Annotated in this window: 98 protein-coding genes, 1 tRNA gene and 1 other RNA gene (2 of these 100 cut by a window edge); 43 read left to right on the top strand and 57 right to left on the bottom strand. The window is 32.5% G+C overall.

From position 1 onward, the window contains the following. Positions 1-1,030 carry the 5' portion of an anaerobic C4-dicarboxylate transporter family protein gene (locus EOV51_RS07495; RefSeq protein WP_128151449.1) on the bottom strand. It extends 353 nt beyond the left edge of the window, so only the first 1,030 of its 1,383 coding nucleotides appear in the window; the start codon lies at positions 1,028-1,030; its stop codon lies off the left edge, out of view. 303 nt (positions 1,031-1,333) lie between these two features. On the opposite strand from EOV51_RS07495, the gene EOV51_RS07490 reads away from it, so the two are divergent. The 3 genes from EOV51_RS07490 to EOV51_RS07480 all read left to right on the top strand — a co-directional run bounded on the left by EOV51_RS07490 (position 1,334) and on the right by EOV51_RS07480 (position 4,189). Next, the gene (locus tag EOV51_RS07490) at positions 1,334-1,984 is read left to right on the top strand and encodes a Crp/Fnr family transcriptional regulator (protein ID WP_128151447.1); all 651 of its coding nucleotides are present in this window, start codon (positions 1,334-1,336) and stop codon (positions 1,982-1,984) included. 97 nt (positions 1,985-2,081) lie between these two features. Next, positions 2,082-3,773, top strand: a complete 1,692-nt coding sequence (locus EOV51_RS07485) for a DEAD/DEAH box helicase (protein WP_128151445.1) — start codon at positions 2,082-2,084, stop codon at positions 3,771-3,773. An 86-nt stretch (positions 3,774-3,859) separates the two neighbouring features. Then, positions 3,860-4,189: a heavy-metal-associated domain-containing protein gene (locus tag EOV51_RS07480; protein WP_128151443.1), complete on the top strand. Its 330-nt coding sequence runs from the start codon at positions 3,860-3,862 to the stop codon at positions 4,187-4,189. 115 nt (positions 4,190-4,304) lie between these two features. On the opposite strand, the gene EOV51_RS07475 is transcribed toward EOV51_RS07480, so the two are convergent. Both EOV51_RS07475 and mnmD read right to left on the bottom strand, forming a co-directional pair. After that, positions 4,305-4,739 (bottom strand): NUDIX domain-containing protein, encoded by a 435-nt coding sequence (locus EOV51_RS07475; protein ID WP_128151441.1) that lies wholly within the window; start codon positions 4,737-4,739, stop codon positions 4,305-4,307. After that, the gene (gene mnmD, locus EOV51_RS07470) at positions 4,727-5,419 is read right to left on the bottom strand and encodes a tRNA (5-methylaminomethyl-2-thiouridine)(34)-methyltransferase MnmD (RefSeq protein WP_317126955.1); all 693 of its coding nucleotides are present in this window, start codon (positions 5,417-5,419) and stop codon (positions 4,727-4,729) included. The genes EOV51_RS07475 and mnmD overlap by 13 nt, the downstream gene beginning before the upstream one ends. A gap of 76 nt (positions 5,420-5,495) precedes the next feature. Between mnmD and EOV51_RS07465 the strand changes: the two genes are divergently transcribed. Both EOV51_RS07465 and EOV51_RS07460 read left to right on the top strand, forming a co-directional pair. Then, positions 5,496-6,554: a branched-chain amino acid aminotransferase gene (locus tag EOV51_RS07465; protein ID WP_128151439.1), complete on the top strand. Its 1,059-nt coding sequence runs from the start codon at positions 5,496-5,498 to the stop codon at positions 6,552-6,554. A 179-nt stretch (positions 6,555-6,733) separates the two neighbouring features. Further along, entirely contained in the window at positions 6,734-7,405 is a 672-nt protein-coding gene (locus EOV51_RS07460; protein WP_128151437.1) for an ABC transporter ATP-binding protein, read from the top strand. 207 nt (positions 7,406-7,612) lie between these two features. Here the strand turns inward: EOV51_RS07460 and EOV51_RS07455 are convergent, their stop codons facing one another. The 13 genes from EOV51_RS07455 to EOV51_RS07400 all read right to left on the bottom strand — a co-directional run bounded on the left by EOV51_RS07455 (position 7,613) and on the right by EOV51_RS07400 (position 21,170). Beyond that, the gene (locus EOV51_RS07455; RefSeq protein ID WP_128151435.1) at positions 7,613-8,308 is read right to left on the bottom strand and encodes a hypothetical protein; all 696 of its coding nucleotides are present in this window, start codon (positions 8,306-8,308) and stop codon (positions 7,613-7,615) included. Positions 8,309-8,394: 86 nt separating this feature from the next. Next, the gene (locus EOV51_RS07450) at positions 8,395-9,165 is read right to left on the bottom strand and encodes a hypothetical protein (RefSeq protein WP_128151433.1); all 771 of its coding nucleotides are present in this window, start codon (positions 9,163-9,165) and stop codon (positions 8,395-8,397) included. A gap of 62 nt (positions 9,166-9,227) precedes the next feature. Further along, entirely contained in the window at positions 9,228-9,914 is a 687-nt protein-coding gene (locus EOV51_RS07445) for a hypothetical protein (protein WP_128151431.1), read from the bottom strand. 137 nt (positions 9,915-10,051) lie between these two features. After that, complete coding sequence (locus EOV51_RS07440; protein ID WP_128151429.1) at positions 10,052-10,747, bottom strand: hypothetical protein; 696 nt, start codon at positions 10,745-10,747, stop codon at positions 10,052-10,054. A 12-nt stretch (positions 10,748-10,759) separates the two neighbouring features. Then, entirely contained in the window at positions 10,760-13,540 is a 2,781-nt protein-coding gene (locus tag EOV51_RS07435) for an OmpA family protein (protein WP_128151427.1), read from the bottom strand. Positions 13,541-13,561: 21 nt separating this feature from the next. After that, on the bottom strand, positions 13,562-14,053 hold the full coding sequence (locus EOV51_RS07430; RefSeq protein ID WP_128151425.1) for a DUF4280 domain-containing protein: 492 nt from the start codon (positions 14,051-14,053) through the stop codon (positions 13,562-13,564). Positions 14,054-14,149: 96 nt separating this feature from the next. Beyond that, a complete protein-coding gene (locus tag EOV51_RS07425) occupies positions 14,150-15,268 on the bottom strand; it encodes a hypothetical protein (RefSeq protein WP_128151423.1) in 1,119 nt (372 codons plus the stop codon). A gap of 83 nt (positions 15,269-15,351) precedes the next feature. Next, positions 15,352-16,404 (bottom strand): DUF2931 family protein, encoded by a 1,053-nt coding sequence (locus EOV51_RS07420; protein WP_228427596.1) that lies wholly within the window; start codon positions 16,402-16,404, stop codon positions 15,352-15,354. A gap of 79 nt (positions 16,405-16,483) precedes the next feature. After that, on the bottom strand, positions 16,484-16,810 hold the full coding sequence (locus tag EOV51_RS07415; RefSeq protein ID WP_128151419.1) for a hypothetical protein: 327 nt from the start codon (positions 16,808-16,810) through the stop codon (positions 16,484-16,486). After that, positions 16,764-18,164 (bottom strand): T6SS phospholipase effector Tle1-like catalytic domain-containing protein, encoded by a 1,401-nt coding sequence (locus EOV51_RS07410; RefSeq protein ID WP_128151417.1) that lies wholly within the window; start codon positions 18,162-18,164, stop codon positions 16,764-16,766. The genes EOV51_RS07415 and EOV51_RS07410 overlap by 47 nt, the downstream gene beginning before the upstream one ends. A 7-nt stretch (positions 18,165-18,171) precedes the next feature. Further along, positions 18,172-19,137, bottom strand: coding sequence for a DUF2931 family protein (locus EOV51_RS07405; RefSeq protein ID WP_228427595.1), 966 nt, complete (start codon positions 19,135-19,137; stop codon positions 18,172-18,174). Between the two features lie 73 nt (positions 19,138-19,210). Beyond that, the gene (locus EOV51_RS14650; protein WP_164875263.1) at positions 19,211-19,387 is read right to left on the bottom strand and encodes a hypothetical protein; all 177 of its coding nucleotides are present in this window, start codon (positions 19,385-19,387) and stop codon (positions 19,211-19,213) included. 7 nt (positions 19,388-19,394) lie between these two features. Then, on the bottom strand, positions 19,395-21,170 hold the full coding sequence (locus EOV51_RS07400) for a type VI secretion system Vgr family protein (protein ID WP_228427774.1): 1,776 nt from the start codon (positions 21,168-21,170) through the stop codon (positions 19,395-19,397). Between EOV51_RS07400 and EOV51_RS14780 the strand changes: the two genes are divergently transcribed. After that, complete coding sequence (locus EOV51_RS14780) at positions 21,108-21,266, top strand: hypothetical protein (protein ID WP_228427802.1); 159 nt, start codon at positions 21,108-21,110, stop codon at positions 21,264-21,266. The genes EOV51_RS07400 and EOV51_RS14780 overlap by 63 nt on opposite strands. Positions 21,267-21,730: 464 nt before the next feature. On the opposite strand, the gene EOV51_RS07395 is transcribed toward EOV51_RS14780, so the two are convergent. The 11 genes from EOV51_RS07395 to EOV51_RS07345 form a co-directional block, all read right to left on the bottom strand. Next, entirely contained in the window at positions 21,731-22,051 is a 321-nt protein-coding gene (locus EOV51_RS07395) for a DUF493 family protein (protein ID WP_128151411.1), read from the bottom strand. Positions 22,052-22,103: 52 nt separating this feature from the next. Then, positions 22,104-23,873, bottom strand: a complete 1,770-nt coding sequence (locus EOV51_RS07390; RefSeq protein WP_128151409.1) for an AMP-dependent synthetase/ligase — start codon at positions 23,871-23,873, stop codon at positions 22,104-22,106. A 155-nt stretch (positions 23,874-24,028) separates the two neighbouring features. Then, the gene (locus tag EOV51_RS07385) at positions 24,029-27,781 is read right to left on the bottom strand and encodes a DUF3857 domain-containing protein (RefSeq protein WP_128151407.1); all 3,753 of its coding nucleotides are present in this window, start codon (positions 27,779-27,781) and stop codon (positions 24,029-24,031) included. 173 nt (positions 27,782-27,954) lie between these two features. Next, the gene (gene glyA / locus EOV51_RS07380) at positions 27,955-29,226 is read right to left on the bottom strand and encodes a serine hydroxymethyltransferase (protein ID WP_128151405.1); all 1,272 of its coding nucleotides are present in this window, start codon (positions 29,224-29,226) and stop codon (positions 27,955-27,957) included. A 138-nt stretch (positions 29,227-29,364) separates the two neighbouring features. Beyond that, positions 29,365-30,393, bottom strand: a complete 1,029-nt coding sequence (gene galE / locus EOV51_RS07375) for a UDP-glucose 4-epimerase GalE (RefSeq protein ID WP_181951018.1) — start codon at positions 30,391-30,393, stop codon at positions 29,365-29,367. 36 nt (positions 30,394-30,429) lie between these two features. Beyond that, positions 30,430-32,427, bottom strand: coding sequence for a KUP/HAK/KT family potassium transporter (locus tag EOV51_RS07370; RefSeq protein WP_181951017.1), 1,998 nt, complete (start codon positions 32,425-32,427; stop codon positions 30,430-30,432). 87 nt (positions 32,428-32,514) lie between these two features. Then, entirely contained in the window at positions 32,515-33,327 is an 813-nt protein-coding gene (locus EOV51_RS07365; RefSeq protein WP_164875262.1) for an endonuclease/exonuclease/phosphatase family protein, read from the bottom strand. Positions 33,328-33,547: 220 nt separating this feature from the next. After that, positions 33,548-34,438 carry a rhomboid family intramembrane serine protease gene (locus tag EOV51_RS07360; RefSeq protein ID WP_128151397.1) on the bottom strand — a complete coding sequence of 297 codons (891 nt, stop codon included), beginning with the start codon at positions 34,436-34,438 and terminating at the stop codon, positions 33,548-33,550. 10 nt (positions 34,439-34,448) lie between these two features. Continuing rightward, complete coding sequence (locus tag EOV51_RS07355; RefSeq protein WP_128151395.1) at positions 34,449-35,228, bottom strand: rhomboid family intramembrane serine protease; 780 nt, start codon at positions 35,226-35,228, stop codon at positions 34,449-34,451. Positions 35,229-35,251: 23 nt separating this feature from the next. Beyond that, on the bottom strand, positions 35,252-37,012 hold the full coding sequence (mutL, locus tag EOV51_RS07350; protein WP_128151393.1) for a DNA mismatch repair endonuclease MutL: 1,761 nt from the start codon (positions 37,010-37,012) through the stop codon (positions 35,252-35,254). A gap of 108 nt (positions 37,013-37,120) precedes the next feature. Further along, the gene (locus EOV51_RS07345; protein WP_128151391.1) at positions 37,121-37,558 is read right to left on the bottom strand and encodes a hypothetical protein; all 438 of its coding nucleotides are present in this window, start codon (positions 37,556-37,558) and stop codon (positions 37,121-37,123) included. A gap of 356 nt (positions 37,559-37,914) precedes the next feature. Between EOV51_RS07345 and EOV51_RS07340 the strand changes: the two genes are divergently transcribed. The 3 genes from EOV51_RS07340 (at position 37,915) to EOV51_RS07330 (ending at position 41,133) form a co-directional block, all read left to right on the top strand. Further along, entirely contained in the window at positions 37,915-38,445 is a 531-nt protein-coding gene (locus EOV51_RS07340; RefSeq protein WP_128151389.1) for a hypothetical protein, read from the top strand. A gap of 188 nt (positions 38,446-38,633) precedes the next feature. After that, on the top strand, positions 38,634-40,457 hold the full coding sequence (locus EOV51_RS07335; protein ID WP_164875261.1) for an ATP-binding protein: 1,824 nt from the start codon (positions 38,634-38,636) through the stop codon (positions 40,455-40,457). A gap of 16 nt (positions 40,458-40,473) precedes the next feature. Then, positions 40,474-41,133 carry a response regulator transcription factor gene (locus EOV51_RS07330; protein WP_128151385.1) on the top strand — a complete coding sequence of 220 codons (660 nt, stop codon included), beginning with the start codon at positions 40,474-40,476 and terminating at the stop codon, positions 41,131-41,133. Between the two features lie 691 nt (positions 41,134-41,824). On the opposite strand, the gene EOV51_RS07325 is transcribed toward EOV51_RS07330, so the two are convergent. Beyond that, a tRNA-Asn gene (locus EOV51_RS07325) sits at positions 41,825-41,898 on the bottom strand. A gap of 181 nt (positions 41,899-42,079) precedes the next feature. Between EOV51_RS07325 and EOV51_RS07320 the strand changes: the two genes are divergently transcribed. From EOV51_RS07320 to EOV51_RS07305, 4 genes are read left to right on the top strand one after another with little or no spacing between them, the layout of a single operon-like run. Further along, a complete protein-coding gene (locus EOV51_RS07320) occupies positions 42,080-42,589 on the top strand; it encodes a DUF7935 family protein (protein ID WP_128151383.1) in 510 nt (169 codons plus the stop codon). 23 nt (positions 42,590-42,612) lie between these two features. Next, the gene (gene radC, locus EOV51_RS07315) at positions 42,613-43,290 is read left to right on the top strand and encodes a RadC family protein (RefSeq protein ID WP_128151381.1); all 678 of its coding nucleotides are present in this window, start codon (positions 42,613-42,615) and stop codon (positions 43,288-43,290) included. 17 nt (positions 43,291-43,307) lie between these two features. Continuing rightward, positions 43,308-44,558, top strand: coding sequence for a polysaccharide deacetylase family protein (locus tag EOV51_RS07310; RefSeq protein WP_128151379.1), 1,251 nt, complete (start codon positions 43,308-43,310; stop codon positions 44,556-44,558). Further along, positions 44,551-45,468 (top strand): hypothetical protein, encoded by a 918-nt coding sequence (locus EOV51_RS07305; RefSeq protein ID WP_128151377.1) that lies wholly within the window; start codon positions 44,551-44,553, stop codon positions 45,466-45,468. The genes EOV51_RS07310 and EOV51_RS07305 overlap by 8 nt, the downstream gene beginning before the upstream one ends. A gap of 31 nt (positions 45,469-45,499) precedes the next feature. Here EOV51_RS07305 and EOV51_RS07300 read toward each other — a convergent pair whose 3' ends face one another. Beyond that, complete coding sequence (locus tag EOV51_RS07300) at positions 45,500-47,521, bottom strand: M3 family metallopeptidase (RefSeq protein ID WP_128151374.1); 2,022 nt, start codon at positions 47,519-47,521, stop codon at positions 45,500-45,502. A gap of 77 nt (positions 47,522-47,598) precedes the next feature. After that, positions 47,599-48,291 (bottom strand): metal-dependent hydrolase, encoded by a 693-nt coding sequence (locus EOV51_RS07295; protein ID WP_128151372.1) that lies wholly within the window; start codon positions 48,289-48,291, stop codon positions 47,599-47,601. Between the two features lie 85 nt (positions 48,292-48,376). On the opposite strand from EOV51_RS07295, the gene EOV51_RS07290 reads away from it, so the two are divergent. After that, on the top strand, positions 48,377-48,976 hold the full coding sequence (locus EOV51_RS07290) for a porin family protein (RefSeq protein ID WP_128151370.1): 600 nt from the start codon (positions 48,377-48,379) through the stop codon (positions 48,974-48,976). 31 nt (positions 48,977-49,007) lie between these two features. After that, positions 49,008-50,417, top strand: coding sequence for a right-handed parallel beta-helix repeat-containing protein (locus EOV51_RS07285; RefSeq protein ID WP_128151368.1), 1,410 nt, complete (start codon positions 49,008-49,010; stop codon positions 50,415-50,417). 40 nt (positions 50,418-50,457) lie between these two features. On the opposite strand, the gene EOV51_RS07280 is transcribed toward EOV51_RS07285, so the two are convergent. From EOV51_RS07280 to EOV51_RS07270, 3 genes are all read right to left on the bottom strand, one after another. Beyond that, a complete protein-coding gene (locus EOV51_RS07280) occupies positions 50,458-50,820 on the bottom strand; it encodes a carboxymuconolactone decarboxylase family protein (protein WP_128151366.1) in 363 nt (120 codons plus the stop codon). A 105-nt stretch (positions 50,821-50,925) separates the two neighbouring features. After that, entirely contained in the window at positions 50,926-54,327 is a 3,402-nt protein-coding gene (locus EOV51_RS07275; RefSeq protein ID WP_128151364.1) for a hypothetical protein, read from the bottom strand. Positions 54,328-54,370: 43 nt separating this feature from the next. After that, positions 54,371-54,913 (bottom strand): hypothetical protein, encoded by a 543-nt coding sequence (locus EOV51_RS07270; RefSeq protein WP_128151362.1) that lies wholly within the window; start codon positions 54,911-54,913, stop codon positions 54,371-54,373. 139 nt (positions 54,914-55,052) lie between these two features. Between EOV51_RS07270 and trxA the strand changes: the two genes are divergently transcribed. Further along, the gene (gene trxA, locus EOV51_RS07265; RefSeq protein WP_128151360.1) at positions 55,053-55,349 is read left to right on the top strand and encodes a thioredoxin; all 297 of its coding nucleotides are present in this window, start codon (positions 55,053-55,055) and stop codon (positions 55,347-55,349) included. On the opposite strand, the gene EOV51_RS07260 is transcribed toward trxA, so the two are convergent. Then, on the bottom strand, positions 55,337-55,801 hold the full coding sequence (locus EOV51_RS07260; protein ID WP_228427772.1) for a regulatory protein RecX: 465 nt from the start codon (positions 55,799-55,801) through the stop codon (positions 55,337-55,339). The two genes, trxA and EOV51_RS07260, sit on opposite strands and share 13 nt — an antisense overlap. A gap of 103 nt (positions 55,802-55,904) precedes the next feature. Here EOV51_RS07260 and EOV51_RS07255 point away from each other — a divergent pair, with 103 nt between their 5' ends. Beyond that, entirely contained in the window at positions 55,905-56,321 is a 417-nt protein-coding gene (locus EOV51_RS07255; protein WP_128151356.1) for a hypothetical protein, read from the top strand. A 102-nt stretch (positions 56,322-56,423) separates the two neighbouring features. Here the strand turns inward: EOV51_RS07255 and dinB are convergent, their stop codons facing one another. Genes dinB through EOV51_RS07230 form a run of 5 tightly spaced genes read right to left on the bottom strand, consistent with a single transcriptional unit; the run spans position 56,424 to position 62,043 of the window. After that, positions 56,424-57,506, bottom strand: a complete 1,083-nt coding sequence (dinB, locus tag EOV51_RS07250; protein WP_128151354.1) for a DNA polymerase IV — start codon at positions 57,504-57,506, stop codon at positions 56,424-56,426. Between the two features lie 30 nt (positions 57,507-57,536). Then, entirely contained in the window at positions 57,537-59,129 is a 1,593-nt protein-coding gene (locus EOV51_RS07245) for an MFS transporter (protein WP_128151352.1), read from the bottom strand. After that, a complete protein-coding gene (locus tag EOV51_RS07240; RefSeq protein WP_128151350.1) occupies positions 59,126-60,301 on the bottom strand; it encodes an HlyD family secretion protein in 1,176 nt (391 codons plus the stop codon). Before EOV51_RS07240 ends, EOV51_RS07245 begins: the two co-directional genes overlap by 4 nt. A 13-nt stretch (positions 60,302-60,314) precedes the next feature. Continuing rightward, positions 60,315-61,619, bottom strand: coding sequence for a TolC family protein (locus EOV51_RS07235; RefSeq protein WP_128151348.1), 1,305 nt, complete (start codon positions 61,617-61,619; stop codon positions 60,315-60,317). Next, positions 61,609-62,043: a MarR family winged helix-turn-helix transcriptional regulator gene (locus EOV51_RS07230; RefSeq protein ID WP_128151346.1), complete on the bottom strand. Its 435-nt coding sequence runs from the start codon at positions 62,041-62,043 to the stop codon at positions 61,609-61,611. The genes EOV51_RS07235 and EOV51_RS07230 overlap by 11 nt, the downstream gene beginning before the upstream one ends. A 180-nt stretch (positions 62,044-62,223) precedes the next feature. On the opposite strand from EOV51_RS07230, the gene EOV51_RS07225 reads away from it, so the two are divergent. From EOV51_RS07225 to EOV51_RS07210, 4 genes are all read left to right on the top strand, one after another. Next, positions 62,224-63,138 carry a polysaccharide deacetylase family protein gene (locus tag EOV51_RS07225; protein WP_128151344.1) on the top strand — a complete coding sequence of 305 codons (915 nt, stop codon included), beginning with the start codon at positions 62,224-62,226 and terminating at the stop codon, positions 63,136-63,138. Positions 63,139-63,402: 264 nt separating this feature from the next. Further along, positions 63,403-63,825, top strand: coding sequence for a hypothetical protein (locus EOV51_RS07220; RefSeq protein ID WP_128151342.1), 423 nt, complete (start codon positions 63,403-63,405; stop codon positions 63,823-63,825). Positions 63,826-63,891: 66 nt separating this feature from the next. Then, positions 63,892-64,248 (top strand): HMG-box domain-containing protein, encoded by a 357-nt coding sequence (locus EOV51_RS07215; protein ID WP_128151340.1) that lies wholly within the window; start codon positions 63,892-63,894, stop codon positions 64,246-64,248. Beyond that, positions 64,220-64,804 carry an RNA polymerase sigma factor gene (locus tag EOV51_RS07210; protein ID WP_228427762.1) on the top strand — a complete coding sequence of 195 codons (585 nt, stop codon included), beginning with the start codon at positions 64,220-64,222 and terminating at the stop codon, positions 64,802-64,804. Before EOV51_RS07215 ends, EOV51_RS07210 begins: the two co-directional genes overlap by 29 nt. 100 nt (positions 64,805-64,904) lie before the next feature. On the opposite strand, the gene EOV51_RS07205 is transcribed toward EOV51_RS07210, so the two are convergent. The 4 genes from EOV51_RS07205 to mutS form a co-directional block, all read right to left on the bottom strand. Next, positions 64,905-65,954 (bottom strand): NAD(P)H-dependent glycerol-3-phosphate dehydrogenase, encoded by a 1,050-nt coding sequence (locus tag EOV51_RS07205; RefSeq protein WP_128151338.1) that lies wholly within the window; start codon positions 65,952-65,954, stop codon positions 64,905-64,907. Positions 65,955-65,981: 27 nt separating this feature from the next. After that, the gene (locus EOV51_RS07200; RefSeq protein ID WP_128151336.1) at positions 65,982-67,541 is read right to left on the bottom strand and encodes a xylulokinase; all 1,560 of its coding nucleotides are present in this window, start codon (positions 67,539-67,541) and stop codon (positions 65,982-65,984) included. Between the two features lie 25 nt (positions 67,542-67,566). Further along, positions 67,567-69,138, bottom strand: coding sequence for a xylulokinase (locus EOV51_RS07195; RefSeq protein ID WP_128151334.1), 1,572 nt, complete (start codon positions 69,136-69,138; stop codon positions 67,567-67,569). A 318-nt stretch (positions 69,139-69,456) separates the two neighbouring features. Further along, positions 69,457-72,042, bottom strand: a complete 2,586-nt coding sequence (gene mutS, locus EOV51_RS07190; RefSeq protein ID WP_128151332.1) for a DNA mismatch repair protein MutS — start codon at positions 72,040-72,042, stop codon at positions 69,457-69,459. Between the two features lie 82 nt (positions 72,043-72,124). Between mutS and EOV51_RS07185 the strand changes: the two genes are divergently transcribed. Beyond that, complete coding sequence (locus EOV51_RS07185) at positions 72,125-72,706, top strand: Crp/Fnr family transcriptional regulator (protein WP_128151330.1); 582 nt, start codon at positions 72,125-72,127, stop codon at positions 72,704-72,706. Positions 72,707-72,719: 13 nt separating this feature from the next. Here the strand turns inward: EOV51_RS07185 and EOV51_RS07180 are convergent, their stop codons facing one another. After that, positions 72,720-73,538, bottom strand: coding sequence for a DUF6427 family protein (locus tag EOV51_RS07180; RefSeq protein ID WP_128151328.1), 819 nt, complete (start codon positions 73,536-73,538; stop codon positions 72,720-72,722). A gap of 44 nt (positions 73,539-73,582) precedes the next feature. On the opposite strand from EOV51_RS07180, the gene EOV51_RS07175 reads away from it, so the two are divergent. After that, on the top strand, positions 73,583-73,765 hold the full coding sequence (locus EOV51_RS07175) for a GIY-YIG nuclease family protein (RefSeq protein WP_128151326.1): 183 nt from the start codon (positions 73,583-73,585) through the stop codon (positions 73,763-73,765). Positions 73,766-73,797: 32 nt separating this feature from the next. Further along, entirely contained in the window at positions 73,798-74,907 is a 1,110-nt protein-coding gene (locus EOV51_RS07170) for a CapA family protein (RefSeq protein ID WP_228427760.1), read from the top strand. A 32-nt stretch (positions 74,908-74,939) separates the two neighbouring features. Here EOV51_RS07170 and EOV51_RS07165 read toward each other — a convergent pair whose 3' ends face one another. Continuing rightward, positions 74,940-75,416 (bottom strand): hypothetical protein, encoded by a 477-nt coding sequence (locus tag EOV51_RS07165; RefSeq protein WP_128151322.1) that lies wholly within the window; start codon positions 75,414-75,416, stop codon positions 74,940-74,942. Between the two features lie 172 nt (positions 75,417-75,588). Further along, positions 75,589-76,614 (bottom strand): C-type lectin-like domain-containing protein, encoded by a 1,026-nt coding sequence (locus EOV51_RS07160; protein WP_128151320.1) that lies wholly within the window; start codon positions 76,612-76,614, stop codon positions 75,589-75,591. A gap of 404 nt (positions 76,615-77,018) precedes the next feature. On the opposite strand from EOV51_RS07160, the gene EOV51_RS07155 reads away from it, so the two are divergent. Then, on the top strand, positions 77,019-78,320 hold the full coding sequence (locus EOV51_RS07155) for an alpha/beta hydrolase family protein (protein ID WP_128151318.1): 1,302 nt from the start codon (positions 77,019-77,021) through the stop codon (positions 78,318-78,320). A 53-nt stretch (positions 78,321-78,373) separates the two neighbouring features. Here EOV51_RS07155 and EOV51_RS07150 read toward each other — a convergent pair whose 3' ends face one another. Next, positions 78,374-78,697, bottom strand: coding sequence for a hypothetical protein (locus EOV51_RS07150; protein WP_128151316.1), 324 nt, complete (start codon positions 78,695-78,697; stop codon positions 78,374-78,376). Between the two features lie 149 nt (positions 78,698-78,846). On the opposite strand from EOV51_RS07150, the gene mfd reads away from it, so the two are divergent. The 4 genes from mfd to pth all read left to right on the top strand — a co-directional run bounded on the left by mfd (position 78,847) and on the right by pth (position 85,025). Beyond that, positions 78,847-82,212 carry a transcription-repair coupling factor gene (gene mfd / locus EOV51_RS07145; protein WP_394343669.1) on the top strand — a complete coding sequence of 1,122 codons (3,366 nt, stop codon included), beginning with the start codon at positions 78,847-78,849 and terminating at the stop codon, positions 82,210-82,212. 62 nt (positions 82,213-82,274) lie between these two features. Next, positions 82,275-83,663: a DUF6056 family protein gene (locus EOV51_RS07140; RefSeq protein WP_128151314.1), complete on the top strand. Its 1,389-nt coding sequence runs from the start codon at positions 82,275-82,277 to the stop codon at positions 83,661-83,663. Positions 83,664-83,677: 14 nt separating this feature from the next. Beyond that, positions 83,678-84,415 (top strand): glycosyltransferase, encoded by a 738-nt coding sequence (locus EOV51_RS07135; RefSeq protein WP_128151312.1) that lies wholly within the window; start codon positions 83,678-83,680, stop codon positions 84,413-84,415. A gap of 43 nt (positions 84,416-84,458) precedes the next feature. Then, positions 84,459-85,025 carry an aminoacyl-tRNA hydrolase gene (gene pth, locus EOV51_RS07130; RefSeq protein WP_128151310.1) on the top strand — a complete coding sequence of 189 codons (567 nt, stop codon included), beginning with the start codon at positions 84,459-84,461 and terminating at the stop codon, positions 85,023-85,025. Here pth and EOV51_RS07125 read toward each other — a convergent pair whose 3' ends face one another. Continuing rightward, positions 85,026-85,685 (bottom strand): SanA/YdcF family protein, encoded by a 660-nt coding sequence (locus tag EOV51_RS07125; protein WP_181951016.1) that lies wholly within the window; start codon positions 85,683-85,685, stop codon positions 85,026-85,028. Positions 85,686-85,875: 190 nt separating this feature from the next. On the opposite strand from EOV51_RS07125, the gene ssrA reads away from it, so the two are divergent. Both ssrA and EOV51_RS07115 read left to right on the top strand, forming a co-directional pair. Continuing rightward, positions 85,876-86,276, top strand: a transfer-messenger RNA (tmRNA) gene (gene ssrA, locus EOV51_RS07120). A gap of 272 nt (positions 86,277-86,548) precedes the next feature. After that, complete coding sequence (locus tag EOV51_RS07115; protein ID WP_128151308.1) at positions 86,549-86,983, top strand: GNAT family N-acetyltransferase; 435 nt, start codon at positions 86,549-86,551, stop codon at positions 86,981-86,983. A gap of 828 nt (positions 86,984-87,811) precedes the next feature. Here EOV51_RS07115 and EOV51_RS07110 read toward each other — a convergent pair. Next, complete coding sequence (locus EOV51_RS07110; protein WP_128151306.1) at positions 87,812-88,324, bottom strand: GNAT family N-acetyltransferase; 513 nt, start codon at positions 88,322-88,324, stop codon at positions 87,812-87,814. A gap of 89 nt (positions 88,325-88,413) precedes the next feature. Next, positions 88,414-89,049, bottom strand: a complete 636-nt coding sequence (locus EOV51_RS07105) for a helix-turn-helix domain-containing protein (protein ID WP_128151303.1) — start codon at positions 89,047-89,049, stop codon at positions 88,414-88,416. A gap of 254 nt (positions 89,050-89,303) precedes the next feature. On the opposite strand from EOV51_RS07105, the gene EOV51_RS14845 reads away from it, so the two are divergent. Together EOV51_RS14845 and EOV51_RS07100 are read left to right on the top strand one after the other, a co-directional pair. Continuing rightward, complete coding sequence (locus EOV51_RS14845; RefSeq protein WP_262901881.1) at positions 89,304-89,426, top strand: cupin domain-containing protein; 123 nt, start codon at positions 89,304-89,306, stop codon at positions 89,424-89,426. Positions 89,427-89,675: 249 nt separating this feature from the next. Beyond that, positions 89,676-90,620, top strand: a complete 945-nt coding sequence (locus EOV51_RS07100; protein ID WP_128151301.1) for a tetratricopeptide repeat protein — start codon at positions 89,676-89,678, stop codon at positions 90,618-90,620. Between the two features lie 98 nt (positions 90,621-90,718). Here EOV51_RS07100 and EOV51_RS07095 read toward each other — a convergent pair whose 3' ends face one another. From EOV51_RS07095 to EOV51_RS07080, 4 genes are all read right to left on the bottom strand, one after another. Then, entirely contained in the window at positions 90,719-92,518 is a 1,800-nt protein-coding gene (locus EOV51_RS07095) for a BACON domain-containing protein (RefSeq protein WP_128151299.1), read from the bottom strand. Positions 92,519-92,537: 19 nt separating this feature from the next. Continuing rightward, positions 92,538-93,104, bottom strand: a complete 567-nt coding sequence (locus tag EOV51_RS07090; protein WP_128151297.1) for a hypothetical protein — start codon at positions 93,102-93,104, stop codon at positions 92,538-92,540. Positions 93,105-93,156: 52 nt separating this feature from the next. Then, entirely contained in the window at positions 93,157-94,587 is a 1,431-nt protein-coding gene (locus tag EOV51_RS07085) for a hypothetical protein (protein WP_164875259.1), read from the bottom strand. 94 nt (positions 94,588-94,681) lie between these two features. Beyond that, positions 94,682-95,383: a hypothetical protein gene (locus tag EOV51_RS07080; RefSeq protein ID WP_128151293.1), complete on the bottom strand. Its 702-nt coding sequence runs from the start codon at positions 95,381-95,383 to the stop codon at positions 94,682-94,684. A 571-nt stretch (positions 95,384-95,954) separates the two neighbouring features. On the opposite strand from EOV51_RS07080, the gene EOV51_RS07075 reads away from it, so the two are divergent. Then, positions 95,955-100,001, top strand: coding sequence for a hybrid sensor histidine kinase/response regulator transcription factor (locus tag EOV51_RS07075; protein ID WP_128151291.1), 4,047 nt, complete (start codon positions 95,955-95,957; stop codon positions 99,999-100,001). 102 nt (positions 100,002-100,103) lie between these two features. Here EOV51_RS07075 and EOV51_RS07070 read toward each other — a convergent pair whose 3' ends face one another. Further along, positions 100,104-101,162 carry a hypothetical protein gene (locus EOV51_RS07070; RefSeq protein WP_128151289.1) on the bottom strand — a complete coding sequence of 353 codons (1,059 nt, stop codon included), beginning with the start codon at positions 101,160-101,162 and terminating at the stop codon, positions 100,104-100,106. A gap of 271 nt (positions 101,163-101,433) precedes the next feature. Between EOV51_RS07070 and dnaN the strand changes: the two genes are divergently transcribed. The 9 genes from dnaN (at position 101,434) to trpS (ending at position 114,229) form a co-directional block, all read left to right on the top strand. After that, a complete protein-coding gene (gene dnaN / locus EOV51_RS07065) occupies positions 101,434-102,549 on the top strand; it encodes a DNA polymerase III subunit beta (protein WP_128151287.1) in 1,116 nt (371 codons plus the stop codon). Positions 102,550-102,635: 86 nt separating this feature from the next. Then, positions 102,636-105,053, top strand: a complete 2,418-nt coding sequence (pheT, locus tag EOV51_RS07060; protein WP_128151285.1) for a phenylalanine--tRNA ligase subunit beta — start codon at positions 102,636-102,638, stop codon at positions 105,051-105,053. An 8-nt stretch (positions 105,054-105,061) separates the two neighbouring features. Further along, positions 105,062-105,838, top strand: coding sequence for a Rossmann-like and DUF2520 domain-containing protein (locus EOV51_RS07055; RefSeq protein ID WP_128151283.1), 777 nt, complete (start codon positions 105,062-105,064; stop codon positions 105,836-105,838). Beyond that, on the top strand, positions 105,825-106,355 hold the full coding sequence (locus EOV51_RS07050; protein ID WP_128151281.1) for a KdsC family phosphatase: 531 nt from the start codon (positions 105,825-105,827) through the stop codon (positions 106,353-106,355). The genes EOV51_RS07055 and EOV51_RS07050 overlap by 14 nt, the downstream gene beginning before the upstream one ends. 521 nt (positions 106,356-106,876) lie before the next feature. After that, entirely contained in the window at positions 106,877-108,373 is a 1,497-nt protein-coding gene (cls, locus tag EOV51_RS07045; protein ID WP_128151279.1) for a cardiolipin synthase, read from the top strand. 338 nt (positions 108,374-108,711) lie between these two features. After that, on the top strand, positions 108,712-112,107 hold the full coding sequence (gene ileS / locus EOV51_RS07040; protein ID WP_128151277.1) for an isoleucine--tRNA ligase: 3,396 nt from the start codon (positions 108,712-108,714) through the stop codon (positions 112,105-112,107). Positions 112,108-112,111: 4 nt separating this feature from the next. Then, positions 112,112-112,492 (top strand): TraR/DksA family transcriptional regulator, encoded by a 381-nt coding sequence (locus EOV51_RS07035; protein WP_128151275.1) that lies wholly within the window; start codon positions 112,112-112,114, stop codon positions 112,490-112,492. Between the two features lie 2 nt (positions 112,493-112,494). After that, a complete protein-coding gene (locus EOV51_RS07030) occupies positions 112,495-113,136 on the top strand; it encodes a lipoprotein signal peptidase (RefSeq protein WP_128151273.1) in 642 nt (213 codons plus the stop codon). A gap of 124 nt (positions 113,137-113,260) precedes the next feature. Further along, complete coding sequence (gene trpS, locus EOV51_RS07025) at positions 113,261-114,229, top strand: tryptophan--tRNA ligase (protein ID WP_128151271.1); 969 nt, start codon at positions 113,261-113,263, stop codon at positions 114,227-114,229. A 185-nt stretch (positions 114,230-114,414) separates the two neighbouring features. Here trpS and EOV51_RS07020 read toward each other — a convergent pair whose 3' ends face one another. Both EOV51_RS07020 and msrB read right to left on the bottom strand, forming a co-directional pair. Beyond that, positions 114,415-115,089 carry a head GIN domain-containing protein gene (locus tag EOV51_RS07020; protein ID WP_164875258.1) on the bottom strand — a complete coding sequence of 225 codons (675 nt, stop codon included), beginning with the start codon at positions 115,087-115,089 and terminating at the stop codon, positions 114,415-114,417. Positions 115,090-115,150: 61 nt separating this feature from the next. Continuing rightward, a protein-coding gene (gene msrB / locus EOV51_RS07015; protein WP_128151267.1) for a peptide-methionine (R)-S-oxide reductase MsrB crosses the window boundary here: on the bottom strand, positions 115,151-115,343 show its 3' end. It continues 344 nt past the right edge of the window; only the last 193 of its 537 coding nucleotides appear in the window; its start codon lies beyond the right edge, outside the window — the gene reads right to left on this strand; it ends in the stop codon at positions 115,151-115,153.

The following is a 115,343-nucleotide window of genomic DNA, read 5'->3' as shown; positions in this document are numbered from 1 at the left end:
ATTCCAGATTTCCTCCAAAAAATGTATCTCCCATCCAGGCAATTCCAAATATTGCAATAACAGCCTGCATACCAGCTGTAAAAACACTTCCTGAAGCTATTTTCCCAACGTTTGTACGAGTACATATGATAATGATTCCAGCTGCCGCCAGCATAATAATTTCTATAACATGAGGCATTTCCATAGGCGTCCCGTTCCATGATGGCCTTAAACTTTGCACAGAACCAAACATTACTATTGATGCAACACTTAAGAGAAATATAATTACAGACAATTTAGCCCCTGTTGAAGTTCCGCCTGTTTCCACTTCGTGTGTCTTTTTAATTTCCATTAATCCTTCTTCTACCCGTTTTAAGTATACCGGATCTTTTTCCAGATCTACCCCTATAAACATTTGAACGATGGCAGCTACAAGCACACCTATCAATGTTGAAGGAATAGCAATAGCCAGAATATGAGCAAGTCCGATTTCTGGATTTTTGATCATTATAACACTTAATAAAGCGGCTGTAGCAGCAGATATAGGACTAGCAGTAATAGCCTGTTGTGAAGCAATTACAGAAATACTCAAGGGTCTTTCCGGGCGGACTTTAGCTTCAGTTGCTACTTCTGATATAATAGGTAACAGAGCATAAGCAATATGTCCGGTTCCTGCTAAAAAGGTGAATATATAGGAAACCAAAGGAGCCACAATGGTAACGGCCGGTGGATAAGCTCTAAGCATTTTTTCCGCTATCCTGACCATGTAATCTATTCCTCCTGAGGCTTGTAAAGTGCTTGCTGCAGTTATAACAGCAACAATCATTAACATAACATCTATAGGCGGCGATTTAGGCTGAAGTTTAAATACGAATACTAACACAGCCAGTCCCAAACCTCCGAAGATACCTAGTCCTAATCCTCCTTTCTTAGCTCCGATAAATATTGCAGTTAACACTACGGCAAATTCACAAAGTATTTTCAATTCATTTCCGTAAAGTTGTATTAGCTCTTGTATATACTGATAAAGTTGATTAATAATATCGCCCATTACATTGTTTTTTTTATCTATTATCACTCTGTTTTTGCTATAAGCAACTTCAGAATCATTATTTATTTCTTAGCAAATTAACGAAGTAATTACTAGTTTTAATTTTTCTTATCCGGTTTGTTTGTTTTCCAGTATATTACTTTTTCAATATATGCTATAATGATTAAATTGATTAACCTATACGTACAAATTTATACTAGTTATTTCTAAGTCTCCCTATAGTAAGCAGTGGAGTTATTTGTAAAATAAAAACAATATACTTACCTTTGCGAGTGAAAAATTTCACTTTTCACACCTTGTCACATGAAGCATCATTTCTCGTGTATTCCTTTTTATGATATATTAACTGAACAAGAGCAAATCTGTTTCATTGAAAATTGCAGTGTGGTGGACTTCGATTGTCGCGAAGCTGTTTTTAAGCAAGGTAGTTTTGCAGTTAATATTTATATTATACTGGAAGGTTATTGCAAATTAACATTTCAGACAAATGAGAAAAAAAGAATTGTCTTTATCCCACATAAAGGAGAGATGATTGGTAAAGATTATATGGTTAAAACACATTATCCTTATAGTGTCCACACTCTTACCAAAACTAAATTAATGATTATTCCCAAAACTTTTTTGAATGATATCTGCCTACGAAATCCTGATTTTTATGTAAAACTTACGCAAATGAGCGAAAGCAATATGCTGAAGACTATGGAATGGATGATTAACCTGGGATTTAAAAATATTGAAGGCGCCGTTGCCATGTTTTTAATGAAATTCTGCAATACTGAATATAGAAACATTGATCTTTCACGTACTGAAATAGCAGAAGTTATCGGTTATTCAAGAGAAAGTGTGATACACACTTTGAAAAAATTTGTATCCGAAAATCTAATCTCTACCAAAGGTAAAGAGATACATGTAATTGACCGCGAAAAACTGGAGGAAATCATCAAATATAGTTAGTTACATAGTCTTTGGATTTCATTATCATAAATATCTCATAATACAGTTGTTAATTCACAAACAAATCCTATCTTTGCATAGATTTTAAAAATTATTAATGAATTTATTCGAACAGTATGGTCTTTCAGAAGATATATTAAAGGCCATCACAGAATTAGGTTATACTCAACCTACCGAAATCCAAAAACAAACTATTCCGTTTTTATTGTCCAAAGAAGAGGATTTAATTGCGTTAGCCCAAACAGGGACAGGAAAAACAGCTGCTTTTTCTTTACCAATTCTTGAAATGATTGACGGACATCAAAAACAAGTGCAGGCACTTGTTCTTTGTCCTACACGGGAGTTATGTTTACAAATTTCTAAAGATGTTGCCAGCTATTCCAAATATTTATCAAATATCCGCTCATTAGCTGTATATGGCGGTTCCAGTATTTCAGATCAGATTAAAGGACTAAAAAATAATCCTCAACTTGTAATCGGTACTCCTGGAAGGGTAAATGACATGATTAAAAGAGGTGTTCTAAAATTAAATCAAATTCAATGGTTAATCCTTGATGAGGCAGATGAAATGCTATCTATGGGTTTTAAAACCGAATTGGAAACTATTCTTAAAGAAACTCCTAAAGAACGTCAGACGTTATTATTTTCTGCAACTATGTCCAAACAGGTGGAAGCAATTGCAAAAAATTATATGAAAGGCGCTCAAAAAATATCAGCGGGCGGTATTAATGAAGTAAAGAAAAATATAACACACAAATTTGTTGTTGTTAGAGATCGTCAGAAAAACAATGGATTGCGCAGACTGTTGGATGCCAACCCGGATATTTATTCGATTGTTTTCTGCCGTACACGTATGGAAACTCAAAACGTAGCCGATTTCCTGATGCATCAGGGATATTCAGCAGATGCTCTTCACGGAGATCTATCTCAGGCTCAAAGAGATACCGTAATGAAAAAATTCAGATTAAAAAATCTGCAAATATTGGTTGCAACAGATGTTGCTGCCCGGGGACTTGACGTAAACAATTTAACCCACGTTATTCACTTTTCTCTACCTGATGATCCTGAAATTTTCGTACACAGAAGCGGAAGAACAGGACGTGCAGGAAAAGATGGTGAATCCATAGCTATCATACGTCCTAGCGAAATGGTTAAATTTAACCGTATTAAAAAGGAAACTGCTATTAAGGTTGAAGAAATGAAGATTCCTACCAAGGAAGAAATTCTTCATGCCAAAGAGATTTTCCTTTCCAATAAACTTCTTGCTCAGGATTTTAATACTGAAGAATTTGAAATATCAGAAACTCCAGATTTATCCCTTATTTCCAAGGAAGAACTTTATAAAAGAGTTATGTTCCTAGAACTAAAATCTACCTGGGAATTTTATAAAAATGAAAAGGATATTGCTCCTATCGAGAAAAACGAACGATTTTCCGATAAGGACAGCTCCCGGGGCGGAAGGAGAGACAGAGATCGCGATCGTGACAGAAAGGGACGTAAAGACGGACGTAAAGACAGTAAAGATACCAGAAGCCGAAGCCGTAAACAAAATGCCAACTTTACCCGTTTTTTCTTTAATCTGGGTAAAAGAGACAATTTGAATAAGGTAACGGTTATTGATCTTATCAATAAAAATACAAGAGGTGCTCGTGCAGATATCGGAGATATAGATATCAGAGATAAATTTACTTTTTTTGAAGTTGATTCTAATTTTGCCAATCAGTTACTGAAAAAATTCAATGAATTGAGTTTTAACGGCAAAACTATGTCATTAGAGATTGCACAGTAGTTTAAAAAAATGTTAAATAACTGTTCCTATTAATTTTTTGGAACAGTTTGGTATGAAAAATGCTATTTCATTAGTAAATTAAAATTATGAAATTTATTAATTCAATAGCATTTTTTATATTATTTTTTACAGCTATAAGCCTTAACGCTCAAATTAAAAACCCTAAAGTTGAAAAAATAAAAATATACGGAAATTGCGAGATGTGTAAGGAGACCATTGAAAAATCGGGTTCGGCTGAGGGCGTTTCCAAAGTTGAATGGAATAAGGACAATAAGATTGCCGTTATTACATACGACGATAAAAAAACCTCGGTGGATGCTATTTTAAAAAATATAGCAAAATCGGGTTATAGCAGTGATAAGTATAAAGCAAAAAAATCTGATTATACGAAATTACCTCCTTGTTGTCAATACTAAGGAGTTAATATAACACTTAGATTTTCTCATAATTTAATACATTAATTTATCAAATAAGTAAGGGGCTGAATAGTATTCAGCCCTTTTTATATACTCGTCTTGATTATATGTTTTTTCATTTCTTACCTTGTGAATCATTGAGCAACATTTTAATCACCCGCTTATCTACGGGCAGGGTTGCCATTTCTGGATTCAAATCTTTCAAGGCAATCCATTCAACCTGCTCTATATCTTTGTCCATAATTTGCAAAGCAGATAAATCATGACATTGTACTTTATAGTATATGAGTAATATCTGAGCATCCGGAGTTAATTCAGATTCTATAAAAAAATCCTGTGTATAAAAATGTTCTTTGACCTCTACGTCTAAATTAAGTTCTTCCATGAACTCCCTTTTAAGTGTCTGGCGGGTTCCTTCTCCCAATTCCAGTCCTCCCCCGGGTAATTTTAAAACTTTTTTACCTGCATACATTTCCTTAAGAAACATAAGCTTTTCCGATTCTATCAAAAGGGCATAGACCCTTACATTTATCCTTTTTAAATTTTCCATGCGTTTACCATTTCTCTTTTTCCTTTAGGTCCTTCTTTTTTCTCAACTTTAAATCCGGCATGTTGCATTGCCCTGCGGGCACTTCCCTTGCTGGAGTAGGTAGTAAGTAATGCTCCTTCTGACATGGTCCCGTACAGTTGTGAAAAAATTTCATTTTCCCATAATTCAGGCTGCACCCTCGCTCCAAATGCATCATAGTAAACCAAATCAATAGAAGAAACCGGTAAATTCATCAATTCAAAAAAGTCTGAATTATACTTCATTATGCTAAAATTTTCATTAATTTCAGTTAATTCACCCCACGGAGCCTGATGCAAATTGAAATATGTTTCTTCAGCGTTCCCCTTGTTTATAAGTTTCCAATATTCAAGTTCACGCAATTCTTTTTCTTCTACCGGATATTTTTCCAGAGTAAAATAGGTGATTTTTTTATTTTCTTCCTGAGCTTTATAACAAGTTAAAAATGCGTTTAACCCTGTTCCGAAACCCATTTCCAATATTGAAAATACATCTGAATCTATCTGGTCAAATCCTTGAGCTAAAAAAACATGGGATGCTTCCTGAAGGATTCCGTGCTGAGAGTGGTAACACTCATTCCATTCCGGAATATGCAGCGTTTTACTTCCCTCTGTGGTAGTTATGATAATTCTTTCCAGCATTATTTGATTTGTATCCTTCAAAATTACGATACTTTTTTGATCATCAAGCTGAAATATTTAGTATTTTTGGAATAGAAACATCAAGTAACAATCACTAATGAAAATAAATAAAACCCAACATTCTAAATTAGACCAAGTAGATCCTAATAATTCTCCTTTTGGAGAAAATATCTCTGATCACATGTTAATTTGTGAATATGAAAATGGCAAATGGGCAGATCCTTATATTTTGCCTTACGGAGGAATGAATTATTCTCCGGCATTAATGGCTATACATTACGGACAGGCAATTTTTGAAGGAATGAAAGCCTATAAAGATAAAAATAATGATGTTTTCTTATTCAGACCGGAAAGGAATTTTGAACGTTTCAACAAATCAGCCGAACGATTGGCCATGCCTTCCATAACCAAGGAGGCCTTTCTGGACGGGCTCTATACACTTATTGATTTGGACAGGGACTGGGTACCTAGTAAAGAAGGAAATTCATTGTATATAAGGCCTACTATGTTTGCTTCTGAAGAAATGTTTTCTGCAAGAATATCTAATAAATATACTTTTGCAATTATGACTTGCCCGGCAAACAGTTATTATGACAAACCTTTAAAAATAAAAATTGAGAATCACTACACACGTGCTGTGGATGGAGGTGTAGGTTTTACCAAATGTGCCGGCAACTACGGTTCTTCTTTTTACCCTACCCAACTTGCCAACGAGCAGGGATTCGATCAGGTCATATGGACTGACAGCCAGGAGCATAAGTACTTTGAGGAATCGGGTACTATGAATGTTATGGTTAGAATTGAAGATACGCTTTTTACTCCTCCTACATCCAATACTATTTTAAACGGGGTTACCCGTAGCAGCCTAATCGATTTGGCAAGACATCATCAAATTGAAGTAAAAGAGGAACGAATCTCTGTGGATCTTGTTGTCAATTCTCACAAAGAAGGAAAATTAAAAGAAATTTTCGGTTGTGGAACGGCTGTAGTTGTCAACCGATATTCTCATCTGGGGTATAATGATTCAATATTGGAATTACCTCAACTTAGTGATGAAGATAGCTATGCTGTATTTCTTAAAAAACAATTGGTAGGCATACAAACCAATCAGCTGGAAGATCCATTTGGATGGAGAGTTCAGGTTGATAAAAAATAAATTATAAAATAAAAATCCGGAAGTTTCCGGATTTTTATTTTATGCCAATTTATATTTATATCCCTTACCGATAAAATACCAGTTAAACTCTTGTTACCTGCTATATGCCTTATCTCTTATATTTGAGAATTTTTAGATCGGGTTGCATTAATTTTTAGTATTTTTGGTAAAACATTTTTATGGTACTGATAAGAAATATACATAAATCTTTTGGAAACCTGGAAGTATTAAAGGGGGTTTCCCTTCATATCCAAAAGGGGGAAATCGTTACTATTGTTGGAGAATCGGGAGCAGGAAAATCCACTCTTCTACAAATAATAGGAACGTTGGATAAGCCTTCTACTCCGGAAAAATATCATAGTATCATAGAAATTGATCATTTGCCTATTACTCAACTGCGTGACAAGGAACTATCTATTTTCAGAAACCAGAATATCGGTTTTATTTTTCAATTCCATCAGCTATTACCTGAATTTACTGCTTTAGAAAATGTTATGCTGCCGGGAATGATTGCCGGAAAACCTAAAGTGGAGTTACACAAAAAAGCGACAGAATTACTTAAATATCTGAGCCTTGCTCACAGACTGGAACATAAACCGGGAGCTCTTTCAGGGGGGGAGCAACAAAGGGTAGCAGTTGCCCGGGCATTAATGAATGATCCTAAAGTGATACTTGCGGATGAACCTTCCGGAAATTTAGATTCTAAAAATGCTGAGGATTTACATCAATTATTTTATAAACTGAGACAGGAATTTAATCAAACTTTTATAATTGTCACTCATAATACTCATCTTGCTGAAATGGCAGACCGTAGCTTAACCATGAAAGACGGCACTGTAATATCCAGCTAAATGTTTAATCAACAAGTTTTGTAAATTGAAGTATCTCTGAGACAAAATCAAAATTAAATTCAATAGACTTTCTTTATTTATTAAGTAAAACTATTTCTATATACATCTACTGTACAATACCTTAGACACCTTGGTAAATTACTATTTTTTAAAAACACACTTAAGTCTAGATGCAGAATTATATTTATTCGGGTTGTATATCAAAATTTACTTTACATATTTGGAAAGAGGAGAATTAGCCGGAGGTTTTAAATGACAAAAAATAACATTATCACGAAAGGCTTCTTTAGTAACAGGCGAATACGTAGCATTATAATCTTTAAATTGAAAATTAAAGTTAAGTAAATGATAACTATTATCGTTCTCCCATATAATAATACTTGGATAGGTTACATTATAAATTTGTGAATTCGTTCCATCCATTATTTCCCAATGAAATTCATTAGGAAATAATTTTTTTACATCCGTTAAAAAAGAAATTTCATTTTTTTCTGCAGTAGTGTTATTACTTATAATTCCTGAGGGCTTACCCAGTTTTTTAAGTAATTTTCTTGTTAATTTTATTAATTCCTTTTTATCTGCATTAAATTTGTAACTGGCAATTTTATTATTATAAATAATTATTTTAATAGGTTCAGAATCTTCGTTTCCGGGTATACCCTCGTAGTTTACCTGATGATTATTCCCAAAATTGCAACTATACTTTATGGTTAATTCTGATCCAGGAACTAGCTTAGGTCCTTCATAATGACCATTCTGTTCTTCTTTTTCAAAAAAATTATACTTTTCTATTTTTAAATTCTCAGAATTTTCTCCTAATTTTATGGTAGACAAATCTAAAGTTTGTCCACTATAACTAACTATTACAAAGTTAATAATGAGATAAATAAATAATTTTTTCATTTGTTTAATTCTAGAATCTATTACTATAAGCTTTAAAACTTTTTAGTTATCAAAGGTCTGACCAGTTCTTTAAAAAATACATTTTATCAAATGACTTCAAACTCCGTTTTTCCTTTAGGAATATAGAATAACAAATCTAACATTAATTCTTCACGAGTTTCATAATTTATTAAATATAAGGCAGATTCTCCGTTTGTTTTTTTTAAGGCTGCTGCCTTATCAAAACCATAAGACATATAAATGGCATCGGAGGGAATAGGTTGAACTTTAAAACCCGATTGAAAATCATTGATCAAATCTGAAATTCTTTTTTCTGACTTTTCATTACTCAGGTACATAGAAGTTCTCATACTATTTTCACGAGTAGCTATTTTTTGCTTAAAAAGCTCATATTCTCCATTGTTTATAATCTGCGTTAGTCTATTGTATGCATCAATCAATTTTGATTTTACATTTTCCATCTCTTTAAGGTTTTCTCCCGTCGTCCAACCATCAAATGAATAAGGAACTGCTGCTTGAAAAACAGAAGTATAAGTGAGAACGGGAATAATTTGTTCTTTTTTTATTGAAGGAAAAGAATATTCCCATACTTTTTCTTTAAAATCAAATTTATGAGATATTTCATACAGAGAAATTTCTACTTTTAATTCTGCTTCAGGATTTAAATTGGTAGTTCCGGTTATGGGTAATAAATGTACACTTATAGTTTGTTCTCCACTCTTAGGTATGGCAAAGTTTATCGGAACGATAGATGAAGCTTGTCCTTCAATATTAATTGTTAGTACAGAAATATCATTAATCCTTACTTCAAACATACAGGCAACGGCATTGAATTTTATTACATAATAGGGTTTCATCTTAAATTTTTTTAAATTAATATATTAAACTTTCCATAAGCTTTAGATCTATGGGTGTTCTTCTAATTTTCAACTAGTATATCTGAAATAACATCCCATTCACCACTTAATACTTCTGTAAAATAGTTATCATCAGATTTTGTTACAGCTAAATGATGACCTAGATAAGTATTGTTTTCACTATCATAATATTTTGCCATACTATAAGTTTTTCCTTCTATGTTTTTCCATACATAACCAATTTGTAAAATATTTTTTTTATAATTAGTGCCTGAAGGAAAATGAGATACCTGCGAACTGATTAATGTATTTTTTTTAGGTATTCCCAGCTTATTCTCTAAAAGAGAAATGAGTTTTTCTCCTTTATTTTCATTTTTAATATTAATGATATACATTCCAATCTTCTGGTTTTTATCATTATAGTCAAAACTTAGTTGTTCTCCTGATAACGAAAAACCCTTTAAAAAAATATTTTTTGGTGATGTAAATGTAATAACAGAATAATCTATCAGCATCCAAACTTCCGCTTCTTCTTCAAAATCTATATCTTTATTACTGATTAATGGGGGATTGAATTTATTTTTTTTCATGTTCGTAAGATTAAACCCAATTTTTTTTAAAGTGGGATTAATCTCTTCTGTAAAATTTATGGAATCTAAATCAAACGTTTCTGTTACTTCTTTTTTTTCCTGCCCATTACATGAAATTAATAAACAAAAAGAAAGCATTAATAAAATTATTTTTTTCATACACACGAATTTATATATTATTATTGATTATAAAATTATCAAGCATTATTTTTATTATACAGCTATTTAACAATAAAGTTATATAATTTAATTAACTACATTATAAGAGTAAAAAAGTATTATAATTTTTTTATTTGTTAGGGATGATCAATTAATTTATCTACTGCTCGCCATCCTCCCATTATACGTAAAGAAATATTATCATCGGCTTTAGCCCAAGCGAAATGATGACCCAAATATTTATCTTTTTCATAAAATTTCACAATACAATAAGTTTTACCATTATTATTGTTCCATACCATCCCCGTTTGTTTAATTTTCCTTTTATAATCAATTACTTTTGTTTTGGAAGAGTACCCAGAGAAAACTTTATAATCAGTAAATTCTGTTGTTTTAGGAGCATCAAAATCTTTTACTAATTGAGCAATTAAGTCATCCCCTCTTTGCTCATTCCAAATATCTACTTGAATCATTATTATTCGAGAGTTTTCTTTATTATAATGAAAACTTAATTCATCTGATTCTAATGAAAAATCTTTAAAATAAATATTGTTAGGAGCTAAAAACTTGATAATATGACCATAAGTAGCTAATGCAAAATGATTGTCGAAATTAGATTTAAAATCTGATTCTTTTCCAAAAATAGATAAAACCCGATAGTTAGTTTCTTTTGATTTTGAAAGATCAAATCCAAGTTCATCTAAGATAAAATCAATTTTTTCCGTGAAATTTATGGAAGCCAAATCATTTTTTTTTGTCAGCTCTTTGTTTTCCTGTCCATTACACGAACAAAATAAATATAAAGCGAGTGCTAATAAAAATATTTTTCTCATGATAGAAAATTGCTAATTATTATCTAAAAACACAATATTAGGACTGTATCCTGTAAAAGCTTCTAATTTTTCCATTATATCAAAATCTTTAAAGAAAATATCATGAACTTCTTTATCTACAATTTCCTGATTGAAATTAAGCCAACTTAGCCAGCTTTTTTTAGTAGATAAACCCGCTTCAGCTTTTAATACGAAATCTACAGCGAGTCCTTCAAAAATAAGTTTAGGCCTATAAAAAAACTTATTATCTTTATAGTTTAAAGTATGTCCAAATGAAGCCGTTGCTTTTCCTGAAGCTTTAATTTGTCCTCTTACATAAGCTTTTACACCTACTATCACATATTCCCCTTCTATTATAATCTCTGCTATTAACTGTATAGATAATCTTGTACTAAGTTCGGCCCTAGCTTGGGTTTGTGTATTTGACTGAGTATTAATTTCCAAATTTGCTTCTCCATTAATCATTCCGGTAATAATTAAATCCATCCTAAAATCTATTCCAGCTTTAGCTGCCCAGTCCTTTACCTCATGATAAACTTTTAATACCACTTTATTCGCTGTTCCTCCTGATAAATAGGTAGATCCAGCTTCCAACAAACCAGCCAATAAATCTATCGTTATTTCCAATCCTATTAATGGTTCTGCTTTGAAGAAAAAATTGAGCAAAGTACCTAATTTCGGTTGTTTAACCTTGTCAACATCTCCTCTTATCAGTTCCCATTCAGACCCAATAGAAAAATTAGGCGGTTTCATTTCTATTTTATAGGAAGCTTCGGGAGTTGCTTGTCTTATCCCCCCCTTGGTAACATCAGTAATTACTTTAGATATTTCCTTCAGCCCTCCAAAAATATTATAAAAGGCTTTTATTTTGCTTTCATACTTAAAAGTTGCATCTTGTTTATCCAGATATTTCTCCCCATTCTTGTTCCATTTAGCTTCTAAAATAACCCCCCATTTTATATTTGTTTGTTTCCAACGGGTTCCTGCACCAATTTTCCCAGCCTTGCTTTGCATTTCTTTATGCTGTGCAGGAGAAAGTTTTGACCATTTAACGCTAAGTTCATCACTTAAATTCATATAAAGTGAAAACATCCATTTGATATCTGGGTAGGCATGTACTACAACCGTTGGATTATTGTTTTCAGAATAATAACGACATGAGTGTATATGAATATGAAATTGATTAGGACTATTAAGACTCGGAATTATATATTTTAAAGGAAGAACATCTATTTGAGGAAGGGTGGAATATACAGGAAATTTTGATTTCCCTGTAGGATGATAGGGTTTAGGGCGAGTACCATCGCTCAATTTTTGTTCTATATCAATAATTGTAATTGGTTTTGCTGGATTTCTATTGTGTGAATCCGTGAAACATTTATTTACATTCATGTCCTCCACATTCAAGGTCAGTTGTTTGGTAAACTTATTCTTTTCATTTTGACTGTAGAGTGAAGGAGCGGTGGTCTCAAATATAATACTACTGGCATCGTGCCCTATAAAAGTAAAAGAAATATCGACTCTTCGTGCTTCCCTGTAATTTTTTTCATCTTTATATTTAATATTATCACGACCTTTTTTATCATCCGTAGCATCAATTTCTCCCCGTCCTTTAGATATTATTCTTTTAGGATCCAGCTTACCGTCAATAAATATTTTTTGGATAGCATCAGATCTTCTTTGTGATAATTTTTGGTTATATGTTTCCGGACCTATTACACAAGCATAACCGTCAATAGTTATTGTAGAGTGCTCATGCTCAAGTAAAAATAAAAGTATATTATCTATTTTCTTTTTATTTTCAGGTGTAATATCGGAGCTATTGAAGTTGAAGTAAATAGTTCGGCTAATCTTTTTTTTAGGATTTCGAGATTTTATTTTTTGTCCATTATCAAATAATTTGACCGGATCTTTTTCATCTTCATCAATAATGAAAATTTTAGTGAATTTACAAGATTCATAACGTTCCGGATTATTTTCAGGCACCCCTATCTGAGTAGGTGTTAAATTAACCGAATTATTTACTTGAGTATTTGAAACTTTATTTAGAATTTTTAAAGAAATAGCGTGTTTGTCGTCATTTTGGTTATCTTTGATGTAAGAACCTTTAGCGTCTTGCTTAACCATGACATAAAAATTTTCTTCTTCCCTAATTTTGTACGAAATTCCCCAAGAAGATTTTCTTAATTTAGTATACCAGTCATAAGTATTATTAATTTCTAAAGTAATAATTCCATTAATACATTGAACTTTTGAATATGTATAAATAAGTGGATCTTTTCCTGGTCGAATATTATAAATATCAACAATAATATTTTTATATCCATTTAACCCTTCCGTTTCTAAACGAAGAGTAACCGAATCGCCATAACGAATCGATTCTAAATTCTTGATATTTTTATTTTTAAATAACCATTTAGATTTTACTATTTTTGGTTCCGCATAACCTCGTACATGTAATCCTACTTTTTTTGGATCGGGTTTGCCTCCCAAACTCGCTTCTATGTAGAAAAAATATTTTCCACATAAATATTCAGGTATGGAAAAACCATAAAGTTTGGATGAAGGTATAGTCATTTGGTTAATAATTATTTTTCTATCCTCACTCTGTTGTATCCATGTTAAATCTTTTTTCTTATCCTCAGCATTAGTTCCTGCTTCCCATTCTCCGACAGTAAATGTTGCTTGTTTGCCTGCAACTATTGTCATATATTCATTCGGTTTAGATAAATCAGCTCTAACAACTCCCGTTTCTTTTCCTGTCCACTTTATCTTTTTAACGCCTTTTGCCATAATTATCTGAATGTTTTACGATTAAATAGAACTATCTTCTCCTCCTTCAAGTATTAATTCTTCTTCTGTCATCTCATTGATATCGACCATAGGGTTAATCTGACTATGGATTTCCCGATCAACATTTTTAAAATTCTGAGAACTGGGTTCTGATATTTGCCCGTGGTGGGTAATGGATATGCAGGGTAAACCTGCAATAGCACAAATCGCTTTACTATTTTCTAAAATTATTTTCCCTTGATTGCTTAAGGTTACGGGTTCATAAAAATCTGTCCATTGCGTAATATTTACTTTGCAGGGAGGTGGAGGGCTTCCCATTTTGGAACAACTTCCAAAAGTATTATTTTTTAAGGTTGAAGAGCCTAATTCCTGAGTGGTAACTATTAATTTATCAGAACCCTCGGCGTCATTGGCATATTCTTTTGTATGGGTGTTTACCACCAGGCTATCAGGAGCATTTCCAAACTGGCATGCACAGGTAGCTCCTTGTACGACTATATGCTTTTCACTCATGATTTATAATTTAAAAATAAAATTTATATAATAAAATAATTACTATTCAAATATAATAAAAAACGGCTATTTATTATCTAATAATAAATAGATTCATCAATCGAATAGAAAAGATTTTCTATTTTGCGACTTTTCTTCTTTAATTTGACCAATATTTATAATTCCTACTTCTTTTACATAGGTACTTTTGTCCTTTACCCGGGAGGCAGTGACGTATACTTTTCGTTTTTCAGCAAGCTCAAGCGTACATTCCAGATACAAGCTTTCAATTTCGCTGTATTTTGGTTCTAAAAAGTACCGAGCCCTATACTTCCCTAAAGCCGGAGGAAGAGATTCTTCTTCAGGGACTCTTACCGGAAAATAGGCTTCGTTTTCAAAATCGAACAGGCTTCGTTCGTCGCAAGATACTCCTTTTCTATCTATACAATAGAGGGTTTCATTTTCATCCTCTATGAGGTTTATCTGATCATTTACTTTATATTCCACTGCTGGAATAAAGGGTAACACAGGAAATAAACAATTGAGAGTCTCGGCATTCTCGTTTGAATATTCGTGATATAACCCGTTAAAAAAGGTCTGATAAAACCAGTCTTTTTTTATTTGCTGAAACAACAAGCCAGAACTGGATATTATTTGATCGTTTTTGGAAATATACCTTTCAAAAGTCTCCCCGATATAGTTATCTTCAAGATCTTTTTTGTTAGCATTCCATCTTTTTTGTATTTCCGAATCATTTAACAGATCGGTAATTTCTCCGGAAGTATTAATGGATAAATCCATAGGATAAAGAGACGAGACTACTTCACAGGCTAGTTTATCTGCCATTAAATTGGGTTCCTCATCATTAATAAAAAGATCAGTACGGTAAATACGTACTTTATTTCTCTCTAACCAGGTGATTTCCGTTTTAAATTTTATTGTATTTTCCTTTTCTCCTGTAAACGACGATACCATCACCTGATAGATATTGGTTTTTAATTGAGGATTTAGATTAAGTGTAAATAAGCCCTGCTTTAATTGAGAAATATCTCTATTTACAGATGCTTTTTTGGGTTGATAATAAATTTCTTTAAGCCTGCCCGGCAGTTTATCGCCAATGAGTTGAAAAAGCTCGCAATGATTGTTGTGAAAATTTTTAAGCTCAAAAAGGCTCAGACCTAAAGCTGAAGCTATGCTCTCTAAGGTATCTCCTCTTTTTATCAGGTATTTTTTCATAGACTTTCGTTTTTTTATCAGTTTTCGATTATAAATATTTTACATTTATTAAATCTTACTATATAAATAAATCTACTCACTTTTTATTTTTTAAATTCATACGGAAAAACATAAACAATAATATCGGTTAGTTCCACTTCTTTTTCCGGGGTTCGTACCCAGACGGTCATCTTCTGCGGATCGGCACCTACTTTAAAAACCAGATCTATGGGTTTGTCTTTTTCCATCTGTTTAAATACCCGGTAGGCCTGTTCCTCTTTGGTATCTTCGGGCCAGTAGGTTCCTTTTTTTGATTTATATATTTTTAAATAATATTTAGGATCTTTCGTAAAATAGACCAAGGCATAATAGCCTTTACCTTTAGCATCGGTAAAGTAAAAACGAAACCAATACGGAACTGCCCGCTCTTTATATTGATCGTTCCCTAAACGGGGAGGAAAAATTCCTTCTTCTTCGGCATTAATAGCTTTAAAATGTAAATAAGATACCGGTTTTGCCCCTTCCACCACATATTTCCACAAAAACCGCTCCCTATAGCTATCCCAAAGATTGTATGGCAGACTATGGGTGGCTATTTCTTTTTTTACTTTTTCGGATGCTATTTTTTCTAAATAATATGCAACCGTTTCTTCCCTACCCCCATTTTCAAAAATATCTCTCCATTTCCTCTGTACTTCCTTTGCCTGATAAACACCTAAACCTACCTGATCCATAGGACCGAAAATCCAGAGATAGACCTTGCCCCCGGGGGTAACGCTTACCGTAAGTCCGTTGTATTTACGATAGGGAAGCATCTTACCGGACTGGCTGTCGTTAAAAGTTTTTCCCTTCTCATCGGGGTCTTCCGAATCTTCCTCAAATAGTTGTACAATCTTTTCGTAGGGCAGGGCAAAATCTCCTTCGTAAAATTTATCTTCCGAATCAGAGTAGAAACCAATATGCAGACTGTCCGGAGCCGGATTTAGCCCGCTCCCTATGACATCCCCCCCTCCTTTCGCTCCCCATGGACCGCTTAAATGATTGGTATATATAGGGATACTCTTTTCTCCGGGAGAACTAAAGTATCCGTGATATAAATGCATTCCATACCCATCTGCACAAAAGGCATTGGTCGTATATTGGTAGTTTTTTTCCATAATTTTCTGACAAGAGAACAGGGAGATATTCAACAGAATACAGCCTGTAATAAGTAGTATTTTTTGTACCTGATTCATATTATCCGGTTATTATTTTTCGTTTATTATCGCTTCGGGCCCCGTGTCCGGTTTTTCCGGTAGCCGACCAATGGACATATCTGTTGCGCAGGATTTTTTCATTGGTAAAATCGAGACAGTCCTGATACCGTATCTTTGCGCCCTGCCGGGGAGAAACTTTTTTTACTGCTTCTATATAGGCGTCCAGCCTGCTTTTTACATAGCCCAGAATATGTATTTTTTCTGTAGAAGTCTTTAATGGAATAGAATATTCTTGTTTTTTTATTTTAAAATTATATTTTCTAATAGTATATCGGCCTTTTCCTGTTTTTTGCCGGATCCATACCAAACCAGTCTCTGTCTGCCGACCAATGGAGATATTTATTCCGTAATATTCTTAAATCTTTTTGTTCTTGAGAAATGCTGTCATTTGTATTAAATGTATACGGATAACCTCCTCCCATTACATATTTATTTAACCTTTCTTTAACCCTTACCAACAGAGAATCATTGGTTATAGAATATTTTTTTTGTAATTCGATTTTATTTATGGTTGTTTTCCATTTAATAGCATGTTCTGCCATGAAATGCAGGGGTATATAACTATATGTTTTGTCTAAATACCTGGTTCCTTTAAGTTTAAAATAAGAATTTGCTTTTTCTGTTTCTATAATTAATTGTTTATCATCATCTAAGAACCATCCCTCAGCTATTAACTGTTTTTTTAATTTAAGTAATTCTGGAGATGATTTTCTTAAATCTCTGAATGGATTGATAATCCAGTCGGTTTCAATTTCATCTACTATTTCGGTTCCAGTATTATAACTGCCACCTATATCAGAATGAACTCCTGGAAATTCCTTGGAAATTCCTACCAGTGTAGGGGTTAACCCAAAATTTTCCCGGTGTTCGTTTTCTGCTGTAAAATGTACTACTTGGGTAGCTTTATGCAGAGTGTTTAGGCTTAATTCCTTAACATCATTTTTAAAGTTAGGAAGAGCATCAAGATTGCTGCTATTAGGATCATAAGACGAAACAGTATCAAAAATACCAAGAAAATGTACCTTTATATACTTTACATCTATGTTGAGTTCTTTAAGTTTAAACCCCAAATGTCCCATAGCTGGAAGCTTTTCCTGCTTCATTCCCACTTTTTCCCCATCGGCATCTGTATATTCCGTAACATAGTCGGCTGTTTTAGCTATTGAAAGATAGGATTGTTTTCCTATTTCATAGGTAAAGTTACGGGCAGCCGCCGCTCCTCGGCTAAAGCCGAAAACATACAGGTATACTGCAGTAATTTTATTTGTCTTATTTGTTTTTGCTACATTAGCTATTTCTTTAGCTAAATTTTCACAGCCTTTACGTACTTTCCACCTGATTCCAGTATCTCCTTTCCCATATTTAAAGCCAGGACCGGAATCGGAACCCTTAGTTGTGGTACCTATACCTTCTATATACAACCGTTCATCTATTTTGTATTTATCCCATAAACGAGCAACGTTAGACCAGTCGTTATAGTAGCTGGTATCTTCTGCTTTATTCTGTCCTTTTTTCTTAAAAAAATCAGAATTCTTTTTTCGTTCATCAGTATTGTCCTTATTGTTCAGGGTTCCGTCAAAAAACAGTCCTACGGAAATGGAAATCTGATCTTCCGCTAGCGGTGGCGGATCATAAGTGCCGAATTGAATATTTGCTGACATAATGAATTTATTTAGAGGCTGGTATAAATATTGGTTTACTACTTTTTATCTCTACAGTATCTCTTTTATTGGTAAAATATAGGCGGGGAACTGAGTTTTTATCTTTAATTTCCACCACAAAATCAATAGGAGTAGAATTTCCTAATTTTGCAAAAGCCTGAAAAATCTCCTTTTCTTCAAACTCTTTTATTTTTACATAAAATTCTTCTCCTTTTTTATCAAACCAGAAAAAACCGAAATTTTTTGGGATAGCACGGATTTTATACTCTCTTTTAAAATAAATATCGTTTAGAATATCCTCCATTTCTCCATTATAATAACTTATCCCAAAAAAACGCAACTTATCTAATTCAGGGATGTTTAATATTGGCCTCCAGAGATATTTTTTTTTGTAAGTTTCATAAATATCTGGACTGGGATAACCGTATTTTTTTATCTTTTCTTTAACCTCTGGCAACATATATCCCATATTACGTTCTGAAAAATCTTCATCAAAAACATATTTAAAGTCTTCGTAGACTAGCTCACGTGTAAGCAAGGTGTCATGGGCTTGTAGACTAGTGACTTCTACCTGCTGTCCTCCTCCCAACCATACCGTTACTCTGCCTTTAGGAGCAAGTCCTATAATAATATTATTATAAGTTTCATGCTTTCCCGAAAACCCATCAATAAAACCATCTTTAAACAGGTTATATATCCTTTCATGAGGGAGTTTCCATTTTCCGGTGTAGAATTTGTTTTCTTTAACGGAATACCAGGTGAATTCTAAAGAATCGGGTACTGACATCCGTTCTGTGGATACGCTCATAGTTCCGCTGTCGTTTCCCCATCCGGAGCCGCATACTCCCCAGATATGGTCGAAGCTATAACTAAAATCTTTGGCTATAATGGCTCCGCTGTACGGATAGACCGGATATTCTGCGGGGGCAGAAACCGTACCCAACCATGTGAATTGTTCTTCTTTTTCTTCCATTTTTTGTTGACAGTTGATTAAGATGAAATTACTTAATAACAAAAATATAAATAGTATTTTTTTATCTAACATCTTATTTATTTATTTTATTTCCCTCTGCCTGTATTTTTTTTGTGGAATGTAATTTTAAATATCCATATTTGGCTTCCACATTAACTTTATCTGCAATCTTTATCAGTTTATGAGTATCAAGTGAATAACGGTCTTTTACTTTAACTTCTATATTTTTTGCCTGTTTTATTATTGCCATAATTTTTTTAAAATAAATTAGACTTCTCTGAACTGTTCAGCATTACAGTCTGTCCACTCTGTAAGGTCATGTTTTCCTGATTGCTGAAAATCTGTGCCTCATTAGAAACTTCATCGGATACAGATGAATTTCTTCTGAAAGTATTTTCTACTATCTCTGTACGGTTATCAGAAGTTTCCATAATATTCCCTGAAGCTGTCTGGTATATATCGTTTCCTGCAGTCTGGTTTATATTCTCGCCAACGTCTATAGACAGGTTTTTAGCAACACTTATATCCATATTTTCACCAACATTTATTGAAAAATTCCTGGGAGCATTCATGGAGATATTTCCTTCCCCGTCCATAAACATACGGTTACCGCTGGGGTCTTCAATCAGAATGGAACCCTGTCCTTCGGCATCGTTAAATACGATTTTGGTTCCGCTACGGGTCTGTATGACTTTGAGGTCGTTTCCTTCGGTATAGTAGGCCGCTATTTCTCCTCCGTTGTAAGTGGTTCCCAATACTACCGGATATTCGGCATTTCCTCCCTGAAAGGCTACCAATACGGTTTCGCCTATCTCAGGATTCAGGTAAGTGCCTTTGCCGCTTCCCGCATGGGGCTGTATGACCTGCACCCAGGGGCTCTGGCTGTTTTCGGGCTTTTGCCAGGTAAACTGTACCCGCACACGTCCCATCTTCAGCGGGTCCTGATTGTCGGTTACGGTGGCATGCTGCAAATCGGCTTTCGGAAAGGCGTTTTCTTCGTACACATCGGGTACGCTAAGGTCTTTGGGTATGCCTTTAAAACTATTGGTATAGCCTTCGCCATCGGCAAAATGATGGGTAATTTCCGTGATTTTATAGGATTCTACCGGTACTTTTCCCGATTTGAATATTTCATGGCCTGGCATCCAGGCCATCATCTTTACGACCGTGCCTACCTGTAGCTCCGGATGGTTGGTGGTGGCTTCCATATACACCAGGTTCTGCCTGTTTCTTTTTTCCCTTTCTACCGAGCGTTGCAGCTGCGAGGCATCGGCAGGATTTTGAAGGTAATGTCCCGAAGGGGATACGTTAAAGGCTGAGGCCGAGGCATTCTGGGCAAATTGCTGGAAAGGGTTTTCCGAGGCCTGCACGGATTGCGAGGAGGAATCTACGCTATAGTCTTCCGCCTGCTTGGGATCGTACACCGAGCTGCTGAACTGCTGAGGCTTGATTTCCATTTTAAGCTCATAATCGTAAATATCTTCGCCTTCGGTAAGCTCTACGATTTTTCCGCCCCAGGCGGAGAAACGGAACTGCTCGCCGGTATAGTGCAAATTTTCCCCGTACCTTTGGGAAAGCCTCCGCAAAAAGTGGTAATCGCTTTCGTTCATCTGTACGGTATAGGGAAGTTTTTCTTTGTAATTAGGATTGAGGTCAAAGTTTACCAAATCCTGCGGATAGCCGGCGGTTACTTTTTTTACAATGTCTTCGAAGCTGGAATCTTCAAAGCTGCGGCAGTGCCTTCCGTTTTCCATCAGGACAGAGGGCGATTTTCCGCGTAAAACAATATGTTTGGAGCCGTTTTGTATCCGGCTGGATATCTGGGTGATTACGCCAATAAACTGACTCATCACCCGGCCGTACTGCCGGAAGGAAAATGTGATCCTCTTACCCAGATGGCGGCGGGAGTTTTCCAGCGGATAGGCTTTGGATTCGGAAAATTCGTCGGGGTCGGCGGTAAGCTCAAACTCGTGGTGTCCGCTAAAGGACTGCTTCAGCTCCAGCTTCAGGTTGGTCTGGTTGAAATAATCCACTCCCTGTATCTGTACACTTATGCTGACCAGCGAGCTGTTGCCGTACTGGCTGTCTTTGTTTCCTCCGTAGCGGGCATAGTAGCTCCCTTTGTTTAACTGCTCTATCTCTTGTTGGGTATAGAGTTTAAAAGATTCACTTTCATTAGGACTTAGTGATTTCATAAAATATTAATAATAAGTAAGATTTATAAATATTTACTGGTAAAACGAAGTAAAATTACTATTTTTTTTTATATGATTTACTCAGACACCTATATTTCTAAGAAAAAAAAGTACAAAAAAAATAATAAAACCTTGTATCCTTTATCTATAAAGAAACATAATCTCAGTATTTTTTTGTTATTTATATGTTTTTGTTGGATTTTCATAACAAAGACAGAAAGTATTCTGCCGCAACTTTCGGGTAAAAGGGAAAAAACGGGAACCTACGATAAAGTCTGAGTCAATTGATCCCTAATTTTAATAGTTCCTGGTAGGATAATGGACGTATAAAATAAAAGTCACCTGGATAAAATTATCCCGATGACTTTTTTTATACTTATTTATTTGTTTGTTTTTTTTTAGAGCATCACAATATTTTCAATACCTGCTGCTTCTTTGTAGTATTCTATCACGGATGTGGAATCTGCCACATACATGGTTATGGTTACACTGGTATATTTGTTGTTTTTACTTTCCTTCATTGAAAAGGTGGCTGAACCGTGATCAAATATTTTATGTAACTGTGCAATCTTTTTACTTTCTGTCGGAATTATAAATTTAAACATATAATTTCCAGGAAAACTATGTTCTTTATCTAATTGCTCCTGGAATCTTGTATAAAATTCTTCCGGATTCTGGTTGGCATTTTCCAAGATTTCAATTTTATTTTTCTTTTCCATACGGTAGTAATTGCAAAACTTAAGCCAATTCTTACACCTGTCATAATGTCCTCTATTCCTGGTACATTTTGTTATACAAATCGATGTATTTTTCTTTGATTATTTTTCTTCTGAGCTTGAGGGTAGGTGTTAGTTCCCCTCCTTCCACGGACCATGTCTGAGGAGTGAGCTCTATTTTTTTAATCTGTTCCCAGTGTCCTAACAGTTCGTTCACTTTTTCTACTTCCTTCATGATTCTGTTTTGAATACTTTCATTTTGGATGATTTCTTCCTGCGAACCGGAGGTACTTATGGGTAAATGCTTGAATTTAATATACTCTTTGATAAATTTGAAATCGGGCTGTATGATAGCACATGGCATTTTTTCACCGTCTCCTACCACCATCGCCTGCTCTATAAACCGGGATTGTTTTAAAAAGTTTTCCGTAATCTGGGGCGTAATGTATTTTCCGCCGGAGGTTTTAAATATTTCTTTTTTTCTGTCGGTAATGGTTAAAAATCCATCTTCCATAAAGCCAATATCTCCGGTTTTAAACCATCCGTCTTCCGTAAATGATTCTTTGGTTTTTTCTTCCTGATTATAATAACCGATAAAAACATTAGGCCCCTGGGTCAGAATTTCCCCGTCTTCCGCTATTTTTACCTGAGATTCTTTAATTAGCGGGCCCACGGTACCGAAGCGAAATAAACTTTTGTCATTGCCATTTACAGCTATTACCGGGGAAGTTTCGGTTAATCCGTATCCTTCCATGATCGGAAGTCCGGCGGCAAAGAATATACGGTTCAATTTTCCGGAAAGTGCTGCACTTCCACAAACTATAAGCCTGATATCTCCCCCCAATCCTTCTCTCCATTTACGGTAAACAAGCATGTCTGCGAATTTGTGCTTAAATCCGGCCGGCTGAAAGGGCTCAAATTTTTCGGCAACTTTTAACGACCATAAAAATATCTGTGATTTTAACCAGCCACCGGAGGTTCCTTTGGAGTAAATTGCGGTATACAATTTTTCGACCACCCTGGGTACGGCAGTAATGATATGGGGTTTTACTTCTTTTAAATTCAGGGCCAGCTTTTCAATGCTTTCGGCAAAAAATATACTGTACGATCTATACATGAATATATAGGTAACCATTCGTTCCAATACATGACAGATGGGAAGAAAACTCAGGACTCTGAAATTTTTATCGTGCTCCATCAATACTCGTTCGTGGCTGTTCAAAACATTGGAAACAATGTTTTTATGGGTAAGCATCACTCCTTTGGGTCTGCCTGTGGTACCGGACGTATAAATAAGGGTAACCAGATCCTCCGGCTGAGCCATATCTTTCAGGCTATCTACTTCGTACTGGGTGGAATCATCTTCTCCCATATCGCTGATAGCCGTCAAACAGGTAGCGCCTTCTACCTCATCAAAGGTAAAGATGCTTACCAGCTCAGCACAATCTTCCCTGATATTCTGTATTTTATCGTATAATTCTATATCGGAAACAAAACAAAATATAGATTTACTATCGTTCAGGACATACTTAAAGTCTTCTTTACTCAAGGTAGGGTAAATAGGTACGGTAACCGCTCCTACCTGCTGCACGGCATAATCGATAATCAACCATTCCGTACGGTTTACGGTAGTTATAACCGCTATTTTATCTCCCGGCTTAATTCCATATTTAAGAAGCCCCCTGCTTACCTGGTTTACCTGACTTATCAAAGACTCGGTTGAGGTTTCTTCCCATATTCCGTTTTTTTTAGTCACCAGAGACTTTTCAATCGGGTGATTCTTCGATTGATGCGCCAGGATGTCAAATAATCTCGTTACTCCCATTTTTTTGTTTTTTGTTTTTATGAAAATACTAAATATATATGATTGTTACAAAACTATTTTATATAAACACAACCCGTTGGGGCAATTTTTTATTTTATTACGTTAACGGATTGTATTTACTTTGTTTTTTTTTGGGGTCTGATTGATTGTTCTCCTTATTTGTATCCTATAATATCATCTTCTGCTTCCAATACTTCTTCTACAAATTTTTTAAATTCGGGATATTGCTGTACGGATACATCTTCCCAGGAAGTTTTTACTTTTTTCGTCACTTTTAAATGTGCCGGGGAAATCACGTCATACGTGAGCTCATATGTTCTGTTTCCGTACTGATATTTCTTAGCGGAAGGAATTTCAACAAAGGTGGAACCTTCGGGTAATTTCAAATGAATTTCTTCTTCATATTCATTTTCCGATTCGTAGTTTACATAGTAAATATCTGAAGTTCTATTCTCAGTAATAATCACCTGCTTGTTATACGCCTGTGATAAAAACGGTACTGAAAGTAAATTCATACTTCCGATTTTTTTAGGCTTTTCGGAAATCTGAATTTCAATTTCAATCTGGAGAGGATCGGCTGTTAAATCTTTTCCTTTTACTACTTCCATAGATTTAACGGCTATGGTTTTATTGAGTATTCGTCCTATGATTTCCTGTATGCTCTCTTTTCTTTCTTTTTCTGAGTATGTTTCAGAAAATAATCGATTGTAGTAGGATTTGGATGCTCCGTAATAAGACTGAATCAGTTTTATTTTTTTATTATCCGGATTGACCTCTACGTAAGCTTCTATCTTGGTTTTACTCTGAAGATTATTCTTAAAATCCAATTCTATAAGCTTCGCCTGATCGTGAGTATTTTTATCCTGCTTAATAACTAACGCTTTCGCTTTATAGTTATGTAAAGAGCCGGCTTTGAAAGGAAGGTAATTATCCGTTAGTTCTAAAAATAAATCTTTACCCTCTATAGTTACCCGGGCAATGCAGTGGTTAAAGTTAGCACTTGGAAGCGACAAGGCATTAGCGGCATGATCATTCGTCAGAACCAATACCAGATCAGCTTCTAATCCGGCTTGTCTGGCTAAAATCACAAAAAGGGTGGATAAATCTTTACAATCTCCCAGTTTGGTTTGAATGGTTCTTGAAGGTTTCTGCGGGATGTGCCCGCTCTGCCTGAAATCAACATAGCTGTATTTGATATTTTTCTGTATATAGTTGTATATTTTTTCTGCTCTTTCACTGGGTGATAAGGAAGAAATTCCGGAAGGAAATATTTGATTAAATGCCAGTTCTGTTTTTTTATCATATACCATGACCTTGTTTACCAAATCGGCATACCAGTTAACAATATCTCCCCAGGTTTTAATGGTGGATACCCTCACTGAAATTTGTGAATCTGAAAAGGGTCTTGAGAAATATTCGTTGTTGTCTAAAGGTTTTAGATTGGTCAACGTCCAGCTTGTATAGATTTTTTTATTTATCTTTTTTGTTTTTGCCTGCACGTTACTGTGGTTGATATAGGTCTGATAGGTGGTTTTTTCCGGAGTAATGACTGTAAAAGTGGACTCAACCACCGGATAGACGCTGTTAAAATAGGATACTTCGTTAAAATCTTTATAGAAACGCCCGGATGTGCGTTCGATTTTTTCGTATTGGATAAGCACTACGTCGCCAATTTCCAATTTAGGAAATACTAAGGTTCCGGAATTTTTATCTGCCGGAATTATAGTTTCATCTGGTTTCACTATTTCTGATTTTACGATATTTACCGCGTATCCTAAATAATATTCTTTCAATTCTTCTATTCCCTGTTCTGATGTTATTTCATAGATAAGTGTGGCCCGGGTTTTATATCCTCCCTCAGGAAAAACATTGACAATATACTCGTCCAGCAACCGCGTAGTTCCTTTCTCTCCTACCCATTGGGTGTTACGCCTCTCTTTTATTAATTTATATAAATCCTTTTTTGCTACCTGATCTATCTCATCATCTTCATTATTAATATCTTTCAAGAAGTTATACAAACTAATATTCGTAGAGTTATGGGATAAGGATTTATTTATATATTCTATCGATTTCTGTTTATCGTTCACATTCATATATAAGTATCCTATATTTGATAATACGGTATATGAATATGGAAAATTAGCGAGAGACTCGAAAGACTGTTCTAAAGCTTCTTCAAATTTTTGTTCTTTGTTTAAAAGCTCTACATACTTCATCCTGTAAACATTTAGTTGCGGATATTTATCTATAAACGAAAGCAATAATTCTTTATATTTTTCGTCTTTATTTTCTATGCTATATCTATTCAACAACTCATTTACAATATCAAAATTATCCATTTGCTCTAAAGCTTTTTCCAACCTCAGAACCGCATTGTCATCTGGATTTTTTATGTAATCAAATACATTAATAAATTCTAATAGTATGGAAGAGTTTTGATAAGATGTATCTAAAATTTTATTTGACTTATCTAACATCCCTGCCAAGTCCTGCTTTCTAGCATCTATAACCATATCAATGACAAATTTGAAAACTTCAGCTTTTGTATTTGCCAGATTTCTGCTCATTTCTTCCAATTCGTTAATAGATGCCGTTGACATCCAATTGGAATCTTTAATTTTACTTACATATGATAAATAATACTTAGGATCATCCATCTGAATATTTTTTAAAATTTCGTTGGCTAACTGATCTTCTGATATGTTTGTGTTATACTTCATTTTCAGTACTCTTAGCAAGGAAGATTTAGGGTATTTATTTTCTAATTCAACCAACAGATCATGTGCCTGGGTATTCTGCTTATTATTTAAATACCCATTGAGCAAGAGAAGCTTATTTACTATAGACGATGGCTGCTCTTTTATTTTTTGTTTTAAAAATGTTACAAATTTAAATTCCTGTTCTTCAACGTTAAGTTCTTCAATGCTGGATTTTTTATATTCTGTGTATTGATCATAAAAATGTAATCCTGTAACCGGTCGATCATGTTCATCTGTAATACGTGCTATAATAGTGGTTTTATCCTGTAATTCAGATTTAATTACTAATCGGTTTACTCCCTGGCTGAGCTTTACTTTAAGAGAGACTCCTCCATATTCATAGTTTCCTTTATTTAATGTTGAATAGATCTCGCAATCATTTAAAAATATTTTATATTCACATTCTGTGCTCACCAGTAAATTTACTTCCTGCTCTACCGGATTATCGATAAATGTTTGAGCATACATGATCCCTGATCCATATTCCAGTTCATTGGAATAAAAATGAAAACCTCCTAGATTCTGAAAATGTTTCTGATTGTACCATCCCACTAACCCATGCGTATTGGTTGTAAATAATTTATCATTATTGGCATAGGTTTCCGGCTCATATTCTATATCCATACCGCTTCCGTTGAGATTTTCAAATACTCCGCAGTACTGCCAGTGAATGATGGGTTGAATTTTTTCTAAAATTTTCTTTGAGTTTTCATTGTTTCCTCTCAAAACATCGTAATAGGCTTTTAACATACCTACGGATAATTCGGAGGAATATTTCTCGTTTGATGATAAAACATCTAGTTTGACGGGTGTAAATAAATCAATGCCAAATGCTTTGTCAGTTAGCATAAACGGATAAGAAAGCAGAGGATATACATAGGCTTCATCCGGCGAAATCTTTACAAAATTTTTAACAAAGGTATCATCAAAAAAAAACATTCCTTCTTCCATACTGATTACCGCATCGAGGTATAAATGTTCAAAGTTGGTAGTTCGGGTTTTACTTAATTGTTTGTCAAAGAGATTTCTTGCTTCGTTTCTTTGATTATTTAACAGTAAGTTCCAGATTTTTTCTTCTGTTTTGTTTTGAGAAAATAGGCATAGACTGAGTAATAATAAAAAAACTGATATGTTTTTTTTCATCATAATTTTTGTTTACAAGTAGTTATAAATAAACAAAGTTATAAGCGGTATAAAAATAACGTTATAACTTGTTTTTAAACACTTTACGTGTTTACTATTTTAGAGAGTTTTTTTTATAAAAGTTTGAGGCGGGTACGATAAAAGAGTATCTTACCCGCCTCAATTTTAGTATTTATTTACCATTGAAATAATGGTCTGGAATTCATAAGTGAATTCACTTCAGCTTTTACCTTATTTATTTTGCTTTCATCTTCCGGATGACTGATTACTTCATTAACATATTCAGCCACTTTAACCATATCTTCTTCTTTTAGTCCACGGGTTGTTACAGCTGCAGTTCCAAAACGAATTCCGGAGGTAATAAACGGACTTCTGTCATCGTATGGAATCATATTTTTATTACAGGTAATATCTGCCTGCCCTAAAACTTTTTCCGCCACTTTTCCGGTAATATTTTTATTGTGCAGATCTATCAGCATTAAGTGATTGTCTGTACCTCCTGAAATAATTTCAAAACCACGATCCATCAAAGCTGAGGATAAAGCCTGTGCATTTTTAAGCACTTGCAAAATGTACGTAAAATATCCATCGCTCAGCGCTTCGTTAAATGTGATGGCTTTAGCTGCAATGATATGCTCAAGAGGTCCTCCCTGAGTTCCTGGAAATACTGCACTATCCAAAATCTGAGACATCATTTTAACTTCTCCTTTGGGTGTTTTCTGCCCCATGGTGTTTTCGAAATCTTCTCCCAGCATAATCATTCCACCTCTGGTTCCTCTTAGCGTTTTATGGGTAGTTGTAGTTACTATGTCACAATACGGCATGGGATCATTCAAAATTCCTTTAGCTATCAGGCCTGACGGATGGGAAATATCAGCCATTAAAATAGCTCCGACTTCATCTGCAACTTCTCTGAATTTTTGATAGTCATAATCTCTGGAGTAAGCAGATGCTCCTACTATAATCATTTTTGGCTTTTCCCTTCTGGCAGTCTCAGCCATTTCTTCATAATTAATTCTTCCGTCTTCTTTATTTACTTTATAAAAGACAGGATTATAAGTTAATCCTGAGAAATTTACGGGAGAACCATGAGTGAGGTGTCCTCCATGCGCCAAATCCAACCCCATTACGGTATCTCCAGGCTTTAAACAGGCTAAAAAAACGGCTGCGTTTGCCTGTGCTCCTGAATGCGGCTGAACATTTACATATTCTGCTCCAAATAATTCTTTGGCTCGATCAATGGCCAGCTGTTCTATTTCGTCAATTACTTCACATCCGCCATAATATCTTTTTCCCGGATAACCTTCTGCGTATTTATTGGTTAAAACCGAACCTGCGGCTTTCATTACTTCTTCGCTAACAAAGTTCTCAGAAGCAATTAGTTCTATTCCTTTAACTTGTCGTTGTCTTTCCTTTTCAATTAAATCGAAAATAATATCCTGACTCATAATTTAGTTTAATTTTATTCAAATATACATAGTTTGGAAAAAATAAAAACCATTTTATTTTAAAATAAAATGGTTTTTACTTATATGGATTTATTTTTAATACTGTTGGTTTTTCATTGATATTATCAAGAAAAAAAACTACTTCCTCTCGCTCCTGTATTTTTTCTCCCAATTCCAGGCATCAACAACCATATCATCCAGTGTTTCTTCTGCTTTCCACCCCAGAATATCATTGGCTTTCTCACAGCTTGCATAAATACTTTCAATGTCTCCTTTTCTTCGATCTCCTATTTTATAGGCTACTGACTGTTGATTCACCTTTTCAAAAGTTTTGATAATTTCCAATACTGAATAACCTTGTCCTGTTCCTATATTAAAAACTTCATAAGAAAAATTTTGTTTCTTTTGTTTTAAATATTCACAAGCTTTGACATGTGCTTTCGCCAGGTCTACAACATGTATATAGTCTCTTACGCATGTTCCGTCGGGAGTCGGATAATCACCTCCGAAAACTGTTAATTTTTCTCTTATCCCTATGGCCGTTTGTGTTATAAAAGGCATAAGATTGGAAGGTATTCCTTTCGGTAACTCTCCTATTAATGATGATTTATGTGCTCCTACAGGATTAAAATATCTTAAAGCCAGTGCATTCAACCAGCCGGTAGCTGAAACTTTTTCTAAAATATCTTCTGCCATTTGCTTGGTACTTCCGTAGGAAGATAATGCCGGCTGTAAAGGTGAATCTTCATTGACAGGCAGCTTCTCCGGCTGCCCGTATACGGTTGCTGAGGATGAAAAAACCAAATTTTTGATTCCGTAATTTTTCATTTCATCTAAGAGCGTAAGCAATGAGAGCAGATTTACTCTGTAATACTCCAGTGGAATTTCCATAGATTCTCCTACTGCTTTTTTAGCCGCAAAATGTATACAAGCTTCTATTTCTTTATTTTCATTGAATATTTTTTTTATATTTTCAGATTCCGTAACATCGTAAGGATAAAATTTAACCTTTTTTCCTGTAATTTGTTCTATCCTTTCTAAGATAAATATTTCTGAATTACTTAAATCATCTACAATTATCGGTTCGTATCCTGATTGTATCAATTCTACAACTGTATGAGAACCAATAAACCCTAATCCTCCTGTTACTAAAATTTGCATACTCATTTATTACTGATTTTTAATTATCAAATAATTATTTATTTATTCTTTGTACATTTTAACTCTTTTAATCCTGCTTTTATAGATTACATCTGTCAACATAGGAACCTCTTCTACCTCTACATTGTACGTATCCAGACCTAAAGCTGCTGTATCTGATATTCCTATATATTTTACAAGATTATAAAATCTAAGAATAAACCTTTCTTTGATAGACAATAGATATTCCTGGTTGAAAACCCTATCTATGAGTATATATTTAAAATCTGCAGGAATTTCATATTTTTTTAATGAGGCATAATTACTGGTAAGATTAATTCTACCTGAAACTTTTAAATCTTCTAATACCTGATTGAAATATATGTTAACCAAAGGTTCCACTTTAAACCCTAATTTAAAATTAACCTTATAAAGTGTATTGGGTATCAGCTCGAGCACGTCGTATTCGAACGTATAGGGATTAGTGTCGTTCTCTACGCGTATAAACCAATAATAGTCTGCACGTTTTGGATTTTTATTTACAATGGAATAAATAATTTTCGCTTCTATTTCCTCCGGCTTTTTTGCTCTTGTCACATAAACCAGATTGGTCGAGTATTTAGGTATGTCTTTGTCAGTTTTCATATCCCGCATTACGGGCAAATAGGGCTTTAAGCTTATATACTGAACATACTTGTTTTTTAATTTTCTTCCATTAAACCAAATGTACATACAAAAGGCAATAGCTCCAGCCAGGAACATGGTTATCCATCCACCTTCAGCAAATTTAAGCACGTTGGCATAGAAAAATCCTCCTTCAATAGCAAAATATACGATTGCGAAGAGCAAAATTAGAAATATATTGACTTTTTTTATGTGAAGGTAAAATAATAAAAGTACAGTGGTCATCAGCATAGTAATTGTAATGGCCAGACCATAGGCTGCTTCCATTTTTGATGATTCTTCAAAATGAAGGACTATAAATATACAGGCCACCAGAAGCCCCCAGTTAACCACAGGTATATACATCTGACCTTTTTCGTGTGAGGGATACTCAATTCTTTGGCGTGGCCAAAAATCAAGTGACATAGCTTCACTAAAAATAGTATAAGAACCTGTAATTAATGCCTGACTGGCAATAACTGCTGCTAAAGTAGACATTGCTATACCTGCAATAAGGAAGTCATCAGGCATCATCATAAAAAACGGATTTCCTCCGCTTGCAGCTTCAACGGGGTTAGATAATATCCAAGCTCCCTGTCCGAAATAATTAAGTATAAGACATATTTTAACAAAAAACCAGCTGATTCTTATATTTTTAATTCCGCAATGCCCTAAATCTGAATAAAGAGCCTCAGCTCCGGTAGTACATAAAAATACAGCTCCCATAATCAGCAGTATCATATGCTTTGCCTCTAATGCTGTACTGGCACTACCTCCGACCTCAAACATAAGATTAATTGCATAATAGGGATTTAAGGCTTTAATAACATATAAATGCGGCAGAAACTCTATAATACCTAAAACGGCAAGCATAACAAACCATAAGGTCATGATTGGTCCGTAAAATTTACCTATAGACTGAGTTCCAAACTGCTGAACAACAAATAATGCAATTAAAATAAAGATGGTAATGGGTATAACCTGAGTTTGGGGATTGTAGTTTTTTAAACCTTCTACAGCAGACATAATAGTCATTGATGGAGTGATTACTCCGTCCGAAACTAAAGTAGCGGCTCCAAAGATAGCTATAATATATAACCACTTCTTTTTCATCTTTTTCACTAATGAATAAAGAGCGAGAATACCTCCTTCTCCATTATTGTCAGCCCGCAGAGCGATGATTACATACTTAACGGTCGTTTGTAGTGTCAAGGTCCAGATAATACAGGATAAAGCTCCTATAATAAAATCTTCAGAAATTTGGTGTTCGTGATTGGCTGCGACTATAGCTCTCATTACATAGAGAGGAGAAGTACCTATATCACCGAAAACAATCCCAATGGTAACTACTAAGCCTACCAGTGTAAGTTTAGATGTTTTAGAATTACTTTGTTGCACTGTATAAAATTTAATTTTAACAGATGCAAAGTTAAATCTTTTTGTATTAGATTGAATTTTAAATAGCTGTTATTTCAGTTTGTTATCTTAATTTTCTTCAATTTCCATTACAGCAGTGACCGGATTGTGATCCGAATAATTGACTTTTGTATTTACAAAGCTTTCTAAGGGTAAAAATTGGGAACTGGTAAAGATGTAGTCTATCCGTATGGGGTAAAAATAATCGTAAAAAGTCATTCCTAATCCTTTTCCACTTAACTCAAAAACATCCTGCATATCCTGTTTTAATGCAAAATACTCATAGGAAAGCGGAACAGAGTTAAAATCACCACATATAATTACAGGATGCGGTGATTCCTGTATATATTTGGTTAAAAGATCAATCTGAACCTGATGCTTTTTAAAACCTGTAGTTAATTTTTCAGCCACTATTTTTGTTTTGGAACCGGCTTCATCTACTTTTTTAATTTTGAAGTAATTTTTATTTAAAAACATGGGCTCCAGATAAATGCTCAAACATCTTATAATTGATTTCTCTGTCTGAATATCTGCTGAACAGGCATACCCATTTCCCGGAAGAATTATTTTCTGTTTATTGATTATCGGATATTTTGAAGAAATCCCAACTAAATCAAATACCGCATTGTACCTGTCTGCTAAAAAAGTTTCTTTAGACCTCCACTGTCTTGTATAAATTTCCTGAAAAAATGCAATATCAATATCCTGATCTATAATGTACTGCTCTAACGCTCGTAAATCTTTACTGTTATTTGCATACCTTATATTGTAAGTTAAAATTTTAAGCTGATGACTTTTATTCTTTACTTTATCTTGAGTATAATTGTTCCCGAAATGAATGTATTTTTTTAATGGAAAAAATAAAACTCCTGTAAAAAGCATAAAAAATATAAAAACTATTTCTTCTTTTAACAGCCATATAAAGGTTAAAATTACATGAATAATCAGTAATATCGGGAAAAGTATTGCAACAATACCTAAATACGGAAAGATTTTGGGGGTTATAAATTTATTTAAATAAACCGAACATAAAAGTACTACTATAATACTGTGTATTATAAGAAAAATGTAATTACTTTTTTTACGGTTTCTTATTATCATTTTATCTGGATGCTTTAAATAGAAAATCTTTTTCTTCCCGTGTTAAGCTTTCGTATCCACTTTGAGAAATCTTATCCAATATTTGGTTTATTTTTTTCTGTTTATCCAACTTATCCATCGAATACTCCTCATCGCTTTTAGGTCTTTTGGAATACGTATTTCCTCCTGGTTCTGCTTTAAATTTGCTTTTGGGTCTACTTATAAATATTTTTTTCCAACTTTCCCATTTATTTCTATCAGGAATTATAAACCCTAAAAAATCATTCCCAGCCTGATAAAATTTCATGTAAAAATACCCAAATCCTGCAGCAGCAAGACGAGCAATAATCAAAGGAAGTGTTTCTGAATGTGACCAGGCTGTTATCAAATCCAAACCTATGATGATCATTCCTAATATGTATATTGGAAATTGTACCGGCAGTGGAAACAAGGAAACTTTCATTTTGGGATTATATGAGATAACAGCCAGTAATACACTATAAATACCTAAGGTTGCTCCTTGCAAGTACTGACTTCTGAATCCAGATAAAAATGAGCATAAAATAAACGCTAAAGCTCCTGCAAAACTTCCTAAAAAGAAAAATTTAATAAAGCTTTCTCCATTAAAAAACATTCTGAATATTTTTTCAACAAAGTAAATCATAATCATTGTTAAGGCCAGATCTAAAAAATTCAGATTAACAAAGATAAAGGTTACAAATGTCCATAAAAAAGGAAATACTGAATTATATGAAAGCAAAATATATTTTTCAATAGAAATATTGAATCCAGAAAACAGCAGAAAATTAAAAATTCCGAATACTACAGTAGATATTACGGATATATATATAAATTTTATTCCCTCGCTTCCCGATTTATAAATTTGGATCCATTTATTTAAAAATTCATTCATAATTTCTTATTTAATTCCAACGATATCTGTTTTTTATCCAGTGTTTAGTTAAAAAGAATCCAAATACTGCACCTCCCAAATGGGCAAAATGGGCAATGTTATCACCTTGAACCTGATTGATTCCCAGATAGAGTTGAAATAAAATCATCAGCGGGATATAAATCTTTACCGGTACAGGAATTGGGGGGAAAAGTAATATTAAAATCCTATTAGGAAACAGTAGCCAAAAAGCTACTAAAATACCATATATAGATCCACTAGCTCCAATCCCTAATTTAAGTAAATCTATATAAAATTTTGATGCTAAAGTATAATCAGTATTTTTAGGAAGGGAATTTAACCACTGATTTCCCCTCTCCTGAATTTCATCATAAGTAGTTGTTAAATTTAATTTCGCATACTTGTTAACTTCATTTAAAGGTACATTTGATTCTACTAAAGAATCATATACTTTTTTAAACTCAAAATAATCAACGATGTTAGACAATATAAATGCTCCTATTCCACAAACAAAATATAGAATAAGAAACTTTTTTGCTCCTAATGCTTGTTCAACCGAAGAGCCAAACATCCATAAGGTAAACATATTGAAGAAAAAATGAGTGAAATTTGCATGCATAAACATATGCGAAAGAACCTGATACCAATGAAAATTGGGAGATAACGGAAAAAAAGCTCCAAAAATAAAATCTAAATCTACTCCATACATATTTAATACGTATTTCCCTATAAAAAAAATCGTATTAAGGATTAACAGATTTTTTATGACCGGTGGTATGTATATATTCATTCTTATGTTTATCTAATTATGTATTAATCAAAGTCTGGTATATTTATAATTTCATAATTCATTTTGCCAAATGGGTTAATTTTTGGACTGCCTATACTTTCAAAGTTCTGCCAGATAGGAAAAAGCTGAGAGGCACGAATAAACTCATTTCTTTTTTTTGCGGAGACTCTGGACACTGATTTACTAAAAAAAACGGAAAACTCATTTTCCGAATGTTCGGAAAGCTCACAGAGTAAATCGTCAATAAGTTCTAAAATTTTATCCTGAGGAATATCTGAGGGTATAGCTGTAATAGTGACAATGTCCTGTTCTATTTCCATATCAAATCCCTGTGCAAAAAGAAATGTTTTGATAGAATCTAATTTTTCTTTTTCCATTTCGTACACAGGCCTTTCCAGGGGAAATAGTAATTGCTGACTTAAAGCATTACTCTTTGAACTTTTTAAATGTGTCTCATATAATACGGTCTGATGTATTCTGTAAGGATCCAAAATCCATAAACCTTTATCTTTTTCAACCAGCCATTTCCCATTGGATAATCGTATCAATGAACTTTCTTCGACTTGCTGAACAGGTAAATCAAATAAATCTGATGTCAAAATTTCATTTCTTGATGAAGCGTATATTTCTGTTAAATTTATCTTTTCAGCATTAGTAGCTTTTGTAATTGATGAATTTTCAAAAGGATTATAAGAGGGATTTATCTTGATTTTCGGCTCTGCAATGGGAGTATTTTTTTTTACTGGAGGCAAATTCCAATCAGGATTTTGTTCAAAATCAAGACTTGGAGCAACATTATAAACTCCTAAAGATTTTTTTATCGCAGTTCTTAAAAGTGCGTAAATCGATGATTCATCTTCAAATTTTATTTCAGTTTTTGTAGGATGAATGTTTACATCAATTTTTTCAGGATCTATATCTATATACAAAAAAAAGGAAGGCAAATATCTTGGAGGTATTAAACCTTCAAAAGCATCCTGAACTGCTTTATTTAAATAATTAGATCGGAAAAAACGCTGATTTACAAAAAAAAACTGCTCTCCTCTTGCCTTTTTTGCACTCTCAGGTTTACCAATAAATCCATGAACCTGAATCCAGTCAAGCTGTTCCGAAATAGGAACCAACTGGTTTTGAATTTTCCGTCCGAATATTTCAGAAATTCGTTGCAATAAACTTCCCGGCCTTAAACGAAACAATTCCTCATTGTTGTTAAAAAACTGAAATTGAATTGCTTCATGTGCCAAGGCCACCCGATGAAATTCATCCATAATATGTCGAATTTCAACAGAATTTGATTTTAAAAATTTCCGTCTTGCAGGTACGTTAAAAAATAAATTTTTAACCATAAAAACAGATCCTGTAGAACAGGTAACCGGTTCTTGTGAAAGAATGTCTCCTCCTTCTATGATTATATGAGTACCCACTTCATCTTCTTCCTTTTTTGATTTTAGTTCCACTTGTGCTACAGCTGCTATAGATGCTAACGCTTCCCCTCTGAATCCTTTGGTTTTTATACGGAATATATCTTCAGTAGCTGATATTTTTGAAGTAGCATGTCTTTCAAAAGCCATTCTTGAATCCGTTATACTCATCCCTAATCCATTATCTACGACCTGAATTAAATTCCTGCCTGCCTCTTTAATGATCAGTTGAATTTGTGTTGCTTTCGCATCCACGGCATTTTCCAAAAGCTCCTTAACCACAGAGGCCGGTCTTTGCACAACCTCTCCTGCAGCAATCTGGTTAGCTACGTTTTCTGGAAGTAAACGAATAATGTCTGGCATAGATACAAAGTTATTTAAAACTTTTAAATTTCGAAACGTTCCTCTTATTTATATTTTTGATTAGTTAATAACAGATTCATACGCAGATATAAGTAAAAAAAGCATTCTTTATCTATTATGTGAAAATGAAGAATATTTATTATTTTTCATTCTATTTGATTGATCCTTTTTTTTTTGAAAAAATAACGTATCATCATGTAAAGGTTTGTTGAAGCCTGAAAATCCTGCTTTCACTTCTCTTTGATTTAATTCTGTTATTCTTTTATGCTTTTTACTATAAAAATCAATGACATTATCATATCCCAGGTATTTACATATAAAATCAATGATCCTACGATTAGGTATACCTGTAGCATTATCCCTGCCATCAATAAATTTATCGTAATACCTCACAAATGTTTTTTCGCTTACATAAATTTTATATAAATTTTCAATTTTAAAAGATAAATATTTAGAAAGAGGTGTTTTCAAATTTTGCAAAGATTCTTTCCTAGCCTTTTCGAAAGCTAAAATGATCACTTCTCTTATAACCTCTTTATATTCCATAGCTCCACCCCTGATTACAACTCCAATTTTAGCAATATAAAATATATCAACAATATTTATAGTAATATTTCACAAACTCTAAATTGTCTATAACAAGTCGTTAGTTTGTCTCTATTTTTATTACCATAAATTATTTACTTTGCCTCAGAATTTGATTTAGTACTTATTACAAATGTACAAAATGAATTCAAAAACGAAATACAAAAATAGCTGAACATTAAGTGGATTGGGAAGCATTTGACAACAGTTATTTTTTTATTTCACACTTCCCAAAATCCTAAATAAAGTATTAAAAAAACTTTCAATTCGACTTTATTAATTAGTTGGATAGTATCAAAATTTTAAATTATAACAAAATGAAAAAATTATTATTTTTAACAATAGCCAGTTCTTTTTTATCTCTAACTTCATGTGTAGATGACTACAATGACATCTCCAATTCTCTACCACTAAACGATAAATCAGAATTAAAAGCCGACTCAACAAACATATCCTCTAATGTTAACAGCCAATCTACAGCTGTAACTACCCCACCAACCAGTGGAGAAACAGGACATGTTGCCGCTGAAAATGCAAATCCTACCAGTGGGGAAACCGGGCATGTTGCCGCCGAAAATGCTAACCCAACCAGTGGAGAAACAGGACATGTTGCCGCTGAAAATGCAAATCCTACCAGTGGGGAAACCGGGCATGTCGCTGCTGAAAATGCAAATCCAACCAGTGGAGAAACAGGACATGTTGCCGCTGAAAATGCTAAACCTACCAGTGGGGAAACCGGGCATGTTGCCGCTGAAAAAGTTAGTACTAATAATAAAAATACCAGTGGAATAATATCTAAATATTCAATTTTAACTAGTGGAGAAACCGGACATGTTGCTGCTGAATAAGCACAAAGAAATGAATTGATAATATTTGAATATATTTGTAAAGAAAAAAATCACCTTATATACAATAAAGAGCATATGACAAAATTATGCTCTTTATTTTTGTTTTTATCTAAAAAAATTAACTAAATTTCATTTTTTAATTTCGTTACTTATCATTTAGCTGATCCATCTAAATGAAATTTTTAAAAATGAAAAAAAGTTTTATAATATCTCCCATTTTCTGTCTTCTTCTTTTTTTTCTTTGCATCCATTGCAAAGATAAGAATCCACTATCTTTAAAAAACACTCTTTCTAATGACAATGAGAAAGTCACAAAGTATAATGATTCTAGCTTCAGACATAGTAATAAAGATATTGAAAAAGCAAAAAAAAGTGATAATACTACGAAGCTGGGACAAATATATTTTCAAATCGGACATTATTTTTTAAATAAAAATATTAACGATAGCGCGTACTTCTATTATAATCATGCAAAAGAAATATTTATCCCACTAAGAGACAGTTCATACACAGGCAAAAGTTTATTAAATATGGCTATTTGTCAGGCAAATGAAGGAGATTATTACGGAAGTGAAGAAACGGCTGTTGATGCTTTAAGATTTCTTAAATCCCCCAAAGATGATAATTATATAGCTTCTGTTTACAACACTCTCGCTATATGCAAGACTGAACAAAAAAATTATTCGCAAGCTATTGAATATTATCAGTTGTCTTTAAATGCTACTAAAACTAAATTTCTAGAACTGAACATAAAAAATAACCAAGCTGTTGTAAATATTAAGGCAAAAGAATATGATATTGCCATTCAGCTTTTAAATTCTTTAAATAATGATAGTATTTTTCTAAATGAAAAGTCTGAAAAATACATTAGTTTAAAAACCAGAATAGAGGATAATTTAAGCTATGCCCAATGGTTAAACGATCCTGGCTATGATGCAGCACCGGAAATGATTAAAGCTTTAAAAATACGAGAAAACATTAATGATCTATCCGGTCAGATAGCCAATCACTCTCACTTAACTGACTATTTTACTAAGAAAAATATATCATTAGCTATATTACATGCGAAGAAAATGTATGAAATAGCCAAAAAATCTGGTACTCCTGATGATCAACTGGAAGCTTTAAACAAACTGATCAATCTCGAAAATCCGGAATCTTCAAAAAAATATTTCACTGCTTATATCTCACTTAATGACAGCTTGCAAACAGAAAGAAACTATGCTAAGAATCAATTTGCGTTAATACGCTATGAGGTAGGAAAAAACAAAGAGGAAAATTTAAAGTTAAAAGCAGAAAATGCCCAAAAGAACTATCAAATACTTAGGCAAAAAGTTATTGCAGCATCGATAACAGGAGTTACAATTATGGGATTGGTTTTCTTTTTAATCTGGTTTAAAAGAAGACAAGAAAGATTCGAAAGAGAAAAACTTGAAGAAGTACACCGTACCGAATTAAAATATTCTAAGAAAATTCACGATGAAGTAGCTAATGGTATTTATTATTTGATGGTACAACTTGAAAACAACCCTTCCATTAAAGTTGAAAACATTAATAATAATCTGGAAGAATTATACAACAGATCCAGAAACATTTCTCATGAATCAGAACTTAAAACTGACATGAAAAATGACTATTCAGGTCTTTTAAAAGATATGCTGCAACCTTACGGCACTAATAATCTCAGAATTATTATCATTGGAAATGACGAAGAAATCTGGGAAAAACTTTCAATCGAAAAACGAGAAGAGATCTATTATATCCTTATCGAACTGATGACTAACATGAAAAAACATAGCAAAGCCTCGTTGATCACTTTAAAATTTAAAAAAGAATACTCTAAAATCTTTATCGAATATTTTGATAATGGCATAGGATTAGATAGTGATAACTGGAAGCCAGGCCGTGGAGTAAAAAATATGGAAAACCGTATAAATTCTGTTCAAGGTAAAATTCATTTTGATACAGATAATAAAAAAGGAACATCTATCAAAATCACTATAACTACTTAACTAAAAGCTTACAGCTATGTTTAAAAAAATACTTATTGCAGAAGATTTTGACAGCTACAACATAGCTGTTAAAAAAACTGTTGAAGAACTAAATGTTTCCGTAGTGGATCAGGTCTTTTATTGTGACGATGCGTTGCTAAAAATACAACACGCCTTGCTGGCCGGAGCACCGTACGAACTACTAATTTCTGATCTTTCTTTTAATTCAGACTACAGAGAACAACGATTGCAGGGTGGAGAAGATCTCATACAGGAAGCCAGGAAAGAACAACCTTCATTAAAGGTTATTATTTTCTCTATTGAAAACAGATTTCATAAAATTAAAACCATGTTTGATAAATATCAAATAAATGGCTTTGTTAGTAAAGGGCGTAATGATGCTAAAGAACTTAAAAAAGCTATTACAACCATTTATGAAGGTCAAAATTATATTTCTAATAATGATTCTGTTCAGCAAAACAATATATACGAGTTTTCTGAATATGATATTAACTTATTAAAGTTGTTATCTCAAGGTTATACTCAAAAAGAAGTCGAGCATTATTTAAAGAAAAATAATATAACACCTAACAGTGAAAGCTCAATTGAGAAAAGATTAGCTATTTTACGTGAATCACTGGACGCCAAGGATACAAAACAATTATTGAGCATAGTCATAGAACTGGGAATCATTTAAATTTACAGAAACAAATTTTATTTTTTTTCTTCTTTACGGATTTCCGTAAGGATTTGAACATTTCTTACCATACCTTTGTTTCATCATTGATTTAAGGCTCTTTTAGATGAAAAATCGTTACCAAATTTTATCTAAAGGAAAAAATTAGTAAATATTCAAACATAAGTTGTACAAAAAATGAATTGTTAGCAAATGTTCTTCCCGTTTAAGATGCTTTTTTAATTACTTTTAGTAAAAATTAGTATTTATCGGCGGATGTTTAGTAACAACAATTTTAAAGGTATTGATGAGAGAGGCATCAATACCTTTTTTATTTCTAGATTCAAATACTTAAGTTTTTTTACAAAAATTTAAGTATCTTCTCAAATCAACGAATTTCGTTTCGTAATTGATTTAATAACATCTCTCTTATTTAAACACTTGTTTGCTTAAAAAAATCGAAACTTTTATATTCTATTTAGATTAATTATTTAAAATTTAAATTAATATTGTTTGTAGCTATCTTCTAAGTTCTCATGCGCATTCTCTTTATAGCAAATGATTATTTTTTAGATACAATTGAATCTAAATTACAAATACCCACAAACCATATTTTGGATATATATAAGAAAGCATTAGAACAATTTTGATGTCGGATTAGAAAAATATAAATAAAAAGGACTTACAAATATTGTAAGTCCTTTTTATTTAGCTCCTCCTGCTGGGCTCGAACCAGCGACCCTCTGATTAACAGTCAGATGCTCTAACCAACTGAGCTAAGGAGGATTTTGCGTGTGCAAATGTATTTGATTTTTCCGTAGTATCCAAATGTTTTTTTATTTTTTTTCTTTACATTTTTTTAATGAATTAATTATCAGCCTAAAAAGAAATATTTTTTATTTATTAATCATAATTTTCACTTTTTACAATTAATATATTATTTTTGTTTAGACTTTAATTCTTTCTAATGGACAGCACTTATCTCTTATTATTTATAATTATCATACTAGTTGTAATTGGTGGCTTTTTTTTAATCATACACCGTTTTTTACAATCTGAAAAAGAAAAACAAAATTTTGAATTACGACTCAAATATTCTGAAAACTTATTACCTTCCAAATTGCAGGCATATGAACGCATGGCTCTTTTTTTAGAAAGAATACGTCCTTCTTTTTTAATAAGAAATATCTCAGCATCCGGAAATGTCGAAAATTATGAATATTTACTTATTGAAACCATTCAAAAAGAATTTGAACACAATCTGGCTCAACAGATTTATATATTCCCTAAGACTTGGGAAATTATTTTATCTGCTAAAAATGCTACCCAATTACTTATCAAAGAGGCTGCCCGATCTCTGGATAAACAAAGTCCCGCTGACAACCTTCAGCAGGAGATTATTAAAAGCTCTTTAAATGAACAGTCGTCTCCATCTACAACAGCTCTATTATATTTACAAAAAGACATTCAAGGATGACATAATTTAATAATAAATCAATTATGAACATAAAATCTCTTGCTTTAGATGAAAGACCCAGGGAAAAGCTTTTAAGTAAAGGTAGAAATTCACTGTCGGATGCAGAACTTTTAGCTATTATTATTGGAAGCGGATCGAAAGAAGAAAGTAGTATTTCTCTGGCTCAAAGAATTTTAGTTTCGGTTAATAACAACTGGAATGAGCTTGCTAAATTATCCATTCAGGATTTATGTAAATTCAACGGCATTGGAAAGGTAAAAGCGATAGAAATAATAACTTCACTGGAAATAGGCAGAAGAAAAGCATTACAAGAAGCTTTAAAACGAAAAACCATATCATCTTCCAAAGATGCCTTTCACATTATTCATCCTATTATAGGGGATAATACTGTTGAGGAATTTTGGGCTATATTTCTGACCAGATCCAATAGTGTTCTACGTACCGAAAAAATATCTCAGGGAGGAATTACAGGAACGGTCGTAGATTCCAGGCTAATATTTAAAATGGCTTTGGAATTAAATGCCGTCTCATTAATAATCTCACATAATCATCCTTCAGGAAACATTCATCCCAGTAAAGCCGATTTAGACATTACAAAAAATATTAAAGAAGCAGGTAATTTATTAAACATTAAATTAGTCGATCACCTCATAATCACTCAAACTTCCTATTATAGCTTTGCGGATGAACATATTTTATAAAAACTAAAATTAAAGCAATGATTCTGATTTATGTTCCCGAAATTACTCCAAGAATTAAATACATCTTTACGTTTATTTTCGAACATATTTTAGAAAACCCTATCCAAATTACTGATAATCCCCACTTTTTTATAACTCAAACATCGACCAAATTCTCATATTGTCAACATCCATTAGCCGATGAAATACATTTTCACTGTATGCACTTGTTATTTGAAAATGGTATAAGGGAACAAAATACAGAAAAGTTATTAAAAGATCCTTTTGCCTGGAGCTTTTATCTTCTTTCCAGATACGAAGAGTATTTACCTTATGAAAAAGATTCACATAACCGGTTTTCTTACCAATCTTCAAATGCAAAAAACAATACTGATATTTTATCTCCCTGGATTGATCTGTTTGCTTATGAATTAGCTGAAGATCTTAAAATCTCTGCTAACATGAATGATCATGTTAATAGAAAATTTGAGTTTTGTAATACTATAGACTTAGATCATCCCTGGAAATATAAGCATCATTCCATAATCAGAATTTCAGGTTCAATAGCAAAAAAATTAGTAAGGGGTAATTTTAAAATTTTAAAGGATCAACTCAGGGTATTATTGAACTTAAAAAATGATCCATATTTTATCTATAAAAAAATATCTGGATTAAATATACCTACCACTTATTTTATACCTTTTGGCGGGAATGGAAAATATGATACTAATCATTCTCCTAACAACTATCATTATAAACAGTTAATTTTAAAATTAAATAATAAACCAAATACTTATCTCGGAATTCATCCCAGTTATTTTTCCAATTCCAATGCTAAAACTTTAGAAAATGAAAAACTTGGTTTGGAACATCTGATAAATCAACCCATACTACGTTCCAGACAACATTATATTATGTTACAGATTCCTCAAACGTACCATAACTTATTAACATCAGGCATTAAAGAGGATTTTACTATGGGTTATCAGGATCATGCCGGATTCAGAGCCGGAACCTGTACTCCTTTTTATTGGTTTGATCTGACAAAAAATAAGGTCACTGAATTAAAAGTATATCCATTTTGCATTATGGATGTAACTTTGAAAAATTATATGAATTTATCTGTTAAAGAATCTAAAGTGCTGATTGATGAATTAATTAAATCTGTACGTTCAGTCAACGGACACTTTATTTCTATTTTTCATAACGATAGTATTTCAGGCTATGGAGAATGGAAAGATTGGGAAACACTCTACGATTATCTGATTGAAAAATGTAAAAATGATTAAGAAATTCTCCCACAAAACGATTGATAAAAAGGTTTACGGCCTTGCATTGGAAAGCACTAAGAATTATATGATTTATGCGGAATTATGGTTTTTGGACATAGTTTCTCCAGATGGATATGATTTATGGATATTAAATGATTTTGAAGCCATAATGCCTGTACCTTACCAAAAAAAAGCAGGATGCAAATTTGTAATTCAACCTCCTTTTTGTCAACAGTTAGGAATCTTTTACAAAAAATCTATTTCCATCAATGATTTTTCAGCTTTATTTTCAAAATTAAACCAATATAAAGTACGAAATTATCACTTTAATGAGGATAATACTCAATACTTTAAAAATGAAATGCCTGTATTATTCAGAACCAACCAAACATTATATTTAAATAAAGACTATTCAGAACTTTATAAAAAGTTTAATAGCAACCGTAAACGTGAAATAAATAAACTACAAAGGTTAGCAGATTTTAAAGTAACTGAAAGTTTTTCTATAGATGCAATTTTCAAAATTGTTAACGATAATGAAGATATTTTTCCCCATAGAAACAGATTACTTCTTCGTAAGCTATTAGAAACTGCAGATCATAGGAAAAAACTATATTCTTTTTTTATTATACCTGATTATAAAGATTCTCCAATCACATGTCTTATCCTGATAAAATCCTGTAATAGAGTTATCAGTCTTTTACCTTTACGTGCGAAAGATACTTTTAAAGGAACTATCAGTTATTTATATGATAAATTATTTAAACAATTTTCAAACTCTCCTATCCTCTTCGATTTTGAAGGATCCGAAATATCTGGAATCTATAATTTTAATAAAAGTTTTGGAGCTGAAAACATAACTTATGCCAGCTTTACAAATTTTAAATGGTTTGAAATTCTAAAAAAAATCAGAAATTCAAACCATTAATTTATTTGAGTTTTAAACTATTTTAGTTTAGCTAAATTAAACCTGCCCTTTTTAAAAGAGCTTCCGGCTGAGGTTTTCTCCCTCTGAAAGCTACATAAAGTTCCATAGGATCTTCGGTACCTCCCTTACTTAATAAAGTTTTAAACTTTTCAGCTGTTTCTTTGTCAAAAATTCCCATTTCCTGAAAGAAGCCAAATGCATCGGCATCTAATACTTCTGCCCATTTGTATGAATAGTATCCTGCTGCGTACCCTCCCTGAAAAATATGTGAAAATGAGGCACTCATGGCTGTTTTATCTATAGTTGGATATAATTGGGTTTTAACTATCTGATTTTTTTCAAAATCTTCTACAGAATCCGAGATATCTAATTTATTGGTATGATAAGCCATATCTAGCAATCCAAAACTAATTTGCCTTACTGTTTGATATCCTTGCATAAAATTGGCAGATTCTACAATTTTATCTATTTTTTCTTCACTAAGAATTTCCCCGGTTTGATAATGTTTGGCAAACGTCTTTAAGAATTCTTTTTCAAAGCAATAATTCTCCATGAACTGCGAAGGTAATTCAACAAAATCCCAGTAAACATTTGTACCGGATAAAGATTCAAAAGTAGTATTTGCTAAAATACCGTGCAATGCATGTCCAAACTCATGAAATAAGGTAGTAACTTCTGTAAAGGTTAATAAAGAAGGTGTTTCATCGGTAGGGCGTGAAAAATTACATACTATGGAAACATGGGGTCTTATATTTTGCTGCAACGTTTTATATTGACCTTTATAAGATGTCATCCATGCTCCGGCACGTTTTCCTTCTCTTGGAAAAAAATCTGTGTAGAATAAAGCAAAATGTTTTCCTTCTTCGTTCAGTACTTCATAAACATTTACTTCCGGATGGTATTTTTGTATATCATTTCTTTCTACAAATTGCAAACCGTACAATCGTTTAGCTGCATCAAAAGCCGCATCTAAAACCTGATTTAAAGGAAAATAAGGTTTCAATTCTTCTTCTGAAAGAGAAAATTTTTGTTCTCTCAGCTTTTCTGAATAATAAGCATGATCAAATGGCATAAGTTCCTCAATACCATCTGATTCTGCTAATTTTTTAAGCTCTTCAATCTCAGATTCTGCTTTGGGTTTTGCTTTTTCAAGCAAATCATTTAAGAATTCGATTACCATATCCGGATCTGAAGCCATCCGTTCCTGCAAAACCAAATCAGCATAGGTTTTAAACCCTAATAGTTTAGCTTTATCTTCCCGTAACTTAACAATTTTATGAATTACAGATTCATTATTATATTCATTGTTTTTAAATGCTTTTTGTGAAGATGCCAAGTAGATCTTTTCCCGCAAATTCCGATTTTCTGAATATTTTAAAAATGGTACGTAGCTGGGAAACTGGAGTGTAAAAACCCAGCCGCTTAAGTTGCGATTTTTAGCTTCCAGTTGTGCCATTTTCTTAATTGATTCAGGAATACCTCTTAAATCTGCTTCTTCTGTTATATGAAGTAGATAATCATTGGTTTCCTTTAATACATTTTGTCCAAATTGTATACTTAAAACCGAGAGTTGATTAGATATATCTCTTAGTTTTTGCTTATCTTCATCAGATAGCAAAGCCCCATTTTTAATAAAATCTTTATACGTTTTATCTAATAAGCGATGTTCTTCTTGACTCAATTTAGATTTGAGGGTTGATTCGTAAACAATCTTTACTCTTTCAAACAGTTTTTCATTAAATATAATATCATTACCAAATTCTGTAAGCATTGGAGATATCTCCTGAGCAAGATTTTGTAAATAATCATTGGTTTCTGCAGAGTTTAGATTAAAAAAAACGGAAGAAATTATGTTTAGTTTTTTTCCTACTTTTTCCAATGCTACAATGGTGTTAACAAAGCCTGGAGGAGCTGAATCCGTAGTAATTTCTTCAATCTCTTTTTTTGCTTCTGCAAGAGCTTGTTCTATTGCAGGTTTAAAGTCTTCCTGCTTAATATTTTCAAAGGGCACGCTCTGAAAGGGCGTATCAAATTCTTTTAATAAACTATTCATTGTCGTTAGTAAAATAAAGCCGTTTAATTTTAGATGATAAACGGCAAAAATACATATTTATATTTGAGTTATAAAAACTATACAAATGTGTTTACATCAACCGTTCCTCCTATGGGAAGAAAAGTCAGGTGTTTTTCTTCGGATAAAAACAAATGCTGCGCTTTATCTTTATTTACTCTGATAGCGGGAAAAGTATCGTAATGTGACGCTATGGTATTTCTTGTATTTACAAATTTTGAGGCAGCTACTGCATCGTATACTCCCATAGTGTAATTATTGCCTATCGGAAGAACTGCTACATGAATATATCCATACACATACGGTAATAGTTTCATATCCATGGTTAATGCTGTGTCTCCTGCATGATAAATCACTTTTCCATCCATTTTCATTAGGAAACCACAAGCAAGTCCACCATAAGAACCGTCGGGAAATGATGAACTATGAACTGCCGCCACCATTTTTACTCTTCCAAAATCAAACTTTTTAACTCCTCCTATATTCATGGATATTACCTTATATCCTAATTTTTCATAATGGGAAGCAATTTCTGCATTGGCAAGAATAGTTGCATCATTGTTTTTGGCAATAGTTTCCACATCCAAAATATGGTCGAAATGAGCATGGGTTAAAAATATGTAATCAGCTTTTATCTGATTGATATCTATATCTTTTGCCAGCTCATTACCGGAAATAAAAGGATCAATGATTACTTGTGATGACGAAGTCTTGTAGCCAAAGCATGCATGGCCGTAATATATTATTTCCATTTTGGTTTTTATTAATTTTATATCTATATCAAATGTAATAAATAATAATTATCTTTGAAAAAATTTGAAGGAAAACATTTCATTTATGATTAAAAAATTGTTTGTTATCAGCCTGCTTTTAGTTAGTATAAATGCTTTAACCCAAATTAATTTAGGAGTAAAAGGAGGAATGGCTTTCGGATATTCCGGAAATTTGAAACAAACAATAACCGATATTAAAGAAAGTAATGCTAAAAATAATATAGGCTGGCATTTGGGAGCATTTATGCGGATAAATATTTCTCACTGGTTTTTACAACCTGAACTATATTATTCTGATATGAAAACAGAATTTAATTCTTACTCTGAAGGAAATTTTGCCTCCCACTCCCAACGGCTTGATGTTCCTGTTTTAGCAGGCAGAAAAATTTTGGGAATAGGCCGTATTTATGCAGGTCCTGTTTTTTCTTCTTCTCTAAGTGAAAAAATCTCCCTGAACCATATTGAAAAAACGAAAACTGACGATTTAGCTTTAGCAGGGCAATTGGGAACAGGTATAGATCTATCATCTTTAACTTTCGATGTTCGATACGAATTTGGATTTACTCAAAGTCAAACTAATTTTGTTAATAAGTATACGAATCAGGAATTTAAAATCGAAAAAAGACCCAATTCTTTAGTTGTTAGTATAGGATATAAATTTTAGTAATGGTACACCTCATTTAAATAAAATAAAAATGAAAAAAATATCTTTATTTTGCACGTTGTTGTTTTTTACAGTTTTAATTTATTCATGCCGTGACGATTATAAATTTGATTCTGCTTCACATCCGCTCAGATTCTCCAAAGATACGGTTATGTTGGATACTGTTTTTGCAGAAAACCGTTCGGAAACTTATGTATTAAAAGTTTACAATCAGCAAAACGAAGATGTAACAATTCCACGTATATACTTGGAAAAAGGGAGCTCATCGCAGTTTAAGATTAATGTAGATGGCATTGCAGGAAGCTCCGTGAATAATAACAGCTTTGAAAATGTTCCTTTAAGAGCTAAAGATAGTTTATATATTTTTGTCGAAATAGCACCGAATGCTATTACTTCTACTGAAGCCTTGGCTGATGAAGATTTACTTTTTTCAACAGTTGGTAGTTTACAAAAAGTAAAGCTCTTGTCACTTGTTGAAAATGCTGATTTTTATTTTTCAAAGTCCGGAACCCGGGAAATATCTTCCGATGTTACCTGGGATAATTCAAAGTCTAAAGTGATTTACGGAAATCTTAAATTTACTCAAGGAGCCAAATTAACTATAAAGGAAGGAACCCGTGTGTATCTTCACAAAAATGCAAATTTAATTATTGATGAAGCAAGTAGCTTGGCTATTGAAGGTAAATTAGGAAACGAAGTTACTATCCGTGGTGATCGCCATGATACGAAATATGATTCCCTTCCAGATAACTGGAACCAAATCAAGTTATCTTCGGGTTCAACTGCTTCTATTGATTATGCTATAATAAAAGGCGGAAATACTGGTCTTTCTCTTGATAAAAACGCTACTGTAAGCATTTCTAATACACAATTATACAATTTCAGAACTGCGGGTATTTATTCAGCCGGTGCTAAAATAACCGGTTCTAATGTTGTAATAAACAATTGTGGTTCTGCTGATTTATATTTAGAAAACGGTGGTACCTATGATTTTACTCATTGTTCTTTTGGCAATTACTGGAATCTGACGGCAGGTAATGCATATTCTCTCTATTTATCAAATTCCTATAACCAATCGGGAGCAACTGTTTATAATGCTTTAAATGCTATTTTTAAAAATTGTATTTTCTGGACACTTCGTGCAAACAGTATTGCAATGAATAAAAATTCGAATGCTGAATTTGTGTATAGTTTCGATACAAATATAATTAAAAACGGAACTAATGGCTTAGTTATAGATAACGACCCCGGTTTTAAAAACATCCTTGTTAATAAAGATCCTCTTTTTTATAGAACAAACTATTCCAATACCCTCCTACGCCTGAAAGAAAATTCTCCTGCTCTGGGTATTGCCAATACGATATATTCTAATCTCGTACCCAGTGATATCAACGGAGTTTCAAGAATTACTTCTCCTTCGCTAGGAGCTTATCAAAAATAATGAAATAGTTTATACTGTTTTTTAAGCTGTTTGTAGTTTTTTAAAAAACGGATTTTGCAATTTTAAGGGCCTCAGTAACCTTAGGAAAGCCTACATAAGGTAAACAATGCAATATAACATCAACAATTTCCTGAGGCGTTAGTCCAACGTGTAAGGCACCTTTGATATGACCTTCAAGTTCTGCTTCCACTCCTCCTTGAGTTAAAAGGCTTGTAATTGTAACTATTTGTTTGGTTTTTAGTGAAATACCTTCTCTTGAATATATTTCACCATAGGCAAATTCCGTAATGTATTTAGCAAAGTCCGGATTCAGGTTTACCATATCACTCAGATTTTTACTTCCAAAATCACCATAGATAGCCTTAATGTTTTCCAACCCTTTTTCTTTGTAATCTTCTGCCATTTTAATAAAGTTTTAAGTTATTGAATACAAAAATACAGAATATATTTACACTGAAATCCTGTATTTTGTATTTTAAATAATATGTTACTGTTTAAACGGGAATAATCAAAAATTGGCTCTTAATTGAACGCTTCCTGTATGTATAGTTTTGGATTTTTCATTTTTACGACCATCATAAATTACATTTAAGGTAAAAGTAGCACTCAGCTCTCTTTGTATGTATGCTTTCCAAACCATATTTTTACCATCCAGCAAGCCTTCCATCATTTGATTTGCAACCATAGAATAATTGTTGCCTGTTAAATCATTTTGTATATAAGAAAATGTACCATTTAATGAGGTTTTTCTTTCATCATTCCATCGTAACTCAATACCGGCCTGTTTCCAGATAAGTTTTTCATCTCCTGTCCTATTTTTCTTATTTTGATATTTGAAAAAAGCACTGGCACTGATATTTTTCTGAATTTCATAAGTTACGGAAGGATGTATGCCATAACTTTCGATAGTAAAACGCTTGGTGGAAAAAAGCTGGGAGTAACTTTTATCGTTCATAAAATTGTTGCGCAATCCGAATATCCATGAATTCCAGGGTTTATAATTAATCAAAACCTGATAATTCCTATTATCACGTGTTTCTTTCCCGGTATAAACATATTGTGTATTGTCACTTTTAATAAACTGTAATACTCCTGTCCACTTATGAATACTTAAACGGTTAAAAGATAAATTTCCTGTTACACTACGAACCTGAGTCAATAATTCTTTATCAGAAAATGGATTTAATTCTGCTGTTTTATTTTTTTTCCAAAAGGTAGAATATGACTGAAAAGAAGATTGGAAATTTACCCTTTCCCACCACAGGGCCTTCATAAATCTTGAAGGATTCAGCTGTAATGTAAAGTTTAACCTGTTACGATTTGATTTTTGATATTTTATATTGTCTGTATAAACTCTGATATATTGTGCCTGATCACTGAATTCAGCTATTTCAAATTCATCGAGCTCTTCTATTCCGTTTTGATTATAATCCGTCCATTTGTAAATTCCCTGCCCGTCTGTAACCTTTACATATTTGAACTCACGTTGGGCTTCCTGTCCACTAGACAATTCATATAATGCATTTAAGATAATACCATTATTTAAAAATAATTTATTCCAACGGATAGCTCCCAATGCATAGTTTTCATCTTTTTGGTTTTGATATATATCTTTATTATAGTGTACTTTTCGGTAATGAGCTTCGACACTCAAGCTATGGTTTCCGGTTTTAATAAGCTGGGTATTTAAAACAACGCCATAGGTATTAGTAAAATTCTTCATATTACCAATTCGCACTGAATCATCGGAACGCATGTATAATTTCAGCTGTGTAACCATACGAACACTGTCTAACGAACCATAAACATATAGTTCCCTCCACGAAAAACTTGCCCGACTGTATTGAGATGTTATTTTATCCTTTATCTGATTATTCTCACCTTTAAATCCTAAACCGGATTTAAAAATATTGAATCTTTTGTTTATCTCTGAAGCATGTTTTACATAATCAGATTTTAAACTGTCTTTGGCTGTCGTATGCAAATAACTCCATTGAGTAAATATGTGTGTTGAATTACTTTTAAATTCAGCAAATAAATCATTTTTATATCCTTTATAGAAGTTCTGTTCTTCCAGATAATTTAATGTATAATTTATAGTCCAGCGTTTATGAATAACATTTTTCCAATCTAACCTGAACTTATTTTGGTTTCTGTTGTTAAACTCTTGTGATATATTAAAATCTCTTCCAAACTCAACATTATTAATTCGCTCAAGTATATAAAAATTCTTTTGCAAAAAAGCATGTTCCAAATGTAATTCGCTCTTCCACCTTTCTCTGGTTATCTTTTTATCTATATAAAGCCTGCTGGCAAAGCCTATGTTTTCGGAATTACCTATAGATGAAAATGTGTTTTCATCTCGGTTACTGATTGCTAAATTTACTCCTACTTTACCGTTTTCAAACCTATACTCTGAATTGGATGAAAAGATTTGTGTTTTTTGTGGAGGTATGAGTTTGGTAACCGGCTCGTAATCACCTTGTAAAACATTATTTACAGGAGGAATATATTCATAAACTCTTCCGTTTACAGGCAATTGGACAATCCGGTAATTCCCTTTATTGGCTCCCATATAAGAAAATGAAAGTGTATATAGAATTTCGGAACTGTCTGTGGAATATTCGTATATACTTATCCCTCCCCAATCTATTTTCTTATATAAAATTTTGTTGGGATCATAATCTGTTATTACTTCATTGACAGCAAACATTCTATCTTGATCGTTACCTGCCTGACTAAGTACTATTTTCTGGGCATCGGTTAAATCCTGGTTACTGTTTTTACCATCTGTTTCTGAGAAAATATGAGCATTAAAACTAAATCTTTCAGATTCGTATTTTCCTCCTGCATAAAATAAAAAACGATTGTAGGTTGTGGTATTATAAATATATTCTACTACAATCCGACTACTCGCAGCTATATAGCTTCTCGAAGTAAAGGTTAACTCTCCTGTGTTATAATTAATGACATAGTCTTTATCTTCACCTCTGACTAAGAGAACTCCATTAATATAAACTTTTTCAGAGCCGGATATGACTATGATAAACAATTCCCCTTGTTTTCCTTTTAATTTGTATGGCCCCTGATTTCCTTCCACTCCATTGAACTGCATTCTGTTAAACTCTCCTCTTGATAAGGACCCAACAGCATATAAATCTGTATAGGAATTTTTATGTTCTAACCGTGTTCCTATTTGTATACCTGTAATTTTTCTGGAAAAATTTGCAAAATAATCTGAAGACTGAACTAAATCCAAATGTCCAGCCCGAATGTATGAAGCCTTATTAGAAAGCTCTATATAAATTTTGTCGAATTCATCAAGCCTTTGAGTATATCCATCTGACTGTATAGGAATATTATGATCGGAAATTGCAGCTTTAATTCGTATGTCTTTACTCAGCTGTCCTGACAGTTCCAAATCCAGAGATGATTGTACTGAAGCACTTTGATTATTACCGAAAGTTATTCCCCTGACCATTGATCCGGAGCTAGTTAAACCCTGAAAAAAATCATTTTTCTTTTTTCTTTCAGCTGTTATTTCATATAATTTCCGGGGTTTATTTAAGGTTACAATAAGATTTGTATCTTTGGAGTATACTATATTTTCTTTTTTTACAGGGAAAATATAATACCCAATGGTCAAAGTTTGATTGAGCAAAGAATGATCTACTTTTAGTAAATTCGCAGAAGAATCAAATTTATAAAGATTCGGAAGAACTGCCTGACCCAAACTATCCTTAATATTGATTTGTCCGGGAATAATGCTGAGTGTATCAAGGACTATGAGACTATCCTGAATCTGCAAAGTTTTAATCCTGAAATTTGAATTTTTCCAATCAATATCCTGTGCATGGAAAATTAATCCCACGAACATAAACATAACTATGAATATTGATTTATTTTGCAATTTTTTAATGAATTAAACGAAATTACTATTCTTTTGTTATTTATTAATAACAAATCTCTTCTTTTTTGTAGTCGCTTAACTGGTTTAGTTCATTATGAATTTTATTTTCCCACTCTTTATTGATATCTTCCAAAATTCCATGATGTGTTTCATTATCATATAATTCCTGCATCTTCATATATTCTTTGAAAAGTGGCTGATAAATCTCAACTTGTGAATCTTTAGGCTCTACAGGATTTTTTGAAAATGCTTTCCTTAATTTTCTTGAAAATATTTCTGCTATATCAAAATGAAGTTGTTCATGCTTTAGTATATGCTCATTTTTCACTCTTACCCACGAAAGTTGAGGTACAAAAAAAGCTTTTACTTTATATTTGTATACATTTCCCTGTAAAATACAACTGTTATACTGTATGCCGCAAAAACTCAAAGCCGCTATTTTATTGTTTGAATTTTGGGACTTTCCTTTAAAATTTTTCCATGATAAACTATTCTCTTCACTCCAAAAAATTTTCCTATATGCTTTTTCCTGACCATACGCAAACGAAATTATTCCTAAAAAAATAAGATACTTGATAATGTTCATACAGCTACTGGTTTTTAATTTATTGTAAAGTTACGGTATTAGAAATATACTATCTTACTCAGCCGGAGACTTATTGTCATTATTTTTGAATTGGATTGATTTTTGAATGATATATCATATAACTAAAAAACAGAATAAAATGTCTAAATTTTCAGATATTATAAACAGCGAAAAAACCGTATTACTGGATTTTTCAGCTGAGTGGTGCGGTCCCTGTAAAATGATGGCTCCCATACTAAAAGAAGTAAAAGATAAACTGGGTGAACAGCTCACTATCTTAAAGATTGATATAGATAAAAATCGTGAATTTGCTGATTCTTATAATATTCGCTCGGTTCCAACTTTAATGATTTTTAAAAACGGAAATCTAAAATGGCAGGAGAGTGGAGTTAAGCCTGCTGTTGAGTTAGAAAAGATTATTCATCAATTTTCATAAAATGTGTTTATAACTTCATAAACTAAAAAACTTTCATATCCTTTCTGAGAAAGGTACATTGAAAGTTTTTTTCTTTTATTAAAAACGGAGGCTTCCCTGGGTAATATTTCCCATTTTTTCTTTGCCAATAGATTTAAAACTTCTAAGTAATCTTCTTCCTTAATTTCCTGAAGCCCCTTTTCTACCAATTTTTCGGGTATTTTTTTTTGCTTCAGCCCCATCTTTATTTTAATTTTACCCCAATTTTTTTGATAAAATTTACCTCTGGCATAAGAGCAGGCAAACCGTTCTTCATTCAGAAAATTATTTTGTATAAGCCATATTATAATTTCTCCACGTTCTTCTTCATTTAAATAACCGTAGCTTTTCATTTTTTGTTCTACCTCCCAGTGACTTCTGTCCTGATAAACACAATAATCCGCTAACTTTCTTTTAATTTCTGAGATTGACACCAATTTTATATTGCTTAAATTCCGAAGTAAATTTATAAAATTATAATTAAGTCGATTCTTATTTTTTTTAAGTAATTTTAACAACTCAAAAAACAGATACATTATGAAAACAGGAAAATATTTCCTATCTTTTTTATTTATTTTTGTACTAGGCGCTAATCTTCTATGTGCTCAGCAGGCTCCTAAAATAAACCCTTCAGAAGTAGCTGAGAATCAAATTAATTCTTTAAGCAAAGATATTCCTGATTTGGATGATTTTCAGAAACTTGAACTTCGTGACTTTATTATTGAAAACACAAACAAAGTTAAAGGTGCAATGGAAAGTAATGTTGACTCTGATAATTTACAATTAATAATCCTAAATACCAGCAGAGATTTCGATAATAAACTTAAAGAAGTTCTTCTTCCTGAACAGTTTGAAAAATACATGGAACTCAGACGGAAACAAGCCGCTGAGGGAGAAAATAAAAAGAAAAAAAATAAACGAAATAAGGACAAGAAACGATTGGAAACTGATTAATTTATATTAAATTATTCAATTTACATATAACTACCTCCTCTTTATCAAAAAATATTACTGAGAACATATTTATTTTTTTTAAACTACGAAATACGGAGTTTATTAATCATATTCTCTAAATGGAATTTTTAATTGTGCTCCAGATTTTATTTCCTCTTCGAAATCTGTTTCAGAGTTTTTAACGCTTAATCCAATAAGTCTTATTTTGGTTGATATATTTAAACCATGAAGTAATTCCAGTGATGTCTTATACAAATTTTGATATTCTGAAATTGGTGTTAAAAGAGTTTTAGATCGCGAAACAACTTTAAAATCAGAAAACTTAACTTTTAATGTAACTGTCCTTCCTTTGAATGAGTTTTTTTTAATTCTTTGGATAACTTCTTTTGCTACTAATTCCAATTCACTATACAAAGTTTGAAGTGAATCAGTGTCATACATAAATGTGTTTTCAGCACCTATGGACTTTCGTATCCTGTTAGGATTCACTTCCCTGTAATCTAATCCTCGCGCATTTAAATAGTAACTTTTACCTTGTTTACCAAATAGTTGAATAAGCTCTGATTCTGTTTTCTGTTTTAGATCCCAGCCCGTATTTATTCCTAGCAAATGAAGTTTTTCCGCTGTTTTTTTTCCAATTCCAAAAAAATCTTCAATATTTAAACTTTCAACAAATTTTTCTGCTTTTTGAGGAGTAATGATAAATAATCCGTCAGGCTTATTATAGTCTGAAGCAATTTTAGCTAAGAATTTATTAAAAGACACTCCTGCGGAAGCTGTTAAATTAGTTTCTCTAAGAATATCTACTTTAATTTTCTTAGCAATTTCCATGGCAAACTCCTCATTTACATGATTTTCAGTAACATCTAAAAAAGCTTCATCCAAAGAAAGAGGCTCTACTAAATCAGTATAATTATAAAAAATATCTCTAATCTGTCTGGACACGGATTTATAAACTTCAAAACGTGTGGGAGCAAAAAGAAGATCCGGACATTTCCGCAATGCCAACTTAGAAGACATAGCTGAACGAACACCAAATTTACGCGCTTCATAACTAGCGGCAGCTACCACGCCTCTGTCTCCTGCATAGCCTACCGCTAAGGGCTTACCCCTATATTCTTCATGGTCTCTCTGCTCTATGGAGGCATAAAAAGCATCCATATCTATGTGAATTATTTTACGCACTGAGTACAAAGATACGAAGGTTATCTATTTCTAACCCATATCTCTACCCCACTTAATAAATTTTAATTTTTTATGGTTATTAAATGGATATATTAAAACTATTATTAAAATTGCGATACCTGTAATCACCAGCCATCCTAAAAGTATTTTTAGTGTTATGGTAAGAGCCTGAACCTGCAACAAACCATTAATACTGGTAAGTGCATATTGTTGTGCCTGATATCCTCCTAAACCTTTTTCTATACCCATTTTATAGTATTGAGTATATCGTTCCATTGCTATTGGATTTGTATTGGTGATATTTTCCGATAATTTTACAACATAATGCTGCTGCAAACGGTAAATAGAATTTGAGAAAACGGAGGAACTTATTGCAGGTGCTAAAGCAGAACGTATACCTATCAGAAAAAAAGCATTATATACCAATTTTTCCTGTGGAATTCCTTGTACTACATATACTCCAAAAACTACAAATGTAATCAGCATACCCATTCCCCTGAGGAACATAGGGACATAAAGAAGACGATATTCTCCCTGAGGGCTAATAGTGAAATAAAGAATGGCACAAGAAGCTACCAGACATAGAAAACCTGCAAATATGATTAAATTAACTCTTCTTTCCTTTTTGAACCACCAGGCGCAAATAATACCTCCGATAATAAAACCGGGAATTGCTATAATATATAATTCGTAAAGACGATTGTTTTCCAGTTTTAACACGTTGATTACGTAGGTAGATACTAGTACGCTTGCCGACACATAAAACATACAGATAAACATTACGATATATCCTACTGTTGAATTCGTATTTTTGAGTATACTTAAATCAACGTATGAATCTTCTTTAATAAGCTGTCGCCTGATGAACAAGATCAAGCTGATGGGAATGACTAAAAAAGTAGTTATAAATATGGATTTAGATGAAAACCAATCTAAAGTTTTACCATAGGTAAAAACATAAATAACGGCAATGTAAAATATAGAGCATAAAATAACGCTGAGCCAGTCTGCATCAAGCAAAGGTACGATAGAAGGCAGTTCTGAGTACTTGAAAGTCAATAAGACTGCTATAACAGCCACCAGTAATAGGGCAATCATAAAATAATACATGTGCTGCCAATTATATCGGTAAGCTAATTCTGAAGTAAGGATCATAGATAGCTGACTTAATGCTAATGTTACCGGATAAAATTTAGCATAAAAGAGTCCTCGTTTATTATCCGGGCTAAGCATAGGCATTAAAATAAGTATAATTTCCAGTAATGCAAATGCTTTAAAAAAGCCGATGAAAAAACTACATACAGCAATAATAATCATTTTGTCTGTTTCAGCACAGATTATGCTTAATATAATCTGAAAAAGCAACGTAAATAATAATACATTTTTTACAGTGATAACAGGCCTCAGCTTAATAATCAACGGATATGCAATCGCCATTCCTGCTGAGGTGGAAAAATATGCCATATTAATATCTTCTGACATAACCCCCAGAGAACCGGATATGTCAATGGAACTACCTGTGTAAGCTCCATTAATTAACATAATAGGCGCCATAATGGTATAAGCTACCATGTACATTAACCAGCGAGGCGTACGATTTCGAAAAATATGTCTGTGAATCATTTAATTTCAGCTTCGGTTTCGACCATCATTCCTGCCCGTAATTTATCTTTATCTTCTTTCGACATTGCGGTAAATTCAATTCTAACAGGTATCCGCTGCTGAATTTTAACAAAATTCCCCGCAGAGTTGTCTGTTGGTATCATGGAATATTTGGAACCAGTTGCCTCAGAGATCGCAACTACCCTTCCCTCAAATACTTTATCTTTTACAGCATCAACTCTGATATTCACTTTCTGTCCTATATATATGTTAGCAATTTGTTTTTCTTTATAGTTAGCTGTAACCCATTTATCGTTATTTTTTACAATATTGGTAAGCACCTGCCCTGCCTGAACCAACTCTCCTATTTCTATAGATTTTCTGCCAACATATCCGTCATAAGGTGCTGTAATTACTGTATAGGTTAAATTTAATTTCGCCATATCCAGATTTGCCTGACTTCTCAATATTAAAGCTTCTGCATTCTCCTGTTTTTTACTTATACCCTCGCTACTCGATACATTGGTTTGTTTTTGTCTTACTAAAGATTCATATTTTGCCTGATAAGCCTCATATTCTGTTTTTTTCTGATCAAATTGCTGTTGTGGAACAGATTCTTCTTTTAATAAATTTTCATATCTTAAATAATCTTTTCGGGCATTTTCCATTCTTACCCTTGCTTCTGCTATATTGGCTTCAGAGACCGCTACAGTATTTTCGGAAGTTCGGATATTAAACGAAAGTACTTCCTTAGATGCCTGAGCATCTTTAAGAGCTGCCTGGGCATCCAGCAATCTGATTTTTAATTCACTGTCATCAATTATGACTAATGTATCTCCTGCTTTAACTTTTTGATGTTCATTGAAACGTATTTCTTTAATATATCCAGCTATCCTTGTATTTACTGGAGTAATGTATTGATCTATTACCGCATCATTAGTAATTTCATATTCATAGTATCTCCAGAAATAATGTATAACCCAGCCTATTCCAATTAAAGTAATCAAAATACAGATGCTGTTAACAATAATATTTCTTCTGAGTTTCTTTTTTAACTTTATATGCAACTGTTTATCTGCTTCTCTTTTTTTCAACTGATGCTCCTGTTGTCTGGCAGATGACGCTGATTGAGTTTTATTTCCCTTATTTTGTTCAGGATTTATATTTTCATCATTTTCTTTTATCTCTTCCATAAGTAATTATATATTAAAGATTACCGCTTGCATTTAATAATTGATAATAAGTGTAAATAGAATTAGCTTTGGCTAAAGTAAGCTGCAATTCTGCATTTAACTGGACCGATGAAGCATCTAATAAATCTGTTAAAATAGCCAGCTGATTGTAATATTTATTATTGGTGATCCTGTAATTGTCTTTTGCCTGTTCAACAGTTTTCATTAATACTTCTACACGGTTGACAGCTTCAAGATGTTTGGTATAAAAAGATTTTATATTGATTCTTATACTTTGCTCTGTTTGTTCCTTTATATTTTCCTGAAGATCGATATTGTACTTAGCCTGATTCATCGTATATTTATGATCAAACCACGAGGATAAATTATATGTTAATCCCAAGGTTATTCCCCAGCTATTCAAATATAAATCTTGTGCGGGACTTGTTGAAGTTATGGGGCGTGTTAAATTATTACCGGCATTGAGAGTCAGAATCGGTAAGTATTTTGATTTTGCTATTTTCTCATCTATTTTAGCTTTTTCAATATTGAACTTCGAAATTTTTAACTGAGGATAGTTTTCATAACTCTGCTTAACGTAATATTCTTCTAAGTTTACTACTAATTCTTTTTCAAGAAAATCCATATCCGGGATAATAATGTAATTTTCATTAAAGCCTAAAACGATATCCAATTGTTGTGAAATAATATTTATATCATCTCGTGTTTCATTTAATGACAACTGATAATTAGATACGACAATCTGATTTCTTAAAACATCATTGTTCGTTACAATCCCCTGATTTTTCAAATTTTGAATATTATGAAGATTTTTTTCGGCTTCTTTGATATTCTCCTCTAATACTTCTTTTTGTTTATATAATCTGAATAGATCCAGATAGTTTTTAATCAAAAATAATTTTATATCAGAAATATCTTTTTCCAGATCTAATTCCGCTATTTGTCGTTCCAACGAAGCCTCTTTAATCGTGTTTTTTATTTTACCTCCCTCATAAATAGGCTGATTTAGCTCAAGACTATACTTTTGTTGCCAGTCTGGCATTTTAGGATGACCTAAATATGATAAATCAGTATTATAGATAGTAGGCTTGCCAACATATCCATTACTTGCTGTTAATCCTACCTGAGGAAGTCTTTTGATTTTGGTCAGATTCTCTTTTTCTACAGATATATCCGACTTAATTTTACTGGCTCTTATTTTAGTACTTGTCCGGACTCCTTTTTCAAATAATTCTTCAACTCCCAGGTTATAAGTGAATTGTGAATATCCATACCCAAACAAATTAAGACAGATAAATATAATTAATTTATTCTTCATATATACTCTCTTTAAATGCCTTTTCAATCGTCCCTAATTGTTTTATACATGACAATACCTCTTGTTGTTCTACTCTTTTTAAGGTATTTCCATAAATATTTTTTAATATCTCCTGTATTTCAGTTTTCATTGCTATTCCTTTATCAGTAAGATGTATAAGTTTATTTCTTTTATCAGACTCATCTTCTATCCGACTAATTAATCCTTTTTTTTCCAGGTTTTTAAGTATGTAAGATAAACTGGATTTATCTCTAAACGTTTTATTGGCAATTTCTTGCTGATTAAGAACATCTTCATCAAATAAGCAAGACATAATCTGAAACATTTCAAAGGTTAAAAAAATTCCTTTTTCTCTCATTTTTTGTTGAAAAGCCTGCCTGTAAGAGGTTTGAACTTTCAATAATGCATAAATAAAATCTTTCATTATTTTTATTTGAAGCTGCAAAATTAAAAAAAATAGTTGAATATTCAACTATAAGGATACGATAATATTTTTAACCGTTTACCTGAAAGTTTTTGTAATTTTGCAATTGCACATCTATAAATTGTTAAAAAAATCTTAAATTTGTATTAAAATTATATTAAAATAGTTCTTAAATTTATTATGAAAACCATCTATTACACATTACTATTCACTTATTTTATTGCCTTGGGATGCAAAAAAGAAACTGTAAAAAACTATTCTTCCAATTATAATGACACTACTGTATCAACTGTTAAAGAAAAAGATTCGTCTACACTAACCGATACTATAAAAAAAAATAGTGATTTGCCTGTTGACAATGAAGAAAAAGAATCTCAACAAGAAATGACAACGTCAGCAATAGATAGCAGCAAATATTATATTTATTTTACATTAGATGACGGACCACAACCCGGAACGCGTATTTGCAAAAATATACTTAAGGAAAATAATGTTAGAGCTACTTTCTTTATGGTTGGAGCACATAATGAAGGTAAGGAAAGAAATGATCTGGTAGACTCCATTAATAATGATCAATTATTCATTGTAAGTAATCACAGCAATACTCATGCACACAACAAATATGCACTATTTTATAGTAAACCTACTTCTTCTTTTCAGGATTTTATAACTGCTGAAAACAAGTTAAACATAAAACACAAAATTGCTCGTCTGCCTGGTAGAAATACCTGGGCCATTGGCAACAAAGTTAAAGGAGAACCTTCTGCTTTTGCCGTAGCAAAAAAATTAGATTCTGCCGGATATAAAGTTTACGGCTGGGATCTGGAATGGAGGTTTATACACGGAAATATACCTCTTGAAAGTGCCTCTCAAATGGTAAAGAATGTAGAATCAAAACTGAAAAGTGGTAAAACTTTTATGCCTAAATCTATTGTTATTCTGGTTCATGACAGAATGTTCCAGAGACCTCAGTATGCAGATTCTCTACGTAAATTTATAACTGCTCTAAAACAAAATGATAAATACATTTTTGAAACACTTGATAAATATCCGACCTTAACTTCAATTGATAAAAAACCTTTAGAAAAAAAATAATTCGAATCTACCACATAGCTTTACACAAAATAAACAATCTTTAAAGAAATACAGGATATGAAATATCCTGTATTTCTTCAATAATATTCATTATTCTTCAATAACTATCCTCCCATTTATTAAAATAAGCTTTAAGCATTTCTTACATAACTCAATTTTATTTTTTATATATTTTTTACATATAATAAAATATTTTCATTTCTGAACTGTCTACCTTTATAGAGAGGCCCTCAAAAATTACAAAAAATATAAAAGTAAATAATTATGGTAAGTCAAAAATTTAAGTCCAGTTCTTTGCGTGAAAATATATTTCCGTGGAATGAATTCGGTAAAAATCTTTTTTCAGCTAATGAAAATTTAAGTATTGAACAAAAAATTCAATTGATAGATCATCGGATAGCAGCTTTCAGAAAAAATTATTTTCCTTTGGCACTGTTTAGTAAAAGATTTAAACATTTTAGGATATTGGAAGAAAATTGGTCAAAAATGAATACCCAACAAAAAATAAAATTTATTCATGATAATGAATACAGTATGAATGAAGAAATTAATGAAGTTTCATTAATTACAGAGTTGGATAAAAAATGTAATTCATGGCTTTCTATGTCTACTGATGATAAAAAGCTATGGTTACAACAAAAAAAGATTACAACTTTTAATCTTGTCGTTGAAAATTATTTTTTTTAATTCTAGTTTATAAATATAAAGGGGTTCATAATTATGATATGAAAACCATTTTAAATACTTAATATAATGAAACAAAGATTTTTTTTAATTAAAATAGCCGGATTTGCCATATTGTGTTTTATAGTAATGCTTTTGTGGAACTGGCTTACACCTGTACTATTTACTCTCCCCACTATAAACTATCTACAATCAGTCGGACTGGTATTACTTTGCAGGCTATTATTCGGCAGATTTAATCCTGAATTTTACAATTCTGAAAATATGCGGAGAAATCCTATGAAAGAAAAATGGATGAAAATGTCTGATGATGAAAGGGAAGTTTTTATAAAAAAAATAAGAGAACGACCTAGCTGGAGAAAAGATCGATTTTTTAACAGAAATAAAACCGATAACGATGACTCCAGCACTGAACATGAAAAATAAATCAGGATCCCGTGTGGAAGATATATTTAATGAGCATCATTCTAGATTAAAATCATTTATAGGAAAGCGTGTGAAAAATTCTGAAGATGTTCAGGATATTTTACAGGATGTTTTTTATCAACTTATTAAAACCATGCAAAATGATTTGAACCCTATTGAACAAATGACTGCCTGGTTATACCGAGTAACAAGGAATATTATTATTAATAAAGGGAAAAAGAAAAAAGAAGAAGAACTTCCTGTTTATAAAAATGATGATACGGATATTTTAACCGATTTTTCTGAAATCATATTCAACAAAAGCAATCGGGTTTCAACTCCTGAGACGGAATATCTTCGTACACTTATATGGGAAGAACTAGAAAAATCATTATCAGAGTTACCTGGTGAACAAAGAGAAATTTTTGAACTTATGGAACTTGAAGGACTTTCCGCCAAAGATATTTCTCTGACTTTAAATATTCCAGTTAACACTATTTTATCCCGTAAACATTATGCAGTTTTACATCTTAGAAAAAAAATGATAGCTTTATATAAAGAATTATTAACTGAGTAATTATCAAAAATAATTAAGTAGCTTAAAACAAAAACATCTGATGTTTTTCACATCAGATGTTTTTTACAAAATACATAAATAATTCTAATAGGTTAATCTATTATTCCGGCATTTTTGGTAGAACAGCTTCAGATAAGATCTCAACTACTGGGCGTTCTGTTCCAGCCAGAATTTCGTTTACAGCTTTTAATAATGATAGTTCTTCTACTAACTGCGGGGCAGATTGCTGAACTAATGTAGCAGCCAATCCTGCGGCCGGTACTCCTTCTACTGTTTGTTCCAGTCGATCCATTTCAGCTAATGCTTCTTTAGCAGTTTCACCTCTTCCGATTCTTACTCCGTAAACTTTATTTCTTCCGGATAAACCTGTTACTTCTAAATCCCCTACTCCGGGAAGACCGAAGGCTGTTTCCATTTTTGCACCTAAAGCCTGTCCCAAAAGAGACATTTCTCTAACCGCTCTGTTAAAAGTTGCCGCTTTTAAATTATGGTGAGGAAAGCCTGTGCCTTCTTCTAAACCATCAGCTATACCTAGAGCAATGGCATAAACATTTTTCATAGGAGCACAAATTTCCACACCGGTTTCATCATCGGTTGCTTCAATACAATATACTTTAGTTCTTGCCTCTTTTGCATATTTACGTGAAACCTCCAGATTTTTGCATCCGAAAATGGTTGCTGTGGGTTTTCCTTCTGCACATTCGTTTGCTTTTACTGGTCCGGCTATAGCTACTATCGGAGGAATAGATACTCCTTTTTGTTTAGCTAAAGTTCTGATGGCTTCCGGAAGTAACTGTATCTTGCCATTTTCATCAGGACAAAAACCTTTGGACGTTAACCACAGAGCTTTAGCTTTTGATATTCCATTGAGTGCTAACTCTGTTACTTTAGGCACCCCTACTGAAGCCACCGACATAACTACCACGTCTGCACCATCTAAAGCTTTTTCCAAATCATCTGAACGATATAATTTTACTCCTTTAGCTAAAGGAACATTAGTTCTTGGGTGTGGTTTACCTGCTTCACATGCATCCAGTAAATGATCATCCAGCCAGGTTCCCCATAACCGGACTTCCCATCCTGCATTAGACACCGGGGTACATAGTCCTGAACCCATCGCTCCTGCTCCTAAAATTGTTATAACTGCCATTATTGTTTCGTTTAATTGTTTATTATTTTATAATTCTGTTTTTGGTGATTCCGGACGGGTTGAAGGATATTTTTCTGATAATGTATTTAAACGCATAAAAATATCTTTTAACTGTGGATATATATCTTTTTGTATATCACCAACTTCTGTATATTGCTCATGTTTTTTCATGTCAGGTTCTATGGTTTCTCCAAAACGTGCCATCTGTTGTGAGGCATAAGCAATATCGGTATTACCAAATACACCAGTACTGGCCATAGCTTGCACTGAAGCTCCTAGAGCTGATATTTCATCTTCCAGACATATAGTGACCGGAATACCTGTAATATCAGTAACCATTTGTCTCCATAATTCGGAACGAGTTCCCCCACCCATAATTCTAAGAGATTTAAGTTTAGTCTGCGTACTTTTCTGAAGAAATTCCAAATTCATTTTTACCTCAAAGGTTATAGCTTCCAAGATCGAACGATACATATGTGCCCGTGAATGAGTTCCTCTCCAACCTACTACAGCTCCTCTTGCAAAAGCATCCCAGTAAGGACTTTGAACAGCATTCCAGTAAGGTAAAGTAACCAGCCCTTCACATCCCGGAGGTATTTTTGAAGCTTCTTCATCCAGCCGAATATCCGGTTCTCCTAACAGTTTGGGATCTCCTAATGCCTGGCGAAACCACCCTGCTAAATAAGCTCCTGAGTGCTGAACCACCTCAAAAATGTAATTTTCTGGAATTCCTGCTACATAACACCTATAGACAGGATCATATTTATATTCAGGACTCTGAACTCCAGCCACTACGGCTGTTCCTAAATTTAAATAGGCTATATCCGGAGTTACTGCTGCTGCACCTAATCCAGCTGCCATACCATCACCCGCACCCGCGATGACAGGGATATTTTTTGAAAGCCCCCATTGGGAAACCCATTCGGATTTTAACATACCTAACACTTCTCCCGGAGGAACTAAATCTGCCATTTGATCACGTCTAACTCCTGCAATTTCAAGAAGTTCCTGACTATAATCTCTTTTTCTGATGTCAAATAAACCTAATGTATCTGCACAAGCTTCAGAAGAGAGCCATTCACCTGTCATATTCCATGCTATATAACCATGAACATCGACAATTTTGTATGCCTTGTCCAGTGTTTCCGGTTCGTTTTCTTTTAACCATGCCAATTTATATATAGCAGGAGGCTCTCCCGGAGGTTTTCCTGACAGATCGTGTATGTAATGTGAACCAAATTTCTGAATTTGTTTCTTTGCTCTGGCATCTAACCAGAGAATTCCATTTCTGATAGGCCTCCCTTCTTTATCAAAAGGAGCAAAACTTTCACGCTGATGAGTAATCCCTATAGCTGCTATTCGTTCTTTTTCTTTAGCAGATAATTTAGAGACAACCTGTGCAATGCTATCTCGGGTTGTTTCCCACCACCGGACAGGATTATGTTCATAAAAATCCATTGCCGGTGTATGAAGCTGAATTGTATTTTTTGCTGTCTGCAGTACTTGACCGGACTGATCTACTACAATAGCTTTAGTAGCTGTTGTTGATGAATCTACGGCGATTACTAAAGGTCCTTCTGTTGCCATGTCTTTAGGTTTTAAAATTATATTTTTATAATTCTGCTTTTGGCGATTCAGGTTTAGTTGACGGGTATTTTTCCGACAAATTGTAAAGTTGTTCAAAAACATTTTTCAATTGTGGATATAATTGACGCTGTATATCTGCTACTTCATTGTATCTTTTGGTCTGTGATAAATCAGGTTCAACGGTATCGCCAAAGCTTGCCATTTCTTTTGCAGAATGGGCTACATCTTTAGAACCATGTGCCTGAATTCCTGCCATTGCAAGAACGGAGGCTCCTAATGCTGAAATTTCATCTTCCAAACAAACCGTAATCGGCAGCCCTATTGTATCAGCCATAATTTGTCTCCATAACTTTGAACGGGTTCCTCCTCCCATAGCTCTGATTGATTTTAGCGGCACTCCTGTACCTTTTTGAATAGATTCCAGATTGAATTTCATTTCAAAACCTATAGATTCCAGTATGGAACGATACATATGAGCTCTTGAATGAGTTCCTCTCCATCCGACTACAGCACCTCTAGCTACTGAATCCCAATAAGGACTTTGAACGGCATTCCAATATGGAAGTGTTACTAATCCTTCACAACCTGGAGGAATTTTAGATGCTTCTTCATCTAATAACGGATCCGGTTCTCCCAATAATTTAGGATCTCCTAATGATTGCCTGAACCAACCGGCCAGATACGATCCTGAAGATTGAAGAATTTCGAAAACATAATTATCTTTTATTCCTGATACGTGAGTTCTGAAAACCGGATCACATTTGTAAATTGGACTTTCTACCCCTGCATTTACAGCAGTTCCTAAGTTAAGAAATGCTACATCTGGAGATACAGCAGCAGCTCCTATACCTGCCGCCTGTCCATCTCCCAAGCCTGCAATAACAGGTATTGGTTTAGGCAGTTTCCATTCTGCCACGAGTTCCGGTTTTAACATATCCATTACATCAGCAGGCGAAACCAAATCTGCCATTTGCTCTCTTTTTACTCCTGCGATATTTAAAAGTTCACTACTATAGTCAAAGTTACGAATGTCCAGTAATCCTAAAGAATCAGTGGCCGCCACTGAGGACACCCATCTACCGGTAAGATTCCAGGCTATATAACCATGTACTTCTACCACTTTATATGCTTTTTCAAATATTTCAGGTTCATTTTCCTTTATCCATGCCATTTTATAAATTCCAGGTGTAACTCCCGGTGGTTTACCAGATAAATCATGCACATGAGGAGAGCCATATTTTCTTATCTGCTTGGTAGCCCTTCCATCTAACCAAAGAATACCATTACGCAAAGGTTTTCCCTGTTCATCAAACGGAGCAAAACTTTCTCTTTGATGTGTAATACCTATAGCGGAGACTCTTTCTCTGTCTTTTGCTGATAATTTTGAAAGCACCTCGCCTACACATTCTTTTGTAGTTTCCCACCATCGTAAAGGATTATGCTCATAAAAGTCCATAGCAGGTGTATGCAACTGAATATTTCTTTTTGCTGTTTCCCAGACCTTTCCGTTAACATCGACAATAATTGCTTTGGTTGAAGTTGTTGATGAATCGATTGCTATAACCAAAGGTCCATCGTTAGCTTTTTTTGCATTCATAGTTTTCTCTTTTTTTAATTTGGGTTTTAGTTGACAACTATTTTTATGTTCAACAAATATATTTACTAAATCGAAAGAAAACAATAATTAAACGCAATTTTTTTTAATGACAAATGACAGATAGCAAAATTTTACGAAAGAATATGAAAATAAAAAAACTTTATCATTCTTTTTCAAGAATCATTTAAAATGAGGTATTGTATAAAAAATAGTAAGAATATAGAAAAAAAACCATTGGGATTAAAACCAACGGTTTTCTTTCATTCAATAGTAAATAATTGAAATTTATAGTATTGGTGTTCAATAACATATTAACACCTATCCTCCTATCATTTTTTTTATCTGATTAAGTTTCATTAAGGCTTCGATAGGCGTTAGGGAATTGATATCCGTTTTAAGAATTTCTTCTCTTATATTTTCCAGAACAGGATCATCTAACTGAAAAAAGCTCAATTGCATATTTTCGTCTGTTAAAGTCTTGGTTCTTTCTTTCAAATCTTCATTTTGGTTGTTTTTTTCCAAAGTCTTTAAAATCTGTTCTGCTCTATGTGTCAGCTTAACAGGCATACCTGCGAGTTTTGCTACATGAATACCAAAACTATGCTCGCTTCCTCCAGGCACTAATTTTCTTAAAAAAACTATAGTTCCCTTTAATTCCTTTATACTGACATTAAAATTTTTAATTCTGGAAAAAGAAGTTGTCATTTCATTAAGCTCATGATAATGAGTTGCAAATAAGGTTTTAGGCCGTGTAGGATGTTCATGCAAATATTCTGCGATTGCCCACGCTATGGAAACACCATCATAAGTGCTGGTTCCCCTGCCTATTTCGTCAAGTAAGATAAGGCTACGATCAGATATGTTATTTAAGATACTGGCAGTTTCATTCATTTCTACCATAAATGTAGATTCCCCTTTTGAAAGATTATCAGAGGCTCCTACCCGAGTAAAAATTTTATCTACTATACCTAATGATGCATTCTTAGCCGGAACAAAACTTCCTATCTGAGCCATCAAAACAATTAATGCTGTTTGACGCAACAAAGCAGATTTCCCAGCCATGTTGGGACCTGTAATCATTAATATCTGCTGTTTATCATCATCCAGATATACCGAATTTGCAACATAGGATTCGCCTAAAGGCAACTGCCTTTCAATAACCGGATGTCTACCGTCGGTTATATCAATAACTTTAGAGTCATTTAAATGTGGGTGTGTATATGAGTTTTCCAATGCCACTTCTGAAAATGAAAGCAAGGTATCCAGTGTTGCTATGATACGGGTATTGCTTTGGATATCTATAAGCTTTTCTTTTACTTTTGCACACAAATCCTTATATAAATCCGATTCTAATAGGGAAATTTTTTCTTCTGCTCCTAAAATTTGTGTTTCATATTCTTTTAACTCTTCTGTTATATATCTTTCTGCATTTACCAGCGTCTGCTTTCGTATCCACTCAGCCGGCACTTTGTCTTTATGCGTATTTCTAACTTCCAGATAGTACCCAAAAACATTATTAAAATCAATTTTCAGACTTGGTATACCTGTACGCTCTGATTCTTTAAGACACAAATTTTCCAGATATTCTTTTCCATGATTTTTCAAAGTACGAAGCTTGTCCAAATCTTCACTAACTCCTTCCCTTATGACATTTCCTTTAACAAGAGCAACGGGTAATTCATCCTGAAGGTTACTCTGCATCCAGGTAAGTACATCCTGCAATTCTTTAAACTGCCCAAAATGCAGTGCCAGTTTCTGATTATTTTCTTTAAGAACTTTCTCAATTGATTTATATCGTAGTAAAGAGTCTCTTAAGTACCCTAACTCTTTCGGTGAAATCCTCTCTCCGGCGAGTTTCCCTAATAATCTTTCTACGTCGGATATTCCTTTTAAATCTTCTGCAATTTTTATTGAGATATCTGAATGTTGTATAAGAAAGCCAACAACATCCAGCCTTCGATTGATCGTTTCAACATCTTTTAGCGGTGATAATAGCCATCGTCTTAACATTCTACCTCCCATATTTGTATAGGTCTTATCCAAAATTTTAAGCAGGGATACAGATTGTGAATCCGTACCTCCGATAAGTTCCAGATTGCGTATAGTAAAATCATCCATCCAAACAAAGGTATCCTGAGGCAAGCGCTGAATATTGGTAATATGGTCTAATAGTTTATGATGTGTATCTTCCACTAAATATGCGAAAACAGAACCTGCTGCAATAACAGCTAATTCCATATTTTCTATTCCAAAACCTTTTAAAGATTTTGTCTTAAAATGTCCGGTCAATTTTTCGTAGGCATAATCATATTGAAATGCCCAATCTTCCAATTGAAATGAATAGGCTTTATGTTCGAATGGAAGTTGTTTTCGGCGTTGATGTATTATTTCTGTCGGTTTGAAATTATCTATAATATGCCTCAGCTTATTTGCATCTCCTTCCTCAATTAAGAATTCTCCGGTTGAAATATCCAGTAATGCTATTCCGACAGCATTTTTGCCTTGATGCACAGACATTAGAAAGTTATTGGTTTTTGCATCTAAGACCTTATCGTTAAAGGTTACTCCGGGTGTAACAAGCTCAGTTACTCCTCTTTTAACAATCCCTTTTGCCATAGAAGGATCCTCCAACTGATCACAAATAGCAACCCGTAGACCTGAACGAACTAATTTAGGCAGATAAACATCTAATGAATGATGCGGAAATCCGGCCAGTTCTATATGAGTGGCCTGACCATTTGCTCTTTTGGTAAGTACTATACCCAAAATTTTAGAAGCTTTAATAGCATCTTCTCCAAAAGTTTCATAAAAATCTCCTACTCTGAAAAGCAACATTGCATCCGGGTATCGGGCCTTGATACTATTATATTGCTTCATTAAAGGAGTTTCTTTTGTTTTGCTCATTCGTACTAAGGATTATGAATATTTCAAGTTATATTATTTTGCTAAATTAGCATTTCTTAATGGGAGAAAAAAATCATAGATAATGAGTGAATTGCTTCTTGAACATCTTCGTTCCAGAATATCTATTACTGATCAGGAATTTAAATTATTGATAGGTAAGCTGGAGTTAAAAAAGGTTAAAAAAAAGGAAATACTTCTTCGTATTGGTGAAGTATGCAACTATACTTACTTTGTTACTAATGGATTACTCTATTCTTTTTCAACCGATTTGGAAGGAAACGAGCATGTTATTCATTTTGCCTGGGAAGATTTTTGGATTTCCAACCTTTACAGCTTTATAAACAGAACTCCGTCCCAAATTAGTATTGTCGCATTGGAAGATTCGGAGTTATATTTACTCAGACATGATGTTTTGGAATCAATTTTTAGTGAAATACCAGGGATGGAAAGATTCCACAGAATTTTGTTTCAAAAAGCTTATACTTCTATGCAACAAAGGCTTGACTGTACGTTAAGCGTTCCTGCTGTAGAAAGATATATAAGGTTACTTGAGGAGAACCCTCAAATTTTGCAACGTATTCCTTTACATCTAATTGCTTCTTATCTAGGTATTACCCCTGAAAGTTTGAGTCGCATTCGCAGGAAATTAATGACAAAACCCTGATACACTTTTAATTTTACATACTCCTGGATATAATGAGGCTAACCGGAAGGCTAATAAATATTAGCAATTCATAATTACCCCCCATAAAAAAGGCATAAATAAGAATCCAGAAAAGAAGATAAAAAACCAAAATGGTATGTTGTGAGGATATTTGTATATCGTCTGAAATATTAGGATTTGAATATTGATTTATCCATCCGTAGATTAATATAATGATGAGAATAATTAGAATAGGAATTTGATATTCAAAATGAAACTCCGGAATTGATAAATTGCCTACCCATTCCTGAATATAGTTTAAGTGATCTGAAAGATATGCGATTTCAAAAATAAGTATTGCTGTAACTAAAACTCCTGCCAGATATTGTGAAATATTGATTTTCTCTTCATAATAAACAACTGTCATAAAAAGGAATAGCAAGACTATAATCGCCACCGGAAAATATAAAAAACTGGATATAGTGACCAGCATTCCTATGTTAAAGTATTTGAGGGAAGAAGGAATAGAAAAAACATCGAGGAACAATAATAATGCTAATGATAACAAAACATAGGTAATTCCAATATTATAATTAAAAAACTCCTGAAATGAAGAAATAAAGAGTAACCCGTATATGGCTAATGCCCAGATTTTTCTTTTTTTCTTGAATTTAGAGTTTAAAATAGTCACTATATTTAATATAAAAGATAGTGAACTTAAGGCCAAAACCTTAACAATTTTGCCTGTTTCTTCTTGTTCGGGTTTAAAAAAATACACAAATATTCCAGAGAAAATAACCCATAATCCTAAAACAGCGAAAAAATATTTTTTGAATGGAGTGTTTGAGTGCATTTTTTTATATATTTGTTGCAAAAGTAAAATAAAATCATTTAATCATGACAGAATTAATTCTTGGTATTGGAAAATTTTTTACCTGGTCTTTTAAGATATTACCGATTATCGGTCATTATGTTGATTGGTTATATGTTGCTATTATCAGCTTGTTTTTATTGTACTGGTGTAAAAGAATTGTAGGATTCGGCCAAAAAGACAAAGGCTATGATGGTGATCATCTTTAGAATTTAATATTTAATTTCCTTTAACAATGGTTATGAGGCTACTGATTGCCATGTCTTCCCTATTTCTTTTCCTTATTTCTTGTAATGGAAAAACCGAGACAATACTCTCATATCCAGATTCTTCGAAAGATTCACTTTCCAGATCTTCTCTTAGAGACACAATAACAATAACTGCCGTTGGAGATATAATGCTCGGAAGTAATTACCCATTGCCGAATGGATTACCCGGAGTAAACATTTTAGATAAAACAACTCCTATTCTTAAAGAAAATTCACAACTTATTATTGGTAACCTTGAAGGTACTTTGTTCGATTCTGGTGGTGTTGCCAAACGCTGCAATAATCCAAACTTATGTTTTGTTTTCCGCACTCCTTTTTCTTACGGTGAATACCTTAAAAATGCCGGCTTTGATTTTTTGAGTATAGCAAATAATCATAGTGGTGATTTTGGAAATTATGGAAGAAAAGCTACTCAGAAAAATCTAGATAGCCTTAAAATATCCTACGCAGGATTATTAAATGAGTGTGAATATGCAATAAAGGAAAAAGACGGTACACGCTATGCTTTTATAGGTGCAGGACATAATGGTGGACTGGTAAGTGTTAAAGAGTATTCTGATATTAAAAGAATTATAAAAGAAGTCCGGAATAAAGCAGATATCGTAATTGTCATGTTTCATGGAGGAGCTGAGGGATCGGCTCATCAGCATGTATCTAAAAAACGTGAAATTTATGCTGGAGAAAACAGGGGAAATGTTTATGATTTTGCTCATAGTTGTATTGATGCAGGAGTTGATTTAGTTATAGGTAGTGGTCCGCATGTAACACGTGCAATTGAATTATATAAAAATAAATTTATAGCTTATAGCCTCGGTAATTTTGCAACTTACGGAAACTTTAATCTTAAAGGACCCAATGGTGTAGCTCCTATACTTAAAATTAAAATTGACCGTAACGGGAATTTTATTTCCGGTAATGTAATTTCTACTGAACAGACAGAAGATACTGGAAAAGGGCCTTCTGTAGATCAGGATAATAAGGCTTTAAATTATTTAAAAGAACTTACAAAATCAGATTTCCCTGAAGGAAATCTGATTATTACAGATAACGGTGAAATTAATAAGAATTATCCTGTAAATTAATCACCATCGCCCAATTCATTATTTCAAATTATTTATAATTTTGTGTAAACATTCCAGCCGTGACTTTCAGATACAGAATCTGCCGGAATGGAATAGGCTTTTGCATCCTGAAGAGTAGAAAACTCTTTCTTAAACATATTAACAGTCGAAATAGTTATGTCTTTAAGAAAAATAACAAAATATTTATCTTGTTTAGCGCTTCCTTCAGATCCTTTTAAAACCAGTTTATTACTTTGTGAATCGTAGTCTAACAAATCCATTCCATATTCTACGGAATACGCGCTACCTATCATTTGATAATTTACACGGTTTGTCTGAAAATCATGAATTGAAGTTTGTGTTCCCATATTAGGAATTTCAAAAACCCATTGATATTTACCGCTAACGGGTAAAGTTTGTTGTTGGATGGACACTATGTCATCGCCGTCTGAACAGGAAATTACTGTAATCATAACTGATAAAAGACATAAGCATCCTAGCCATTTTTTAATTAATAGTTTCGTTTTCATGTATAACATTTTTTTATATCTAACAAATATACATAATATGATTTAAATAATTAAATAACATAAATTAAAAGATTATGTGATTAATTACATAATTATTGAAATTTTATAATTAAAACAAAAAAAGCTGATTATAGAATCAGCTTTCATCATTGATATAGGTAAAGATTAATTATTAATCTTCATTAAATTCTAAAATTACGTTATCAAAATTCACAGAATTTTGAGAAGTACTAGATCCGCTTAAATCATTCCATTTTCTATCAGCATTTAAGGTTAAACCATAAATATGACAAGAACCTTCACTTCCACCTGAATTATTAGGTTCTCCAGAATTAAAATAATTTTGCGGAGTAGAATTAGGAGAGGTCGTCCAGTCAATAGTCCAATCTTCACCTGTAATCCACGTAAATGAGGTGGAATTTCCAGGGTATGCTACTTTATTATATCCAATCCAAATATTATTATTTAAAGCATACTTAGTCAGAATATTGGTATACAACCAAGTTCTTTCATCATTTGATGTTATGGTCACAACATATCCTCCTACCTGTTTAGCAAAAGAAAATGTATCGTAAAAATTTTTAGCAGCTGAAAGTGTATAAGCACAATAAGTATGACCGTTCACGCTCCATTTCTCACAGCCTTTTTCAGTAACCGTAGCACCTCCGAATGCTGCCGGCACAACCCTTTCAGAAGTTTTAGATGGCGAATATCCGAGAATTGAAGAACTAAACCTAGACTGCGTAACCGTAGTTGTGCTATTGGGAGCGATTAAGGTAGCTACCCATGTTACACCACTGGTAGCTCCATTACTTTTTATAATAGCATAATATCCTGAAGGTATAGTAACATTCGCCTGACTGTTAGAGTTGTTAGCAACATCTATCAGTTCTGAACCTGCGGGATAAACAGTAATATTAACCCCACTTCCGTTCCTTATCTCATAGTATCTACCAACAAAATTTTTATTCCCTGAAACGGCTGTGGGCAAATACCATAAAGATACTGCTGCACCTCTAAAATCTAAAAACTGATCTTGATCTGTAAAGGTATAAGCTGCAGTATTAATTAATTTGTAAGGCATAGATACTGAACCTCTAATATCCAGGGTACTACCCGGAGCCCCGGTATTAACCCCGACCTGCCCTATGCATAAGCCTCCTAGTAAAAAAACTGAAAATTGTAAATTTTTAATCATTAAACTTTAAATTTATAAATATTTATTATATTAATTTTATTAAAAATCATACCAATATTATACCCATCATATAGAATATAAAAACATATAAACCTTTAATCAACACTTAATTTATATATATTATATCGATAAAATATAATAATAAATACATTTATCTTCACCTCTATTAAATATTTATTTTTAATAATCAACTCTTAATCATACAAATTCATTCAAATAATTATTCAATATTAAGATTTCACCGAAAAATAAAAATATCAGACTTATCATATAACATCTATTTTGATTACATTTACATAGAAACAATAATTAATATACATAAACAAAATATTTATATCATTTAAAGTCAGTTAACGATATATTTATAAACATAAATTTAAATTAATAAAATAAAATCAATCATTATGAAAAATTTTTTATCAAAAATTGCATTTATCCTTTGCATAGGAATTGCATTAACAAGTTATTCTTGTACTAATAATGAAATTCTCTCCTCAATACCCCCATCAACTAATCCAGATAATTTATCAAAAACTCAAGAAATAAGCTCTTTAGATTTCAAAGAATTGGAAGATATAAAAATGAAACTTGAACAGTCAGGAATTGATGTTTCCAATTTTAAATTTGATGATTCACTTGTAACTGAACAACAAAAGATTATCCCTTTTTTAAAAGCTGTAAAAATTTCAACTAAAACTCCTCATCCCGATCGTCTAGGTAGCTACATTGATGTATCCGGAGTTTTATTGCTTCCTTCCAAAACTATTTTTAACAGCCTAACAAAATACAGAATTATAGTTGCCCCACCTCCTACTTACACCTATAATAAAATGGCTCCGTCTAACGCATTTAAAGATTCTTTTTTATTTGATAGTGATTTTCATTTTAATTATTTAGCATTCTGGACTTTACAAGCAAGTAATGGCTTTATTGTATTTTTTCCGGATTATCCAGGATTTGGCGATTCTTATCAACAATGTCAACATCCTTATTTAGACTCAAAAGCTATGGTTAATTCTACCTTAGATTTACTAAAAGCATCACTCAATACCTTATCTGCTCAAGGGTATCGGTATAAGTCAGAACTTATTATAACCGGGTATTCATTAGGTGGATTCATAGCTGCTTCTTTAGCTAGAGAAATAGAAACCAATCCTTCATTAGAGTATACAGTAAGCCTTCTGGTTACTGGAGGAACTCCCTGCAATTTAAAACAAATCACAGATATTGTTCGTAAATCAAAAAAAACGCAACATCATTATTTTCTTTCGTATGGTTTATGGGGATATAAGCAAAATGCTTATCCATATATAAATGTAAACGATTTTTTAAAAGAATCGTTCGCTTCTCAGTCTCTTAGCTATTTTAATGGAAATATTTATGATGTAAATAATTTATTTCCCAGTAATCCTGAATATTTATACACTGAAAAATTTATAAAAAATCTTGATATAGACCCCAGCCTGTCATATTTAAATACTATACTTGAAGAGAATAGTGTGAAACCATGGAAAAACAAATGCAGGTTTGTCATGAGTCATGGGATTTCTGATGTATCTGTTTACTATCAAAACGCTTACGATTTTGCACAGCAACAAAATAAAAACGGAGGCAAGGTGACGTTTTATTCAACTTTGGGTGATCATGTTTTAGGAATTGCACCTTATTATGCAAAGGCTTCGCTTTATACACTTTTATATAAATAATTAATATTACTAAAGTCGGTTAAGCCGACTTTAGTATTTAATATATCAATGATTTAATAATATTTCAAAAAATTCCAAAACTTGCGATTTTTCAGGTATTCATTATTTTTTTCATTTGCGTAGGCTTCTTTTTCAAAACTTATTTCCATATAAGCTTTATGAGAGTCTTTGTAACGAATTAAATTAACAAAATATTCAATAAAATAAATAACAAAAAAAAGTATCCAGATAAGTTCTAGTTGTTGCCTAAGGTGAATTTTCTCATGATTAATAACTCTTTTGTCATACTTCAGGTAATTGTACTTAACAAATATAAATGGAAAAATAGCCATTCCATGAAAACCGCCAAAAAATAACAGAGGAAAACAAATTATCATTACTTTATTTGATATTTATAAATTATATTGACCATTACTTTATAAAAGACATTTACTCTGTAAAAAATAATATTTAGTTAAAATATATGTTTTACAAAAAAAATTGAATACGTATATTTTTTTTACAAATTTAGTACCTTTGTCAAGTTTTGGAAACAAATTTTATCGTTAAATCTATTTTCCCTCATCTGAAAAACAGCATTTTGGATACAGGGATACATACTTATATAAAAGAAAAAAAAACTGTAGCACTTTCTGTAAAGGGAGCTGTAGGCTCATACCCTAATTTATTCAGCGCTTATTTATTTAGCGATCTAAAGATTCCAGTATTTTTATTTTTTGCTGATAAAGAAGAGGCTGCTTATGCTCTTAATGAAATTGAAACAATTTTCGGAAAAGATAAAGTTTTGTTTTACCCTACGTCTCATCTGCATCCATATCAGATAGAAGAAATTCAAAATGCTAATATAGTATTACGTACGGAAGTAATTAATCGATTATCACAAAAAACAACTCCAAAATTTATTATTTCCTACGCAGAGGCTCTTTCTGAAAAAGTTATTGATAAAACTGAGCTTGATAATCTTAGTTTAAAAATAAAAACCGGGGATCAGCTAGATTCTGAATTTCTGAATGAGGTCTTATTTAGTTTTCAATTTGAGCGCACTGATTTTGTTACACAACCTGGTGAATTTTCATTACGTGGTGGAATTTTAGATGTTTTTTCTTATTCCGATGAACAACCTTACCGAATCGGATTTTTTGGAAATGAGGTTGAAACTATACGGAAATTTAATATAGAGACACAACTTTCTGAGGAAAAGATAGATCAATTTGTTATAGTACCTAATATTGATCGCCCTTCTGGCATTTCGAACAGAGTTAGTTTTTTAAATTATCTGCCAGAAGATACTCTTTTCATATGCAAAGATTTAACCATTTCTCTAGCTAACATTGATAAAAAATATAATAAAGCTGAAGAAGTTTACCAAGATCTTAAACAAACAGTAAAGAGAAGTGAGCCAAAGGATCTGTATATAAAAAGTAATGATTTACTTAATAAAATTCAATCTTATTCCTTTATAGAATTTTCATCCTTACCTTATTTTACTAAGTATGAAACTGTTTTACTGAATCAGTCGGAACAACCCAGCTTCCATAAACAGTTTGATTTATTAGGCCAGGATCTGACAGACAAAGAAAAACTCAAATTTTCAAATTACATTATTTTTCAATCTGATAAGCAAGAACAAAGACTTAAAGATATTTTTGCGGAAACAGAAAAAGAAGTTCCTTTTAATGGTATACTCGCTAATATAAGTAATGGATTTATTGATTATGACGCGAAGTTTCTAATTTATACCGATCATCAGATTTTTGAAAAATATCACAGATATAATTTACGCAATTCATTTTCCAAATCCGAAACCATTACTCTTAAAGAACTTACAGATTTAAAAGTAGGCGATTATGTTACCCATATTGATCATGGAGTAGGAAAATTTATGGGATTAGTCAAAATAAAGAATGATGATAAAGTACAAGAAACTATCAAGCTTATTTATAGAAATAATGATATATTGTACGTAAACATACATTCATTACATAAAATATCCAGATTTTCAGGCAAAGAAGGTGCTGAAGTTACTCTTAACCAGTTAGGATCTGCGGCATGGAAAAACCTGAAAAATAAAGCAAAGAAAAAAGTTAAAGAAGTTGCTTTCGACTTAATTAAACTTTATGCTGAAAGAAGAACTAAACAAGGATTTGCTTATTCTCCCGACGGATATTTACAAAATGAACTGGAGGCTTCTTTTATGTACGAAGATACTCCTGATCAGGAAAAGGCTACACAAGAAGTCAAATATGACATGGAGAAAGCTACGGCTATGGATCGTCTGGTATGTGGAGATGTAGGATTTGGTAAAACAGAAATTGCCATACGGGCCGCTTTTAAAGCTGCAACTGATGGTAAGCAAACAGCTATTATGGTTCCTACTACAATTTTAGCCCTTCAGCATTATAAAACTTTCTCAAAAAGATTACAGAATTTTCCTGTACGTGTAGAATATCTTAACAGATTTAAAACCGGAAAACAAAAAAAAGAAATAACTGAATCTCTTTCTGAAGGAAAGATAGACATAATTATCGGAACTCAGCAATTGATTGGAAAAGATGTAAAATTTAAAGATCTTGGACTTTTAATTGTTGATGAAGAACATAAATTTGGTGTTTCTGTAAAAGATAAATTAAAAACATTAAAAACAACGGTTGACACCTTAACCTTAACGGCCACTCCTATACCCAGAACTTTGCAATTTTCTCTAATGGCAGCCAGAGATTTATCAGTTATCAAAACTCCTCCCCCAAATCGTCAGCCTGTACAAACTCAGCTAATAGGCTTTAATGAAGAACAAATCAGAGATGCTGTGATCTATGAATTAGATAGAGGCGGACAAGTTTTTTTCATAAATAACAGGATTGAAAATCTGGATGTTTTAGCGGGTATGATCAAACGACTTGTACCTATGGCACGAATAGCTATAGGACATGGACAGATGGATGGAAAAAAACTTGAAAAAATAATGGTTGATTATATGGAGGGTGAATATGATGTATTACTATCAACAACCATTATCGAATCAGGGCTTGATGTACCTAATGCAAACACTATTTTTATTAATGACGCCCAAAGATTCGGTTTGGCAGATCTACATCAAATGAGAGGCCGTGTGGGCAGATCTAACCGCAAAGCCTTTTGTTATTTAATTACTCCACCTTTGGATATTTTAACCTCTGAAGCCCGCAAACGATTACAGGCTGTTGAACAATTTTCAGATCTAGGCTCAGGATTCAACATAGCTATGAAAGACCTAGAAATTAGAGGCGCAGGTGATCTACTAGGTGCCGAACAAAGCGGCTTCTTTGCTGAGATTGGATTTGAAGCGTATCAACAAATACTTAACGAAGCTATTGAGGAGCTAAAAGAGAATGAATTTTCTGATTTATTTGAAAAAGAAAATGAAAGTAAAGAGTTTGTTTCAGATGTTCAAATAGATACTGATTTCGAATTATTAATTCCTAACCAATATGTAAACAATGTTGAAGAAAGATTTTCTTTATATCAGAAATTATCTGATATATCTAATGAAAATGATCTTCATTCTTTTGAAAATGAACTAAAAGATCGTTTTGGAGTTTTACCTATTCAAACCGTTGAATTATTAAAAAGTGTACATTTAAAATGGCTATCTAAATATCTTGGTTTTGAAAAACTGGTTATCAAAAATAAGGTACTGTTAGCATACTTTCCTTCCAACTCTCAATCTAAATATTACGAGTCTGAAACATTTAAAAAAGTACTTGAATTTATTCAAAAAAATCCTTCGGGTGCTTTATTAAAACAAAAACAAACTTCTGAAGGGTTATTGCTATATTTGAGAAAAGATAAAATACAGTCTATGGAATGTATTTTAAATTTTTTCTTACAAATCAAGATTTTCGTAACTGAATAATTAACAAACAATTTCAATTAAAAGGTTTACCTTTGTTATCTTAAAGATTTCAATATAATTCTATGAATAATTTCTTTACAAAACATGCTTTCAGTAAAATTATTATCCTATTATTTTTATTATCAATTATTCCTATATTAATTTTGTGCTTTTATACAGAGCCAGCTTTAGATGATTATTCCTACGCACTCAATTTAACTACAAAATCATTTATTGAAACTCAAATTCAAATATATTTACATTGGAGTAGCAGATATACAGCTACAGCTATTCTTATAACCAATCCTATTCATTGGGGTTATTTTTTCGGATATAATATTATTGCACTAATTATGATTTTATCCTTTATATCTGCAGCTGCATATCTATTTTATCAAGTAACGAAGAACATCAAAATGACAATTTTGTTTACAGCTTTTTTCTGTCTTTCATATTTTATGTTTTTACCTAACGTATATCAGGGACTGTATTGGCTACCAGGATCATCCACATATCATTTAGCCAATGTTTTATTCTTAACTTTCCTAGGTATGCTAATTAATTATAATTATACCTCAAATAGAATCGTGAAAATAATTCTATTCGTATTGATATTTTTCATTATAGGATGTAATGAAATCTCGATGGTCTTTTTAGATATATCTTTATTTACAGTATTTATTTTTAATTATATTAGTAAGAGAAAAGTTTCTTATTATTACCTTTTGCTTTTAATATGGGCTGGTATTTTAACATTATTTGTTTTATTATCACCAGGAAATAGTGTTCGATCTGCTTTAGTTGTTAATCCTTTAACGCCTACCGAAATATTTTTAGCTTCTGTAAGAAAAACTTTAGTAGTAGTAGTAAAATATGGAATTGTTCCCTTACTTATTAATATAATAATATTTTATGCCTTTCGTAAACAATTGAAAAATCTAAATTTAAGATTTTTAAAGTACTCAATTTTATTATATATCGGATTATTTATAATCCTGCTATTTTGCGGTTCTTTCCCCAGTTTATGGAGTTTGGGTATTTATTCGCCATTGCGTTCAGTAAATGTAATGTTTCTTATTATTTTAGTCTTTAATACAATTTTTTCCTATAAAATTGTCACTTCTCGTTTAATATTCAAAACAAATATCTCCAGAAATGTATTAAGTATGGCATTACTCTTTATAATTTTCAGCTATTCTTTTATTATTCGAGATAAAGATATACTGTTCATACCTAACAATATATATTGGGCCTATGATGACCTGTTAAGTGGTAAAGCATTTCAATACAAAAAGGAAATGAACCATAGATTCAATATGATAACTGAGTCAAAAAAAGATACAATATACGTTCCTCCTATTCAATCTAAACCCAAACTCATTTTTGAAATTGATTTAAGTCAAAATCCTAAGTATTTTTATAATATACATATGGCTGAGTTTTTTCATAAAAAAGCAATAATTTGTAAATAAATAATTTAAAGATAATGAAAATTAATTGTGTAGTTGTTCCTTGTTATAATGAAGAAAACAGACTTCCAGTCGGTGAATTTGAAAAAAGCCTTGAGACTGATAAAAGTCTTTATTTTTGTTTTGTAAATGACGGAAGTACCGATGGTACTCTTAACATTTTAAATATGTTAAAGGAAAAATTTCCAGAAAATGTATTAGTTGTAGATCAACAGCCCAATGCAGGTAAATCAGCGGCTATATTCCGTGGAATAAATGATTCACTCAACTGGAAACCCTTTGATATTATCGGTTACCTGGATGCTGACTTGGCTACTTCTATTGAAGAGTACAAACGCATTTGCTCTTATATGAACGATTCTGTTGTAATGGTTTTCGGATCAAGAATACGAAGAATCGGTTCTCAGATAAATAGAAAATTACACAGACATCTAATCGGCCGTATTTTTGCAACTCTTTCCAGTACTATGCTGGATTTACCTGTTTATGACACTCAATGTGGAGCTAAGGCTTTTTCTAACGATATAGCAAGACAAATTTTTAAAGATCCTTTTATTTCAAACTGGAGCTTTGATATAGAAATTTTCTTTAAATTCATCAAAATTGTCGGTAAAGAAAACGTTGAAAACAGTGCTAAAGAAATCCCTCTTGAATCATGGCGTGATGTTGGAGATTCAAAAGTTAAACTTTCCTACTCACTGAAACTACCTTTTGAATTGCTAAGGATTAAAAGATATTATAAAAAACTTTCATGATTTATTAGATGTAAATTTTTAAGTTTGCAGGTAAATTAAATTTATGAATAAATATCTTATTGTAGGGTTAGGCAACATGGGAATTGAATATGAAGATACCCGACACAATATTGGTTTTCTGGTAGCAGATAAGCTGGCAGAAAACCTAAAAGGTACTTTCAAATCATCTAATTTCGGACAACTTTGCGACACTTCATATAAAGGAAGGAAAACATTCATCCTTAAACCGGATACTTATATGAATTTAAGTGGTAATGCGGTTAAATATTGGATCAAAAAAGAAAATATACAGCCTGAAAATTGCTTAATACTTTGCGATGATCTTAGTCTTCCTTTTGGCTCTATTCGAATAAAGAGCAGAGGAAGTAATGCCGGACATAACGGATTGAAGAGCATTGAAAATTCGTTACAGACTCAACAATATCCACGCTTACGGTTTGGTATTGGAAGCAATTTTGAAAAAGGCCAACAAATTGATTATGTCTTAGGCAAATGGAATGATGATGAAAAAAAAATACTTAACGAAAGAATTATTTTAAGTGCTGAAGCTATTAAATCCTTTATATTTTCGGGCATTTCAAATAGTATGAATGAATTTAACGGAAAATAATTACGGTAATTCTATTTTCTCTCCCCCATATTTGGGCTTTTTATTAACTAAAAGATCCAACAATAGTTTTACTCTTGCCAGTTTTTCCCGAGCCATAGTTTTAAATCCATAATAAGCATTTACATCTTTTGCATTATACCCAATAGCATTCAACCCATACTGTTGAGCTAAAAAAACAGCTCTTTCGTTATGAAATTTTTGTGAGATAAGGGTAAATGTATTTTGACCAAAAACATCTTTTGTCCTAATAACCGAATCTAAAGTTCTAAATCCTGCATAATCAAGATATATGCTATCTTGCGTTATTCCTGCAAGAACAAGATCGTCTTTCATATCCTGAGGCTCATTATACTCTTTACTGCTATTATCTCCACTGACTATAAAAAAACTAACCTTACCCGCATCATACAATTTTTTTGCAGCCTGTATCCTATATATGAAATAATAATTATTATTCCCATTTTTTAACTTTTTAGAAGTTCCCAGCACTACACCTACTCTATTTGCCGGTATTTTATCCACATCATCAAATATATAATCTTTGGTTTTTAAAGAAACAATCTTATCTATAACAAAAACCATAACGATCATTATCGTAATAAATATAATTAAAACATACATAACCTTTCTTTTACCCCCTTTGTTTTGTTTTAACCCCATCTTCGTTATTTAAAACCTTAAATTTACACTAATTTATCTGCTTACACAATAAGCAAGATTTTAAATATTTGCACAATAATATTGCTCATTTTGAAATATATTTAAAAATGAGTATCTTTGTTTTTTAATTTTAACAGCTTTATGAGTAACATAGTTTGATTAAAGTTTGTTTACTATTGAAAACATTTTTGGGGCTGACCGGTTTTGACAGCAAGACCAATGGGTAAGTAAGCATGTCGAGTCACGTAATATAATCTCGTAAAACTTGTGTTACAAACTTATAACTGGCAACGAAGAATACGCTTTAGCTGCTTAATATAACCGAATCACAGTAGGTTGAAGCATTTTTTCTACTAGGTAGAAAAGCTAAATGTCTCTCAAAAGCCCTTCTCTGCGGCGTTTGGTTTAGAGGCACGGGAATGTAGAGATAGAACTGGATAAACATCGTATTTAGTTTGAAACTCATGATGATAAGCTGTAAATAGGGTGCAGTTCCTCGGTTTACAGTCGAAAATTAAAGAGCTGATAAGCATGTAGAAAGCTTATGTATTGCTTGTTTGGACGAGGGTTCGAATCCCTCCAGCTCCACTTTTTTAGAATTAAAAAAAAGAGAAAGCCATATAAATCAGGTATTTATATGGTTTACTTTTTTATAAAGCAATCTGTGATAATCTGTACTTTAGATAACAATTGAAGTTATCTGAGAAAAATTAAAAAATGCTACCAAATTAAGGTTGTTAATCATTGAAGCATACAAGCCTTAGATAGCATATTTACATTAATAAAAAGAAAACGGATTTTTCAACTTAGATTTGGTTTTAATTTTCTTTTATTTTGAACTTTGCATTTTAAAATTTATAAAAATGATTAGAAAAATTAAAAAAAATGAATATTTACGTTTAGTTGAAATCTGGGAAAGTGCAGTTATCAACACCCACAATTTTTTAAAAAAAGAAGTTTTTTTACATTATAAAAGCAATTTATTTACCTACTTTCAGTATGTCGAATTGTTAGGGTTAGAAAAAGACGAAATTTTAATTGGATTTATTGGAATTGCAGAAGAAAATATTGAAATGTTGTTTGTTCATAATGATTTTAGAGGAATTGGAGTTGGTCGCAGGTTGCTTGAATACGTTATTGACAATTTAGGTGTGATCAAGGTAGATGTTAATGAGCAGAATAGGCAGGCTGTAGACTTTTACAAACATATGAAGTTCGTTACTCAAAGTAGATCTGAACTCGATGGAGAGGGAAAAGACTATCCAATATTACATATGACATTAAATGTGAAGAATTAATCTATTTTTTAAAAACTTAAGAAACAAAAGAATTATTGCTTCTTTTTTGTATTATTACCGATTTTACTACTTAATCTTTTAAATCTTTTCTCTGATTTTAATCAAAGTTGTTAACGCAATATAGTCTTTTTCAAACCTCACTGGAAACCTTTATGTATCTTAAGTGTTGTTAAAAAACAATTTTTGAATCTAAAATCATAATTGATCTCCTACAATTTTTTATACTTCATCTTTAATTATTTATGTGCTTTTTATAATCATTTCTATATGAGCCACTTTAAAAGAGATTATTCACTTAGCTTATTAAAATTCCTTTTGAATCAATCCAGATTACACTCTGTATGAGAAGCTATTTTATCCTTTATCAGATTATACATAAAGTTTTAATCTCAAAATTTAATGTAGTAGATTTCATTAAGAGCTGAATAATATTCTTTACCTAATATAGGTTTGATAAAGTTATATAAAAATCATGTACATCCTTATATATGAAAATATATCCTACACCCTTTTAATCTTAGCAAAATGATCTAATGAATAGTAACGCTTCTATTTACAAATTTAACAGGACTATCTTAAATTATAAAGCACATCACAACTTTTCCTGCTTCTTTAGAGCTACCTTAACGCCCAGCAGGTATATCATAAACAAGTTTTTGCAATAATTTCGGATTCCAACTTATCAGTTCTTCTACTATTAAGGTGAAATAATATTTAAATTAACAGCGTTTATTCTATCCCTACAATTCCATCCAAATAAATTTAAACACCTGAAACACCAAACTATAACGTTGGGTGTTTTTATTTAAATAAAGAGGGTTAACCTTATTAATTATTGATAAGCTTTTTCTCGAAAGCTTTTCTTGTCCCCCCTCTAAAATAAACTTCTCCACAATACACATATCCTAGCTTTTCAAATATGCGTAACATTCCGGCATTATCAAAATTAGTATCTGCTTTAACACTATAAATATTCTTTTCCCGTGCAAAATCCTCAATGCATTGTAATAATTTCACAGCTAATCCTTTGCCTAAATAATCTTCTGAAACAGCTACCCGATGGTATACAACAAAATCACCGTTAGTCAACCATTTACCTTTTATATCAGCATAAGCAGGCTCATCGTTGACTAGCAAAGCACAGTAAGCAATAACCGTATCATTATCAGCTAAAACATAACCGTGTTGATCTTCTATATCACTTTTGATAACCGATGGGTTAGGATATCCATCCTGCCATTGCTCACTTCCTTCCTCTTTTCTTCGTTGGATAGCTTTTTCTAAAATGGTCCATATCTGCGCCGAATCTTCACTTTTAGCCTGCCTGAAAATATATTTCATTATACCTATTTGTTTTTAATCAATCAATGAATGTTCAAAAATACCTATAATATTAATTACTATTTAAAAGTAAACCAACAAAAATATTATTAGTTTGATTTTATATATTCGCTGAGCATATAGCTTACACGACTTTTAAAAAGTCTGCTAAAATGTTGGGGGTATTTAAACCCCAGCTCATAAGCAATTTCATTTATTGTTTTATTTTTATCGAAAACTTTGTCTTTAGCTACCTTTATAATTTTATTCTGAATATATTCCTGTGCAGATTTACCCATTTCCTTTTTTATTAGATCTCCAAAATAATTTGACGATAAATGCAATTGATCCGCACAGTAAGCAACTGATGGAAAACATTTTTTCAATGGCAGCTCAGTTGTATAATAATTATTTAATAATTTTTTGAATTTTTGTAATGTTCCTTTATTGACATTTTCACGCGTTATAAATTGTCTATCATAGAAACATTCACAATAATTAAGAAACAATTCGATATGTGAAGCTATTAATCTTTTACTGTGCTTATCAAATCCATGTAACAATTCTCTGGAAATATTAGCAAAACAATCCAACACAAGTGAACGTTCCTGCGCAGATAAATGTAAAGCTTCATGAGTAAGATAGCTGGAAAAAGTATAATCTTTAATTCTCCTGAAAAGTATAGTACCCCGAATCAAATCCGGATGGAACACCAATCCGTGTCCCATTGGCTGATATAAATCCATTATTTTCCCGAAGGGACAAAAAGGAACAAACGAATATTTTACCGGTAAGGTTTGGCTTAATTATTTAGTTCCGGCTGAAAGCATATATCAAACAAGTATTGGTTCTGTAACATTTGAACCAGGAGCTAGAACTCATTGGCACTATCATCAGGGGGACAAATACTTTTAGTAACAGATGGTGAAGGTTAATATCAGAAAATGGAAAAACAAATTTAAATAATAAAAAAGGAGAAACAATAAAATGCCCTCCTAATATGGAACACTGGTATGGAACTGCTTCAAAAAAATCCATGCCCCATATAACCATAGGTCCTAACCCATATACCGCTAAGGTAATTTGGTTACAACCGGTAAAAGACACAGAATATAATTATTAAACCAATAGTTTTATTGAATTAACTAACGATTTATTAAACAGTACGTACTCAGATATAAAAAATAGATTCGTTTGACAAAAAATTACAAATACTTTTAGATAATATAAAAAACATCTTACTAAATTTCAATAACTTACCAAATATTAAGCAAAAGTCAATTATTTAAACTATTGCATATTTATCTTTATAAAAATTGTTTTTATCTGATTGAAATCATTACTTTTAAGCTAAAATTTTTACTTTTGTATTATGAGAAATTTTTTGATCTTTTTCAGTACTTTTTTTAGTCTTTATTTACCAGCCTGTTTAAATGAAATACATGTAAACAAGGAAGGAAAAACATTTGTATCTCAGGAACAACATCCTGTACCCCAACGTATCTATTCAAATAATCAACATTCCGAATATTTGAAAAAACTTGAGGAATATGATAATCGTTGGAATTCTGAACATAATATAAATGATTATATAAATTATGGAGTTTATCTGGTTTATCTAAACCATTTGGATGAAGCTTTGGAAGTATTTATCGAAGCCGAAAAAATTGAACCCGGACTATATGCGACTGCAGCCAATATGGGGACAACGTATGAATTACTTGGCGATAATGAAAATGCATTACAATGGATAGAGAAAGCTTTGAAAATAGATTCCACTTCACATGAGAGTTCCGAATGGATTCATGTAGCTATTTTAAAAGCTAAAATAAAAGGAGAAACCAACCCAACTGCACTTTCATTAATTGGACAAGACTTTGGAAATGAAAATATCCCCACTTCCGGATTGAATGAAGAAAAACTTAAAAAGCTAGCCAAAGAAATTTTTTATCAACTGGATGAAAGGATTACTTTTATAAAACCTAAGGACCCCATAGTTGCTGAATTAATGTTTAACTTAGGTAATATATACTTTCTGCTGAATGATACTACTTCTGCTTTAAGGGTATATGATGAAGCAAGGGTTTACGGATATTCTTCGGAATCATTTGAACGAAGATACAGAACTTTGATGGACATTCACCAAGATCTGGATCATACCCAATTTATTGAAGAAGGAAACGATATAAGCCACATGCTTACTAAGCATAGAAATGATCTAATTCGAATAGCCATCATTATTGCAGGTATTATTACACTTACCATTTTTTGTATTGTATTGTATTTTAATAAAAAGAAGAGAGAAAAAAGACACTAGATTTTTCTGGCATTTAAAAAGCAAACCCTTATATAAAAGGGCTGCATTAAATGCAGCCCCCATCTAAAAAGTATAATGAAAAAAAAGCTCCACAATTATTACTTCCAACGACTTGGCCAGACTAATCCATAACAGGACTGTGGAGTTAGTACATGTACTGTACTGAAATACAGTTCTCCTGGAGAATACGTATCACTACAAATCGATTGATAGTTTCCTCCGTTAGTTTTAAACATAGCATTTCCATCGCTTGTATATACTGTTTTTATACTTTGAGAACCATAAGGTGAAGGAACAAAATATAAAGAACTTGTTCCCCCGGTTCTACCACCTGTAGTCAAAACAGATTGTCCTGAGCTAGTTAATGAAGAACCATCTTTTTTCTTTACCTGAACCTGTCCGATATTTACATCAGGAGTAACACTCAGCCTTATGTTTGTTTGTATTAGAAGTACGTCAGGGTCATTAGCAGCCTCATCATAAGTAGCATATCTTTTAGGTGTATAAAATCTCTGGGTTCCCGGAATTTGTTTTACCGGAAAAAAGCCTCTGTTAACGGTACTGTAAAATATCCAATAGCCAAATCCTGCAGGAGGTTCCAGTCTTTTGATATCAACTACAACTTCACAAGTTTCATTTCCTATAAGAATTGGAATTTTAATTTGTCCGCTTGCAGGTGCTGTACCGGATACTATTGCTTTGATCGTTCCTCCCGGAGCTGTCATGATCTGTCCGGTAGGATCTGCTTTAACCGTATAACCGTTAACTGCACCTAGAAGATCTGGGACCGGTAAAGTTCCATAATTCAATGTATATGTTATAGTTATTGCTTCGTTAAAAGGTTTATTCGGATCCACTGAAATAGCAGGAGGACAAGTTATTGAAAGTTCTTGTGGAACAGATGCTTTTACGTTAACTGATATTGTACAAAACCCCGGAATGTTAAAAGTAGCTACTCCAGAAGTTGTTGGCGTTCCAGTGATACTTCCAGTAATAGTTCCGGAAATATTTGTAATAGCTGTCGGGGGAATTGTTAAAGTTAACCCTGTTACTCCTGTACTCGCTATAGTAGCTCCTGGAAAAACGACCGGAGGATTGGTCGCTGTATAAGGTATGGCAACGCTCGCATTTACATTACTTCCCTGAGTAAATTCTGAAGGATTAATGGTTGCATTACCACAATTTAATGTCAGGCTTCCTGCTGTTTTTACTTTGATTTTAACCTTACATTCAGATAAGATATCCTCACGACTATTTAAATTTATGTCATAAGTTCCTTCTGGTACTGTCGCCTGCACTCGTACACGAACTGTAATAGAATGATTACCCTGCAAATATGTCTGTGAGGTTCCTCCATATACAATATAAGCTCTTCCAGGTAAGTTGGTAAGCTCTCCTAAAACTTCACCCTGACTCAAAAATACTCCTTTTGGATTATTGACTTCCAATTTAACCAAATCTGTATAGGCTACATCATAAGCTTTTCCCTGCACAACATCTATTTCCTGTGTGGGACAGGTAAATTTATCCGGATTATGAGGAGGGCTTCCTACCACCAGATTAGTTGGATATACCTGCCCATTGATAAATGTTAAATTAATAACATCTCCAGGCTGGGCGGAAGCATCCACTGTTATTGTTACTGTCTGAGGAAGACCGTTACCGGGACCGGACATAGGACTAATTGTCGCACCAAATACAGGAGTTTCAATCCTCCAGGGACCGCTGGAAAGAATAGTAACAGCAATCGATTCACCCGGCTGAATGGTATCCACAATCGGTGTTTTATTAACCGAACCATCAGGTCCAATTACAAAAAAGAATGACTGAGCATTTAATTCTGGGGTTGAAAACAAACCTAAAATTGTTATTATAAAAGTTAGTATTATCTTGTTCATAATTTTTTATCTTAGTTTCTTATTTTGTATTGTACCTTAATTTAGCATTTGTATTTGGAACTTCATTTGTAAAAATCATTTGTTCAGATGCCTCATCCCAATTTCCCGTAATGTTTTGAGGTTCTCGATCCTTATTAAGTTCACCAAATAATATGAATGATACTGCTGATTTTACTTCTTTTCCTAATGCTTGAAAATTATCATCCATTATCGCTAGTGTACCTCCTTCATATTTAAATAAGGAATTAGTTAGAATATAATTCCCTTTTTTTCCTTGAGGTGTTTTATATTCTATGGAAGCAGCATATCCTTGTTTTACAGGATAATAACTTATATTTATTAACGAATACCCCTCTGATGAACCATAAATAGACATCATCGTTTCCTGAAATGATTTTTCCAAATCAGCCAGATCTTTATATATCATTCCTCCGTGAGGAGATATTAATTTTGATACTAGTAGCTCTGAAGCCGGGCGAATCTCGCCAAAACCTTGTGTTTCATTTTCATTGTTACAACTCACCAATAGTAAGCCTGATAAAGAAAACAGGATACCCGGCAACCAAACTAATGTTCTTTTTTTCATAAATTTAATATTAAATGATTATGTTTTTAAATAATTTAAAATACAGGTGCTTCTATCTGCTTTCATCTTTATTAAAGTCATCTGCCAGCAGAAATCGAAATCTTATAGGAATAAAAGGTCTGGGTCCGGCAGAAGTATCGTCATCATTGCCAAATTTAAAAGTTCCGTCTTCGTCTTCTACTGAATATAACCATATAGTAAAATCCCAGGTAGCAGGTGTTAATCCAGGAAAACCTCCGTCAGTCAATGACTTTTGCATATCATTATAAGATTTTATTGTCATGGAAACATTATAATCTATAATTGTCCCTTTAGGAGTTTCTATATATTTGATCTGACCCTGAGATAAATTGATATTATTTTTATCATCATCCTTCAGGCAATAAGTTAGTAATCCATCATTTACTGTTGTACCACCTATAGGAACAAAATAAACTCTCCAGGAAGCATTGGATCTGATAGTAAAGTTAATTGTCTTGAATGTATCTTCATTAATAAGAACTTTATAATAATTATAAGGAGCTCTTCCACCTTGTTTTAAAGGTCTTACATCCGAACCTATTTCCGTAAAAGCTTCTGCTCCGTATTGTATTTGCCTGATAACGAAGTCCTGACTAACAGAAGGAGTTAAGGATAATGATCCTGTAACGTTTGTTTCTGCGACATATGATTTATAAGGTGACCAGGTTAAACCTTGTCCTGCAGATGCAGCAAAAAACAAACTTGAGTTTTTTATATCATTGAGTTTTAAAAAGCTAAGATAATTAGTTGAATTAGCTTCGAATATATTATAACTTCCTTCTGTTCTTGTAGGATTTACAAAAGAGACTAATTGACTGATAGAGACATCATCGGAATTACTGGTTTTATATTGGGGTGAAAGATTTAACTGAGTATCAGAAATAGGAATCCATCGAGCAATAAATGGCCAATATAATGGATCATTTTCATATAAGGGTCTTATTAATTTGGATGATTCCGTAATAGTATACCCCCATTGATTTGGATTGGTAGCAATTAATTTTAACCCTCTACTAAAAGCATCTACTCCACTGGTAAATAATAGTGAATTAGGTTTGAAGAGAACAGGATCTTCTGAAGCTTCAACTATCAGAGAACAGGAATTAATTCCTAATTTATCTATTAAAACCGGAAGTGTTGTTCCACTGGAAGTTCCTGATGGTAATGTTCCCTGAAGCCTTACTTCAATACGGAACATACCCCCCACCGGATTTGTAGGATAAATTGAACGATCTAATCCTGTATAGATCAGTTGGAATTCACCTGATGCTGAAGCTCCTACAATCTGATTAGTCGTTAATGATATAGTCCCCTTTGTTAGGGTTATTCCAATAGTTCCATCCTGAGAATACGTAATACCTGGTTCTACTAGAATATTTTGTCCATTACTAAACCATACACAATCCGATTCCCCTTCTGCAGGATCATTTGAAATTATACGATTGCGAATATTTTTATTCACAATCATATAATTTTGTGCTGTAAGGTATGTGGAAACAAATAGAATAAAAATCAAAAAATTAACGATCAAATTAAACTTTCTCATTGGTTTAGATTTATTTAACAATAAAAACTATATTGATTAATGAATAGGCTGTAGGGGCTGTTCCTGTAGGAGTATAGGTCATAATACCGGATGCGGTAATATTATTAATAGTAACTACCGTATTATCATAATAAGTTACAACGTAATCCAATTCGCTTGAACTATATACAGGAATAGATGTTGAGCCGCTTGCTACATATTGAGCATTGCCTGCCTGCGTAAATTGCTTTTTATATTCAGCATACAAATCAAATGTAGTAGTAGTTGTACCTGTAATGCTTAAATTAAATGAAGGCATGTAAAACCATTTTTTATCTGAAGACACTGTAGAACCCATTCCCTCCCATTCAGATCCGTTCCAAACATAAGCTCCCAAATCAAATCCATTAGTATTATTGATGTTATATACTGTTAAACCCGCATGAGTTATATTCTCTTCGGCCGTAGCAGAAGTAATAAACGGCTGTAAGCTATTCTTTGAAACTAGTTTTACTCTTGGCAGGCCTAACCCTCCCTGGGTAGATGTTATATTAGCATTGTCAGTAACAGAAACAGGTGAAGTAGCATTTTGGGTTTTAATTTCTAAAATTGCACCTTTTCCTGGGGCAGTACCATGACCAATGGTAACCTGAGCATTTAATGATGTAAAAAATAAAATAAGATTTAGCAGGATTACACCTGCACAATTTCTACTAAAATTTTGCTGTTTCATAATTGTTTTGTATTTCAAATTTGCTTGATAGGATATTTCATATAAATGAACTCTTTATTAATTTCCTTACTGTTTAAGATTTAATTTTTCATTTTTATACATCTTTTTGCTTAAATCATTATAAATTCTTGGACTGTAAAATATACATACAACTCAATAAAAGTTATATTATTAAATATTTTATTATTAATAATTCTAATAATTATCCTATATAAATAATAAAAATTAATTATAAATAACAATCATTTTATTACTAACATATTTATACAATTTTACAAGATGATTAGCATTAATGTATATATCTATTTATACTTTATAAAGATCTTTTATTTTGAAATTCCATAATGTTTAATTTTTTTATGATTAAATAATAATAATTATATCGCAATTTGAAGAAAAAATATCTAAGAGACTTCTTCGTATGTAAAATTTATTTATCAAAAAAGCCTCATTGTGTTGCGTATTTGTTAAATTATTATCCTAAATGTTCACATGGATTTTTATTCTCAGATTAATGTTTGAGATTTGCGTTTCAACACCTGTTATTTTATAATCCTTTTAATCTATTTTTATGATATTTAATAAGCAAAAAAAGCATAATTGCATAGGAATACTTATGTCTTTTTTACTTTTCATAATTTTGAGCTGCGGCAAAAAAAACGACCTGAATATTATCTCAGATCTTAAAAATAAAAGTGGTATATCCGAAGAATTATCAAACCAACATATTAATTGCTTTGAAGAAGATAAATTCGGATATATATGGATTGGGACTTCACGAGGATTAAATCGCTACAACAGTTACGATTACCATCAATATTTCAGTATTTCCGGCGACTCAACCACTTTAAACAGTAATATTATAAAATCACTATTTAATGACACAAAAGACCAACTATGGATTGGAACATCAAATGGGATAGCTTTGTATGATTTTAAAATGGATAGTTTTCATAGAATTAAAATTGACGGTCCTGAAAAAAATACTAAACAAATACTTGAAAGTGAGGATGGACGTATATTTGCAAGTATGTACACCAGTTTGTACGAATATGTTCCCCGAAAAAAAGAATTTAAAAAAGTACTAGAATTTGATTCGGATGTTTTTTATACCACATGCGTTATGGACAAACATAATCGTTTATGGCTTATTTCCGCTTCTTATATAAAATGCTATAATTTATCTGATCTCAAACAGATTCATTATATTGACTTATCGAAATATAAAGCTTCAAATTATTCCTGTTTTTTAAATAATAGCAACGAATTGTTTTTAAGTATGGATAATTCGATTTACTCCATTGATATAAACAATACCGAACCTACTCTTGTTAAAAGAATTAATATCCCATCACATTCCATAGTTAACTCTATACTAGCATACAATTCAAATTCATTAATTATAGGAACCAAAACAGAAGAAACATTCATTTATAATACTTTATCAAATTTAATAACAGGAACGGATGACAAAGAATTTCCTCTAACCGCTCCTGAAGCTCCTGTAAACACTTCTTTTATAGATTCCAACCAAAACCTATGGGTATCTGTTTTAGATCAAGGATACACAATTAATTACAAAAACAAACAACAACTAAACATCAATACTAAACTAAAATCACTCATAAATAATAAATCAGTTACAGCTATTACTACCGATAAAAAACAGAATTTATGGATAAGCACTTCATTCAATTACGAAATAATAATTTATAATCCAGTAAATGAAAAAATAAATCAGATAGATCTTAAAAAAACATTTAGAAAAGATCAACTACAAGATGCTATCAGCAAAATATATGCAGATTCTGAAAACCATATATGGTTACTTATTAGTAATAAGCTATATAAGTGTAATTATGACAACAATCAATTAAATATAATTGAAACTTTTTCATTTCCTATGACATTGCAAAGTATTGCTGAAGACAAATTTGGAACTCTATGGGTTGGAGGTTATTCAGAATACATATATGCGCTTAAAAAATCGGAACACGAGTTTTCTAAAATTAAGCTTTACACAAAACAGTATACCTATATTCAAGACATACTAGTTTTAAGCACAGGAAATTTGGTTATAAGTTCTTTCAACCAGGAATTCAAAATAATTGATACGGACACCTGGAACGTACGAAGTTTTGAAGTATCGGTTCAGGGTTTAAAAACACCGGCATTTATGCCTTCATGCATTTTTGAAGATTCTAATCAAACTATATGGCTCGGAACATTAAACCAAGGCTTGTTTTCTTATTCTATGAGAACCAAAAAAGTACAATCTTACAATAATTTACTCTCCAGTGAAGAGGTTAATAGTATTGAGGAAGATATCTATGGAAATATTTGGGTTGGAACCAGCTATGGATTAAATAAAATTTACAAAAACAAACAATCAGCTGTTTCCTATTTTTCTTACGACGGTATTGGCGGAAATCAATTTAACCGTCAGGCTGCATCATCTTTGTCCAACAGTATATTGTTTTTCGGTGGAACCCATGGCCTTACCATATTTAATCTTACAAAACCGAATAATAAGAAAAAGATACCGCTATATTTTGAAAATCTTATTATAAACAACGAGATTGAAGAAGTATCCTCCTCAGGAGTCTTACAAAAAAACCTTTTATTCTCTCCAAAAATAGACCTAAAACCCAATCAGGATATAGAAATTACTTTTGCTGGCTTGGACTTTAATGAATCTCATAAAGTAAGATATTATTATAAAATGGAAGGTTATGACAAAGATTGGATAGACTCCAAATACAAAAGAATAGCCAGTTATCCACATTTACCCTCAGGTTCCTATATTTTCAAAATAAAGATAGCAGATACTGAAAATATTCATACTGAAACAGAAGCTTCACTACCAATAACAATGGAAAAAGTGATTTGGCTTAAATGGCCTATGATTTTTTTATATTTATCACTGATTATCATACTCCTGTTTATATTTAATTATCTTTTTCATGATGCCCGTTCAAGCAAAAATGAAGTAATAACTGCGCATAAAGAAAAAGAATATGAAAGACATATAAATAAGATGAATATGAAATTCTTTTCTAATATGGCTAAAGAACTTCGCACTCCTTTGACGATGATGTCTGGACCTGTAACTATATTATCTGAAAATAATCTTCCTCAAGAGAATAGAAAAGAGCTTTTGACGCTGATAAAAACAAGTATACAGCGTATGTTCCGGTTAACCGGACAAATCCATGACTTTAATAAACTTGAAGAGAATGAACTTAAATTAGTTAAATGGAATGAAAATATTGTTGAACTCATAAACGATATACTAAGTATATACATGGTGAGTGCTCAAAAAAGAGAAATAACTATTACCACTATAGGCTTTTCTATCCCGATAATTATTTCAATAGATAAAGAAAAATTTGAAAGAATATTGGAAAACATTTTATCTAATGCTTTTAAATTCACACCCGATCGTGGAAAAATTGAAATTACGCTGGAGATTATTACGAAAAATATAGTTCAGGAAATATTCCCGAATAATAACGATTATATTTATCCTGAATATCTCAGAATAAGTGTTGGTGATTCCGGTCCCGGAATTCCTGAAAATATGCTTGAAGACATATTTAAACGCAATTTTAAGATAGACAATTCTTTTTACAATATCAAAAATACCGGAACAGGAATTGGCTTGTACTACGCAAAAAAATTAATTGAATTGCACAATGGGTTTATTAAAGCTGAAAATAAAGAAAAATTTGGAAGCATACTATCTGTAGCGTTTCCTTATTATAAAGAAAATTTAGCATTTATAGCAGAAAATCAAGGAATAAATCATGAAGAATTAAATAATCTAAATAATGAAGATGAAGAGCTGGAAGTTGATGATAAATCACATAAAAATATAACTATTCTTATCATCGACAATGATAAAGACCTTACTCATTATTTATACACAATACTTTCAATATATTATACGGTAATTTTAAAAAACAGTACGGACGAAGCCAGTAAATTATTACCTGAAAATAAACCGGACCTTATCATCTGCGATGTATTATTACCTGAATCAGATGGTTATAAATTTATTGAAAAACTTAAAGCAAATGAATCTTATCAACATATTCCTATAATTTTATTAAGTGTTAAAACGTTAATAGAAAATCAGATTTACGGTTTAAATTTAGGAGCAAATGCGTATATAACTAAACCATTTAATCCCTTATATTTACTATCTGTAATCAGATCACTAATTAACAACAGAAATTATATTCGTCACCCCATGAATAATATAACACTAAAAAAAGAACTTGATATGGATTCTATTTCCGTTCTGGACCGCGCATTCCTGGATAATTTATATCAATTAATGGATAAAGAATTATCTAATTCTGAATTAAATATTGAACAAATAGCGAAGCTACTAGGCATGAGCCGTGTTAAATTCTTTTATAAAGTCAAAGGTTTAACCGGTATTGCTCCTAATAATTTTTTTAAAGCATATAAATTAAATCGTGCAGCTGAATATCTTAAAGAAGGCAAATACAATATTTCTGAAATTGCTAATTTAACGGGATTTAAAACTCTTTCTCATTTCTCCTCCAGTTTTAAAAAACAGTTCGGTGCTCCGCCTACAGAATATAAATAATATTCCTGATTAAAGACAACTAATTAATTATTTTAAATCTTTGGCAAAAGATATTTTGCCAAAGATTTTATCTTTTCGTAAATATCTCTTCTATTAAAAAAGTTAAATAGGTTTCCTATAATTTTTCACAACGAATTCAATACCAGTATCAACAATTTCTCCCATATTTTTACAGTGCTTAAAATGAAAACTATACGTAAGCTTCTGTAAATGAGTTCGTAATTGAACAACATTAGCCAAAGGAGCTATTTCATCCTCTTTCATTATTTTTATTAAATCCTGATACCTTTTATAACTGTTCATAATTCGCCTTGCAATTAAAGATCTGACTTCTTTTCTATATTGTTCAACAGAATTTGGCTTTAATTTTTCATCTACTAATCTAACCATTTCATTATTTTCCTTAAAATATTGAGGTAAGTATATTTTCAGATTACCTTCATAGCATTGTTGATCAAAATCTATAGCCCTTATTCTATAAACAATCTGATCGTAATCATGAGTAACTACTACCACATAATTATAAGATCTCATATCTCCCAGAAGCCCCACCATACATCTTTCATTAAACTTGACAAATTCTTTGGCTATCTGAGATTTTTCCAAATCCGAACATTTAGGTAAATGTTTTTTTATAAATATATCACCCGGAATTCCTAAAATATGTTCTTCAATCAATGTATCCTGGTATACCATATAATTGACTCTGTGCGGAGACAGCATGTCTTCCAGCTCGAGGCCGTATATACGCGATGCATCAGCTTTTTTAACATAAAAATTAGTATAATTATCATTTAAAACATTACGAACCCTTACACGAAATGGTTTTGAATTCCCAAAAGTGCAAAACTCAATGGAATCTACTTTTAAATATGGCAAAGATTCTTTATCTCCATCAGAATGTAATAAAGTGTATATCCTGTTAAGACTATTTTCAATTTCCGAATGTTCCCATTCAGTGTAGTAAACGCTCAACCACAAAGTATCATTTCCTTCTTTATCCTCAACCGAAGTATAATCACAAAAACGCAATAAATCATCATATAACAAAGGAGATACTGTAGTCCTGTTGTATTTTTCCAGATACGCCATCAACTCTTCCGATATAGGATATATAGGCTTACGAAATTCTATCTTTACATCTTTTTTGGGCTCTTTCATTTGAATACATAAATAAAAATATTAACTTAAATATACGTAATAAATTTAACTATTTTTAAATCTTTTAATACATGCTCAGAGATCCTGAACTCTAAAAATAAATTACAATTACTTATACCATTTTAAATAAAATTTAATCTATTTGCTTATTTTTAAAAAATATATTTACTGAATATTTCATCAAAAGTTAAGCAAAGAGAAATAAAATATAAAAAAGGCTTTGAATTAGAATGAAAAAAACTAATTTTGTAGACTAAGAAAAAAATCATATATGAAATTCATAGTTTCAAGCGGAGAATTATTAAAGGCTTTACAGCTAATAAGTGGGGTTACAGGAGGAAATTCTTCTTTACCAGTGTTAGAAAATTTTTTATTTGATTTGGATTCCGGAAAATTAACCATTTATGGTTCCGACGGAGAAACAACTATGAAAACCAGTATTGATGTTCAAAGTAACGATACAGGCAAAATAGCTGTTCCTTCAAAACTATTAACTGACACAGTTAAAACCTTCTCAGAACAACCCTTATCTTTTTCACAAGAAGGTAATCAGTTAGAAATTGTTGACGAAAAAGATAATTATTTTATAGCCCTTGACGATGTTGAGCAATATCCGACCATACCGGAACTCGATACAGATAAATCAATAACAATAAAAGCTTCTGTATTAGGAGAAGCCATTGCTAATACAATATTTTCTACCGGTAACGATGCTATGCGCCCGGTAATGACCGGAGTTCTTTTCCAGTTTACTGATTCCGAATGCCGTTTTGTTGCTACTGATGCTCATAGACTTGTTAAATATACGAGAAAAGATATTTCTGTTGAGGAAGCTGTGGAATTTATCATGCCTAAAAAACCGCTAAATTTATTAAAAAACGCATTAATTGCTCATGAAGATGACGTTACTGTAGATTTTAATGAAACTAATGCCCGATTTACACACAATCAGACCCAATGGGTTTGCAGACTGATTGATGGAAAATATCCCAATTATGATGCGGTAATACCTAAAGAAAACCCTAATGTCTTAACTATTAATAGACAACTTTTCCTAGGTTCACTAAAAAGAGCTGCTCTTTTCTCTAACAAATCTACATCACAGGTTCGTTTATCTTTAAATGGTAATCTTTTAAAGCTAAGCGCTGAAGATTTGGATTTTGCTAATAAAGCAGAAATGAGTCTTCCATGTGACTACCATGGAGAGGAATTAAAAATTGGATTTAATTCAAAATTTCTAAATGAGATGCTGAATAACATATCCTCTGAAGACGTGACTCTGGAAATGTCAACCTCTAACCGTGCCGGAATAATTAAACCTGCGGAAGGTCTCGACGAAAATGAAGACATACTGATGTTAGTAATGCCGGTAATGCTTAATAATTAAAAAATATCAAAAATTTTAAAATATTCACTTACTTTTTATGCAAACAATAGTTTGCATAAAAAGTTTATTATAAATAGCTTATAGCAATGAAAATTTCATATAATTGGCTTAGTACTTATATAAAAACTGATTTATCTGTTGAAAAAATCGCATCTGTACTTACAGATACAGGACTGGAAGTTGAAAACCTGGAACTGATAGAATCTATAAAAGGCAGTTTGAAGGGTATTGTGGTTGGAGAAGTAATTAAGTGCGAAAAACACCCTAATGCGGATAAATTAAAAGTTACATTAGTTAATTTGGGCGATCAAGAGCCAGTTCAAATAGTTTGTGGAGCTCCTAATGTAGAAACCGGACAAAAAGTTCCTGTTGCTACAATAGGCACGACTTTATATACCAAAGAAGGCGAGGAATTTCAGATAAAAAAAAGTAAGATTCGCGGGGAAGAATCTTTCGGTATGATATGTGCCGAAGATGAATTAGGCCTTGGCAATGGTCACGATGGAATAATTGTGCTGAACCATGACCTTGAACCAGGAACTCCCTTAAGTGAAGTTTACCATGTAGGTACCGATTATGAAATTGAAATAGGACTGACTCCGAACCGAACAGATGCCATGTCTCATTACGGAGTAGCCAGAGATTTACATGCTGCATTGAAAAGCCGTAAAATTAAATCTGAATTACATCCCGTCACAACTGAAAACTTTAAATTGGATGAAGAAACAGAGAATCCTATTTCTGTAGAAGTAGAGAATCCTGACTTATGTCCTAGATATTCAGGAATTTATATTAAAGATATTGAAATTAAACCCTCACCCGATTGGTTAAAAAATAGTTTAAAAGTTATCGGCTTAAGTTCTATAAATAATGTGGTAGATATAACTAATTATATCTTGCATTCCTACGGCCAGCCTTTACATGCTTTTGATGCAGATAAAATCGGGGGTAATAAAATTAAAGTTGGAACGGTTAAAGACGGCACCATATTCACCACTCTTGATGGTGTAAAGCGAACTTTGAACGGAACAGAATTACTTATAAAAGATTCCGACGACACTCCGATGTGCCTTGCAGGAATTTATGGGGGTGCAGACTCTGGTGTTAGTAATAACACTAAAAATATTTTTCTGGAAAGTGCCTATTTCGATGCTGTTTCTGTTAGAAAAACTGCAAAAAAAGAAGGTATCAATACAGATTCTTCCTTTCGTTTTGAAAGAGGTGTAGATCCTAATAACACGGTAGTTGCTTTGAAGAAAGCATGTGAATTGTTTCAGGAACTGGCTAACGGTAAGGTTGTTGGGCCTATAATTGATGAGTATCCTACTCCTGTTAAAAAGCAAAATGCTGTATTAAGATATCACAAAATAGATCAAATATTAGGAAAAAGAATTCATAGAGACCAGATAAAGGAAATTTTAAAAGCTCTTGAAATCACAATTATAAGCGATACAAATGAAACTTTAGATTTGGTTATTCCTGCTTACAGGGTTGATGTAACCCGTGAAATTGATGTTATTGAAGAAATTGCTAGGATTTACGGTTACAATCATATTGATATACCTCAAAAGTTCACATTTGCCTATGAGAGTAAAAATCACTTCGATGAAGAATCTCTGGAAAATCAAATTGCTAATCAATTAAAATACAATGGCTTTAATGAAACTATCAACAATTCATTAACTCAAAAACGTGAATCGGAAGGCAATTATGTTGAATTACTGAATCCGCTGAGCAATGAATTAGCAGTTATGAGACAATCCCTGGTTTATGGCTTATTAGAGTGTATTGCTTTTAATATTAATCGAAATCAAAAACAAATCAAATTTTTTGAATTTGGCAAAACCTATTTCAAAACTGCGGGTGGATATAATGAAAATAAAAAATTAGCTTTAGCATTATTTGGTAATTATCAGGAAAATAACTGGATATCTAATTCCAATACTTCTACATTTTATCATTTGAAAGGTGTGGTAAACCAACTATTGCAAACTTTTGGCCTGAATCTTGATGAGAAGCCTCTAGAGTCCAATTTATTTAATGACGGGTTAGAGCTATTCAGCAAAAAAAGTTCCATTGGAAAATTAAGTATCATTAATTCAAAACTTGCAAAAGAATTCGGAATAAAATCTGAGGTATTCTATGCTGAGTTGGAATGGGAGAAAATGGTTCAGGCTATAGCTGGAAAAGGAAAGTACAAATTACAGGACATTCCTAAATTCCCTGGTTCACAAAGAGATTTGGCTCTCTTGGTTGATAAAAGTATCAAATATCACGACTTATATAAAACTGCATTTGAAACAGAAAAAAAACTACTAAAATCTGTGAATTTATTTGATGTATATGAAGGTAAAAATTTACCTGATGGTAAAAAATCTTATGCATTGAATTTCTTCATTCAGGATGAAAATAAAACATTAACAGATAAGGATATTGATAAGGTTATTAATAAATTGCTGGAGAAATTCTCCACACAGTTTAAAGCTGAATTGCGAAATAATTAAAAACCAATATGCATAAAAAAGTAGTAGTTGTAGGAGCAGGTAGTGTAGCTTATCATTTAATTAGAGTATTACTGGATAATACGGTAAATGTTGTTCAGATATTTAACAGAACTCTAAGTAAAGCTCAGGAGCTGGCCAATAATTACAATATAAATTATACCGATAAAATTTCAGAAATCGTAAAAGCCGACATATATATAATATGTACAGCAGATAAAGCAATTTCTGAGATATCGTACTATATACCTTACGAAGATTGTTTAGTTGTACATACTTCAGGATCTACAGCTATTTCTGCATTAAAAGGCAAATACAGGAAAGGGGTTTTTTACCCTTTACAAACTTTTTCTAAACGAAGAACTATCAAAGACATTCCTTTTCTTATAGAAGCCGAGTTTCCTGAAGATGAGCTTTTATTACTAAATCTTGGAAAAAGAATATCAGAAGATGTAAGGGTTACAGATTCGGATACAAGATTAAAAATTCATATGGCTGCCATTTGGGCAAATAATTTTACCAATCACATGTATTATATAGCGAATGAAATTTGTAAAAAACAGAATATTCCTTTTGATATGCTAAAACCGCTGATTAAAGAAACAGCAGGTAAAATTGAAGACGATATTCTTCCGTATGAAGCTCAGACTGGACCTGCCAGAAGAAACGAAGAATTAATAATTAAAAAACATCTAGAAATACTTGAAAAAGAATCTGATAGCCGAAAATATCAGATTTACCAACTACTAACTGATTCAATATTTTACACGTACAATGACAAATTATAAAGAAAAATTACATCACATAACTTCTTTTGTTTTTGATGTAGATGGCGTAATGACTGATGGAAGTCTTATTCTGATTAACAATCAGATGATTCGAAGTATGAACACTAAAGATGGATTTGTATTACAGTATGCTGTAAAAAAAGGTTATAAAATAGCAATTATTACAGGAGGTAAAGACGAATCGGTGGTAAGTAGAATGAAATACCTTGGTATAACTGACGTATATTTAGCCTCTCAAAATAAATGGGAGGATATGGAAGATTTCCTTTACAAATACGGACTTAAACCTCAGGAAGTACTTTATATGGGTGACGACTTACCCGATTATGATGTAATGACTAAGGTGGGTGTAGGAGCTGCTCCGAAAGATGCATGCAGCGAAATACTTTCAATTGCAGATTATATATCTCCTATTTCAGGCGGTCAAGGTTGTGTTCGTGATGTCATTGAACAGGTAATGAGAACCCGTAATGACTGGGACTATTTACAATCTAAAGATGACACAGCCTCTGTTTAACTATTTTTGAACGGAACTATAAATATTGTAATATTGTGATATATATCATGTAATTACATAAGTTATTTACTAACTTTATTGGTTAAAATTTCCTACTTTTATACAAGCCACAAGTACTTAAATATGAGAAAAAAAAACCAACGTAATTTCTGCCTGATCAAGTGTTCGGAAAATAATTACTTTCAATATCAAACCAAAAATCAAATTACATTTCAACAATTTATTTTTTTATTACCTCCTCTACAAAATTATATCTACAGATCTTAATACAGTCAAAATAAATTACGTCCTCAATATTCCGAAAGTCAATTTTGCTACTCTTCATAAACAATAATAAAAATAAGATCTAAAGTTTTTTTCAAAATTTTAGATTAAGTACAGCTTATAATTATTCATATACACATTAATTAGAAGAAGGTGAGAAATTTTCTCCCCTTCTTATTTTATAATCATTTACATTTTAATTCACATTTGTAATAATAATTATTAAATTTATATATTATTTATTAACCCGTAAGTATATGCATAAAATAACCGATGCAGCAAAGCTTTTAAACCCTGAAATTATCACACTTTTTATAACTATTATTTATTCTTTATTTATTCTTTACACAGTAATTAAAATAATTAAAGATACAGAAAGCCCTGCCAAAGCATTAGGATATCTGCTACTTGTACTGGTTTTACCGATAATCGGCGCCATACTTTATTTTTCAATAGGAGTTAATTACAGGCTCGAAAAACTGTATAAGAGAAAATATTTTCGGGACCGAAATTTTTACGAAACCATCAAAAATCAAATTTTTGAACATTCGGAAAAAAGAATTGAAAATCACAGAAAGCTTCTAGAGGGGAAAACACATCCTATCAGAATGCTTTTAAAAGATACCTCTTCAGCTTTATATACTGCTAATCGCACTAAACTTTTAATTAACGGCGAAAACAAGTTTACAGAAGTAATTGATGCTCTTAAAAAAGCAGAAAAACACATTCATATTGAGTATTACATTTTCTCCGATGATAGAATAGGCAATAAAATTAAAGAAATTCTAATTCAAAAAGCAAATGAAGGAGTAACCATTCGATTTATCTACGATGATTTCGGTAGCCATTCACTTAATAAAAAAATGATACCTGAACTTCGAAAAGCTGGTGTTCAGGTAGCAGCCTTTTATAAAATAAAATTATATGCACTGGCTAACCGTATGAATTATCGAAACCATAGAAAAGTAATTGTCATTGATTCTAAAATAGGATTTATAGGTGGAATTAACGTTGACGACAGATATATAAACACTCCTGATACAAAGTTATACTGGAGAGATACTCACCTGATGATTGAAGGAGAAGCCGTTAACGGACTGCAATATAATTTCCTCAATGATTGGAATTTTTGCTCAGAAAGCCCTGTCGATTATTTTGACAGGCAATATTTTTATCCCAAAGACTCTAAGTTTACACAAAAAGATGATGAGCTAATCCAGTTTGCTGCCAGCGGGCCTGATAGTGACAGAGCTACCATCATGCTTGTATATAACGGTATTATCACTGCCAGCCAAAAACGTTTATACTTAACAACTCCTTATCTTATACCTAACGAAACGATTGTAAATGCGTTGAAATTCGCTGCGCTTAGCGGAGTTGATGTACGCTTGTTAGTACCATACAATTCAGACAGCATGGTAGTTAATGCTGCCTCTTGTTCCTATTATTTGGAATTGCTGGCAGCAGGTGTACGTATTTTCAGGTATACCAAAGGATTTGTTCATGCAAAAACGATTGTTTCCGATGACAATCTTTCTATTGTCGGATCTGCCAACATAGATATGAGAAGTTTTGATTTGAATTTTGAAATAAGCGCTCTTGTATATAGTCGTAAAATCAATGAAGAATTATGTAATGCTTTTATGGAAGATTTAGCAAACAGTACAGAAATTTCTTATGCTGAATGGAACCAAAGAAATAAATTAGTCAAATTCGGAAACTCTATGGCTAAACTGATATCTCCTTTACTTTAAAACATAGGATTATCACTGATGCATATAATTTTCTTTTATGAACGGAATAATCTTACTATCTAGAAAATATAAAACCCCTTACAAATTAATTAAATTTTAAACTATAAAAAGCTGAAACTTTCTTATTAAAAATACCCATTATCAGACAAATCAAAAATAATGAATTAAACAAAAATTCAGACTTTCAACATTTGCCTATTATTTCTCACGCAAATGTCAATAAATCCTTTATTTAAATCAAAAATCAGGCTAACATTAATGGTGATTTTTTAACTGTAAAACTGATATTTTTTCGTATATTTGCCAACTAATTTTTTACCCTAGGCAGAGAATAAAAAATGAGCAATAAATTTCAAGAATACAAAGGACTCGATCTAAATAAATTTGCAGACGAAATATCTGCTTTTTGGAAAGAAAAAAACATTTTTCAGGAAAGTATTAACTCTCGTGAGGGAAAACCTCAATATGTTTTTTTTGAAGGACCACCTTCTGCTAATGGAATGCCGGGAATACATCACGTCATGGCCCGAACCATTAAAGATATTTTCTGCAGATATCATACACTAAAAGGAAAACAGGTGCACAGAAAAGCCGGTTGGGATACTCATGGATTACCTGTTGAACTGGGTGTCGAAAAGGAATTAGGAATAACCAAAGAAGACATTGGTAAAAAAATATCAGTTGAAGATTACAATAAAGCCTGCAGAGAAGCTGTAATGCGTTATACAGGTGCCTGGAATCAGCTTACCGAGCAAATAGGTTACTGGGTAGATATGAAACATCCCTATATTACCTATGAGCCCAAATACATGGAAAGTGTCTGGTGGTTATTAAAACAAATTTACAATAAAAATCTCCTTTACAAAGGATACACAATACAGCCTTATTCCCCAAAAGCAGGAACAGGATTATCGTCTCATGAATTAAGTCTGCCCGGTGCCTACCGAGATATAACAGATACAACTATCGTAGCTCAGTTCAAAGCTCTGAAAAATAGTACGGAATTGTTCTCTTCTATAAAAGGTGATGTATATTTCTTAGCTTGGACCACTACTCCTTGGACGCTTCCTTCCAATACGGCATTAACGGTAGGAACAACGATTGATTATGTATTAGTGCAAACTTTTAATCAATATACTTTTGAACCGGTAAATATTATCTTAGCCAAGGCATTGCTAAATTCTCAAATGAGTGGAAAATACAAATTATCCGAAACAGATGATGAGTTTGAAAATTATAAGGCTGAAGATAAGAAGATACCTTATAAAATACTTGCAGAATATAAAGGAAAAGATTTAGTAGGCATTAAATATGAACAGTTGTTACCATGGGCTTTACCTTACGAAAATCCTGAAAAAGCTTTTGTTGTTATAGACGGTGATCATGTAACTACTGAAGATGGTACTGGGATAGTACACACGGCCGCCACATTTGGTGCTGATGATGCTAAAGTATCTAAAGAGCACGGAATTCCTCCTATGCTGGTACTTGATGAAAATCAAAATCCGGTTCCGTTAGTAGACTTACAAGGTAAATTCCTTCAAAGTTTACCAGAACCGTTTGGGGGAAAATATGTTCGTATTGAATATTACAAAGATGAAGAAATGCCAGAACGTTCAACAGATGTTGAACTGGCCATTTTACTTAAAACGGAAAACAAGGCTTTTAAAGTTGAAAAATATTCACACAGTTACCCACATTGCTGGCGAACAGACAAACCGATTCTCTACTATCCGCTGGATTCCTGGTTTATTAAAATACCGGAAGTCAGAGATAGAATGTCTGAACTGAACCAATCAATCAACTGGAAACCTAAGGCTACCGGAGAAGGAAGATTTGGGAACTGGCTTGAAAATGCAAACGACTGGAATCTTTCCCGATCTAGATATTGGGGAATCCCATTACCTATATGGAGAACTGAGGATGCCAAAGAAGAAATAGTTATTGGTTCTTTAGAAGAATTAATGACAGAAATGAATAAATCAGTAGAGGCTGGATTCATGCCTCACAACATATTTGAAGGATTTATTTCCGGAGATTATACTGAAGATAATTATAGCAAAGTAGACCTGCATAAAAATATAGTTGACCAGATTATTCTTGTTTCAAAAAGTGGAAAACCGATGAAACGGGAGTCTGATCTTATTGATGTTTGGTTCGATTCAGGCTCCATGCCTTATGCTCAATGGCACTATCCATTTGAAAATAAGCAAATGATAGATTCCGGAAAATCATATCCTGCCGATTTTATTGCAGAAGGAGTAGATCAGACCCGGGGTTGGTTTTACACACTTCATGCAATAGGCACTATGGTCTTTGATAGTCTGACGTATAAAAATGTGGTATCAAACGGATTGGTTCTGGACAGCAAAGGGAATAAAATGTCTAAGAGTAAAGGCAATGCGGTTGAACCATTTGAAACATTAGCCATGTTTGGTCCTGATGCAACCCGTTGGTATATGATATCCAACGCCCAGCCCTGGGATAATTTAAAGTTTGATTTGAAAGGTATTGATGAAGTAAGAAGAAAAATATTCGGCACTTTATACAATACTTATTCATTTTTCTCACTTTACGCTAATGTTGACGGGTTTACATTTAAAGAAGCTCCTATTCCTTTTCATGAAAAAAATGAATTGGATCAATGGATTATATCCGAATTAAATTTACTTATTGAAGAAGTTGATAATTTTTATGCCGATTATGAACCTACAAAAGCATTACGTGCAATAAACACTTTTGTTATAGATAACTTAAGCAATTGGTATGTAAGGCTTTCCAGAAGACGTTTCTGGAAAGGAGAATACTCTCATGATAAAATATCTGCATACCAGACTTTATATACCTGTTTAGTTAATGTTGCTAAGTTAATGTCACCGGCTGCCCCTTTCTATTCAGACAAATTATACCGGGATTTAAATCAGGTTACTAATCAGGAGCCGTTTTTATCTGTACATCTTGCTGATTTCCCTCTAAAAGATGCAAACAGTATAAATACTATTCTTCTGGAGCGAACCCATCTGGCTCAACAAATTACCAGCATGGTATTTTCACTAAGAAAAAAAGAAAATATAAAAGTACGTCAACCCTTACAAAAAATAATGATACCTGTGCTAAATGAAGAAAATCAATCCCATTTAGAAGCTATCATTCCTATAATCAAACAAGAAGTAAACGTAAAAGAAGTACAACTTCTTAATCCTAAAGAAGCTTCTGATTTAATTGTTAAAGCAGTTAAACCTAACTTCAAAGCTTTAGGACCAAAATTAGGTAAAGATCTAAAAACAGTATCCCAGGAGCTTCAGAATTTTTCAAATGAACAAATTCAGGAACTTGAGCAAGCAGGAAAAGTAAATGTTCAAGGGTACGAACTTACTCTTGAAGACATCGAAATCAGCACTCAGGACATCACCGGCTGGCTGGTTACCACTGATGGCAAATTAACCGTTGCCCTGGATATTACTATAACACCGGAATTAAAATCGGAAGGTATAGCCCGGGAATTGGTTAACAGAATACAAAATCTTAGAAAAGATCAAGGCCTGGAAGTTACAGACAGAATTTCATTGATTTTTGAATCAAATGAAGAGATTGAAAAAGCTGTAAACGCAAACTACGAATATATCTGCTCGGAAACCTTAACTGACAAGTTATCTTTTTCTGATAACATCACAGATGGAACTGAGCTGGATATTGACAATATTATTATTAACCTATCCTTAAAAAAAATGTAAAACTATGGCAGAAGACAGATTAAGATACTCGGACGAAGAGCTGGAAGAGTTCAAAGCAATTATCTTGGATAAAATTGAGAAAGCAGAAAATGATTTATCCATGTTAAAAGAGGCTTTTGTAAACGATTTAAATAATGGAACTGATGATACCTCTCCTACATTCAAAGCTTTTGAAGAGGGTTCTGAAACTATGAGTAAAGAAAGTAATGCTCAACTAGCATCCCGTCAGGAAAAGTTTATCCGTGATTTAAGAAATGCACTGGTAAGAATAGAAAATAAAACTTATGGTATTTGTCGTGTGACAGGTAAACTTATAGGTAAAGAACGATTAAAAGCTGTGCCTCATGCTACTTTGAGTATTGAAGCTAAAAATAAGCAATACTAAAAATGAAAAAAGTCCTAGGTATAACCTTTCTTATCCTGCTCATTGATCAGATATCCAAAATTTATATAAAAACTCATTTTCATTTACATGAAGAAGTAAAGGTTTTCGACTGGTTCTACCTTACTTATGTTGAAAATCCCGGAATGGCATACGGAGTACAATTGGGCGGGTTTTTAGGCAAGATAGGATTGAGCTTATTACGACTGGTTTTAATTGCTTTTATGGCTTTTTATATTAATAAATGGTCTAAAAAAGCAACTTCCTGGTTATTTATTATACCTGCAGGACTTATATTTGCGGGCGCAATCGGTAATTTAATTGATAGCATATTCTACGGAATTATTTTTGACACCGGCACTACGTACGATTCTGCTTTTCAGGTTTGGGACGGATATTCGGGAATTTCAAAACTTAATTTTGAAGGCTACGCTCCGTTATTCGGAGGTTGTGTTGTCGATATGTTCAGATTTCCGCTTATAGACAGTATCCTTCCCGAATGGGTTCCAATATGGGGAGGTGATCGTATTCAATTTTTTAACTATATATTTAATGTTGCAGATTCATCCATAACTGTAGGTGCAATAATACTTGCCTTTGCTTATTTTTTCAAGCCAGGCGTATTCCCTAAAGAATGGTTTAAATAATAAAATATATAAAGCTTTATATCATAAATGAGGAAATAATTTAAATTATTTCCTCATATTTTTTTCCTTAAATTTTACCAAGACTTTCTATTAATGTAAATTTGCACTTCATTAAAATACATTTATGAGAGTTTTAACAGGAATACAAAGTACAGGCACACCTCATTTAGGAAATTTATTAGGTGCTATTTTGCCCGCAGTAAAATTAAGCAAAGACCCTAATAACGAGTCTTTTTTCTTTATTGCGAATCTTCATTCAATGACTCAAATCAAAGATTCAAAAATATTAAAGCAAAATACTTATGAAATTGCAGCAACCTGGCTTGCCTGTGGATTAGATACTTCTAAAACCTTTTTTTATCGTCAGTCCGATATTCCTGAAGTCACTGAGCTTATGTGGTACCTGCTTTGTTATTTTCCTTACAGCCGTCTGGCATTAGCCCATGGTTTTAAAGATAAAGCTGATAGATTGGAGGATGTAAATGCCGGTTTATTTACCTACCCTATGCTGATGGCAGCAGATATACTTTTATATGATGCAAACATTGTTCCTGTGGGAAAAGATCAACTTCAACATTTGGAAATGACACGAGATGTAGCTCAAAGATTTAATCATATACACGGAGAAGTTTTAGTACTGCCAGAATCAAAATTGCAGGAAAACACCATGTACGTGCCCGGAACTGATGGAAACAAAATGAGTAAGTCAAGAGGAAATACAATTCAGATTTTTGCTCCCGAAAAAGAGTTAAAAAAACAGATTATGTCCATAGTTACAGACTCAACACCTTTGGAAGAACCTAAAAATCCGGATACTTGTAATGCATTTGCTATATATAAGTTAATTGCCAGCAAAGATGAAACTGAAACTATGAGAAAAAACTACCTTGCTGGTGGTTATGGTTACGGACATGCAAAAAAAGAGTTATTGGAAATAATTCTCAGAGAATTTGCTGAAGCAAGAGAAAAATACAATTATTACATGGATAATTTAGATCTTTTAGAAAATATTCTTTTGGAAGGTGCAGAAAAAACCAGAGTAATAGCTTCAGAAACATTAAGCAGAATACGTAAATCTTTGGAAGTAAAATAAAAAAAATTGCAGCAAAAGAAATGACCTTTGCTACAATCTAAACTAAACTAATTAAACTAATATTCCAATTCTATTGAAAAGGATACAAATTTACTAATTTTTTTTATTACAAAATGAAAAACCTGATAGATTTTCTTTATAAAATGAAATTTATCAGGCTTTTTATTAACAAAAAAATTAAACAATTAATGTTTAATAATTTTTCCACCGGCTAAAGTCTGCTGGCTTACTTCAGGTTTGCCGTATATATCTATTACACCTCCTGCACGGGTTTTAGCATTAACTTTTTCAGTTGCCGTAATCATCGCATTCCCTCCTGCATTAATTGCTACTGATGCATTTTCAGAATCCAGATCTTTTCCATTATACTTACCTCCGGAAGTAATGACTACATCCTGCTCATCAGCATGACCTGAAACATTAATAATTCCTCCGGAATTGACTCTTGCTTCTAATTTAGAAGTTTCAACTTCAGCACTGACCATAGCTCCTTCTTTAGCATTTAAAAAAACTGAAGAAGAAGATATTTTATCCACTACTTTCACTACTGCTCCCTCACTGGCCTGCGCACTACTAATTTCTCCCTGATAATAAATCTTTACTTTTACATCATCTCCTGCTAAAAGTTTGGTAGTTTTCATTCTTACTTTTAATTCTCCGTTTTTATTCACCACATCTACATCTTCTCTTTTTAAACCAGTAATCACTACCTTATTTTCATCGGAAGCTATAATATCAGCAGATATCCTGTCAAAGACTTTTACTATGGAAAAATCTCCCATGTCCAACTCTTTTTTTTCCTGAGCTGTCATTCCCAGAAATCCTAGGAAAAACAAAACTATAACAACTAATCTTTTCATATTTATATTACTTATATAATACATTTTCAATAATTAGGCCATACTCTAAGTAATCATTGTATCAATCGGGTACAAAATCAAGACAAATAGAATTCATACAATATCTTTTCCCGGTAGGTTCAGGTCCATCATCGAAAACATGGCCTAAATGAGATTTACACCTTCCGCATAAAACTTCCTCCCTCACCATCCCATAACTTGTATCCTGCTTATATACAACACTATTTTTGCGAGAAGGTTCGAAAAAAGAGGGC

The organism is Apibacter raozihei, assembly GCF_004014855.1.
In the GTDB taxonomy this organism is placed as follows: domain Bacteria; phylum Bacteroidota; class Bacteroidia; order Flavobacteriales; family Weeksellaceae; genus Apibacter; species Apibacter raozihei.
Note: the sequence above shows the minus strand (reverse complement) of the source record. Positions and strands in the feature narration are given on the sequence as shown.

Excerpts from the sequence above, each read along its gene's own strand:
- EOV51_RS07490 (WP_128151447.1), top strand. The coding sequence starts at position 1,334 with ATGAAGCATCATTTCTCGTGTATTCCTTTTTATGATATATTAACTGAA.
- EOV51_RS07485 (WP_128151445.1), top strand. The coding sequence starts at position 2,082 with ATGAATTTATTCGAACAGTATGGTCTTTCAGAAGATATATTAAAGGCC.
- EOV51_RS07480 (WP_128151443.1), top strand. The coding sequence starts at position 3,860 with ATGAAATTTATTAATTCAATAGCATTTTTTATATTATTTTTTACAGCT.
- EOV51_RS07475 (WP_128151441.1), bottom strand. The coding sequence starts at position 4,739 with ATGGAAAATTTAAAAAGGATAAATGTAAGGGTCTATGCCCTTTTGATA.
- EOV51_RS07465 (WP_128151439.1), top strand. The coding sequence starts at position 5,496 with ATGAAAATAAATAAAACCCAACATTCTAAATTAGACCAAGTAGATCCT.
- EOV51_RS07460 (WP_128151437.1), top strand. The coding sequence starts at position 6,734 with ATGGTACTGATAAGAAATATACATAAATCTTTTGGAAACCTGGAAGTA.
- EOV51_RS07455 (WP_128151435.1), bottom strand. The coding sequence starts at position 8,308 with ATGAAAAAATTATTTATTTATCTCATTATTAACTTTGTAATAGTTAGT.
- EOV51_RS07450 (WP_128151433.1), bottom strand. The coding sequence starts at position 9,165 with ATGAAACCCTATTATGTAATAAAATTCAATGCCGTTGCCTGTATGTTT.
- EOV51_RS07445 (WP_128151431.1), bottom strand. The coding sequence starts at position 9,914 with ATGAAAAAAATAATTTTATTAATGCTTTCTTTTTGTTTATTAATTTCA.
- EOV51_RS07440 (WP_128151429.1), bottom strand. The coding sequence starts at position 10,747 with ATGAGAAAAATATTTTTATTAGCACTCGCTTTATATTTATTTTGTTCG.
- EOV51_RS07435 (WP_128151427.1), bottom strand. The coding sequence starts at position 13,540 with ATGGCAAAAGGCGTTAAAAAGATAAAGTGGACAGGAAAAGAAACGGGA.
- EOV51_RS07430 (WP_128151425.1), bottom strand. The coding sequence starts at position 14,053 with ATGAGTGAAAAGCATATAGTCGTACAAGGAGCTACCTGTGCATGCCAG.
- EOV51_RS07425 (WP_128151423.1), bottom strand. The coding sequence starts at position 15,268 with ATGAAAAAATACCTGATAAAAAGAGGAGATACCTTAGAGAGCATAGCT.
- EOV51_RS07420 (WP_228427596.1), bottom strand. The coding sequence starts at position 16,404 with ATGGAAAAAAACTACCAATATACGACCAATGCCTTTTGTGCAGATGGG.
- EOV51_RS07410 (WP_128151417.1), bottom strand. The coding sequence starts at position 18,164 with ATGTCAGCAAATATTCAATTCGGCACTTATGATCCGCCACCGCTAGCG.
- EOV51_RS07405 (WP_228427595.1), bottom strand. The coding sequence starts at position 19,137 with ATGGAAGAAAAAGAAGAACAATTCACATGGTTGGGTACGGTTTCTGCC.
- EOV51_RS14650 (WP_164875263.1), bottom strand. The coding sequence starts at position 19,387 with ATGGCAATAATAAAACAGGCAAAAAATATAGAAGTTAAAGTAAAAGAC.
- EOV51_RS07395 (WP_128151411.1), bottom strand. The coding sequence starts at position 22,051 with ATGGAAAAGAAAAATAAAATTGAAATCTTGGAAAATGCCAACCAGAAT.
- EOV51_RS07390 (WP_128151409.1), bottom strand. The coding sequence starts at position 23,873 with ATGGGAGTAACGAGATTATTTGACATCCTGGCGCATCAATCGAAGAAT.
- EOV51_RS07385 (WP_128151407.1), bottom strand. The coding sequence starts at position 27,781 with ATGATGAAAAAAAACATATCAGTTTTTTTATTATTACTCAGTCTATGC.
- glyA (WP_128151405.1), bottom strand. The coding sequence starts at position 29,226 with ATGAGTCAGGATATTATTTTCGATTTAATTGAAAAGGAAAGACAACGA.
- galE (WP_181951018.1), bottom strand. The coding sequence starts at position 30,393 with ATGAGTATGCAAATTTTAGTAACAGGAGGATTAGGGTTTATTGGTTCT.
- EOV51_RS07365 (WP_164875262.1), bottom strand. The coding sequence starts at position 33,327 with ATGCTTTTTACAGGAGTTTTATTTTTTCCATTAAAAAAATACATTCAT.
- EOV51_RS07360 (WP_128151397.1), bottom strand. The coding sequence starts at position 34,438 with ATGAATGAATTTTTAAATAAATGGATCCAAATTTATAAATCGGGAAGC.
- EOV51_RS07355 (WP_128151395.1), bottom strand. The coding sequence starts at position 35,228 with ATGAATATATACATACCACCGGTCATAAAAAATCTGTTAATCCTTAAT.
- mutL (WP_128151393.1), bottom strand. The coding sequence starts at position 37,012 with ATGCCAGACATTATTCGTTTACTTCCAGAAAACGTAGCTAACCAGATT.
- EOV51_RS07345 (WP_128151391.1), bottom strand. The coding sequence starts at position 37,558 with ATGGAATATAAAGAGGTTATAAGAGAAGTGATCATTTTAGCTTTCGAA.
- EOV51_RS07340 (WP_128151389.1), top strand. The coding sequence starts at position 37,915 with ATGAAAAAATTATTATTTTTAACAATAGCCAGTTCTTTTTTATCTCTA.
- EOV51_RS07335 (WP_164875261.1), top strand. The coding sequence starts at position 38,634 with ATGAAAAAAAGTTTTATAATATCTCCCATTTTCTGTCTTCTTCTTTTT.
- EOV51_RS07330 (WP_128151385.1), top strand. The coding sequence starts at position 40,474 with ATGTTTAAAAAAATACTTATTGCAGAAGATTTTGACAGCTACAACATA.
- EOV51_RS07320 (WP_128151383.1), top strand. The coding sequence starts at position 42,080 with ATGGACAGCACTTATCTCTTATTATTTATAATTATCATACTAGTTGTA.
- radC (WP_128151381.1), top strand. The coding sequence starts at position 42,613 with ATGAACATAAAATCTCTTGCTTTAGATGAAAGACCCAGGGAAAAGCTT.
- EOV51_RS07310 (WP_128151379.1), top strand. The coding sequence starts at position 43,308 with ATGATTCTGATTTATGTTCCCGAAATTACTCCAAGAATTAAATACATC.
- EOV51_RS07305 (WP_128151377.1), top strand. The coding sequence starts at position 44,551 with ATGATTAAGAAATTCTCCCACAAAACGATTGATAAAAAGGTTTACGGC.
- EOV51_RS07300 (WP_128151374.1), bottom strand. The coding sequence starts at position 47,521 with ATGAATAGTTTATTAAAAGAATTTGATACGCCCTTTCAGAGCGTGCCC.
- EOV51_RS07295 (WP_128151372.1), bottom strand. The coding sequence starts at position 48,291 with ATGGAAATAATATATTACGGCCATGCATGCTTTGGCTACAAGACTTCG.
- EOV51_RS07290 (WP_128151370.1), top strand. The coding sequence starts at position 48,377 with ATGATTAAAAAATTGTTTGTTATCAGCCTGCTTTTAGTTAGTATAAAT.
- EOV51_RS07285 (WP_128151368.1), top strand. The coding sequence starts at position 49,008 with ATGAAAAAAATATCTTTATTTTGCACGTTGTTGTTTTTTACAGTTTTA.
- EOV51_RS07280 (WP_128151366.1), bottom strand. The coding sequence starts at position 50,820 with ATGGCAGAAGATTACAAAGAAAAAGGGTTGGAAAACATTAAGGCTATC.
- EOV51_RS07270 (WP_128151362.1), bottom strand. The coding sequence starts at position 54,913 with ATGAACATTATCAAGTATCTTATTTTTTTAGGAATAATTTCGTTTGCG.
- trxA (WP_128151360.1), top strand. The coding sequence starts at position 55,053 with ATGTCTAAATTTTCAGATATTATAAACAGCGAAAAAACCGTATTACTG.
- EOV51_RS07255 (WP_128151356.1), top strand. The coding sequence starts at position 55,905 with ATGAAAACAGGAAAATATTTCCTATCTTTTTTATTTATTTTTGTACTA.
- EOV51_RS07245 (WP_128151352.1), bottom strand. The coding sequence starts at position 59,129 with ATGATTCACAGACATATTTTTCGAAATCGTACGCCTCGCTGGTTAATG.
- EOV51_RS07240 (WP_128151350.1), bottom strand. The coding sequence starts at position 60,301 with ATGGAAGAGATAAAAGAAAATGATGAAAATATAAATCCTGAACAAAAT.
- EOV51_RS07235 (WP_128151348.1), bottom strand. The coding sequence starts at position 61,619 with ATGAAGAATAAATTAATTATATTTATCTGTCTTAATTTGTTTGGGTAT.
- EOV51_RS07230 (WP_128151346.1), bottom strand. The coding sequence starts at position 62,043 with ATGAAAGATTTTATTTATGCATTATTGAAAGTTCAAACCTCTTACAGG.
- EOV51_RS07225 (WP_128151344.1), top strand. The coding sequence starts at position 62,224 with ATGAAAACCATCTATTACACATTACTATTCACTTATTTTATTGCCTTG.
- EOV51_RS07220 (WP_128151342.1), top strand. The coding sequence starts at position 63,403 with ATGGTAAGTCAAAAATTTAAGTCCAGTTCTTTGCGTGAAAATATATTT.
- EOV51_RS07215 (WP_128151340.1), top strand. The coding sequence starts at position 63,892 with ATGAAACAAAGATTTTTTTTAATTAAAATAGCCGGATTTGCCATATTG.
- EOV51_RS07210 (WP_228427762.1), top strand. The coding sequence starts at position 64,220 with ATGACTCCAGCACTGAACATGAAAAATAAATCAGGATCCCGTGTGGAA.
- EOV51_RS07205 (WP_128151338.1), bottom strand. The coding sequence starts at position 65,954 with ATGGCAGTTATAACAATTTTAGGAGCAGGAGCGATGGGTTCAGGACTA.
- EOV51_RS07200 (WP_128151336.1), bottom strand. The coding sequence starts at position 67,541 with ATGGCAACAGAAGGACCTTTAGTAATCGCCGTAGATTCATCAACAACA.
- EOV51_RS07195 (WP_128151334.1), bottom strand. The coding sequence starts at position 69,138 with ATGAATGCAAAAAAAGCTAACGATGGACCTTTGGTTATAGCAATCGAT.
- mutS (WP_128151332.1), bottom strand. The coding sequence starts at position 72,042 with ATGAGCAAAACAAAAGAAACTCCTTTAATGAAGCAATATAATAGTATC.
- EOV51_RS07185 (WP_128151330.1), top strand. The coding sequence starts at position 72,125 with ATGAGTGAATTGCTTCTTGAACATCTTCGTTCCAGAATATCTATTACT.
- EOV51_RS07180 (WP_128151328.1), bottom strand. The coding sequence starts at position 73,538 with ATGCACTCAAACACTCCATTCAAAAAATATTTTTTCGCTGTTTTAGGA.
- EOV51_RS07175 (WP_128151326.1), top strand. The coding sequence starts at position 73,583 with ATGACAGAATTAATTCTTGGTATTGGAAAATTTTTTACCTGGTCTTTT.
- EOV51_RS07170 (WP_228427760.1), top strand. The coding sequence starts at position 73,798 with ATGAGGCTACTGATTGCCATGTCTTCCCTATTTCTTTTCCTTATTTCT.
- EOV51_RS07165 (WP_128151322.1), bottom strand. The coding sequence starts at position 75,416 with ATGAAAACGAAACTATTAATTAAAAAATGGCTAGGATGCTTATGTCTT.
- EOV51_RS07160 (WP_128151320.1), bottom strand. The coding sequence starts at position 76,614 with ATGATTAAAAATTTACAATTTTCAGTTTTTTTACTAGGAGGCTTATGC.
- EOV51_RS07155 (WP_128151318.1), top strand. The coding sequence starts at position 77,019 with ATGAAAAATTTTTTATCAAAAATTGCATTTATCCTTTGCATAGGAATT.
- EOV51_RS07150 (WP_128151316.1), bottom strand. The coding sequence starts at position 78,697 with ATGATAATTTGTTTTCCTCTGTTATTTTTTGGCGGTTTTCATGGAATG.
- EOV51_RS07140 (WP_128151314.1), top strand. The coding sequence starts at position 82,275 with ATGAATAATTTCTTTACAAAACATGCTTTCAGTAAAATTATTATCCTA.
- EOV51_RS07135 (WP_128151312.1), top strand. The coding sequence starts at position 83,678 with ATGAAAATTAATTGTGTAGTTGTTCCTTGTTATAATGAAGAAAACAGA.
- pth (WP_128151310.1), top strand. The coding sequence starts at position 84,459 with ATGAATAAATATCTTATTGTAGGGTTAGGCAACATGGGAATTGAATAT.
- EOV51_RS07125 (WP_181951016.1), bottom strand. The coding sequence starts at position 85,685 with ATGGGGTTAAAACAAAACAAAGGGGGTAAAAGAAAGGTTATGTATGTT.
- EOV51_RS07115 (WP_128151308.1), top strand. The coding sequence starts at position 86,549 with ATGATTAGAAAAATTAAAAAAAATGAATATTTACGTTTAGTTGAAATC.
- EOV51_RS07110 (WP_128151306.1), bottom strand. The coding sequence starts at position 88,324 with ATGAAATATATTTTCAGGCAGGCTAAAAGTGAAGATTCGGCGCAGATA.
- EOV51_RS07105 (WP_128151303.1), bottom strand. The coding sequence starts at position 89,049 with ATGGATTTATATCAGCCAATGGGACACGGATTGGTGTTCCATCCGGAT.
- EOV51_RS14845 (WP_262901881.1), top strand. The coding sequence starts at position 89,304 with ATGGAACACTGGTATGGAACTGCTTCAAAAAAATCCATGCCCCATATA.
- EOV51_RS07100 (WP_128151301.1), top strand. The coding sequence starts at position 89,676 with ATGAGAAATTTTTTGATCTTTTTCAGTACTTTTTTTAGTCTTTATTTA.
- EOV51_RS07095 (WP_128151299.1), bottom strand. The coding sequence starts at position 92,518 with ATGAACAAGATAATACTAACTTTTATAATAACAATTTTAGGTTTGTTT.
- EOV51_RS07090 (WP_128151297.1), bottom strand. The coding sequence starts at position 93,104 with ATGAAAAAAAGAACATTAGTTTGGTTGCCGGGTATCCTGTTTTCTTTA.
- EOV51_RS07080 (WP_128151293.1), bottom strand. The coding sequence starts at position 95,383 with ATGAAACAGCAAAATTTTAGTAGAAATTGTGCAGGTGTAATCCTGCTA.
- EOV51_RS07075 (WP_128151291.1), top strand. The coding sequence starts at position 95,955 with ATGATATTTAATAAGCAAAAAAAGCATAATTGCATAGGAATACTTATG.
- EOV51_RS07070 (WP_128151289.1), bottom strand. The coding sequence starts at position 101,162 with ATGAAAGAGCCCAAAAAAGATGTAAAGATAGAATTTCGTAAGCCTATA.
- dnaN (WP_128151287.1), top strand. The coding sequence starts at position 101,434 with ATGAAATTCATAGTTTCAAGCGGAGAATTATTAAAGGCTTTACAGCTA.
- pheT (WP_128151285.1), top strand. The coding sequence starts at position 102,636 with ATGAAAATTTCATATAATTGGCTTAGTACTTATATAAAAACTGATTTA.
- EOV51_RS07055 (WP_128151283.1), top strand. The coding sequence starts at position 105,062 with ATGCATAAAAAAGTAGTAGTTGTAGGAGCAGGTAGTGTAGCTTATCAT.
- EOV51_RS07050 (WP_128151281.1), top strand. The coding sequence starts at position 105,825 with ATGACAAATTATAAAGAAAAATTACATCACATAACTTCTTTTGTTTTT.
- cls (WP_128151279.1), top strand. The coding sequence starts at position 106,877 with ATGCATAAAATAACCGATGCAGCAAAGCTTTTAAACCCTGAAATTATC.
- ileS (WP_128151277.1), top strand. The coding sequence starts at position 108,712 with ATGAGCAATAAATTTCAAGAATACAAAGGACTCGATCTAAATAAATTT.
- EOV51_RS07035 (WP_128151275.1), top strand. The coding sequence starts at position 112,112 with ATGGCAGAAGACAGATTAAGATACTCGGACGAAGAGCTGGAAGAGTTC.
- EOV51_RS07030 (WP_128151273.1), top strand. The coding sequence starts at position 112,495 with ATGAAAAAAGTCCTAGGTATAACCTTTCTTATCCTGCTCATTGATCAG.
- trpS (WP_128151271.1), top strand. The coding sequence starts at position 113,261 with ATGAGAGTTTTAACAGGAATACAAAGTACAGGCACACCTCATTTAGGA.
- EOV51_RS07020 (WP_164875258.1), bottom strand. The coding sequence starts at position 115,089 with ATGAAAAGATTAGTTGTTATAGTTTTGTTTTTCCTAGGATTTCTGGGA.